At 71.0% G+C, this 89,006-nt stretch carries 74 protein-coding genes and 1 pseudogene (1 of these 75 only partly in view); 52 read left to right on the forward strand and 23 right to left on the reverse strand.

Annotated elements, in window-relative coordinates:
• A protein-coding gene (locus tag ABT186_RS09715) for a class III extradiol dioxygenase subunit B-like domain-containing protein (protein WP_351226621.1) crosses the window boundary here: on the forward strand, nucleotides 1-308 show its 3' portion. Its footprint begins 412 nt before the window's first position; only the last 308 of its 720 coding nucleotides appear in the window; its start codon lies off the left edge, out of view; its stop codon occupies nucleotides 306-308.
• Nucleotides 309-440: 132 nt separating this feature from the next.
• On the opposite strand, the gene ABT186_RS09720 is transcribed toward ABT186_RS09715, so the two are convergent.
• Nucleotides 441-692 (reverse strand): antitoxin, encoded by a 252-nt coding sequence (locus ABT186_RS09720; RefSeq protein WP_351226619.1) that lies wholly within the window; start codon nucleotides 690-692, stop codon nucleotides 441-443.
• Nucleotides 693-717: 25 nt separating this feature from the next.
• Nucleotides 718-993 (reverse strand): hypothetical protein, encoded by a 276-nt coding sequence (locus ABT186_RS09725; RefSeq protein WP_351226617.1) that lies wholly within the window; start codon nucleotides 991-993, stop codon nucleotides 718-720.
• Nucleotides 994-1,174: 181 nt separating this feature from the next.
• Between ABT186_RS09725 and miaA the strand changes: the two genes are divergently transcribed.
• From miaA to hflX, 6 genes are all read left to right on the forward strand, one after another.
• Nucleotides 1,175-2,113, forward strand: a complete 939-nt coding sequence (gene miaA / locus ABT186_RS09730) for a tRNA (adenosine(37)-N6)-dimethylallyltransferase MiaA (protein ID WP_351924415.1) — start codon at nucleotides 1,175-1,177, stop codon at nucleotides 2,111-2,113.
• A gap of 108 nt (nucleotides 2,114-2,221) precedes the next feature.
• The gene (locus ABT186_RS09735) at nucleotides 2,222-2,710 is read left to right on the forward strand and encodes a hypothetical protein (RefSeq protein WP_351226679.1); all 489 of its coding nucleotides are present in this window, start codon (nucleotides 2,222-2,224) and stop codon (nucleotides 2,708-2,710) included.
• Nucleotides 2,711-3,615: 905 nt separating this feature from the next.
• Nucleotides 3,616-4,485, forward strand: coding sequence for a diaminopimelate epimerase (gene dapF / locus ABT186_RS09740; protein WP_351226613.1), 870 nt, complete (start codon nucleotides 3,616-3,618; stop codon nucleotides 4,483-4,485).
• Nucleotides 4,486-4,924: 439 nt separating this feature from the next.
• On the forward strand, nucleotides 4,925-7,132 hold the full coding sequence (locus ABT186_RS09745; protein ID WP_351924417.1) for a RelA/SpoT family protein: 2,208 nt from the start codon (nucleotides 4,925-4,927) through the stop codon (nucleotides 7,130-7,132).
• Nucleotides 7,133-7,302: 170 nt separating this feature from the next.
• Nucleotides 7,303-8,820 carry a M1 family metallopeptidase gene (locus ABT186_RS09750; protein WP_351226609.1) on the forward strand — a complete coding sequence of 506 codons (1,518 nt, stop codon included), beginning with the start codon at nucleotides 7,303-7,305 and terminating at the stop codon, nucleotides 8,818-8,820.
• A 178-nt stretch (nucleotides 8,821-8,998) separates the two neighbouring features.
• Nucleotides 8,999-10,489 carry a GTPase HflX gene (gene hflX / locus ABT186_RS09755; RefSeq protein ID WP_351226607.1) on the forward strand — a complete coding sequence of 497 codons (1,491 nt, stop codon included), beginning with the start codon at nucleotides 8,999-9,001 and terminating at the stop codon, nucleotides 10,487-10,489.
• A 61-nt stretch (nucleotides 10,490-10,550) separates the two neighbouring features.
• Here the strand turns inward: hflX and ABT186_RS09760 are convergent, their stop codons facing one another.
• Together ABT186_RS09760 and ABT186_RS09765 are read right to left on the reverse strand one after the other, a co-directional pair.
• On the reverse strand, nucleotides 10,551-11,741 hold the full coding sequence (locus ABT186_RS09760; protein ID WP_351226605.1) for a trypsin-like serine peptidase: 1,191 nt from the start codon (nucleotides 11,739-11,741) through the stop codon (nucleotides 10,551-10,553).
• Nucleotides 11,742-11,930: 189 nt separating this feature from the next.
• A complete protein-coding gene (locus tag ABT186_RS09765) occupies nucleotides 11,931-13,157 on the reverse strand; it encodes a trypsin-like serine peptidase (protein WP_351226603.1) in 1,227 nt (408 codons plus the stop codon).
• A 413-nt stretch (nucleotides 13,158-13,570) separates the two neighbouring features.
• Between ABT186_RS09765 and ABT186_RS09770 the strand changes: the two genes are divergently transcribed.
• From ABT186_RS09770 to ABT186_RS09785, 4 genes are all read left to right on the forward strand, one after another.
• The gene (locus ABT186_RS09770) at nucleotides 13,571-14,986 is read left to right on the forward strand and encodes a diaminobutyrate--2-oxoglutarate transaminase family protein (RefSeq protein ID WP_351226601.1); all 1,416 of its coding nucleotides are present in this window, start codon (nucleotides 13,571-13,573) and stop codon (nucleotides 14,984-14,986) included.
• Nucleotides 14,987-15,229: 243 nt separating this feature from the next.
• Entirely contained in the window at nucleotides 15,230-17,674 is a 2,445-nt protein-coding gene (locus ABT186_RS09775) for an IucA/IucC family protein (protein WP_502973163.1), read from the forward strand.
• A gap of 39 nt (nucleotides 17,675-17,713) precedes the next feature.
• The gene (locus tag ABT186_RS09780) at nucleotides 17,714-18,544 is read left to right on the forward strand and encodes a GNAT family N-acetyltransferase (RefSeq protein WP_351924419.1); all 831 of its coding nucleotides are present in this window, start codon (nucleotides 17,714-17,716) and stop codon (nucleotides 18,542-18,544) included.
• A 145-nt stretch (nucleotides 18,545-18,689) separates the two neighbouring features.
• Nucleotides 18,690-20,663 (forward strand): ATP-dependent DNA helicase, encoded by a 1,974-nt coding sequence (locus ABT186_RS09785; RefSeq protein ID WP_351226597.1) that lies wholly within the window; start codon nucleotides 18,690-18,692, stop codon nucleotides 20,661-20,663.
• A gap of 176 nt (nucleotides 20,664-20,839) precedes the next feature.
• On the opposite strand, the gene lexA is transcribed toward ABT186_RS09785, so the two are convergent.
• Complete coding sequence (gene lexA, locus ABT186_RS09790) at nucleotides 20,840-21,619, reverse strand: transcriptional repressor LexA (RefSeq protein WP_329507885.1); 780 nt, start codon at nucleotides 21,617-21,619, stop codon at nucleotides 20,840-20,842.
• Nucleotides 21,620-22,139: 520 nt separating this feature from the next.
• On the opposite strand from lexA, the gene nrdR reads away from it, so the two are divergent.
• The 3 genes and pseudogenes from nrdR to ABT186_RS09805 all read left to right on the forward strand — a co-directional run.
• Nucleotides 22,140-22,703, forward strand: coding sequence for a transcriptional regulator NrdR (gene nrdR, locus ABT186_RS09795; RefSeq protein WP_351229127.1), 564 nt, complete (start codon nucleotides 22,140-22,142; stop codon nucleotides 22,701-22,703).
• 153 nt (nucleotides 22,704-22,856) lie between these two features.
• Complete coding sequence (locus tag ABT186_RS09800; RefSeq protein ID WP_351229125.1) at nucleotides 22,857-25,745, forward strand: vitamin B12-dependent ribonucleotide reductase; 2,889 nt, start codon at nucleotides 22,857-22,859, stop codon at nucleotides 25,743-25,745.
• 189 nt (nucleotides 25,746-25,934) lie between these two features.
• A pseudogene (locus ABT186_RS09805) lies at nucleotides 25,935-26,090 on the forward strand (IS5/IS1182 family transposase); the annotation flags it as partial.
• 24 nt (nucleotides 26,091-26,114) lie between these two features.
• Here the strand turns inward: ABT186_RS09805 and ABT186_RS09810 are convergent.
• Nucleotides 26,115-28,373 (reverse strand): WD40 repeat domain-containing protein, encoded by a 2,259-nt coding sequence (locus ABT186_RS09810; protein ID WP_351924421.1) that lies wholly within the window; start codon nucleotides 28,371-28,373, stop codon nucleotides 26,115-26,117.
• 14 nt (nucleotides 28,374-28,387) lie between these two features.
• Nucleotides 28,388-28,939 (reverse strand): hypothetical protein, encoded by a 552-nt coding sequence (locus ABT186_RS09815; RefSeq protein ID WP_351229121.1) that lies wholly within the window; start codon nucleotides 28,937-28,939, stop codon nucleotides 28,388-28,390.
• A 350-nt stretch (nucleotides 28,940-29,289) separates the two neighbouring features.
• Here ABT186_RS09815 and ABT186_RS09820 point away from each other — a divergent pair, with 350 nt between their 5' ends.
• Entirely contained in the window at nucleotides 29,290-30,009 is a 720-nt protein-coding gene (locus ABT186_RS09820) for a GntR family transcriptional regulator (protein WP_351229119.1), read from the forward strand.
• Here ABT186_RS09820 and ABT186_RS09825 read toward each other — a convergent pair.
• Entirely contained in the window at nucleotides 29,995-30,765 is a 771-nt protein-coding gene (locus ABT186_RS09825; RefSeq protein WP_351924423.1) for a transposase family protein, read from the reverse strand. The two genes, ABT186_RS09820 and ABT186_RS09825, sit on opposite strands and share 15 nt — an antisense overlap.
• 690 nt (nucleotides 30,766-31,455) lie before the next feature.
• Here ABT186_RS09825 and ABT186_RS09830 point away from each other — a divergent pair.
• Nucleotides 31,456-32,385: a hypothetical protein gene (locus tag ABT186_RS09830; protein WP_351229115.1), complete on the forward strand. Its 930-nt coding sequence runs from the start codon at nucleotides 31,456-31,458 to the stop codon at nucleotides 32,383-32,385.
• Between the two features lie 135 nt (nucleotides 32,386-32,520).
• On the opposite strand, the gene ABT186_RS09835 is transcribed toward ABT186_RS09830, so the two are convergent.
• Nucleotides 32,521-33,054, reverse strand: coding sequence for a TerD family protein (locus ABT186_RS09835; RefSeq protein ID WP_351229112.1), 534 nt, complete (start codon nucleotides 33,052-33,054; stop codon nucleotides 32,521-32,523).
• 153 nt (nucleotides 33,055-33,207) lie between these two features.
• On the opposite strand from ABT186_RS09835, the gene ABT186_RS09840 reads away from it, so the two are divergent.
• From ABT186_RS09840 to ABT186_RS09850, 3 genes are all read left to right on the forward strand, one after another.
• Complete coding sequence (locus ABT186_RS09840) at nucleotides 33,208-33,813, forward strand: YdbC family protein (protein ID WP_351229110.1); 606 nt, start codon at nucleotides 33,208-33,210, stop codon at nucleotides 33,811-33,813.
• A 113-nt stretch (nucleotides 33,814-33,926) separates the two neighbouring features.
• The gene (locus tag ABT186_RS09845; RefSeq protein WP_351229108.1) at nucleotides 33,927-34,586 is read left to right on the forward strand and encodes a histidine phosphatase family protein; all 660 of its coding nucleotides are present in this window, start codon (nucleotides 33,927-33,929) and stop codon (nucleotides 34,584-34,586) included.
• Between the two features lie 12 nt (nucleotides 34,587-34,598).
• Nucleotides 34,599-35,507, forward strand: a complete 909-nt coding sequence (locus ABT186_RS09850) for an ADP-ribosylglycohydrolase family protein (RefSeq protein WP_351924425.1) — start codon at nucleotides 34,599-34,601, stop codon at nucleotides 35,505-35,507.
• Nucleotides 35,508-36,075: 568 nt separating this feature from the next.
• On the opposite strand, the gene ABT186_RS09855 is transcribed toward ABT186_RS09850, so the two are convergent.
• The gene (locus ABT186_RS09855; protein WP_351924427.1) at nucleotides 36,076-37,623 is read right to left on the reverse strand and encodes an MFS transporter; all 1,548 of its coding nucleotides are present in this window, start codon (nucleotides 37,621-37,623) and stop codon (nucleotides 36,076-36,078) included.
• Nucleotides 37,624-37,798: 175 nt separating this feature from the next.
• On the opposite strand from ABT186_RS09855, the gene ABT186_RS09860 reads away from it, so the two are divergent.
• From ABT186_RS09860 to ABT186_RS09870, 3 genes are all read left to right on the forward strand, one after another.
• Nucleotides 37,799-38,413, forward strand: coding sequence for a TetR/AcrR family transcriptional regulator (locus ABT186_RS09860; RefSeq protein ID WP_351229102.1), 615 nt, complete (start codon nucleotides 37,799-37,801; stop codon nucleotides 38,411-38,413).
• A 146-nt stretch (nucleotides 38,414-38,559) separates the two neighbouring features.
• A complete protein-coding gene (rnhB, locus tag ABT186_RS09865; protein WP_351229100.1) occupies nucleotides 38,560-39,261 on the forward strand; it encodes a ribonuclease HII in 702 nt (233 codons plus the stop codon).
• Nucleotides 39,262-39,330: 69 nt separating this feature from the next.
• Entirely contained in the window at nucleotides 39,331-39,942 is a 612-nt protein-coding gene (locus ABT186_RS09870; protein ID WP_351229098.1) for a hypothetical protein, read from the forward strand.
• A gap of 392 nt (nucleotides 39,943-40,334) precedes the next feature.
• Here the strand turns inward: ABT186_RS09870 and ABT186_RS09875 are convergent, their stop codons facing one another.
• Entirely contained in the window at nucleotides 40,335-40,970 is a 636-nt protein-coding gene (locus tag ABT186_RS09875; RefSeq protein WP_351229096.1) for a hypothetical protein, read from the reverse strand.
• Nucleotides 40,971-41,203: 233 nt separating this feature from the next.
• Complete coding sequence (locus ABT186_RS09880; RefSeq protein ID WP_351229094.1) at nucleotides 41,204-43,453, reverse strand: RecQ family ATP-dependent DNA helicase; 2,250 nt, start codon at nucleotides 43,451-43,453, stop codon at nucleotides 41,204-41,206.
• Between the two features lie 134 nt (nucleotides 43,454-43,587).
• On the opposite strand from ABT186_RS09880, the gene ABT186_RS09885 reads away from it, so the two are divergent.
• From ABT186_RS09885 to ABT186_RS09915, 7 genes are all read left to right on the forward strand, one after another.
• Nucleotides 43,588-45,183 carry a DUF4192 domain-containing protein gene (locus ABT186_RS09885; protein WP_351229092.1) on the forward strand — a complete coding sequence of 532 codons (1,596 nt, stop codon included), beginning with the start codon at nucleotides 43,588-43,590 and terminating at the stop codon, nucleotides 45,181-45,183.
• A 198-nt stretch (nucleotides 45,184-45,381) separates the two neighbouring features.
• Nucleotides 45,382-47,526, forward strand: a complete 2,145-nt coding sequence (locus ABT186_RS09890) for a glycogen debranching N-terminal domain-containing protein (RefSeq protein ID WP_351924429.1) — start codon at nucleotides 45,382-45,384, stop codon at nucleotides 47,524-47,526.
• A gap of 131 nt (nucleotides 47,527-47,657) precedes the next feature.
• On the forward strand, nucleotides 47,658-48,416 hold the full coding sequence (locus tag ABT186_RS09895) for an NUDIX hydrolase (RefSeq protein WP_351229088.1): 759 nt from the start codon (nucleotides 47,658-47,660) through the stop codon (nucleotides 48,414-48,416).
• Between the two features lie 118 nt (nucleotides 48,417-48,534).
• Nucleotides 48,535-50,274 carry an ABC transporter ATP-binding protein gene (locus ABT186_RS09900; RefSeq protein WP_351229086.1) on the forward strand — a complete coding sequence of 580 codons (1,740 nt, stop codon included), beginning with the start codon at nucleotides 48,535-48,537 and terminating at the stop codon, nucleotides 50,272-50,274.
• 163 nt (nucleotides 50,275-50,437) lie between these two features.
• The gene (locus ABT186_RS09905; RefSeq protein ID WP_351229084.1) at nucleotides 50,438-51,325 is read left to right on the forward strand and encodes a FadR/GntR family transcriptional regulator; all 888 of its coding nucleotides are present in this window, start codon (nucleotides 50,438-50,440) and stop codon (nucleotides 51,323-51,325) included.
• Nucleotides 51,326-51,818: 493 nt separating this feature from the next.
• Nucleotides 51,819-53,351 (forward strand): RNA polymerase sigma factor, encoded by a 1,533-nt coding sequence (locus tag ABT186_RS09910; protein WP_351229082.1) that lies wholly within the window; start codon nucleotides 51,819-51,821, stop codon nucleotides 53,349-53,351.
• A gap of 122 nt (nucleotides 53,352-53,473) precedes the next feature.
• Nucleotides 53,474-54,289, forward strand: a complete 816-nt coding sequence (locus ABT186_RS09915; protein WP_351229080.1) for a S1 family serine peptidase — start codon at nucleotides 53,474-53,476, stop codon at nucleotides 54,287-54,289.
• Nucleotides 54,290-54,502: 213 nt separating this feature from the next.
• Here ABT186_RS09915 and ABT186_RS09920 read toward each other — a convergent pair whose 3' ends face one another.
• The gene (locus ABT186_RS09920) at nucleotides 54,503-54,733 is read right to left on the reverse strand and encodes a DUF7455 domain-containing protein (protein WP_351229078.1); all 231 of its coding nucleotides are present in this window, start codon (nucleotides 54,731-54,733) and stop codon (nucleotides 54,503-54,505) included.
• 443 nt (nucleotides 54,734-55,176) lie between these two features.
• Here ABT186_RS09920 and ABT186_RS09925 point away from each other — a divergent pair, with 443 nt between their 5' ends.
• The 6 genes from ABT186_RS09925 to ABT186_RS09950 all read left to right on the forward strand — a co-directional run bounded on the left by ABT186_RS09925 (nucleotide 55,177) and on the right by ABT186_RS09950 (nucleotide 62,212).
• Nucleotides 55,177-57,300, forward strand: a complete 2,124-nt coding sequence (locus tag ABT186_RS09925) for a DNA gyrase/topoisomerase IV subunit B (protein WP_351229076.1) — start codon at nucleotides 55,177-55,179, stop codon at nucleotides 57,298-57,300.
• 331 nt (nucleotides 57,301-57,631) lie between these two features.
• A complete protein-coding gene (locus ABT186_RS09930; RefSeq protein ID WP_351236110.1) occupies nucleotides 57,632-58,156 on the forward strand; it encodes a DUF1453 domain-containing protein in 525 nt (174 codons plus the stop codon).
• Entirely contained in the window at nucleotides 58,153-59,304 is a 1,152-nt protein-coding gene (locus ABT186_RS09935; protein WP_351924431.1) for a sensor histidine kinase, read from the forward strand. Before ABT186_RS09930 ends, ABT186_RS09935 begins: the two co-directional genes overlap by 4 nt.
• Complete coding sequence (locus tag ABT186_RS09940; protein ID WP_351236114.1) at nucleotides 59,301-59,990, forward strand: response regulator transcription factor; 690 nt, start codon at nucleotides 59,301-59,303, stop codon at nucleotides 59,988-59,990. Before ABT186_RS09935 ends, ABT186_RS09940 begins: the two co-directional genes overlap by 4 nt.
• 69 nt (nucleotides 59,991-60,059) lie before the next feature.
• Nucleotides 60,060-60,620 (forward strand): DUF485 domain-containing protein, encoded by a 561-nt coding sequence (locus ABT186_RS09945; RefSeq protein ID WP_351924433.1) that lies wholly within the window; start codon nucleotides 60,060-60,062, stop codon nucleotides 60,618-60,620.
• Nucleotides 60,620-62,212 (forward strand): monocarboxylic acid transporter, encoded by a 1,593-nt coding sequence (locus tag ABT186_RS09950; protein ID WP_351924435.1) that lies wholly within the window; start codon nucleotides 60,620-60,622, stop codon nucleotides 62,210-62,212. Before ABT186_RS09945 ends, ABT186_RS09950 begins: the two co-directional genes overlap by 1 nt.
• Before the next feature lie 84 nt (nucleotides 62,213-62,296).
• Here ABT186_RS09950 and ABT186_RS09955 read toward each other — a convergent pair whose 3' ends face one another.
• Nucleotides 62,297-62,989 (reverse strand): response regulator, encoded by a 693-nt coding sequence (locus ABT186_RS09955; RefSeq protein ID WP_351236120.1) that lies wholly within the window; start codon nucleotides 62,987-62,989, stop codon nucleotides 62,297-62,299.
• A gap of 163 nt (nucleotides 62,990-63,152) precedes the next feature.
• Between ABT186_RS09955 and ABT186_RS09960 the strand changes: the two genes are divergently transcribed.
• The 3 genes from ABT186_RS09960 to ABT186_RS09970 all read left to right on the forward strand — a co-directional run bounded on the left by ABT186_RS09960 (nucleotide 63,153) and on the right by ABT186_RS09970 (nucleotide 66,010).
• Nucleotides 63,153-63,968 carry an ABC transporter ATP-binding protein gene (locus tag ABT186_RS09960; RefSeq protein WP_351924437.1) on the forward strand — a complete coding sequence of 272 codons (816 nt, stop codon included), beginning with the start codon at nucleotides 63,153-63,155 and terminating at the stop codon, nucleotides 63,966-63,968.
• Complete coding sequence (locus ABT186_RS09965) at nucleotides 63,958-64,821, forward strand: ABC transporter permease (protein WP_351236124.1); 864 nt, start codon at nucleotides 63,958-63,960, stop codon at nucleotides 64,819-64,821. The genes ABT186_RS09960 and ABT186_RS09965 overlap by 11 nt, the downstream gene beginning before the upstream one ends.
• A gap of 127 nt (nucleotides 64,822-64,948) precedes the next feature.
• On the forward strand, nucleotides 64,949-66,010 hold the full coding sequence (locus tag ABT186_RS09970; protein ID WP_351236126.1) for an ABC transporter substrate-binding protein: 1,062 nt from the start codon (nucleotides 64,949-64,951) through the stop codon (nucleotides 66,008-66,010).
• A gap of 17 nt (nucleotides 66,011-66,027) precedes the next feature.
• Here ABT186_RS09970 and ABT186_RS09975 read toward each other — a convergent pair whose 3' ends face one another.
• The 5 genes from ABT186_RS09975 to ABT186_RS10000 all read right to left on the reverse strand — a co-directional run bounded on the left by ABT186_RS09975 (nucleotide 66,028) and on the right by ABT186_RS10000 (nucleotide 72,380).
• Nucleotides 66,028-66,717, reverse strand: a complete 690-nt coding sequence (locus tag ABT186_RS09975) for a response regulator (RefSeq protein WP_351236128.1) — start codon at nucleotides 66,715-66,717, stop codon at nucleotides 66,028-66,030.
• Entirely contained in the window at nucleotides 66,714-68,447 is a 1,734-nt protein-coding gene (locus tag ABT186_RS09980; RefSeq protein ID WP_351924439.1) for an ATP-binding protein, read from the reverse strand. Before ABT186_RS09980 ends, ABT186_RS09975 begins: the two co-directional genes overlap by 4 nt.
• A gap of 127 nt (nucleotides 68,448-68,574) precedes the next feature.
• On the reverse strand, nucleotides 68,575-69,525 hold the full coding sequence (locus ABT186_RS09985; RefSeq protein ID WP_351924441.1) for a ferredoxin family protein: 951 nt from the start codon (nucleotides 69,523-69,525) through the stop codon (nucleotides 68,575-68,577).
• Between the two features lie 389 nt (nucleotides 69,526-69,914).
• Nucleotides 69,915-71,504 (reverse strand): acyl-CoA carboxylase subunit beta, encoded by a 1,590-nt coding sequence (locus ABT186_RS09995; protein WP_351237947.1) that lies wholly within the window; start codon nucleotides 71,502-71,504, stop codon nucleotides 69,915-69,917.
• A gap of 81 nt (nucleotides 71,505-71,585) precedes the next feature.
• Nucleotides 71,586-72,380: an AfsR/SARP family transcriptional regulator gene (locus tag ABT186_RS10000; protein WP_351234566.1), complete on the reverse strand. Its 795-nt coding sequence runs from the start codon at nucleotides 72,378-72,380 to the stop codon at nucleotides 71,586-71,588.
• A gap of 342 nt (nucleotides 72,381-72,722) precedes the next feature.
• Here ABT186_RS10000 and ABT186_RS10005 point away from each other — a divergent pair, with 342 nt between their 5' ends.
• The 4 genes from ABT186_RS10005 (at nucleotide 72,723) to ABT186_RS10020 (ending at nucleotide 77,276) form a co-directional block, all read left to right on the forward strand.
• On the forward strand, nucleotides 72,723-72,974 hold the full coding sequence (locus tag ABT186_RS10005) for a hypothetical protein (RefSeq protein WP_351924443.1): 252 nt from the start codon (nucleotides 72,723-72,725) through the stop codon (nucleotides 72,972-72,974).
• 5 nt (nucleotides 72,975-72,979) lie between these two features.
• Nucleotides 72,980-75,223: a TOMM precursor leader peptide-binding protein gene (locus tag ABT186_RS10010; RefSeq protein WP_502973164.1), complete on the forward strand. Its 2,244-nt coding sequence runs from the start codon at nucleotides 72,980-72,982 to the stop codon at nucleotides 75,221-75,223.
• Nucleotides 75,224-75,455: 232 nt separating this feature from the next.
• Nucleotides 75,456-76,598, forward strand: a complete 1,143-nt coding sequence (locus tag ABT186_RS10015) for a sensor histidine kinase (protein WP_351234571.1) — start codon at nucleotides 75,456-75,458, stop codon at nucleotides 76,596-76,598.
• A gap of 63 nt (nucleotides 76,599-76,661) precedes the next feature.
• Nucleotides 76,662-77,276 carry a response regulator transcription factor gene (locus ABT186_RS10020; RefSeq protein ID WP_351234573.1) on the forward strand — a complete coding sequence of 205 codons (615 nt, stop codon included), beginning with the start codon at nucleotides 76,662-76,664 and terminating at the stop codon, nucleotides 77,274-77,276.
• A gap of 75 nt (nucleotides 77,277-77,351) precedes the next feature.
• On the opposite strand, the gene ABT186_RS10025 is transcribed toward ABT186_RS10020, so the two are convergent.
• The 4 genes from ABT186_RS10025 to ABT186_RS10040 form a co-directional block, all read right to left on the reverse strand.
• Complete coding sequence (locus tag ABT186_RS10025; protein ID WP_351234575.1) at nucleotides 77,352-78,605, reverse strand: acyltransferase domain-containing protein; 1,254 nt, start codon at nucleotides 78,603-78,605, stop codon at nucleotides 77,352-77,354.
• Nucleotides 78,606-78,627: 22 nt separating this feature from the next.
• A complete protein-coding gene (locus ABT186_RS10030) occupies nucleotides 78,628-80,382 on the reverse strand; it encodes a fatty acyl-AMP ligase (RefSeq protein WP_351924445.1) in 1,755 nt (584 codons plus the stop codon).
• A 133-nt stretch (nucleotides 80,383-80,515) separates the two neighbouring features.
• Entirely contained in the window at nucleotides 80,516-80,734 is a 219-nt protein-coding gene (locus ABT186_RS10035; protein WP_351234579.1) for an acyl-CoA carboxylase subunit epsilon, read from the reverse strand.
• A gap of 154 nt (nucleotides 80,735-80,888) precedes the next feature.
• Nucleotides 80,889-81,506: a hypothetical protein gene (locus ABT186_RS10040; protein ID WP_351234581.1), complete on the reverse strand. Its 618-nt coding sequence runs from the start codon at nucleotides 81,504-81,506 to the stop codon at nucleotides 80,889-80,891.
• 212 nt (nucleotides 81,507-81,718) lie between these two features.
• Between ABT186_RS10040 and ABT186_RS10045 the strand changes: the two genes are divergently transcribed.
• From ABT186_RS10045 to ABT186_RS10090, 10 genes are all read left to right on the forward strand, one after another.
• Entirely contained in the window at nucleotides 81,719-81,943 is a 225-nt protein-coding gene (locus ABT186_RS10045; RefSeq protein WP_351234583.1) for a hypothetical protein, read from the forward strand.
• A 54-nt stretch (nucleotides 81,944-81,997) separates the two neighbouring features.
• The gene (locus tag ABT186_RS10050; RefSeq protein WP_351234585.1) at nucleotides 81,998-83,746 is read left to right on the forward strand and encodes an acyl-CoA dehydrogenase family protein; all 1,749 of its coding nucleotides are present in this window, start codon (nucleotides 81,998-82,000) and stop codon (nucleotides 83,744-83,746) included.
• A 22-nt stretch (nucleotides 83,747-83,768) separates the two neighbouring features.
• A complete protein-coding gene (locus tag ABT186_RS10055; RefSeq protein WP_351234587.1) occupies nucleotides 83,769-84,035 on the forward strand; it encodes an acyl carrier protein in 267 nt (88 codons plus the stop codon).
• Nucleotides 84,035-84,829, forward strand: a complete 795-nt coding sequence (locus tag ABT186_RS10060) for a 4'-phosphopantetheinyl transferase family protein (RefSeq protein ID WP_351924447.1) — start codon at nucleotides 84,035-84,037, stop codon at nucleotides 84,827-84,829. The genes ABT186_RS10055 and ABT186_RS10060 overlap by 1 nt, the downstream gene beginning before the upstream one ends.
• A 75-nt stretch (nucleotides 84,830-84,904) precedes the next feature.
• Nucleotides 84,905-85,663 carry a thioesterase II family protein gene (locus ABT186_RS10065; RefSeq protein ID WP_351234590.1) on the forward strand — a complete coding sequence of 253 codons (759 nt, stop codon included), beginning with the start codon at nucleotides 84,905-84,907 and terminating at the stop codon, nucleotides 85,661-85,663.
• A gap of 27 nt (nucleotides 85,664-85,690) precedes the next feature.
• Nucleotides 85,691-86,521: an AfsR/SARP family transcriptional regulator gene (locus tag ABT186_RS10070; protein ID WP_351234592.1), complete on the forward strand. Its 831-nt coding sequence runs from the start codon at nucleotides 85,691-85,693 to the stop codon at nucleotides 86,519-86,521.
• 72 nt (nucleotides 86,522-86,593) lie between these two features.
• Complete coding sequence (locus ABT186_RS10075; protein WP_351234594.1) at nucleotides 86,594-86,863, forward strand: acyl carrier protein; 270 nt, start codon at nucleotides 86,594-86,596, stop codon at nucleotides 86,861-86,863.
• Nucleotides 86,860-87,627: an SDR family NAD(P)-dependent oxidoreductase gene (locus tag ABT186_RS10080; protein ID WP_351234596.1), complete on the forward strand. Its 768-nt coding sequence runs from the start codon at nucleotides 86,860-86,862 to the stop codon at nucleotides 87,625-87,627. Before ABT186_RS10075 ends, ABT186_RS10080 begins: the two co-directional genes overlap by 4 nt.
• On the forward strand, nucleotides 87,627-88,022 hold the full coding sequence (locus ABT186_RS10085) for a SchA/CurD-like domain-containing protein (RefSeq protein ID WP_351234597.1): 396 nt from the start codon (nucleotides 87,627-87,629) through the stop codon (nucleotides 88,020-88,022). Before ABT186_RS10080 ends, ABT186_RS10085 begins: the two co-directional genes overlap by 1 nt.
• Nucleotides 88,019-88,480 (forward strand): anthrone oxygenase family protein, encoded by a 462-nt coding sequence (locus ABT186_RS10090; protein WP_351234599.1) that lies wholly within the window; start codon nucleotides 88,019-88,021, stop codon nucleotides 88,478-88,480. Before ABT186_RS10085 ends, ABT186_RS10090 begins: the two co-directional genes overlap by 4 nt.
• The last annotated feature ends 526 nt before the right edge of the window (nucleotides 88,481-89,006 follow it).

Below are 89,006 nucleotides of genomic sequence, written 5' to 3' on the forward strand. Positions count from 1 at the left end.
GCGGGCACGACACGCGGGTGGCCCTGCTGGTCATGGGCGACGGCAGTGCGTGCCGCACGCTCAAGGCGCCGGGCTATCTGGACGAGCGCGCGGCCGGCTTCGACGCCGAGGTCGCGCGTGCGCTGGGGGCGGGGGACGTGGCGGCCCTGAAGGCGCTGGACGCGGACCTCGCCCACGAACTGCAGGCCTGCGGCCGGGCTCCCTGGCAGATCCTCGCGGGCGCGGCCGAGGGCGCGGACCTGTCAGCCGCGCTCCTGTACGACGACGCGCCGTACGGGGTGGGATACCTGGTGGCTGCCTGGTCGTAGCGCGTCACGGTCCGCAGGCGCGGCCCTCCGGTCCGCATCGCACGCATCGCATCCGTGGAGACACGGCGGACGGCCGGGAGGCTGTGCGCCCCACGGCCGTCCGCCGATGCGTCTCCCGTTGTCCGAGCGTGGTCAGGAGGCCGGGGGTGGCTGCGGCGCGTCCGGCGGCGTCCCCTCGTCGGCCGCCGGGCCGGATTCCCGGTGCGCGATGCGCTCCATGGCGCCCTTCGCCTTGTCCGTGCCCGTGTGGATCTTGTCGCTGTACTTGCCCTTGGTCTTCTCGTCGATCACCTTCGCGGCCTTGTCGAGACCTCGATCGACCTGTTCCTCGTGCTGCTGTGCGAACCCCGAGACCTTGGCTTTCAGATTCTCCACGAGACCCATGGTCCACCTTCCCTCGCGGGGGCAGTTACGTGCGGGCGCCCTCTTCGGCCTCGCTGTCGGCGACCTCCTCGGCGGACTGCTGCTTGGGAATCCCGACGCCGTCTTCGGCGGCGGTCTGCCCGGCCTCCCCCGCGGTGGCCTCCGACCCGGCCCCGGCCTCGACCGCATCCCTCGCCTCAGCCGTCGACTTCGCCTCGTCCGTCGCCTCCGCCTCGGCCGTCACCTGCGTGGCCTCCGCCTCGGCGGACTGCGCCTCCTCCGTCGTCCTTGACCTCTGGAAAAGCCGTGCAAAAACGCCCATATCAACTCCATACGTTACTCGTGCGGGCGAAATACCGCGTAGCCCGGTGCGTCCGTTTGCATCGCCCGGGTCACCCGTTCTCGAACCGGTGGCCGGAACCTCGCAACAGGCAACGACCCCGTTTCGGGGGCGTCACGTAACTCGTTCGAGGCCGGGTGCGGAGGTTTGCGAGACTGTTGCGGTGAGTAGTGCAGCCCCCGCGCCGCGGGTCATCGCCGTCGTCGGACCGACCGCGGCCGGAAAGTCCGATCTGGGTGTTTTTCTGGCCCAGCGCCTCGGTGGCGAGGTCGTCAACGCCGACTCCATGCAGCTCTACCGGGGGATGGACATCGGCACCGCCAAGCTGACACCCGGGGAGCGCGGTGGCGTACCGCATCACCTGCTGGACATCTGGGATGTAACAGTCACGGCGTCCGTCGCCGAGTACCAGCGCCTCGCCCGCGCCCGTATCGACGCCCTGCTCGCCGAGGGCCGCTGGCCCATCCTGGTGGGTGGCTCCGGGCTGTATGTGCGCGGGGCGGTCGACAACCTGGAGTTCCCCGGAACCGACCCCGAGGTGCGCGCCCGGCTGGAGGATGAGCTGTCGGTGCGCGGCTCGGGAGCGCTGCACACGCGCCTGGCCGCCGCCGATCCGGAGGCCGCGCAGGCGATCCTGCCCAGCAACGGCCGCCGCATCGTGCGGGCCCTGGAGGTCATCGAGATCACCGGCAAGCCCTTCACCGCGAACCTCCCGGGCCACGACTCGGTCTACGACACCGTCCAGATCGGCGTCGACGTGGCGCGCCCCGAGCTCGACGAGCGCATTGCGCGCCGGGTCGACCGGATGTGGGAGGCGGGGCTCGTGGACGAGGTGCGCGCGCTGGAGGCGCAGGGATTGCGCGAGGGGCGTACGGCATCTCGGGCGCTCGGGTACCAGCAGGTGCTCGCCGCGCTCGCGGGGGAGTGCACGCTGGAAGAGGCGCGCGCCGAGACCGTGCGCGCCACCAAGCGCTTCGCGCGCCGACAGGATTCCTGGTTCCGTCGCGACCCGCGCGTGCACTGGCTCAGTGGTGCCGCCACGGATCTCGGGGAACTCCCGGACCTCGCACTGGCGTTGGTCGAACGACCGGTTACAGCCTGATCACGTGATGGCATCGGGACGCTCCGGCCGCCATCCAGGCCTCCGGTGGCATGCCATCATCGAGCTTCGATCGACCAAGTGGAGTCCGAGTTGGGAGGGCGCGTGGCGATGGAGGCCGGCCCTCGCGACACCGCACAAGGCGCGGGGCACGACACCGCGGAGGACGTGGACCAGCGGCTCAGTTCCGATGGCCCCGACGAGCAGCTTCCGGGCGGTGTGACGGACGACGGGCCGGGGGTGGACGAACTGTCCGCCGGGCCCGAGGTCGAGGTCGAGCTGCGTCCGCAGCGCAGGCTGCGGATCTGGCAGCTCGCCCCGATCGTGGCGCTGGCCGCGGTCGGCTCTCTGATGTTCGCCTTCCCGCTGGCGTTCGAGTTCGGTGACAGTGGTGCGGTGGTCGCCATGCTCGGCCTGCTGATCTGCTCGTGCGCGGCCGGCTGGGGCATGATGGCCGCGCGCCGCGTCGGTCACACATGGCCGGGCCTGCCGCAGCGCGGCTCGGGACGGCGCTCGGACTGGCGTGTCGTTCTCGCGTACGCCGTGATGGTCGCAGCGGTCGTGATCCTGGCCGTGTGGCGGGTGGCCCGCCTCCGCTGAGACCGCGAGCGAACCACGTTTCGCGGGGGAACCGGACTCTTCCCTATGGGGTCCACCGATGGGGTGGGGTCTACCGGCGGTTGGGGTCCACCGGCGGTTGGGTCCACCGACGGTTGGGTCCACCGACGGTTGGGGTCCATCGACGGGGAGGGCCTCTTCCGGCATGGGGTTCGGTGGCCGGACGGGTCTCTTCGTGTCATGGGTCTGGGGACGGGCACAGGCTGTTGTGTCGTTGGGTCCGGCGGCCGGACGGGCCTCTTCCGGCATGGCGTTCGGCGGCCGGACGGGCCTTTCCCCGCCATGGGGCTTGGGGCGGGTGCGAGCTGTTTCGTCGTTGGTTCGGCGTCTGTCGGCCTCTGCGTCATCGGGTCCGGCTGCCCGGAGGGGCCTTTTCGTGTCATGGTCTGCCGGCCGGTCCGAGCTCTTCCCCGTCCTGGGGTCTGTCGGCGGGGCTGGGTTGTTGTGCCGTTGGGTCTGGCGGTCTGTGGGTTGCTCCGTCATCGGGTTCGGTGGCCTGGTCGGGCCTCTTCTTGTCATGGGTCTGCCGGCCGGTCCGAGCTCTTCCCCGTCGCTGGTCCGTCGGCCGGACCGGGTTGTCTTGCCCTCGGGTTCGGCGGGCTGGGCGGGAGTCTTCTGTGGTCGAGTCAGGCGGGCCGGGCGGGACTCTTCGGTCATCGGGTCCGGCGCCCCGGGCCGGACTCTTCGGCCATCGATTCCGGCGCCCGGGCCGGACTCTTCCGTCATCGGGTCCGCCGGCCGGGCCGGACTCTTCCGTCACCAATTCCGCGGACCGACCTGGTGCGCCCGCCATAAGGCCGCGCGCCCCCTCAAGGCATCGAGGTCCGTCGGCCGGACCGACCGGACCGGTTGTCGGCAGTGTCGTAGCGAACCCGTACGATCGAGGAATGAGCACGCGGATCGCCTTCCTCAAGGGCCACGGCACCGAGAACGACTTCGTGATCGTCCCGGACCCCGAGAACGTCATCGACCTGCCCCCGGCCGCCGTCGCCGCCCTGTGCGACCGTCGCGCGGGCATCGGCGGCGACGGTCTGCTGCACGTCGTACGCTCCGCCGCGCACCCCGAGGCCAAGGAGATGGCCGCCGAGGCGGAGTGGTTCATGGACTACCGCAACGCGGACGGCTCGATCGCGGAGATGTGCGGCAACGGCGTACGGGTGTTCGCGCACTACCTCCAGCGCGCCGGGCACGTGACCGAGGGAGACCTCGCAGTCGCCACCCGCGGGGGCGTGAAGACCGTGCACATCGCCAAGGACGGGGACATCACCGTCGGCATGGGCAAGGCGCTCCTCCCCGAAGGGGACGTCACGGTGAGCGTGGGCGACCGCAGCTGGCCCGCGCGCAACGTGAACATGGGCAACCCGCACGCGGTCGCCTTTGTCGACGACCTCGCACACGCGGGCAACCTGTTCACCCCGCCCCCCTTCAGCCCGGCCTCCGCCTACCCGGACGGGGTGAACGTCGAGTTCGTGGTCGACCGCGCCCCCCGGCACGTCGCGATGCGCGTCCATGAACGCGGCTCCGGCGAGACCCGCTCGTGCGGCACGGGCGCGTGCGCCGTGGCCGTCGCCGCGGCCCGCCGTGACGGCGCCGATCCGGCCGTGACGGGCACCCCGGCGACGTACACCGTGGACGTCCCCGGCGGAACCCTGGTGATCACCGAGCGCCCGGACGGCGAGATCGAGATGACCGGCCCGGCGGTGATCGTCGCCGAGGGCGAGATCGACGCCCGGTGGCTGGAGACCGCGACCCGCTGACCCTGACCGCGCGACGGATCGCGAACACGAGCCGCGGAGTCGTTCCTTGGGGGCGAACGGGCGGCGCGCTGAAGCACGGCGTGGCACGCGGACGGTAACGCTCCGCAGCGCGAAGTGGCCGGAAACCGCGGTCGATCCCATTGCCCCCGGCTCCGTATCGCAGCTCGGGTCGCCCCACGGCGCTCCGATCCGCAGCTCAGGGCATATCAATCAGCTTGAATCAACGGTCAACCGTTCTGCCCCTGGCTCAAAACCGTAAACCTCAAAGGCATCGCTCGAATGGGTGATCCGTTTCACGCTCGGCGAGAGCCGGTCGGGCGGGCGTGGTGGGCTCGGTAGCATCAAGCACCGGCCCGGACGGGGGACCGTATTGCCATCCCCTGCGCCGTGTCCGCCATGGGGCACCCCGTCCGCCGGTCCACGCAGCCGGAGGTGCCCAATGAGTGCGGAGGCCACGAATCCCGCCACGCCCGCCCCCGCGACGCCCCCGACGCCCGGGGCGCACCGCAGGAAGAGCCGCCCCCGGATCGATCTGCGCCGTCTGGGCCGGGCGGCACTGCTCGGCCCCGCCACCCGAGACCGGCTGCCCGACGCCATCGGTCACGTCGCCGAGGCACATCGCGCCCACCATCCCGACGCCGATCTCGAACCCCTGCGCCGCGCCTATCTGTTGGCCGAGTCCTCGCACCGCGGGCAGATGCGGAAGAGCGGCGAGCCGTACATCACGCACCCTCTCGCCGTGACCCTCATCCTCGCCGAACTCGGTGCGGAGACAACCACCTTGACCGCGTCCCTGCTCCACGACACCGTCGAGGACACGGATGTGACGCTCGATCAGGTACGCGAGGAGTTCGGCGAGGAGGTGCGCTATCTCGTCGACGGTGTCACCAAGCTGGAGAAGGTCGACTACGGCGCGGCCGCCGAACCCGAGACCTTCCGCAAGATGCTCGTCGCCACCGGCAACGACGTCCGCGTGATGTCCATCAAACTCGCCGACCGGCTGCACAACATGCGCACTCTGGGCGTGATGCGCCCCGAGAAGCAGGAACGCATCGCCAAGGTCACCCGGGACGTGCTCATCCCGCTCGCCGAACGCCTCGGCGTCCAGGCGCTCAAGACCGAACTGGAGGACCTCGTCTTCGCGATCCTCCACCCCGAGGAGTACGAGCACACCCGGGAGCTGATCGTCGAGAACGCGGCGCACGGCGACGACCCGCTCGCCGAGATGGCCGACGAGGTGCGCTCGGTCCTGCGCGAGGCCGGGATCCAGGCCGAAGTCCTCATCAGGCCACGGCACTTCGTCTCCGTCCACCGCATCTCCCGCAAACGGGGGCGGCTGCGCGGCGCCGACTTCGGACGCGTCCTGGTCCTCGTGAACGAGGACGCCGACTGCTACGGGGTCCTCGGCGAACTGCACACGTGCATGACGCCGGTGGTCTCGGAGTTCAAGGACTTCATCGCCGTCCCCAAGTTCAACCTGTACCAGTCGCTGCACACCGCGGTCGCGCGAGCGGACGGCGAGATCGCCGAAGTCCTCATCCGCACCCACCAGATGCACAAGGTCGCCGAGGCCGGCGTGATCGCGCTCGGCAATCCCTACGCCCCGGGCTCCGAGGACCCGGCCGACGGCGAGCGCGTGGACCCCACCCGCCCCGGCTGGCTCTCCCGGCTCCTGGAGTGGCAGGAGGCGGCCCCGGACACCGACACGTTCTGGTCGACGCTGCGCGAGGACCTCGCCCAGGACCGGGAGATCACCGTGTTCCGCCCCGACGGGGGCGCGTTGGGGCTCCCCGAGGGCGCGAGCTGCGTGGACGCGGCGTACGCGCAGTACGGAGAGGACGCGCACGCCTGCATCGGCGCGCGCGACCACGGCCGGCTGGCGACGCTGAGCACGGTTCTGAAGGACGGCGACACCGTGCAGCTCCTCATGGGCCAGGACCCGGCCTCGGAACCCTCCAGAGAGTGGCTGGAGCACGCCCACACGCCCGCCGCGCGGATCGCCATCCAGCGCTGGCTGGCGGCCCATCCTGTGCCCGGAGAATCGTCCGGCGACGCGCCGGAGCCGGGCGCCGTGCGGTCCGGCGCCGAGTCCTCACCGGACGGCTCCGCCGCGCACACCACCGCGCCCGGCCCCGCCGCCCGCCCGCCTGCGCTGCCTGCGCGCCCCACCTCGGACGCGCCCGCCGCGCGCGCGGCCAATGCCGTCGTCGACCTGCCCGGCGCCTCCGTGCGCCTCGCGGGCTGCTGTACCCCCGTGCCGCCCGACGAGATCACCGGCTTCGCCGTGCGCGGGGGCGTGGTGACCGTCCACCGCGTCGAATGCGCCGGAGTCGCGCGCATGAAGAGCGCCGGGCGCGCGGAGGTCGGTGTGCGCTGGGGCGACACCACCGAGTGCCGGGTCACGCTCGTCGCCGAGTCCTTCGGGCGCCCGCACCTCCTCGCCGACCTCACCGAGGCCATCGCCGTGGAAGGCGTCGCGATCGTCTCCGCCACCGTCGAGCCGCCCAGCCAGCAGCGGGTGCGCCACACGTACACACTCCAGCTCCCGGACGCCGCCCGTCTGCCCGCCCTGATGCGGGCAATGCGGAACGTGCCGGGCGTGTACGACGTGAGCCGGGCGCAGTACCCCGCCGCGGCCGCCCACTAGTCCCCCGTCGTCGCACGGCTCTTGCTTCAGCCGTCGTACGGATTCGTCCTTCGAACGGACGACCATACGGAGGCGGCGGACGCGTGGGCCGTGGCCACGGCTGAACCCGTTCGGGTGGGAACGTCGCGAGTCGTCACCGCGCGAAGTGCCCACGCTGGTAGCGGTGGTCCATGCCGCACACCCTCCGCTCCGTGATCCCCCGTGCCCGCCGCACCAAAGCGGCCCTTCTCGCCTCAGCCGTCTCCGTCTGCCTGATCGCCGCCGGCGACCCCTCGACCGCTGTGGCCCTGGGCATCGGCGACCGGCTCTTCCCGACCCTCGGCAACCCGGGGTACGACGTCCAGTCGTACGACCTCTCGTTCACCTATTCCGGCGACAACAGCAAGCCCCTCACCGCCGTCACCACGATCCGGGCCCGCACGACCGAGGCCCTGGACCGCGTCAACCTCGACCTGACGCACGGCACGGTGGAGTCCGTCGACGTCAATGGCGCGCCCGCTGACTTCACCAGCGCGGGGGAGGATCTGGTGATCACGCCGGGCACTCCGCTCCCCAAGGGCGACTCCCTGCGGATCACCGTGCGGCACACCAGCGACCCCGTGGCCACGAAGGACCGGGAGGGCGGCTGGGTGCGGACCGACGACGGGCTTGCAATGGCCAACCAGGCCGACGCCGCCCACCTGGTCTTCCCGTGCAACGACCACCCCTCGGACAAGGCGATGTTCACCTTCCACGTCACCACGCCGGAGGGCTACACGGCCGTGGCGAACGGTGTGCCGGTGGGCAGTAAGAAGGCCGGCGGGGCCACCACCTGGAACTACCGCACCGAGCACCCGATGGCGACCGAGCTTGCCCAGGTCTCCATCGGCCACAGCGTCGTCCTGCACCGCGAGGGACCGCACGGCCTGCCCATCCGCGATGTCGTCCCCGCCAAGGACAAGGCCGCCCTCGAACCGTGGCTGGAGAAGACCCCCGACCAGATCGCCTGGATGGAGGACAAGGTCGGCCCGTACCCCTTCGAGAACTACGGGCTGCTCATCGCCCAGGCCCAGACCGGATTCGAACTGGAGACACAGACGCTCTCCCTCTTCGAGGAAGGTGTGTTCACCCGGTCGAAGTACCCCCAGTGGTACGCCGAGTCGATCATGGTGCATGAGCTGTCCCACCAGTGGTTCGGTGACAGCGTCAGCCCCCGCACCTGGTCCGACCTGTGGCTGAACGAGGGACACGCCACCTGGTACGAGGCCCTGTACGCGGAGGAGAAGGGGAACCGGCCCCTGGAGGCGCGCATGAAGTCGGCGTACGCCCTCTCCGACCGCTGGCGCGCCGACGGCGGCCCGCCCGCCGCACCCAAGGCGCCGAACCCGGGCCAGAAGATCAGCATCTTCCGGCCGAGCGTCTACGACGGCGCCGCGCTGTTCCTGTTCGCGCTTCGCCAGGAGATCGGGCGCCCCGCCTTCGAGAGTCTGGAGAGGGACTGGGTGAGCCTGCACCGGGACGGCACGGCGACCACGGACGACTTCGAACACCTGGCGTCCAGTGTCGCGGGACGCGATCTGAGCGGGTTCTTCAAGGCCTGGCTCTACGGCGACAGGACCCCGCCGATGCCGGGGCACCCGGACTGGAAGATCGACCCCGTCCCGGACTCGACGCCTGCCTCGTCGCCGGCCTCGACGCCGACGCCGTAACTCGGGTGACGCGGCGGGCCGGGCCGTGCGACCATCATCGAGTCGGCGGCGCGGCCCGCAGAGCGGGTGACCGGGAATCTCCCGGGGTACTCGAACGTTGTGACTACGGCGAGTCGTGTGGTCGGGGACGCCCCGACTCCATCGCCGCATACGGAATCCCCAACGACGTAAGGACCCAATGACCTCCTCTTCTTCCCCTTCCCAGGACGCCAAGCGCCTTGCGCACGACTACCCCGAGGGTCTTCGGGCCGATGCCCTGATGGAAGAGGACGTCGCCTGGAGCCACGAGATCGACGGAGAGCGGGACGGCGACCAGTTCGACCGCTCCGACCGCGCGGCCCTGCGCCGCGTCGCGGGCCTCTCCACCGAGCTCGAGGACGTCACCGAGGTCGAGTACCGGCAGCTGCGCCTGGAGCGCGTCGTACTCGTCGGGGTGTGGACCTCGGGGACCGTTCAGGACGCGGACAACTCGCTGGCCGAGCTGGCCGCCCTCGCGGAGACCGCGGGCGCGATCGTGCTCGACGGCGTGATCCAGCGCCGCGACAAGCCCGACGCGGCAACCTACATCGGCTCCGGCAAGGCCGATGAGCTGCGGGACATCGTCCTCGAAACGGGCGCGGACACCGTCATCTGCGACGGTGAGCTGAGCCCCGGCCAGCTGATCCACCTCGAGGACATCGTCAAGGTCAAGGTCATCGACCGCACGGCCCTGATCCTGGACATCTTCGCCCAGCACGCCAAGTCCCGCGAGGGCAAGGCCCAGGTCTCGCTCGCGCAGATGCAGTACATGCTGCCGAGGCTGCGCGGCTGGGGTCAGTCGCTGTCCCGGCAGATGGGCGGCGGCAGCGGCGGTCTGGCGACCCGTGGTCCCGGTGAGACCAAGATCGAGACCGACCGGCGGCGGATCCGCGAGAAGATGGCGAAGATGCGCCGGGAGATCGCGGACATGAAGACCGGCCGTGAGATCAAGCGCCAGGAGCGCAGGCGCCACAAGGTGCCGTCGGTCGCCATCGCGGGCTACACCAACGCCGGAAAGTCCTCCCTGCTCAACCGCCTCACGGGCGCGGGCGTCCTGGTCGAGAACGCGCTGTTCGCGACCCTGGACCCGACCGTGCGCCGGGCCGAGACCCCGAGCGGCCGCCTGTACACGCTGGCGGACACCGTCGGCTTCGTACGGCATCTGCCGCACCACCTGGTCGAGGCGTTCCGCTCCACGATGGAGGAGGTCGGCGACTCCGACCTGATCCTGCACGTGGTGGACGGTTCGCATCCGGTGCCGGAGGAGCAGCTGGCCGCCGTGCGCGAGGTGATCAGGGACGTCGGCGCCACCGACGTACCCGAGATCGTCGTGATCAACAAGGCGGACGCGGCCGACCCGCTGGTGCTCCAGCGACTGCTGCGGATCGAGAAGCGCTCCATCGCGGTCTCGGCCCGTACCGGCAAGGGCATCGACGAGCTGCTCGCGCTCATCGACGTCGAGCTGCCGCGGCCCGCGGTCGAGGTCGAGGCCCTCGTGCCGTACACCGAGGGCCGTCTGGTCGCGCGTGCCCACTCCGAGGGCGAAGTGATCTCCGAGGAGCACACCCCGGAGGGCACGCTGCTCAAGGCACGGGTGCACGAGGAACTGGCGGCGGAACTGGCGCCGTACATGCCGGCCTCCGCACGCTGACCCACAGCGAAAAGGCCCGCTCCCTGCGACAGGGAGCGGGTCTTCTCCGTATGTCAGCCGGTCACTGCCCGCCGTACTGCCGGCTCATGTTCTGGTACAGCCCCTCGGCCTCCTTGCCCAGCTGCGGTCCCGCGAGCCAGGTGTTGTCGGACGGGCCGATCGACGTGTTCGAGACGAGTTCGGTCCTGCCGCCGACCACCCGGAACCAGCCGCCGCCGGAGGAACCGCCGGTCATCGTGCAGCCGATGCGGTACATCGTCGGCAGGCTCGGCGAGAGCGACAGCCGGCCGGGGCGGTCGATGCACTTGAACATCTTCTGGCCGTCGTAGGGGGGAGCGGCCGGGTAGCCCCAGGCGCCCATCCTGGCGACCTCGGTCGCGGACGGCGCGGTGAAGTCCACGTCGAGGGCGGTACCGACCGTCTCCTCAAGGGACTTGGTGCCGGTCTGAGGCTTCACGTGCAGGATCGCGTAGTCGTACGGGGCGCCCGCGCCGCCCGACTCCGAACCGCCCTGGATCCACTCGTTGGTTGTGGTGGCCCAGTCGGCCCACCACTGGCCGTAGGGCGCGATCTCGGACGCGGAGGCGTTGCTCAGCTCCGAGGCGGCCTTGCCCTGGTCGTTGTAGGCGGGGACGAACGCGATGTTGCGGTACCAGCCGCCGCTGCCGCCCGCGTGGACACAGTGGCCCGCGGTCCACACGAGGTTTGACTTGCCCGGGTGGTTCACGTCCTTGACGACCGTGCCCGAGCAGACCATCGAACCCTCGGGGGAGTCGAAGAAGACCTTGCCGACCGGGGCCGCGTAGTTGTGGTACGGGGTTTTCTCGGCCGCGGCCTGCACCGGCGCCGGGGCGGCGTCACTCACGCCCTGGTCGGCCGACGCGTCCTTCGCCGAGATCGTCTTGTTCGGATCCTTGGCGGACTTCATCCGCTCGGGCTTCCACAGCCCCTCGATCACCGGGTTGACGAAATCCTTCGCGGCGCTGAGCCACTTGTCCTTGTCCCAGTTCTTCCAGCCGCTGTCGGCCCACTGGTCGACATCGATGCCGTGCTGCTTGAGCTTGTCGGCCATGCCGCTGGGAATGTGGAGCTTGTTCTGGCCGGACGACGACTGCGATGCGGCGGGCTTGTCGCTCGCTGTGCTGTCGCTGCCGTTGCAGGCGGTGGCGGTGAAGGCCAGTGCCGCGACGGCAGCGGCGAGAACGGTCCGCCCCCCGCGCCGATGCGCGAAGGACGTACGTATGGAACGCATGGTGCTGTGACCCCCGGTGAAGCGTGGTGATGTCCTGCCGGACGCCGGCGCCGGCCGCTCGCTGCGGCACCCGCTCGGACGCGACACCCCACTATGCCCGTGCGATTGGGGACGAACAGCGGCGAAACGGTAAAGATTTCTGTGAGCCGCCCCGCCGCCGTCTGTCACAACCCTGTCAGGCGTGGCGTGTCACTGGTTCGCGAACTTCTTGCTGACCGACTCGTAGACGCCCTTGGCCACCTCGCCCAACCGCGGACCGGCCAGCCAGCCCGAAGTCACCGGGCCGATCGAGGTGTTGGAGACCAGGGCGGGCTTGCCGTCCGAGCCCGTCTCCACCCAGCCGCCGCCGGAGGAACCGCCCGTCATGGTGCAGCCGATGCGGTACATCGTCGGGTCCGTCCCCGTGATCGACAGCCGGCCCGGCTTGTCCTGGCACTGGTACAGCGTCTGGCCGTCGTACGGTGCCGCGGCCGGGTAGCCGGTCGCCGTGAGGCTGTTCACCTTCGGCACGGCCGGCGCATTGAAGTTCACCGGCAGAGCCGAACCGACGGTCTCCTCAAGGGACTTGCCGCCGTTGCCCTTCTCCGGCGTGACATGGATGACGGCGAAGTCGTACGAGGCACCCCGGCCGCCCGTCTCGCCACCCTGCTCGATCCACTGGTCCGAGGTCTGCGCCCAGTCACCCCACCAGACGCCGTACGGGGCAACCTGCTCCCGCGTGGCGTTCTTCAACTCGGCCGCCGTCTTCCCGGAGTTGTTGTAGGCGGGCACGAACGCGATGTTGCGGTACCAGCCGCCCTTCTTGCCCGCGTGCACACAGTGGCCCGCGGTCCACACGAGGTTGGACTTGCCGGGGTGCGCCGGGTCCTCGACCACGGTCGCCGAGCAGACCATCGTGCCCTGGGGGGAGTCGAAGAACACCTTGCCCGCCGTGGGCGCGTTGTCGTGGTACGCGGCCTGCACCGCCTGCGCCTTCACCGGCGCCGGGGTCGGGTCCGTGACGCCCTGGTCGCCCGAGAGGTCGTTGTCGCTCACGCCCTTGTCGGGGTCATTGGCCTTGCGCATCCGGTCCGGGTCCCACAGGCCCTTGATGATCGGGTTGATGAACTCGTCGGCCTCGCGCAGCCAGTCGTCCTTGTTCCAGTTCCGCCAGGCGCCGTTCTTCCACTTGTCGAGGTCGAACCCGTGCTCCTTGAGCTTCTGCTTGATGTTGTCCGGGATCTTGATCTTGCCGTCGTCGGCCGATGAGGCGGACGCGCTCGCCTCGCCGCTCGCCTTGGCGTCGCCGCCCGAGTCGCACGCGGTAGCGGTCAGCGCCAGCGCCGTGGCGATACCGACCGCGGCCAGCACGGGGGAGGTCCTGCGGCGCGCGCTCCCTTCTCGGCGGACGGCAAAGAGCGGGCGTATGGGTCGCATGGTCTGAACTCCCCCTGGGATCAACCTGTGTGAGGACAGCGGTGTACCGCCGTGGAGGGCGGCGCGTCATAGCTGATCATCGCTTCCACGGAACGGCACCAAAGACTATGCGGTCGCTGTGGGGGACTTCCGACGGAACGGCAACGGTTCGGCCACAGCCGTCTGACCTGGTAATCGTCCGGAGATCCACCGACTTGGCAACGATCTTCCGTTCACCCGCTTCCATGGGCCGTTCATGTCGTTGGTACGTACGGGCGACGTGTCGTCCGAGCTCAAGTCCTCGCCCACATCGCCTCTGGACAGCGGGAGGAACTGACGTCGTGACGGTGACGGAGACTGCGGTGGTGCCGGTGGAGGGCGAGCCGGAGGGGGGTGCGGGAGCGGATGCAGACTGCTCGGCGAGACGTTCAGGGGTGCCTTCGGCGCGTGAGGCGGCTTGCGCAAGCGAGGGGGCGCGCGCGGCGTACGAGGGCATTCTGCGGCGGCAGTCGGCGCGCGAGTCCGCCGCGCGCACCTATGCGCGGGCCCTGCCCATCGTGCCCGTGCGGGCACGCGGACTGACCATCGAGGGCGCCGACGGGCGCCGCTATCTCGACTGCCTCTCCGGTGCGGGCACGCTGGCCCTCGGCCATAACCACCCGGTGGTCCTGGAGGCGATCCGGAACGTTCTCGATTCGGGCGCGCCGCTGCATGTCCTGGACCTGGCCACGCCCGTCAAGGACGCGTTTACGACCGAGCTGTTCCGGACGCTGCCACCCGGCTTCGCAGACCACGCGCGCGTGCAGTTCTGCAGTCCGGCCGGGACGGACGCCGTCGAGGCCGCGCTCAAACTGGTGCGTGCTGCCACCGGCCGGACCGGGATCCTCGCCTTCACCGGCGCGTACCACGGGATGACCACGGGGGCGCTCGAGGCGTCCGGGGGCGCGGCCGACGTACGCGTGATGCGTCTGCCGTTTCCGCAGGACTATCGCTGTCCGTTCGGCGTCGGCGGCGAGCGCGGCGCCGAACTTGCCGCCCGCTGGACCGAGTCGGTCCTCGACGACGCCAAGTCGGGCGTACCGCTGCCCGCCGGGATGATCCTCGAACCTGTGCAGGGCGAGGGCGGGGTGAACCCCGCACCGGACGCGTGGCTGCGCCGGATGCGGCAGATCACCGGTTCCCGGTCGATTCCGCTGATCGCGGACGAAGTGCAGACGGGCGTGGGCCGCACGGGACGTTTCTGGGCGGTCGAGCACAGCGGTGTGGTGCCCGATGTGATGGTCCTCTCCAAGGCGATCGGCGGCAGCCTGCCGCTCGCCGTCGTGGTCTACCGTGACGACCTCGATGTCTGGCAACCCGGCGCCCACGCCGGAACGTTCCGCGGCAACCAACTCGCCATGGCCGCGGGCACGGCGACCCTCGCGTACGTCCGCGAGAACCGCCTCGCCGAGCGCGCCGACGCGCTCGGCGCCCGCATCCTGACCCAACTCCGAGCCCTGGCCGCAGAGTTCCCGTGCATCGGGGACGTACGCGGACGGGGGCTGATGATCGGCATCGAGCTGGTGAACCCCGAGGCCGCACCCGAAACAGCGTCCTTGGACTGCGCGACCGCCTGTCCCGGGGGCGCCGGGCCCCGGCCCGCCGCGCCCGCACTGGCCGCCGCCGTGCAGCGGGAGTGCCTGCGGCGCGGCCTGATCGTGGAGCTGGGCGGGCGGCACGCGAGTGTGGTCCGGCTGCTGCCGCCGCTGACGATCAGCGACGAGCAGACGGACGCGGTACTGGACCGACTCGCGGACGCGGTGGCCGCAGTGGTCCGGGGGCCGTCCGTCGCTGAACCCGCCTGTCGCTGACCCCGGGCGCCGCGGCCTCCGACCGCCCCACGGTGGGCGATCCCGTCCCTCGCACTGTCCCGGAGCGGACGATCCCGCCTTTCGCTGCGGCCCCGCGGCGGGGGCCCTGCCCCGTGCTCAGCGAACCCGCTGAACCTGCCCCTTGCTCCGGACCCACCAGGAAGGCCCAGGGCCGGCACACACCCGTACGCCCCGCCCCGGCCCGTCGCGGCACGAGCCGGAACGACCCCACGAGGAACGCCCTTGAACGCCAGCCCAACCCCCGACGGCCGCCCCGACACCCCCGGGCGAGAGGCCGGCATCACGCCGGCCGCCACACCGGCACCGGGCTCCGACACGGTCCCCCGGCAGAAGGTGGCGTCACCGGAGGCCGAGGAGCCGTGGGGCGCCACCGCCGATCTCCTGGACCACCCCGACCCGCACACGGCGGCCCAGGCCGCGACCGTGGAGAACCTGCTGCGCTGCTGGGTCCGGGAGAACGACCTCGCCGCTCCCGCCGACAGCACGCTGCGCATCCCGCTTCCCGCCAGCGGTACGGCCCTCCTCGCCCCGGTCCACTACTGGTCCCCGACCGGCTGGCACCGCTTCGGCCTGCCCTGCCTGGCCGACGCACCGGAGACGGCCCCACCCGCGGACGCGGTGACCGTTGCGGCACTGCTGGCACGGGAGACGGGGGGAGCGGACGCCGTCCCGGGCTCGGGGACGGACCCGACCCCGGGCGACGCCCGGGACTCCGCCCCGTGCTTTGCCACGGACTCCGGCTCGGGCGCCACCCAGGGCACCGCCTCGGGCTTCGCGCGCGACTTGGGCTCGGGCGTCGCGGGGGACTCTGCTCCGGGCGCCACGGGGGACTCTGCTTCGGGTGTGGCTGGGGACTCCCTGTCGGGCGTGGCGCGGGATTCTGCTTTGGGCTTTGCGGGGGGTTTCGGCTTGGGCGTCACGGGGGGCACCGCTTCGGGCTTTGCCCGGGGCTCCCTGCCGGGCTCCCTGCCGAGCGCCACCCAGGGCACCGCTTCGGATTTCGCCCCGGACTCCCTGCCAGGCGCGGTGCCCCGCACCGACTCTGGGTGCGAACCGGGAGATTCACCGCGCAACGGCTCTGGGGGTGAACCGGGAGATTCGCCGGGCACCACGTCCGGATTCGAGCCCGGCGGCAGGACCGACATCGCGCCGGGTGTGGCGCCGGGCGGCGTGTCAAGCACCACGCCGGCATTCGAGCCGCCCTGCGCATCGCCTCACCTCGCCGATCTCGTGGCCCGGGTGGCCGACTCCGTGCGTCGTACCACGACTTTCATCGCGGAGCGCCGCGAGCGCCCCGCGGACGAGGCGGATCTCTTCCTCGCCGCCGAGCAGGCGCTGTTGCTCGGGCACCCCACACACCCCACGGCCAAGAGCCGCGAGGGACTCTCCGATGCCGAGGCCCGGCTCTACTCGCCCGAACTGCGCGGCTCCTTCACGCTGCACTGGCTGGCGGTCGCGCCCTCCGTCCTCGCGGCCGACTCGGCCTGGACCGAACGCGGTCGGCCCATGTCCGCCGGCTGGCTGGCCGAACGGCTCGCGGGCCCGGGCCTCGCGCTGCCCGACGGTTACACCGCGCTGCCGATGCACCCCTGGCAGGCTCGCGAAATGCGGCACCGCCCCGAGGCCGCCGCCCTGCTGGACGCCGGACTGCTGCGGGACCTCGGCCCGCACGGCGAGCCCTGGCACCCCACCTCGTCCGTTCGCACCGTCCACCGCCCGGGTGCTCCCGCGATGCTGAAGCTGTCCCTGGGCCTGCGCATCACCAACTCACGCCGGGAGAACCTCCGCAAGGAACTCCACCGGGGCGTCGAGGTGCACCGCCTGCTGCGCAGCGGCCTCGGCAAGCAGTGGCGGTCCGTGCATTCCGGCTTCGACATCGTCCGCGACCCGGCCTGGCTGGCCGTCGACGACGTGGACGGCACCCCTGTGACCGGGCTGGACGTGGTGATCCGCCACAACCCGTTCGGCCCCACCGACGACGTCTCCTGCATCGCCGGACTCGTCTCGCCCAGACCCCGTGCCCTGCCCGGCGCCGGATCGCCGCGCGCGCGCTCCCGGCTCGCCGGGATCGTCCTCCGTCTCGCCGCCCGCACCGGCCGCCCGCGCGGTGCCGTCGCCGCCGAGTGGTTCCTGCGCTATCTCGAACAAGTGGTGCGACCGGTGCTCTGGCTGGACGGCGAGGTCGGCATCGCCCTGGAGGCACACCAGCAGAACACCGTGCTCCTGTTGGATGCCCAGGGCTGGCCCGCGGGCGGCCGTTACCGCGACAACCAGGGCTACTACTTCCGCGAGTCCCGCCGCGCCGAACTCGACGCCCGGCTGCCCGGCATCGGAGAGCACAGCGACACATTCGTCTCCGACGAGGTCACCGACGAACGCTTCGCGTACTACCTCGGCATCAACAACGTGTTCGGCCTCATCGGTGCGTTCGGCTCCCAACGCCTCGTCGACGAAAGGCTGCTGCTTGCCGCCTTCCGCCGCTTCCTCGCCGACGTCGCCACGGGGCCCGCCCGGCTGCGCACATCCCTGCCTGCCCGCCTGCTCGACTCACCCGTCCTGCGCTGCAAGGCCAATCTGCTGACCCGACTGCACGGCCTCGACGAACTTGTCGGCCCGGTCGACACGCAGTCCGTCTACGTCACCATCGCCAACCCCCTTCATTCCTGAGGACCATGCCCCATCCCGTCTCCTGAGAGGAGCGTCGCCGTGACTCCCACCGACGCGAGCACCGACGCCTGCGCCGCCTCCGCCTGCGCCGCCGCGGGGCCCGGCCCCGGCCCCGCAGCCGGCCCCGGCCCCGCAGCCGGCCACGGCCCGGGCTCCGGTTCGGCCCTCGGCTCGGACCACGAGGACACCCTCGACCTACGGCTGCCCGAAGCGTTCATGGCGCTCCGCGCGGAGCAAGGCATGGGCCGAGGCGGGACGCAGGGTCTCAGCCCGCAGGACGACGACCTCCTCGATCACGTCGCCGATTGGGGCCCGACGGCCACCCCCGCGGGCGTCTTCCACCTCGTCCCCGTACACCTGGGCCGCGATCTCCCACTCGTCGCCGGCTGGATGAACGACCCCGCCGTGGCGGTCTTCTGGGACCTGGCCGGAGACACATCGGTGACCGAGCGGCATCTGCGCGCCCAGCTCGCCGGTGACGGACGCAGTGTCCCCTGCCTCGGCGTGCTGGACGGCACCCCGATGAGCTACTGGGAGATCTACCGCGCGGACCTCGACCACCTGGCCCGTCACTACCCCGCCCGTCCCCATGACACCGGAATCCACCTCCTCATCGGCGGTGTCGCCGATCGCGGGCGCGGCCTGGGCTCCACACTGCTGCGCGCGGTCGCCGACCTCGTCCTCGACCGGCGTCCCTCCTGTGCACGCGTCGTCGCCGAACCCGACCTTCGCAACACCCCCTCCATCGCCGCCTTCCTCAACGCAGGCTTCCGTTTCTCCGCCGAGGCCGACCTGCCCGGCAAACGGGCCGCCCTCATGGTCCGGGACCGGGCCGTGCGCCATCTGCTTCAGCCCCATCACTCTGCGTAACGATGCGTGTCGCGAACAGGTTCCCAGTCGTCCGTATGCCGCGGTTCACGGATCCGTGCCGAACCCCCGCACCACCCGTGAGCGCACCGTGCGCCGCGGCCTTGATCCCCCCGTTGTCGGTGACGGGCCGTAGGGTGGTCGCGCTATGACGAAGCCCTCACTCCCCGAACTCCTGCATGCAGCCGTCACCGCCGTCGGCGGCACGGAGCGCCCCGGCCAGGTGACCATGGCCCAAGCCGTCGCGGAGGCGATCGACGACGGTTCACATCTGCTGGTCCAGGCCGGCACCGGCACCGGAAAGTCGCTGGGCTATCTGGTGCCCGCGCTCGCTCATGGGGAGCCCGTCGTCGTGGCGACCGCCACCCTGGCGCTGCAGCGCCAGCTCGTCGAGCGCGACCTGCCGCGCACGGTCGAGGCGCTGCACCCGCTGCTGCGCCGCCGCCCGGAGTTCGCGATGCTCAAGGGCCGGTCGAACTACGTTTGTCTGCACCGTCTGCACGAGGGGGTGCCGCAGGACGAAGAGGACGGCCTCTTCGACCAGTTCGAGGCGGCCGCGCCCACCAGCAAGCTGGGCCAGGACCTGCTGCGTCTGCGCGACTGGTCCCAGGACACGGAGAGCGGCGACCGTGACGACCTCACGCCGGGCGTCTCCGACCGCGCCTGGGCCCAGGTGTCGGTGTCGTCCCGGGAGTGCCTGGGCGCCTCGAAGTGCGCGTACGGCGCCGAGTGCTTCGCCGAGATGGCCCGCGAGCGTGCCAAGCTTGCCGAGGTCATCGTCACGAACCACGCGCTGCTCGCGATCGACGCCATCGAGGGCGCGCCGGTACTCCCGCAGCATGAGGTGCTGATCGTGGACGAGGCCCATGAGCTGGTCTCCCGCGTGACGGGTGTCGCCACCGGCGAGCTCACCCCCGGCCAGGTCAACCGGGCGGTGCGCCGCGCCGCGAAGCTCGTCAACGAGAAGGCCGCCGACCAGCTCCAGACGGCCGCCGAGGGCTTCGAGCGGCTGATGGAGCTGGCCCTGCCCGGCCGTCTGGAGGAAATCCCGGAGGACCTGGGGTACGCCCTCATGGCGTTGCGCGACGCCGCCCGGACGGTGATCTCGGCGCTCGGCACGACCCGTGACAAGTCCGTCCAGGACGAGGACGCGGTCCGCAAGCAGGCACTGGCCTCGGTGGAGAGCGTGCACGACGTGGCGGAGCGCATCACCAGCGGTTCCGAGTGGGACGTCGTCTGGTACGAGCGCCACGACCGCTTCGGCGCGTCCCTGCGCGTCGCCCCGATGTCCGTGTCGGGGCTCCTGAGGGAGAAGCTCTTCGCGGACCGCTCGGTGGTCCTGACCTCCGCCACGTTGAAGCTGGGCGGTGACTTCAACGGCGTCGGGGCGTCCCTGGGCCTCGCCCCCGAGGGTACGGAGGGCGACGACCTCCCGAAGTGGAAGGGCGTCGACGTCGGTTCCCCCTTCGACTATCCGAAGCAGGGCATTCTGTACGTCGCCAAGCATCTGTCCCGCCCCGCGCGCGACGGCGACCGCGCGGACATGCTGGACGAGCTGACGGAGCTGATTCAGGCGGCCGGCGGCCGCACGCTGGGCCTGTTCTCGTCGATGCGGGCCGCCCAGCTCGCCGCCGAGGAGCTGCGCACCCGTATCCCCGAGTTCCCGGTCCTGCTCCAGGGCGAGGAGACGCTCGGCGAGCTGATCAAGAACTTCGCGGCCGACCCGAAGACCTGCCTCTTCGGCACGCTCTCGCTCTGGCAGGGTGTCGACGTCCCCGGCCCCAGTTGTCAGCTGGTCGTCATGGACAAGATCCCCTTCCCCCGCCCCGACGATCCGCTGATGAGCGCCCGACAGAAGGCCGTGGAGGACGCGGGGGGCAACGGGTTCATGGCTGTCGCGGCGACCCACGCGGCGCTGTTGATGGCTCAGGGCGCCGGGCGCCTCGTACGGGCGTCGGGGGACCGTGGCGTGGTCGCCGTACTGGACCAGCGGCTCGCCACGGCCCGCTATGGCAGCTATCTGAAGGCTTCACTGCCTGATTTCTGGTACACGACGGACCGTAACCAGGTGCGGAAGTCGCTGGCCGCGATCGACGCGGCGGCGAAGGCGCAGGACGCATAACCCGACGGGTGCTTGGTTTGCGCACGTCAGTACGCTGTCCGGCGGCCCGGGCCGCCGGACAGCGTACTGACAGGACTTCGCGCGGACGCGGACAGCATGGGGCCCCGGAACCGGCGCAGGGGTCCCGGGGCCCGGATCAGGGGCGGGTGTCGGAAGGCCCGCCCGCCGCGGAGCGGTCACACCCGCCGCAGCACCGCCACCACCTTGCCGAGGATCGTCGCCTCGTCGCCGGGGATCGGCTGGTACGCCGAGTTGTGCGGCAGCAGCCAGACATGGCCGTCCTCGCGCTTGAAGCGCTTGACCGTGGCCTCGCCGTCGAGCATCGCGGCGACGATGTCTCCGTTCTCGGCGACGGGCTGGCGGCGGACCGTGACCCAGTCGCCGTCACAGATCGCGGCCTCGATCATGGAGTCGCCGACGACCTTCAGGACGAAGAGCTCACCGTCGCCGACCAGCTGCCGGGGAAGCGGGAAGACGTCCTCGACCGACTCCTCGGCGAGGATGGGGCCACCGGCGGCGATACGGCCGACGAGCGGGACGTACGACGCGGCGGGCTTGCCCGCGGTGTCGGTGGGCTGCACGGAGGCCGACTGGTCCGAGCCGCGCACCTCATATGCGCGCGGACGGTGCGGGTCGCGGCGCAGGAACCCCTTGCGTTCCAGTGCCATCAGCTGGTGCGCCACCGAGGACGTGCTGGAGAGGCCGACGGCCTGGCCGATCTCCCGCATCGATGGCGGGTAGCCGCGCCGCTGCACGGAGTCCCGGATGACCTCGATCACCCGGCGTTGCCGGTCGGTCAGTCCGGAGCTGTCCGCCCGGATGCCTGGAGGTCGGCCGGGCAGGGACCTCTTGGGTCCCTCGTGGTTCGTGGCTTCGTTCATGGCATGCACCGGCTCGAGTCGGCCCTGGGAGCGGTCCTGGGCAGTGATGGTGGCACTGTCTGCGGTGGTGGTCACTTCGTCGGCCCCTCTCGATGGTCTCCCGTGCAGGACAACGGTAGTTGCTTTCGAAAGGTTGCGCCAAACACACGTTCGAGTGAAAAACCGCGATTTACCTGACGCGATCACGTGTCCGGGTGTATGGGTGGCGCCGGGCTTGGCGGACGAAAGCGCTCATTGCTGTACTCTTCACCGCCGGGGCAATGGCCTTGTGGGCCGCCTCGTCGGCGCCCAGTCTGCCACCTGGCGCCCCCCGGGCCGGGTAGCAGCCCCCTTTTCCATGTGGCGTCCACCGTATCTGCGCATGGCTCGTTTCGGTATGGCCCTGTGGCACGTGCCAATCCGTCCCCCACGGGCGTGTCGTCGCCGAATGTAAGAGCCAATCGCTACATGTAGTGGTTGGATTGCAGTAGCGGCCCAGAAGTTGTGGTCCCCCCGGTCTTCGCGGTCACGGAGATCCCCTATGCTTGGGGCTGCTTCGAGGGGCCCGTGAGCCCAGCGAGGCCTATGAGTCGTGCTGAAAAGGAGGGATGGAGCCATGCACTGCCCCTTCTGCAGGCACCCCGACAGCCGCGTCGTCGACAGTCGTACGACCGACGACGGCACGTCGATCCGCAGGCGCCGCCAGTGCCCCGACTGCTCCCGTCGTTTCACGACCGTGGAGACATGCTCGCTGATGGTGGTCAAGCGGTCCGGAGTCACCGAGCCCTTCAGCCGCACCAAGGTCATCAACGGTGTGCGCAAGGCATGCCAGGGACGGCCTGTCACCGAGGACGCACTCGCCCAGCTCGGCCAGCGGGTCGAGGAGCAGGTGCGGGCCACCGGGAGCGCCGAGCTGACCACCCACGACGTGGGCCTGGCCATACTCGGCCCCTTGCAGGAGCTCGACCTCGTCGCCTTTCTGCGGTTCGCGTCCGTGTACCGGGCGTTCGACTCGCTGGAGGACTTCGAGGCCGCCATCGCGGAACTCAGGGAGCAGCAGCGGGAGCGCCCCGCCGTGGACGACGAGGACCACGAAACGTCTGCCGGGGAGCGCCAGGGAACCGACCGCGGGTCCGGAGGGGCGGCCGACGTCCCCGTGCCCGCCATCGCCGCCGACTGACGGGAGGGTCGGCCGGTACCGGCCCCATCGGCGGCGCACACAGATCCGTCACGCGCGCCCGCGTACGACGCGCGTGACAAGCAGACACACAACACCGTGCCTGGGGAAGAAAAGGGCACGTCAGGGCGTTTTTGCCTGATACAGGGAGGCGGCATGACAGAGACGGCGAGCGGTCCGGCACGAGGTTCCCGAGCGAAGGGCGCCAAGGCCACCAAGGGACTGCGTATCGAGCGCATCCACACGACTCCCGGCGTGCACCCGTACGACGAGGTCGAGTGGGCGCGTCGTGACGTCGTCATGACCAACTGGCGCGACGGCTCGGTCAACTTCGAGCAGCGTGGCGTCGAGTTCCCCGACTTCTGGTCGGTGAACGCGGTCAACATCGTCACCAGCAAGTACTTCCGTGGTGCCGTCGGCACCCCGCAGCGCGAGACCAGCCTCAAGCAGCTGATCGACCGCATCGTGAAGACGTACCGGAAGGCCGGCGAGGACTACAAGTACTTCGCCTCGCCCGCCGACGCGGAGATCTTCGAGCACGAACTGGCGTACGCCCTCCTGCACCAGATCTTCAGCTTCAACAGCCCCGTCTGGTTCAACGTGGGCACCCCGCAGCCCCAGCAGGTCTCCGCCTGCTTCATCCTGTCCGTCGACGACTCCATGGAGTCGATCCTCGACTGGTACAAGGAAGAGGGCATGATCTTCAAGGGCGGCTCAGGTGCCGGCCTGAACCTCTCCCGCATCCGCTCCTCCAAGGAGCTGCTCTCCTCCGGCGGCAACGCCTCCGGCCCGGTCTCCTTCATGCGCGGCGCCGACGCCTCTGCAGGAACGATCAAGTCGGGTGGCGCCACCCGCCGCGCCGCGAAGATGGTGATCCTGGACGTCGACCACCCGGACGTCGAGGACTTCATCGAGACCAAGGTCAAGGAGGAGGAGAAGATCCGCGCCCTGCGCGACGCGGGCTTCGACATGGACCTCGGCGGCGAGGACATCACCTCCGTCCAGTACCAGAACGCCAACAACTCGGTCCGCGTCAACGACACCTTCATGAAGGCCGTCGAGAACGGCGAGAACTTCGGCCTGCGCGCCCGCATGACCGGTGAGGTCATCGAGGAGGTCGACGCCAAGGCGCTCTTCCGCAAGATGGCCGAGGCCGCCTGGGCCTGCGCCGACCCCGGCATCCAGTACGACGACACGATCAACCACTGGCACACGTGCCCGGAGTCCGGCCGCATCAACGGCTCGAACCCGTGCAGCGAGTACATGCACCTGGACAACACGTCCTGCAACCTCGCCTCGTTGAACCTGATGAAGTTCCTGAAGGACGACGGCAAGGGCAACCAGTCCTTCGACGTCGAGCGCTTCGCAAAGGTCGTCGAGCTGGTCATCACCGCGATGGACATCTCGATCTGCTTCGCGGACTTCCCGACCCAGAAGATCGGCGAGAACACCCGCGCCTTCCGCCAGCTCGGCATCGGTTACGCCAACCTCGGCGCCCTCCTCATGGCGACCGGCCACGCGTACGACTCCGACGGCGGCCGGGCCCTGGCGGGTGCCATCACCTCCCTGATGACCGGCACGGCGTACAAGCGCTCCGCCGAGCTGGCCGCGGTCGTCGGCCCGTACGACGGCTACGCCCGCAACGAGCAGCCGCACCTGCGCGTCATGAAGCAGCACGCGGACGCCAACGCCGCGGCCGTGCGCATGGACGACCTGGACACCCCGGTGTGGGCCGCCGCCACGGAGGCCTGGCAGGACGTGCTCCGCGTCGGCGAGAAGAACGGCTTCCGCAACTCCCAGGCGTCCGTCCTCGCGCCCACCGGCACCATCGGTCTCGCGATGTCCTGCGACACCACCGGTGTCGAGCCGGACCTGGCGCTGGTCAAGTTCAAGAAGCTGGTCGGCGGCGGCTCGATGCAGATCGTCAACGGCACCGTACCGCAGGCGCTGCGCCGCCTCGGCTACCAGGAGGAGCAGATCGAGGCGATCGTCGCCCACATCGCCGAGCACGGCAATGTGATCGACGCGCCGGGCCTCAAGCACCAGCACTACGAGGTCTTCGACTGCGCCATGGGCGAGCGCGCCATCTCCCCGATGGGCCACGTCCGCATGATGGCCGCGATCCAGCCGTGGATCTCCGGCGCCATCTCCAAGACGGTCAACATGCCGGAGTCGGCGACCGTCGAGGAGGTCGAGGAGATCTACTTCGAGGCCTGGAAGCTGGGCATCAAGGCGCTCGCGATCTACCGCGACAACTGCAAGGTCGGCCAGCCGCTCTCCGCCAAGAAGAAGGAGCCCGCGCAGGAGAAGGCCGAGGAGCCCGCCGTCGTCGAGACCAAGGTCGAGAAGGTCGTCGAGTACCGCCCGGTCCGCAAGCGCCTCCCGAAGGGTCGTCCCGGCATCACCACCTCCTTCACCGTCGGCGGCGCAGAGGGCTACATGACCGCCAACTCCTACCCGGACGACGGTCTCGGCGAGGTCTTCCTGAAGATGTCCAAGCAGGGCTCGACCCTCGCGGGCATGATGGACGCCTTCTCGATCGCAGTCTCGGTGGGTCTGCAGTACGGCGTGCCGCTGGAGACGTACGTCTCGAAGTTCACGAACATGCGCTTCGAGCCGGCCGGCATGACGGACGACCCGGACGTCCGGATGGCGCAGTCGATCGTCGACTACATCTTCCGCCGCCTGGCTCTGGACTTCCTGCCCTTCGAGACGCGCTCCGCGCTCGGCATCCACTCCGCCGAGGAGCGTCAGCGCCACCTGGAGACCGGCTCGTACGAGCCCGCCGAGGATGAGGTCGACGTCGAGGGCCTGGCCCAGTCGGCCCCGCGCGCCCAGGAGCTGAAGGCGGTCGCCACTCCGAAGGCCGAGGCCGCGACGGCCAAGCCTGCCCCCAAGCAGGCGCACACCAGCGCCGAGCTGGTGGAGATGCAGCTGGGCATCCAGGCTGACGCCCCGCTGTGCTTCTCCTGCGGCACGAAGATGCAGCGGGCCGGCTCCTGCTACATCTGCGAGGGCTGCGGCTCGACGAGCGGCTGCAGCTGAAAATAGGCGGAATTGCGTCGGATGCAACACTCGACGTGATCAGCGAAGCCAGGTGACCTGCGGGTTTTGAAGGGGACCGGCCGACGGCCGGTCCCCTTCAGCGCGTCCTGGAGCGGGGTGCGTAACCAGTCAGGACATCCTGGCTACCGGTTCACAACCAAGATCACCCGTTGTCCACCAGGAGCTTCCGTGCTTGTCCACCCGTCCGGGATCGACCTGTCCAGTTCGACCCTGCGGCTCCTCGCGCGTCACCTGCGCCGGCGCCGTCGTGAGATCGGCAGTCGATGGCGACGCCTGTCCGCAGGCCGCCAGGCCCTGCTCACGCTTGGGCACCCGCGGTGCGGCGATGTATGCGACGGTGCATCGTGTTCAGGTCGTCGTCCCGCTGCGGGGGCTGCGTGACCGCAGGACCGCGACCTCCCAGCCGAAGCCCACCAGCAGTCGGCCGTCCGGGGTGAGTTTCACCGCATGGACGGGCGCGGGGAACACCAAGGGATGTCCGGTGGGACGGCCGGTGGTCAGGTCCCACACCCGCACGGTCCCGTTCCGGCTGCCGCTGGCGGCGATCGGACGGCCGTCCGCCACTCCCGTCGCCACTGCTCGCACCTCGTCGGTGTGGCTGATGAGGAGGGTGCCGACGGGGCGCCCGGTGGTCAGGTCCCACACGCGCACCGTCCCGTCCCTGCTTCCGGTAACGGCGACCGGGCGACTGTCCACCACCGCGGTCGCCACCGCCGTCGCCATCGCCCTGACCAAGCCGATGCGGCCGGTGAGCGGATCGCCGACCGGGCGTCCGGTGGTCAGGTCCCAGACCCGCACCGTCGTGTCCCAACTTCCGGTGACCGCGACCGGGCGACCTCGCACCGCTGCGGTCGCCACCGACCCCACCAGGCCGTAGTGGCCGGTCAGGGGCTCGCTGACGGGGCGGGTGGTGGTCAGGTCCCACACCCAAATCGTTCCGTCGTGGCCGCCGGCGAGGGCCACCGGGGTCCCCGCCAGCACCGCCGTCGCCAGTGACCACACCGGCCCGGTGTGGCCGACGAGGGGTTGCCCCAAGGGCGCGCCGGTGGCCAGGTCCCACACCCGCACCGTTCCTTCCCAGCCACTGGTGAGGACGACCGTGCGGTCGTGCACCACGGCGGTGGCCAGCGCCTCCACGATGTGGGAGCCGGTGACGGGTGCGGCGGCGGGCCGACCGGTGGCCAGGTCCCAGACCCGCACGGTCGCGTCCCGGCTGCTGGTGACCGCGACCGGGCGGCCGTCCACCACCGCCTCGGCCACGGCTCGCCCGTGGTCGGTGTGGCCGATGCGGGGGGCGCCGACGGGGCGGCCGGGTGACAGGTCCCAGACGCGCACTTCTCCGTCCTCGTTGCCACCGGTGAGAGCGACCTGACGACCGTTCACCTCCGCGGTGGCCGCCGCCCACACCCCGTCGACATGACCGGCCAGCGGTCTGCCGATGGGGCGGCCGGTGGCCAGGTCCCACACCCGCACCATCCCGGCCTGGCCACCGCCGACCGCGACAGGACGGCCCTGCACCGTCCCGGTGGCCAGTGCCTGCACCCCGTCGGGGGCGCCGGTGAGGGGTTCGCCGCGCAGGCGCCCGGTGGTCAGGTCCCACACCCGCACGGTCCCGTCCCGGCTGCCGCTGACAGCCACCGGACGACCGTTCACCACCGCGGTGGCCAGGGCCCGCACCCCATCGCTGTGACCGGTGAGCGGTTCGCCGACCGGGTGGCCGGTGGCCGGGTCCCACACCCGCACCGCCCCCTCCCAGGTGCCGGCGACGGCGACCGGGCGGCCGTCCACGACCCCCGCCGCCAGCGCCTCCACCGGGCCGTCGCGGCCGGTGAGGGGCTTGCCGACGGGCTGGCCGGTGGTCAGGTCCCAAGCCCGAACGGTCCCGTCCCGGCTGCTGCTCATGCCGAGCGGGCACCCGTCCGCCACCACCGTCGCCACCGCTGTGACGCCTGCGGTGTGGCCGGTGAGGGGTGTGCTGACGGGGCGTCCGGTGGTCAGGTCCCAGAGCCGTACGGTCCCGTCCCGGCTGCCTCCGAAGACAACCGGGCAGTCCCGCACCACAGCCGTCGCCACCGCGCAGACCTCGCCGTCCAGGCCGGTGAGGGGTTCGCCGACTGGATTCCCAGCAGCCAGATCCCACACCCGCACCGTGCGGTCGTAGCTGCTGCAGGTGACGGCGATCGGGCGCCCCCCGACGATCCCCGTCGCCACCCCGCGCACGCGCTCGGTGTGGCCGATCAGAGCCTGACGGAACCGGTGGTCGACCGTGCTGCCGGTGGCCCAGGCCACCTCCCAACGTCTGTCCGCACCGTCGTCGACCGGCACGGCGGTGATCCGCGCCGACAGGTCCGGAGCCCCGAAGCGGGCGGCGTCCAGCGCCAGCATCTGCCGACGCACCCCCGGACTCGCCTGCCGGTGCAGATGCGCCGATGCCCGGTACACCGCTGCCGCCAACCGCCCGGCGGGACCAGGGGCTGCTGCCAACAGCTCAAGCACCGCCTCGGGGTCGGCGTGTACCAGGAACGCCGGATCGAGGAACTTCGCTTCCGCACCGGCGGATTCGGCGTCAGCGCCCTCGACACCCAGGCCGTCGGACCAGCCATGCATGCCATCGCCCCCCATCAGCGCATCAGCCCCTCAAGGCGCGGCTCAGCCAGGCGGCTGCGGCGCAGGCGAAGATGCACCGGTCGCCACAGGGCCCAGGCCAGACCGAGCACGAGCGGGACCTGGAGGACCTGCTGGACCACCGCAGGGCCGGGGGCGCTTCCGCGCTCGGCCGGGGCCAACCCCCGCGTGTCGACGGTTACCACGTAGGTGCCACCCACCACCCAGTGCCAGCCGACGAGGCCCCCCTGGATCGGGGCCATCGGTGGGCCGTCGAGGACGGAGACGGTGTAGAACTCGGTACTCCCACCGCTCATGCCGTCCTCGGCTACCTGGACCCCCAGGACCGTGACGTGTTCGGTGCGCCCGTGCTGGTGCAACGCCTGCTGGTCCAGCTCGGACCTCTGCAGGACCAAAGCTGCCAGCAGACACAGCACGCCCAGGATCCACCGCAGGCCCAGGAAGCGGCAGAAGCCAGGAAGCAAGCAGGCACCCAGGAGCACCAGCACGCCCAGGAGGTCTATCCACTCGGCCTGCCTGAAGAAGGAGGTACGTGCGATCAGGCGCACGATCGCCCACAACCCGCACGCGCCCCCGACGCTTGCCGCAGCGGGACCCAGCCGTCGGATAAACGCTCCTGCCGTGGGGAGCCGTGGGCCCGACGGGCTCCGTGCGGCGTCCTCTTCGTCCGTGCCCATGCCCGTCTCCGTCCTCCACGCAACCCGGATGCTCCCCGTCAGCCACCGCACGAGGCTTCGACTCCACAAAGTAGAGATTGTTCAACGATCCTACAAGAGGTCATTCCTGTAGACCTAGGCATTTCTCTCCCCTGGAATCCCCAACTGGGCAGATGGGGGCAGGTTTTGTTCAACGAGAATTCGAGGCACTCAGCAGATCCGGTGACGGTCGAGGAGGGCGGATGGGCACAAGCGCACTCAGCTCGTGGGTTGCCGGACTGGAGAGGGACAAAGACCAGCTCGGTCGCGGCAGCACCGCTGAGCGGGTGGCCGGTGTGCTACGCCGTCGAGTGACGGAGGGTGATATCCCGCCCGGAACACGGTTGTCCGAGGAAGTCGTGGGGGCAGCCCTGGGCGTGTCCCGCAACACCTTGCGTGAGGCCTTCCGACTGCTGACCCATGAGCGGCTGCTGGTACACGAGTTGAACCGCGGCGTTTTCGTACGCACCTTGGACGGCGACGACGTAGCACAGCTGTACCGGCTGCGCCGACTCGTGGAGGGCGCGGCCGTGCGGGAGGTGGCCGGCGCCCCCGACCGGGTGATCGAGGAGATCCGCGCATCCGTGGAGGAGGGCGAGCGGGCGGCAGCCGAGCAGCGCTGGCCCGATGTCGCCACCGCCGATCTGCAGTTCCACCACGGCATCGTACGGCTGACCGAATCACCGCGACTGGCGGACTTCATGCTCCGCATCCACGCCGAACTACGCCTGGCCTTCCATGCCATGGGCGACCTGCGGCGCTTCCACGCGCCCTACCTCATCCGCAACCGTGAACTCCTGGCAGCCCTGGAGGCCCGGGACGCCCAGCAGGCAGAACTCCTGCTGTCGGTCTACCTCGCCGACGCCGAACGGCAACTGCTGCGCGCCTTCGCCGACCGTGAACCCTTTTCATCCACAGGCTGACGTGGTCAGGTGAAGAGTCAGGACTGCTTGGACGATGGCGGTGATGCGGGTGGTGCTGCAGCGGAGTTTGTGCAGGAGGCGCCACTGTTTGAGGGTGGCCATGGCCTGTTCGCCGAGTGCGCGGATCTTGGCGTGGGAGACATTGACGGCGCGCTGGCCTGCGGAGAACTGGTCCCAGCGGCCTTGGTAGGGGACGCGGAAGGTGCCGCCGGCTCCTTGGTAGGCCTTGTCGGCCCAGCAGCGGATGCCCGCCCGGGTCAAGGCGGCGGGGATGTCGTGGGTGCGGGCGGCCTTGATGTCGTGGACGGCTCCGGGCAGCGCCGGAGACGCCCAGAGCAGGTGGCCGAAGGGGTCGGTGATGACCTGGATGTTCATGCCGTGCTTCTTGTGCTTGCCTGAGCAGAAGGGGCGGTCGGCGGCGATGCGGTCGATCGGCAGCAGTGTGCCGTCCAGGATCACGTATGCCTTCTGGGCAGCGGTGCTGACGGCCTGTTCGAAGGTGGGTGCCAGGGCGGCCAGGACGTCGACGGCCTCGCGGATGTAACGGCAGACGGTGGCGATGCCGATGTTGAACCCGGCGGCGAGCCGGCCGCAGGTGTCGCCGCACCGCAGGTGCCCGAGCGTGAGCAGGGCCTGGCGGCCTGCGGACAGGCGTCGCCATCGACTGCCGATCTCACGACGGCGCCGGCGCAGGTGACGCGCGAGGAGCCGCAGGGTCGAACTGGACAGGTCGATCCCGGACGGGTGGACAAGCACGGAAGCTCCTGGTGGACAACGGGTGATCTTGGTTGTGAACCCGTCTACCAGGAGCTTCACTTCGTTGTACCGCCCTCCGCGACCAACCCGGCGCCCACATCACGAGGTTGGAAAAGGCTCAGTGGCTTGATCAATGGAGGTGTCAGCTCGCCTGGGTCAGCGCCCTGCCCTGGGAGCGCGACCGCGTCTCCGTCACCTTCTTCCAACCTGGTTGGCCGACCGGGAACGACGAGGGGCCTTGGTTGCAGTTCCGTCATGTCCTGTCCGTCACCGACGATGCCCCCGATGACCAGGCCAACCGGATGCTGCGAGATCTCCTCCAAGTCGACCCCCGCGCGACTGGCGAAGTCTGCGGTGGTTCACGCGAGTTTGCTAGACAGTTGGGATACCCGTGTCCTGACCGATTCCGGCCCTGAGGGCGTAGGAACATCAGGTCTTGTGACGCCAGGGCTGCCGTGGCATGCTCCTGACCGTGATCAAGAGAAACGAGCCTTCCGTCCGCCGATGAGCGAGGCGACCGGGATGCGTCCCGGATCACAGACGTCACTGTTCGACTACGCGCTGGCGCTACACGAGTCCTCTCCAGAGGAGCCTCTTCCGCGCGACGGAGAACCGTATCCAGACGATCAGGCGCACCGTCGGCGCCCTCGCCCCGAGGCCCCCGAAGACCGGAGTCGCATCGGGTTGGACGTGGCGTCCATCCTGGACGCTCACCTTGCCCGGCCTTCGGCCAGCCCCATCAGCCTCGCCGATGCCTTCCACGACATCTACGTCCCGATTCACGAAAACAAGCACATCACGGCGGCTGCCCAGCGGGCTGACAGAGACCGTGTTCTCCAGATTGGTCGGTGGCTCGTCAGGCACAGTACCGACCGATGCGCGGTCACCGTGGGCCTTGCCCTCCTTGCGGCCGTGGGAACAGCCGATGACATCCCACTGATCCAAACGATCGGACTTCTGTCCAACCGCTTCGGTCCACTCTCAGCGCGTGCCTTGGAACAACTGCCTGAAGGCGGCGCCGAAGCCCTCCTCTGGCTCGCTGACCGAGTCACCGGTTGGGGACGGGTCTACGTCGTGGAAGCCCTCTGTCGGCTCGACGATCCCGCTGCCCGGCCCTGGCTCCTCCGCAGGGCATGTGACGGCGACTTCCTCAACGCGTACTTCGCAGGCCGTGTCGCTGAGACCACATACTTGCACGAAGCCATCACCGAATCCTGCGTGGACGACGAGATCGCGGACCACACCGGCAGACTGCTACTCGTGCTGACCTACAGTCAGGGCATGGGCATGACCCTCTCGCGGTACCCCCATGCCGAGGCAGTACTGGCTGCGCATCTGCGTCACCTTGAGCGTCTGGGGCCCTCCGCCACTCGGTACTCCACTGCCGCCTGGCTGACCAGCAGCCTCGGGGAACACGGCGACGCAGGATCGATCGGGCCCACCGAGCGTTGGCGGTCCTATCGGGACCGCTATCTGGCACTTCTCGACCGCGAGGACTGGTGCCAAGTGGCCCGGAAGGCCCTCGCGGCCAAGGAACCCGGGGTCCTCCGGCTCGCAGAGACGGCGTCGGGCCGCAGGCTGCGAGCGTTCGCCTGCCGGCCACCATCGGGCGAGGAATAGCGCACGCCAAGAATATCTACCCTCCGCCAGTATCCGACCGCCTGAAGGGCGGCACGGCCGACGGTCGTGCCGCCCTTCGGCGTTGACGGACCCTTCGGGGGAGCAGTGGGGCGACGGCTTCCCCGGGACAGGCGCTCAAGAGTCGTGCGGGTTGCCCATGATGCGGGCGAAGCTCTCCGGGTCCGTGTCGTAACCGTGGATGCCCGGGCGGAACGTCCACTCGCCGGAACCGTCGCGCACGAACTCGGCCACCGTCGCGGCCGTCGCGCCGAGGACGCCGCCGAAGTCGTCCTCGGCGAGGACGGTGTAGCCCTCGCGCAGACGCAGCGCCGGATTCAGGACGCCCACGAACGTCCTGCGGCCGGTGCGCTGCTGGATGACGACGCCGGCCACCACGCGCGCGTACCGGCTGTCGAGCCGGTACAGCTCCAGCGTCATGACCTCGTCCCAGCCGAAGCCCTTGCCGTCCAGGCTGTCCCGGTTCAGGGAGATCGTGCCGTCGGGCGAGCGGCTGTCGAAGTGCACTACATAGGCGGGATCCCCGTACGGATCCGTCGCAAGGTAGGTCGCGGCGATGATGTCGAGATCGGTGGGCGGCTGGCCGGACGGGCTCGGGTCCCACTTCACCGCCAGCTCGACCTTGTGGATGCCCTTGTTGAGGCCGCTCATCACACATCCTCTCCCCGTTGTCATGACCCGCTGCACGAACTGCCGTGAAGCAAGGGCCAGTTGTCCATTGTGCCTCGCGCGCGGGGGCGCTCGCCCGGGTGCACTCCGCCGGAGCGTGACCGACGCCACGCACCGGGGCCTTACGATGGCGCGGTGCTGGTCAAGTGGACTCGCTGCACCGTGGTCGACCGCCGCGGTTTCGAACGGGGGCAGCGAAAGTGGGCGGGGCTTCTGGGGGAGCCGGGCTTCCGGGGACAGGGCGGGGGCTGGAGCCGGGGTAGGCCCGGTGTGGCGCACATCTTCGCGTTCTGGGAGAGCCGCGCCTTCTACGACTCGTTCATGGCGCGCTCCCATGACCGGCTCGGCGCGTCTCAGTCGGGCACGTTCAAGGATCAGCAGGTCAGACTCTTCGACCACCGCTTCGACGTGAAGACGGGCTTCGAGCCCCGCTTCACGGAGGCCGACCTGGTGCGCGTGGCGCACTGCCGGGTCCACGAGGAGCGGGCCGAGCACTTCGCGCTGATGCAGGAGAAGGTCTGGAACCCGGCCATGGCGGGCTCTCCGGGCATGATCCGCGGGCTGTTCGGCGAGGCGCCGGGCCATGAGTTCCTGATCCTGTCGATGTGGCAGTCGGCCGCGGAGCACGGCAAGTACCGTGAGGAGCGTGTGGAGCGCCTGGCGCTGAGGGCGCAGACGGAGGCGGACATCGCGGCGCTCACGGGCGACATCGTGGAACTGGAGCCGGCGTGGACGGTGTGAGTCCATGAGTTTGAGAACCGGACGGAACGGATGAGCGCGGCCCGAATGTGACCTGCGCCGTATGGAACCCCTTCGGGTGCCCGTTCGACCGTCACTCGATCTAGGGTTTTGGCATGGCACGACCACGGCGCATCGTCCTTGTCCGGCACGGCGAGTCGGTGGGCAATGCCGATGACTCCGTGTACGAACGCGAGCCCGACCACGCGCTGCCGCTCACCGAGAGGGGATGGCAGCAGGCGGAGGAGACGGGCAAACGGCTACGGGAGGTCTTCGGCAGGGAGCGCATCAGCGTGTACGTCTCCCCCTACCGCCGCACCCACGAGACCCTCCGGGCCTTTCACCTGGACCCCGATCGCGTCCGTGTCCGCGAGGAGCCCCGGCTGCGCGAGCAGGACTGGGGAAACTGGCAGGACCGCGACGACGTACGGCTGCAGAAGGCGTACCGGGACGCGTACGGACACTTCTTCTACCGCTTTGCCCAGGGCGAGTCCGGTGCCGACGTCTACGACCGGGTGGGCGGCTTCCTTGAGAGCCTGTACCGGAGCTTCGAGGCACCTGATCATCCGCCGAACGTCCTCCTGGTGACCCATGGCCTGGCCATGCGGCTGTTCTGCATGCGTTGGTTCCACTGGACGGTCGCGGAATTCGAATCGCTCTCGAACCCCGGGAACGGGGAGACGCGCATGCTCGTCCTGGGAGAGGACGGCAAGTACACGCTCGACCGGCCGTTCGATCGCTGGCGCGACCCGGAGCCGTACTGGATCACCGGTTAGAGTGGCAGGGCGATGACCGCTGATTCCTCTCCCGAAGGGCGCCTGGGACGCGCCTTTGCCGGCCTGCGCGGACTGGCCGTGGGGGACGCACTGGGCTCACAGTTCTTCGTCCCCGCGAACTATCCGCTGCTCAAGCGCCGCGAGCTGCCGCCGAGCCCCTGGCAGTGGACGGACGACACCGAGATGGCCTGTTCCGTCGTGTCCGTCCTGGCCGCGCACCACCGCATCGACCAGGACGAGCTGGCTCGCTCCTTCGCCGAGCACCACGACTTCGACCGTGGCTACGGCCCCGCCGTGAACCGCCTTCTCCGGCTCGTCCGGGAGGGCGGCGACTGGCGCGAGCTGTCCGCGGCACTGTTCGACGGCCGGGGGTCGTGGGGCAACGGGGCGGCGATGCGGATCGCGCCCCTGGGAGCCTGGTACGCCGACGATCCCGAGCAGGCCACGCACCAGGCGGAGATCTCTGCGTATCCCACGCACCAGCATCGGGAGGCCGTGGTCGGTGCCATGGCTGTCGCCGCGGCAGCCGCCCTCGCCGCCGATCCGGCGGGGCCGCCGAGCGCCGAGGCCCTGCTCGACGGGGTCATCGCGCTGGTACCGAAGAGCGCCGTCGGGGCCGGGCTGCGACGGGCGCGGGACATGCTCGACTACGGCGACGCGGCGACCGTGGCCGCCGTCCTGGGCTGTGGGCGGCGCACGACGGCGCACGACACGGTTCCGTTCGCGCTCTGGTCGGCCGCGCGCGCCCTCGGCGACTACGAGCAGGCCTTCTGGACGACCGCGCAGGTGGGCGGCGACGTGGACACGACCTGCGCCATCGTCGGCGGAGTCGTCGCCTCCGGGAAGGCCGGAGCACCGCCGGGGGAGTGGCTGGACCGGACGGAGCCGTTGCCGGACTGGGTGCCGCCGTCGATGGCGTAATCGGACGGTACCTCCGGGCCGTCCTTCCGCTGTCGCGGCGCGCCGCCTCATCACGGTCCTGATCGGGGCGGTGGTGGATGTCGAGCTTCGGTGTGTGGGGGGCGTGTCCTCGGTGGTGGCGGGGTCGCCGCGGTGTTGCGTGGTGGCTGGTCCGGTTGTGGTGGCCGGTCCGGCCAGGGGTTTGTGGTGCGGGCGGACCGGCTGGGGTCCGTCCTTCCGCCGTCGTGGCCCGCTGACTCATCACGGTCCTGATTGGGGCGGTGGTGAATGTCGAGCTTCGGTGTGTGGGGGGCGTGTCCTCGGTGGTGGCGGGGTCGCCGCGGCGTTGCGCGGTGGCTGGTCCGGTTGTGGTGGCCGGTCCGGCCGGGCGTCGCGCTGCGGGCGGGCCCGCGAGGGTGCCGGGCCCGCCCCATGTGTCATGCCCCGGACCGACTCGCGAGCGGGGCGGCCGCGCCCGGCTTCATACCTCGAAGGGCCGGAGCCCTCGCCGTCGATCCCCGGGCGCGGTCCTGCCGCCGTGGCCTCCTGCCCGGTTCCTCGGCGGACCGGGCAGGAGTGGACGGGCCCGTCAGCCCCCGCCCGGCCCCACCGAACCGGCCAGGGCCTCCAGATCGCTCTTGCGGACGCGGATGACCACCGCGGCCGTGACCAGGGCCAGTACGGCCATCGCCGCGGCCGGGACGAACGCCGTCGAGATGCCGTGGGCGAGCACCTCGTGCCCCCACGGCGCCGGCAGCTGGTGCGTCTTGGCGAACTCCGCCTTCTGCTCGGCCGTACCGTTCGCCAGGAACTTCGGCATCTGCTTCTTCGCCTCGTCCCGGCCGGCGGTGCCGAAGACCGTGGTCAGGATGGACAGGCCCAGCGAACCGCCCACCTGCTGCGTGGCGTTGAGCAGACCCGATGCCGCGCCCGCCTCGTGCTGGGCGACGCCCGAGACCGCGGTCAGCGTCAGCGTCACGAAGTTCAGGCCCATGCCGAAGCCGAACACCAGCATCGGGCCGAGCACTCCTCCGACGTATGAGCTGTCGGGCTTGATGAACGTCTGCCAGCTGAGCCCGATCGCCACGAGCGCCGCGCCGACCAGCATGAACGGCTTGGGTCCCAGCACCGGCAGGAACCGCTGCGACAGGCCCGCCCCGACCGCGATCGCCACCGTCACCGGGAGGAAGGCCACCCCGGCCGAGATCGGCGTGTACCCGAGCACGTTCTGCACGAAGAGCACGATGTAGAAGAACATGCCGAACATCGCCGCGGCCAGGCTCAGCATGATCACGTACGTGCCGGAGCGGTTGCGGTCGGCGAACATCCTCAGCGGTGTGATCGGTTCCCTGGCCCGCGTCTCGATGAAGACGAACGCCAGCAGCAGGACCACGGCCGCGCCGAAGAACCCGATCCCGACGCTGTCCCGCCACCCGTCCTCGGCTGCGCGGATGAAGCCGTACACCAGGGACGCCATGCCCGCCGTCGAGGTGAGCGCGCCCGCTATGTCGAAGCGTCCGGGATGGCGCTCGGACTCGGTGATGTACATCGGCGTGAGTATGGCGATCAGAATGCCGATGGGTACGTTCACGAAGAGGACCCAGCGCCAGTCGAGCCACTCCGTGAGCATGCCGCCGGCCAGCAGTCCGATCGCGCCACCGCCGGCCGAGACCGCGGCGAAGACGGCGAACGCCCGGTTCCGCTCCGGGCCTTCGGGGAACGTGGTGGTGATGAGAGCCAGTGACGTGGGCGACGCAATTGCGCCACCCATGCCCTGGAGGGCGCGCGCGGCGAGCAACTGCCAGGGTTCCTGTGCGAGTCCGCCGAGCAGCGAGGCAAAGGTGAACAGCAGGATGCCCGTCATGAACACGCGGCGTCGACCGAGGATGTCACCGGCCCGGCCGCCGAGAAGCAGCAGGCCACCGAAGGTGAGCGTGTACGCGCTGACCACCCATGTCAGGTCGGTCGTGCTGAACTTGAGCGCGTCTTGAATGTGCGGGAGTGCGATGTTCACAATCGTCGCGTCGAGTACCACCATGAGTTGGCAGGCCGCGATGATGGTGAGCGCGATGCCGGGACGCCCCTCCCGGCGGGCGGCTCCCGGCTTCCGTTCCTGGATCAATGGAGAGGTTGTCACTATGGGTCCCCCACAAGTGCGTTAGTGAACGCTCGCGTTCACTGCCGCGTCAAACGGTAGTGAGTCCCCGTCAGTGAACGCAAGCGTTCACTGACTTCGTTGCCGTGCGATGCCGCCCGTTCGCTCGCCGCTTCCCCGGAATCCCCGCTTCCCCATGCTCAACGGAGACATACAGATGGGTACTTCGTCCTGGACGGCCGCCTCCGCTCAGCCGGCCTCCCTCCGCCGACGTGGTGCTGTGCTCGAGCGCGCGATCCTGGACGCCGCGCTGGAGCAGCTCAGTACGGTCGGCTGGAACGGCCTCACGATGGAGGGGGTCGCCGCCGGCGCCCAGACCGGAAAGGCCGCGGTCTACCGCCGCTGGCCGTCCAAGGAGGACCTCGTCGCGGACGCTCTCCAGGCCGGACTGCCGCGTTTCGACGAGGCGCCCGACCTCGGGAGTGTGCGCGAGGATCTGCTGGTGCTCTGCCGGCAGGCGCGCGACGCGATGTTCTCGCGCCCCGGGTTCGCACTCCGCTCTGTGATTCACGAATGCGACACCTTGCAAGCGGAACGCTTCCATGGCGTGATCTACGGGGGGGTTGTGGAGCCGACGATCAAGCTGCTGCGGGAGGTCATCGACCGTGGAATCGAGCGGGGAGAGGTGCGGCCCGACGCGGCGAACGGATATGTCTTCGATGCCGTTCCGGCCATGATGATGTATCGATCAAAGATGTGCGGAAGCGAATGGGGCGACCGGGACATCGAAGAGCTGATCGATCAGCTGATGGTTCCCCTGCTCCGTCCGTAGCGCGCTGATCCGGGTTTCCGTGGCTTTGGGGGTGCGGATGCGAGGGTCCTGCGACCGCGGTGGTGAACGGGCCTTGGGCGGGTGTGCCGTCTCCCGGGGAACCGGGGTGTCGCACGGGGAACCCGGCGGCGTAGGCTAAGGGCGCCATGCCGTACGAACCACCTACTCACACCGTCGAGCGCTCCCTTCGCGCAACGACCGGAGCGAAGGTCATCGCCGGTGTCGACGAGGTGGGACGCGGCGCCTGGGCCGGCCCCGTCACCGTCTGCGCGGCGGTCACGGGACTGCGCCGACCGCCCGAGGGTCTCACCGACTCCAAGCTGCTGACCGTCAAGCGGCGCACAGAGCTCGCGGGGCGGTTGGAGAAGTGGGTGACGGCGTACGCCCTGGGTCATGCCTCTGTCGAGGAGATCGACGACCTCGGGATGACGGCCGCGCTCCGGCTCGCGGCGGTACGCGCCCTGGAGGCGCTGCCCGTTCGCCCCGACGCGGTCATCCTCGACGGGAAGCACGACTATCTGGGGGCGCCCTGGACGGTCCGTACGGTGATCAAGGGCGACCAATCGTGCGTGGCGGTCGCGGCGGCCTCGGTGATCGCCAAGGTTCACCGCGACAAAATGATGGCCGAACTGGGTATCGACCATGCAGACTTCGGTTTTGCGGCCAACGCCGGGTATCCGTCACCGGTGCACAGGGCCGCGCTGGAGGAACGGGGCCCCACCCCGTACCACCGTTTGTCGTGGGCGTATCTTGATGCGCTGCCCCAGTGGCGGCACCTCAAGAAGGTCCGCAGCTGGGTGGACGGAAACGCGCCGGAAATCGAGGGCCAGCTCGGCTTCGACTTCTGACCGCTTCCGATCGCGCTCATGTGCCACCCGCCGACGCGAGTCGCACCGGCGTTTGATAAATATCAGCTCATGCCTCTCATTCCCGAGGAGCCTCAGATTCACGAGAGTGCCCAGGGTCCCCGCGCCACTCCGGCCAGTGGCCGTACCGCGCCGACCCCCCGTCCTGTACCCGGTCCCCGCCCCGCGGCCCCTGCTCGTCCCGGCCGTCCCGGGCCTGTACGGCCGATGCCGGCCCAGCGGGCCTCGCGCGAGCCGGCCGCGGCCAAGCCCGGGCCGTCCGCTCCCTCTGCCACTCCGCAGATCCAACTGATCCCGGCCTCGGTCGAGGGCGCGCTGGACGCCACCGAGGAGGCCGTCGACCTGCTGCTGGACTCCGGTCGTGCCCCCGGCGACGTGCTGGTGATCACCACCGGCGAGCAGCACCCATGGGCCGCGCACGAACTGTCCTTCGGTGAGGCCGCCTACTGGGCCCAGCACGACGTCGGCGACGACGTCTTCTACGCCGACGCCTCCGTCGCGTCCCGTGCCGCCGCCCGTCCGGTGGTCGTGGTCGCCGTCAACGGCGGCACCGACGCCACGGTCGCCACCGCGCTTCCGCTGGCGCTCGCCCGGGCGGGTGCCCTGCTGATCGTCTGCGGCGACCCGAAGCAGATCAACTCGGTGCTGGGCGCAGGCGTCTGAGCGGTCCGGACCCGTCCGGTTCGCCCTGCCCTGCGCGTCCGTGCCGGAGGCCTGGAGCCGGACCGACCGTTCGGACTCCGGCCGTGGGGTCGGTGAGGGTGCCGCGTCGGCGGCACCTGTACGGCGGTCCCTTCGGCATGCGTTTTCGCGGTGCGGTCGCCCCTGCGCGGGCACGGTGACCTCAGTGTGGGCATACCTTGGGCCGTCCGCGGCAGCCGGGGCGACGGCCTGTGCGCGCGATGGCGCGATCATGCGTGTGCCGGGCACCGGTCTCTGGTGTGCCTGTGCCCACTTTCTCAGATGTCCTGCCGCCGCCGTTCAGGCGTTCGGCGTCCACCAGCGGTCGTACGACACCGGATCGCGCCCCGGAGCTCACGAAGGCACCGCTTTGTTCAGCGGGCGGCGGCCCGGCGCAGCACCTCCGAGGCGGCGCCCCCGGCGCGCGGCTGCGGCAGTGGTGCTCCCACCCAGTCGAACGCCTCCGGTGGTGAATCCGTGTTGGGGCGGCGTCCGCCGCGGCCCTCGCCGAGAACCTGCCAGCCGTCACGTGTCAGCGTGATGTACGCACCGCAGCGCAGGCCGTGCAGCGTGCACGCATCGCGCAGGCCCCACATCCAGGCCCCGTCCTCCTCCGTCCAACGCATGTCGCCCTCACGGCAGTAGAGCAGCACGGCCGTCCGCACGGGCGTACGACGCCGCAGGTCGTGCGGGATGACCCGGCGCAGTTGGGCGAGCAGCGCGTTGCGGAACACCCAGCCGTCCGCCGGGGCGGGACGCCGGGTGAACGACGCGCTGGCGCACAGCCGTTCGTCCGGATCCAGGACGGCCACAATGGCCGTCGAGGGCCGCGGCCGGTGCCTGGAGTGCAGCCCGCTGACGACCTCCCGGGGATTGCGCAGCAGCGGAATCCCGGCGGCTGCCCACTCGGCGGGCTCGAGCATCCGGGCCAGGGGATTGGCGGAGGCGGCGGACAGTTCGGTGGAGGCCGACATGGATGCCGCCGACGACGGAGCGAATCCGAAGGTCACGATCCTCCCTTCGGCTACGCGCCCACACTGCGGGCGGGGTCGGACAAGGGGGGCGCACACCGCAGCAGAGCCCTACCAGATCACGGACGAGCCGTACGGGGAGCGGACCCAATTCTTCCTGTCGAACTGGAATGCGGCAACGAGCAATTGGGGCCACCGGCCGGTTTCTGGTGATCTGTGGCCTATATCTCCCGCTGCTTCTCTGCCCGGTGTGTTCCCGGTGAAGGGGCGGGTCACGCCTGCACGGCGAGGACCAGCGGCAACACCCCCTCGGCCCCGGCCCGTCGCAGCATGCGCGCTGCCACCGCCAATGTCCAGCCTGTCTCCATCGCGTCGTCCACGAGCAGCACCGGACCGCCCGCCTCCTTCAGGGCCGCGGCCAGAGCGGACCGCACGGTCAGCGCCCCGTCGAGTGCCTTCAGCCGCTGCGCGCTGTTGCTCCGGGGCACGCGGGGGACATCGCCGGCGTATTCCACGGAACCCAGCAGCGGCAGCCGACCGATCTCCGCGATGCGCGCTCCCAGGGTGTGGATCAGCCGCGGACGCGTACGCGAGGCCATGGTGACGACACCGGCCGGGCGCGGCTGGGCGTCCGGCCCTCCCGAGGCCCAGCCGCCGGGACCCTTCGCCCAGTCGGCCAGCACGCCGACCACGGCCCGGGCGATGTCGTCCGGCACCGGCCCGTCCGGCGCCTGGGGCGCGAGCATCGGCCGCAGCCGGTTGCCCCAGCCGATGTCCGAGAGCCGCCCCAGGGCGCGCCCGGGCGCCGCCTGCTCTCCGGCCGGGATGCGTCCCTTGAGTTCCACGCCGACCGCCGGCAGGCCCGTGGGCCACATCTTCCGCGGCTCGACCTCGACGCCCGCGCGGCCGAGCTCACCGCGCGCCGCGTCCAGCGCGGCCGGGGAGACGGAGTCCGTGAACCGCGGGCCGCTACAGGTGTCGCACCGTCCGCAGGGCGCGGCTCCCTCGTCGTCCAGCTGCCGCCGCAGGAACTCCATCCGGCAGCCCGTCGCCGTCACGTAGTCGCGCATCGCCTGCTGTTCGGCCTCCCGCTGTTTGGCCACCCAGGTGTAGCGCTCGGCGTCGTACGTCCATGGGACGCCGGTCGCGATCCAGCCGCCCTGCACACGGCGCACCGCCCCGTCCACGTCGAGGACCTTGAGCATCGTCTCCAGCCGGGACCGGCGCAGTTCGACCAGCGGTTCGAGAGCGGGCAGTGACAAGGGCCGGTCCGACTGCCCCAGGACCTCCAGCGTGCGCCGCACCTGATCCTCCGGAGGGAAAGCGATCGAGGCGAAGTACTCCCAGATCGCCCGGTCCTCGAGGCCCGGCAGCAGCAGCACCTCGGCATGCTCCACGCCGCGGCCCGCGCGCCCCACCTGCTGGTAGTAGGCGATCGGGGACGACGGCGAGCCGAGATGCACCACGAAACCGAGGTCCGGCTTGTCGAAGCCCATCCCGAGGGCTGATGTGGCGACCAGCGCCTTGACCCGGTTGGCCAGCAGGTCCTCCTCGGCCTGCTGTCGGTCGGCGTTCTCCGTCTTCCCGGTGTACGAGGCAACGGTGTGCCCGCACTGCCGCAGGAACGCGGTGACCTCCTCGGCGGCCGCCACCGTCAGCGTGTAGATGATCCCGGACCCCGGCAGCTCGCCCAGGTGATCGGCGAGCCAGGCCATGCGATGGGCGGCGTCCGGGAGTTGGAGCACGCCGAGACTCAGGCTCGCCCGGTCCAGCGGCCCGCGCAGGACCAGCGCATCCGTACCGGCACCGGTGCCGAGCTGCTCCGCCACATCGGCCGTCACGCGCGCATTGGCCGTCGCCGTCGTCGCCAGGACCGGCACGCCGGGCGGGAGATCCGCGAGCATCGTGCGCAGCCGGCGGTAGTCGGGACGGAAGTCATGGCCCCAGTCGGAGATGCAGTGCGCCTCGTCGACCACGAGCAGGCCGGTCGCGGCCGCCAGCGCGGGGAGCACCCGGTCGCGGAAGTCGGGGTTGTTGAGCCGCTCCGGACTCACGAGCAGGACGTCCACCTTCCCCGCGGCCACTTCGGCCTGAATGGTGTCCCACTCCTCCGTGTTCGACGAGTTGATCGTCCGCGCGTGGATACCGGCCCGAGCGGCGGCCTCGACCTGGTTGCGCATGAGGGCGAGGAGCGGCGAGACGATGACCGTGGGGCCCGCGCCGCGCTCACGCAGCAGCGCGGTCGCGACGAAGTACACCGCGGACTTGCCCCAGCCGGTGCGCTGCACGACCAGGGCTCTGCGCCGGTCCGCCACCAGGGCCTCGATGGCACGCCACTGGTCCTCGCGCAGCCCGGCCTCGCCCGTCTTCGCGCCGACGAGCCGGGCGAGCACGGCGTCGGCCGCCGAGCGCAGATCGCCGTCGTCCGTGGCCGGGGCGCTCAGGTCCGGCGCCGCGGTGCGCAGGTCGTCAGCCGCGGGGGTGTCGTCGTCCGTCGTGTGGCGCGGGTGTTCGTCGGTCATGGCGTCCATGCAACCCGATGGGTCGGACATCGGGCGAACGGGCCCCGCGGGCTGTGGACAACTCCTGGCGTGCTCATGGCCATGGTTATCCACAGACCCAAACGGAATTCCAAGATCCGCGAGATGGTCGCGGCATGACGAACCACGACGAAGCAGCCGGCTCCTCCGGCATCGGTGACACGGGCGGATCCGCCCACCACGGCGGCGAGTCCACCGCGTACACGGGACACGGCACCTCGGCAGGCCCCGGCGGCGAGCCCCACGTGACGCTGCGCACCCCGGCCGAGCTGGCCGACGCCCTGCCCTACCTGCTCGGGTACCGCCCCGAGGACAGCATCGTGCTGGTCGCACTCCATGACCGGGAGAAGCGGGGCAGGTTCGGCGGGCGAGCACGGCTCGGCATCCCCGCCCACCCCGACGACTGGTCGTCCGTGGCCCAGCAGCTGGCGCACGGGCTGGTGACCGGGAGCGAGCGCAGAGGTGCCCGGCCGGAAACCATGGTCGCCTACCTCGTCCAGGAACCGGCGAGCGGGGAGACGGGCCGCGACGTGATGGAGCGCCTGCGGCCGCTCGCCCAGTTGCTGCGCACGGCCTGCGGCACCCTCGACGTCCCGGTGGTGGAGGCCCTGTGCATCTCCGACGGCCGCTTCTGGTCGTACTGCTGCCCCAGCCCGTGCTGCTGTCCGCCCGAAGGACAGCGGATGGGCCTGCCGGGCACCTCCGTCCTGGCCGCTGCCGCAACCTACGCCGGCCTTCAGGTGCGCGGCAGCCTCAAGGAGTTCAGGGCGAGGCTCAGGCCTTGGGAGACGGGGGCCGCGCTCGACCAGGAGGTCGCGCTGGACGCCGCGAGCCTGGCGCTCGTCCCGAGGATCCTGGACGACGACACCCGCGAGGACGTCGCAGCAGAAACGCTGGGACTGGCCGAGCGGGTCATGACCCGCCTCGCCGACGCACCGCCCGTGTCCGGCACGCTGCCGGCGGACCTTCGCGACGACGAGCTGCTCGCACACGACGAGGCCGCGGCCCTGATCCTCGGCCTCCAGGACCGCACGACCCGTGATCGTGCCGCGGAGTGGATGGAGGGTGAGGAGGCCACCGTGGCGCTGCGTCTGTGGCGCGCGCTGGCCCGCCGTTGCGTCGGCTCGTACGGCGAGCACGCCGCCGCACCTCTGACCCTCGCCGGATGGGTCGCCTGGTCCACGGGCGACGAACTGGAGGCCCGCGAAGCCCTCGCCATGGCCCTGGGCGCGGACCGGGACTACCTCTTCGCCCGCCTCCTCCATCAGGCCTGCAACGAAGGCCTGGACCCGGAGACCGTCCGCCGGTGCCTGCGGGCGGAGAGGGCGGGGCGTGCGCTCAAGGACGGGACTGCTGCTGGTGAGGAGCTTCCCGACTGCCGTCCGCCGACCGTCGATCGTGTCGAGTCACCACCCGAGGACGGAGCGGTCCCGGTCACGGCGGCTGCCATGCTCCCCGAATCCGCACAGGCCGGAAACCGTGTACCGCCGATCCACACGCCCGTCCCTTCCCGGCGGCACCGCAGGGCGCGTCCGGCGAGCGGCGACAGCCGGACGGTTCGCCGTTCCCCCAAGACCGTCGAGGCCCGCCACCGGCGCCCCGCCGACAGCCCGCCCGGCGGCGACGGGCCACGGCGGACGGCCGAGGGCGCGACCAACCGGTCCAGGGCCCGCCACGGAACCGGTCGGCATGCGGGGGAGGCAGGCACATGAGCGAGCACTCCTCCAGGCCGCACCGCCGTTCGGCTGGCTTCCAGGCTCGTGGGCGTGACCCCGAGCAGGGCCGATCCGTTCACCTGAGTGGCGGAACCCCTGCTCGGGTCGCGCCGCCGCATCGCTCACGACTCCCCCGGGCCCCTCACCCGGCGCCGGGTGCACCCCTGGCGCACCCAGCGCAGAGGAAACCGCCTCATGCCCCTGTCCACATCGCCCTTCGCCCACGACGGCGACCGCCCTCCCCGCCGCGGCCCCTCGACGCCCCTGTCTCCCAAGGGCGCCCCGTCGGCCGCACGCAGGGAGCCGGGCGGGACTCCGGCTTCCGTCCCGCCCGCCGGTCGCCCGTACGTCTCCGGCCCGGCCCAGTCCCTGCTTCTCCCACCCCGCGGGATCGTCGACCTGCCACCCGCTCACACGGCGCTGATCTGCGTCGCCCTGCCCGGACTGGCGATCTCCACGGACCAGGGTCAGTTGACGGGGCGAGGCCTGGAGGGGTTCTACCGCGCGGGCCGGCGTGTGCTCTCGCGGTGTCAGGTGCGGGTGGCGGGGCGGGAACCGCTCGCCGTCCAGGCCCGTATGGTCGCGGCCGACCGTGCCCGTTTCGTGGGGACGGTTCATGTGTCCCCGGACGCCGGCCCGGACCCGGACGTCGTCGTGGAACGCATCAGGACTGCGGACGGCATCGAACGGATCATCCTGCACAACGCGGCCTCGCGCTCCCTGCGCCTGCCGGTGGAGGTGGCCCTCGGCACGGATCTGGCGGAACTGGGCATGATCGCCTCGGGGAGCACCGGGCCCGAGCTCGCTGCGAGTGTCCACGACTCCGGGCTGCGCTGGACCTGCCCGAAGGGCGACTCGGCGGTCACGGCCGTCCCGCCGCCCGCCGACGCCCTCGCCTCCGCCGGACTCCTGCGCTGGGAGCTGGAGCTGCCGGCCGGTGGCACACGGAGCATGGACCTGCGGGTACGGCGGGACGGCCCGAGACGCGTCGGAGCGGTGGGCCGCGCCGCGACGAGCCTCTTCGCCAAGGCCCGCGCCTCCGGAGACGATCCCAGAGTCCGGCCGCTGCTGCGCACCTGTGTCGAGGATCTCCAGGCCCTGCTCCTGCGCGACCCCGCACATCCCTCCGACAGCCAGCTCGCGGCGGGAGCACCGTGGCGCTGCGGACCGGCTCCCGCCGAGTCCCTCGCGGCGGCCCGGATGACGCTGCCGCTCGGCACCCGCCTCGCCGTGGGGACGCTGCGGACCCTGGCCCGCACCCAGCTCGGCGGGCCGGGCCTCCGCTCGGGCATGATCCCGGGTCCCCGGCGGGACGCGGGCGCACACCTACCGCCGAGCTGCGCGGGCACCGAGGCCACCCTGTTGTTCCCCGTGCTCCTGGCGGAGGCCCGGCGCTGGGGGCTTCCGGAGCGGGAGACGGAGGAACTGCTGCCCGCGGCCGAGCGCTGTCTGCGATGGCTGCGCACCACCGTGGGCGACGGCGTCCACCTCCCCGATCCACAGCCGGGCGGGCCCCTGCGCTGCGAGATGCAGGCACACGCCCACCGGGCCGCGCTGCTCGGTGCCGATCTGCTCGACGAATGCGGGCGCCCGGGCGGACCGGGGCTGCGCCAATGGGCACAGGCGTTGCGCGACGCGTTCGCCGAGAACTTCTGGATCGAGGACCGGTCGGGCGGCAGACCGGCCGCCGCCCGCACCCGGGACGGACGCCTGGTGCCGCACCTCGGCGCGGGTGCCGCCCACCTCCTCGACACCGGCCTGCTCGGCTGCGGGGCCCTGGCGCCCGGCCTGCTCGACAAGGTGCGCACCGAGCAGCTCGCGCGTCTCCTCGGTGCTCCGGCCATGGACTCGGGCTGGGGACTGCGGGGCCTGGGGGCTGACGAGGCCGCATACAACCCGTTCGGACACCGCGGCGGGGCCGTGCGGATCCAGGAGACGGCGGTCGCCGTCGCGGGCCTGGCCGCCGCCGGCTACGAGAAGGAGGCGAGCGGGCTGCTGTGCGGGGCGCTGGCCGCGGCGGAGGCGTTCGGATACCGGTTGCCCGAGATGTTCGCGGGCGAACCGCGCATGGAAGGGGGTGTGCCGTTGCCGCATCCGGCGGCCTGTCGCCCTGCCGCAACGGCTGCCGCAGCTGGAGTGCTGCTCCTGACCGCGCTCGTCGGGGTTCGCCCGGACGTCCCGGCCGGGACGGTGACCCTGCGACCGATGCGCAGCGCACCGGTCGGCGAGATCGTCCTGACGGGACTCAGGCTCGCCGGAGCCCCCTTCTCCGTGCGCTTGAGCCGACTCGGCCTCGCCATGGTGGAAGAGGCGGCCGACGGATTGCAGCTGGGGGTGTGACCTCGAATGACGTGTCGGAGGACCGTGGACGGTGGCCATCGATGAGAGCGGTTCCGGACAGAAGTGGATCAGTAGCCGAAGCGGTCGGCGAAGGGAGTGTTTATCGTCAGGCAGACGACTATGATCGCGGCATGCCCTACGACCCGTCAGCCTTTCCGCCCTTCGCCGTCACCGTGGACCTGGTCGTGCTGACCGTGCGCCGCCATGCCCTGTGTGCGCTGGCGGTGCGACGGGGAGAACCGCCATTTCAGGGCCGGTGGGCGCTCCCGGGTGGATTCGTCCGGGCGGACGAGGACCTGGCCCAGGCGGCGGCACGCGAGCTTGCCGAGGAGACGGGGCTGTGCGCCCATGACGCCTCCGCACCGGCCCAGGACAACGGCGCCCACCTGGAACAGCTGGCGACGTACGGCGACCCGAAGCGCGACCCGCGGATGAGAGTGGTCAGCGTCGCTCATCTTGCGCTGGCCCCCGACCTGCCCGCACCCCGGGCCGGCGGTGACGCCCACAGTGCGCGCTGGGCCCCCGTGGAGGAGCTGCTGCAGCAGGGCGGCTACGGCAGGGACGGGGAACAGGCGGCGCCGCTCGCCTTCGATCATGCGCAGATCCTTGCGGACGGTGTCGAGCGCGCCCGCTCCAAGATCGAGTACTCGTCCCTGGCCACCGCGTTCTGCCCGCCCGAGTTCACGGTCGGCGAGCTCCGCCGGGTCTACGAGGCCGTATGGGGCGTGGCACTCGACCCACGCAACTTCCACCGCAAGGTGACCGGTACGCCCGGCTTCCTCGTTCCCACGGGCGGAACGACAACCCGGCAGGGCGGACGCCCGGCACAGCTATTCCGTGCGGGCGGCGCCACCCTGCTCAATCCGCCGATGCTGCGTCCCGAGGTCTGACCGCGCGTCGGTGACAGCGGTCGCATGACCGGCCAAACGCTCGAACAAGACGAGAGTCTGCGCCAGACCACCCGCACGGCGCCCGAAAAAACGGACATATCGCGCTATCTTGCTTCGGGTGATCCAGGCGATCGGACTGACCAGCACCCCCTGCAAGGACCTTCCGCCCGCCGTCGACGACGTGTCCTTCGAGGCGCACGCAGGCCGTGTCACCGCGCTCCTCGGAGCCCCCGGTGCGGGCAAGACGACGGCGCTCAGGCTCATGCTCGAACTCCAACCCGGCCGCGGCATCACCTACTTTCGGGGCCGTCCGATGCACCGTATCGCCCACCCCTCGCGCGAAGTGGGTGTCCTCCTCGGCGATGTCCCCGGCCATCCGGCACGCACGGTCCGCGGGCAGCTGCGCATGCTGTGCGCCGCCGCGGGCGTGCCCGTCCGCCGCGCCGACGAAGTGCTCGAAGTGGTCGGACTCGCCGGCATGCGCGACGAGCGCCTGGGCACCCTCTCGCGCGGCGTGGACCGGCGCCTCGGCCTCGCCTGTGCCCTGCTCGCCGACCCGCACACGCTCGTGCTCGACGACCCCGCCGACGGGCTCTCCGCCCGCGAGGGTCGCTGGCTGCACGGCATCCTGCGCGCGCACGCCACCCAGGGCGGCACCGTCCTGTTGACCATGGGGGACTCCAAGGAGGCCGCACGCACCGCCGACCGTGTCATCACACTCGACCGGGGCCGGGTTGTCGCCGACCAGGAGGCCGCCGAATTCGCCCGCACCCGGCTGCGGCCCCGCGTGGCCGTCCGCAGCCCGTACGCCGTTCGCCTCGGCGCCCTGCTCACCAAGGAGGCGAGAACGGCGCGGCGTTCCGTGGAAGTGGTCCACGAGGGCGGCAACCGGCTCTCGGTGTACGGCAGTACGTGTGCCGACGTCGGCGAGACCGCGTTCCGCAATGGCATCCTCGTACACCAACTGGCCGACGAAATCGGCGACATGGGGCCGACGGCAGGCTCCGGGACCGCCCCCTCCCCGCCTGCCGAGGCGCCGGAGCCGGGCGACCTGCCCTCGCTGCCGCCGCCCATCAGCGTCCGGCCGGCCCCAAGCCCCCTGCGCCCGCTGCGCTACGAACTGCGCCGCTCCACCGGGACCGGCGCGGGATACCTCACCGCGTCCGCCGTACTCGTCGTCTCGGTCCTCGTCTCCGTCCTCCTCGCCCGCATCGGACACACCCCGCAGCGTCGTCTGCTGGCCGCCTGGCCGCAGGAGCTGCCACTGCCGCCCGCGGCGCTCGGCGCGGGGCTGCTCGGCGCTCTCGCCTTCGGCGACGAGTTCCGCCATCCCGCTCTGGCAGCTGACCGCGGGACCGTCCCCCGGCGTCTGGGACTGCTCGCCGCGAAACTCCTCGTCACCGGGGCCATCGCGCTGGCACTGGCCTTCCTCGCTCTCGGCTGCGACCTCGAGATGCTCTACCTCGTCTACGGACCGGAAGTCTCCCAGCTTCCCGCCGACTGGCCTTCCCTCGGAGCGAGTTGGTTCGGACTCGTGGTGGGGTGCGCCTGGGCCGGTGTGCTCGCCGCGGGCGTCTTCCGGTCCACGACCGCCGGGCTCGCCGCGGTGCTCGCGGTGCCCGTCCTCGTCGTCCCTGTCGTTCAGAAGGCACTGGAGGGGTCGTCCGTGCGGGCCGCGGCGGGTCTCGCCGTGCGGATGCGTGAGCTGATGCTGCTGCAGTGGCCCTTCGGTGGGGAGCGGTATCTGCTGGGCCTGGCGCGCGTGATCACCCAACCCGTGGGCGGTGCGCTGGCCTTGTCCCTTGCCGCGCTGCTCTGCGCGTATCTGTTCACAACCCTCCGCAGCAGGGTCCGATGACAACCCTGCGTGCACATCCGTTCCCACTGTGTGCACAACTCCCCCGGAGAACGCCCATTTCTTTCCGATAAGGCGTCAATTGCGACGGGGTGAGCGATCACCCTTTCGTGTGCTTTTCACCAAAGACCTCAAGGGAGTTGGAAAGGGCGCCGACAAAGGATCCGTGAGTACCCTTGCGCACACCATGATGACCGCCGCCCGCTCCGCAGACTCCGGCCTGGCCGGACCGGGCGAACTCGACCGCTACCCCTACGCCGAGGCGCCCGCCGCCGACCGCGTCGGCACACCCTCATGGGAGGGCGCGGACCCGGACCTGGGCCGCGTCGGCCGGCGCGCCGCGGGCAGCCGCGGACGCGGACTGCACGGCCAACTCGTCCAGCAGCTGGGCCAGATGATCGTCTCCGGCGACCTGGGCGCGGACCGCCCGCTGGTGCCCGAGGAGATCGGCCAGCGCTTCGAGGTGTCCCGTACCGTCGTCCGTGAGTCGCTGCGCGTCCTGGAGGCCAAGGGCCTGGTCAGCGCCCGCCCGAACGTCGGCACCCGCGTGCGCCCCGTGAGCGACTGGAACCTGCTCGACCCGGACATCATCGAGTGGCGGGCCTTCGGTCCGCAGCGCGACGACCAGCGCCGTGAGCTCAGCGAACTGCGCTGGACCATCGAGCCGCTCGCCGCGCGGCTCGCCGCCGGGCACGGGCGCGAGGAGGTGCAGCAGCGGCTCAGCGACATGGTCGAGATCATGGGCCACGCCATGGGGCAGGGTGACTCCCTGACCTTCTCGCGCGCCGACGCGGAGTTCCACTCGCTGCTCATCCAGGTCGCCGGAAACCGCATGCTGGAGCACCTCTCGGGGATCGTCTCGGCCGCCCTTCAGGTCTCCGGCGGCCCGGTCACCGGTTGCGACCGCCCGAACGACACGGCCCTGACTCAGCACGCCCGCATCGTCGACGCGCTCGCCTCGGGTGACGGTGCGGCAGCCGAGGGGGCCATGCGTCAACTGCTCACTGTCCACCCCGAGGTGGAGCGCGTGGTGCCCGCGCCGCGCGAGCACTGACCGCACATCGCGGGCGGTACGACCGGGATCGGGTGCCTCCTGCGGCAGCGCCCGGCCCGCGGCGGCCGCCGGACACCGTCCACCCGCCGTCGGACTCCGTCGGATCCTCCCGGGACCCGGCGGAGTCCGACGGAGGCCGGCGGTATCGCCGGTCCGAGGGGCTACGTCGTCCACGGTGTGACGGGGCGCGGATCCGTCGACTCGACGGCCGAGCGCCAGTCATGGCGCCGACTGACCACCTCTGCCCGTATCTGGACGTTTTTAAGCGGTTACGGGGTGTGACTCGGGCCACGCAGATTGGGCGTAACGCTCTTCGGAACTACGCGATGACCTAAGAGGTGACAGCCGAGGAGGGAATACGGACGCCGTTCACGGCGCTGTGCATCTTCCCGGTCCTTGCCCGCGCCGTCGGCCCATCCCCAAGCCGGCGGTCGGCTCCTGTCCGCTGTGGACGGGGCCGGAAGCCGTTTTCCAACGTTCCGAGAGGTTGTTCGTGTCGGCCAGCACATCCCGTACGCTCCCGCCGGAGATCGCCGAGTCCGTCTCTGTCATGGCTCTCATTGAGCGGGGAAAGGCTGAGGGGCAGATCGCCGGCGACGATGTGCGTCGGGCCTTCGAAGCTGACCAGATTCCGGCCACTCAGTGGAAGAACGTACTGCGCAGCCTCAACCAGATCCTCGAGGAAGAGGGTGTGACGCTGATGGTCAGTGCCGCAGAGCCCAAGCGCACCCGAAAGAGCGTCGCAGCGAAGAGTCCGGCGAAGCGCACCGCCACCAAAACCGTCGCGGCGAAGACGGTGACCACCAAGAAGGCCACCGCCACCGCTGCTCCGGCCGTGCCGGTCGCCGATGACCCGGCTGAGGACGCGCCCGTCAAGAAGGCCGCTGCCAAGAAGACGGCCGCCAAGAAGACAGTCGCGAAGAAGGCCGTCGCCAAGAAGACGGTGGCCAAGAAGACGACCGCCAAGAAGGACGACGTCGAGCTGCTCGAGGAAGAGGTCCTCGAGGAGACCCCCGTCAAGGGCGGCGAGGAGCCCGAGGGCACCGAGAACGCCGGCTTCGTGCTCTCCGACGAGGACGAGGACGACGCGCCCGCCCAGCAGGTCGCCGCGGCCGGCGCCACCGCCGACCCGGTCAAGGACTACCTCAAGCAGATCGGTAAGGTCCCCCTCCTCAACGCCGAGCAGGAGGTTGAGCTCGCCAAGCGCATCGAGGCCGGCCTCTTCGCCGAGGACAAGCTGGCCAACGCCGACAAGCTCGCCCCCAAGCTCAAGCGTGAGCTGGAGATCATCGCCGAGGACGGCCGCCGCGCCAAGAACCACCTTCTGGAGGCCAACCTCCGTCTGGTGGTCTCCCTGGCCAAGCGCTACACCGGCCGCGGCATGCTCTTCCTGGACCTCATCCAGGAGGGCAACCTGGGTCTGATCCGCGCGGTCGAGAAGTTCGACTACACCAAGGGCTACAAGTTCTCCACGTACGCCACCTGGTGGATCCGTCAGGCGATCACCCGCGCCATGGCCGACCAGGCCCGCACCATCCGCATCCCGGTGCACATGGTCGAGGTCATCAACAAGCTCGCGCGCGTGCAGCGCCAGATGCTCCAGGACCTGGGCCGCGAGCCCACCCCGGAGGAGCTGGCCAAGGAGCTCGACATGACCCCGGAGAAGGTCATCGAGGTCCAGAAGTACGGCCGTGAGCCCATCTCGCTGCACACCCCGCTGGGCGAGGACGGCGACAGCGAGTTCGGTGACCTCATCGAGGACTCCGAGGCCGTCGTCCCGGCCGATGCGGTCAGCTTCACGCTCCTCCAGGAGCAGCTGCACTCCGTCCTGGACACCCTGTCCGAGCGCGAGGCGGGCGTCGTCTCGATGCGCTTCGGTCTCACCGACGGTCAGCCGAAGACCCTCGACGAGATCGGCAAGGTGTACGGCGTCACCCGTGAGCGCATCCGCCAGATCGAGTCCAAGACGATGTCGAAGCTGCGTCACCCGTCGCGCTCCCAGGTGCTGCGCGACTACCTCGACTAGGCCTCGGCCGCATGTTGTCGAGAGCCCGGCTCCCGTGGGGAGCCGGGCCCTCTGCATGTGCGCGAAGCGGCGAGCTGAATCACTGTGGGTGTTCTACGACCACCTCACAGTAAGGAGCGCGCATGCGTCGTTTCTTTGCCCGAGCGCTGGCTCTCTCGGCCGCTGTGGCCCTGATACCGCTGGCATCCCCCGTGACCGCGACGGCGGACGTCGTCATCGGGGGATTTCCGGTCGACATCTCGCAGAGCCCGTGGACGGTCGCGCTCTCCAGCCGTGACCGGTTCGGAGGTACGCGGGCGGGGCAGTTCTGCGGTGGCGTGGCGGTGGACCGCTCCACGGTCCTGACCGCGGCCCACTGTCTGAGCGCGGCCGTCCTGGGAGGGCCGCCGAGCCGTCTTCGGGACCTGAAGGTCATCAGCAACCGTACGGACCTGCTGTCCAATCAGGGCGCGGAGATCCCGGTGACCACAACCTGGGTCAATCCCCAATACAACAGTTATACGAACGCCGGGGATTTCGCCCTGCTCACCCTTGCCTCGCCGTTGCCCGAGAGCTCGGTCATCCGCATGGCAGATGTGAGCGATCCGGCCTATGCGCCGGGTACGGCCGCGACGGTGTACGGCTGGGGTGACACCACGGGAGGCGCCGAATACGCGCGTACTTTGCGGGGTGCGAACGTGCAGGTGCTGCCTGACGCGACCTGTGAACAGGCGTACCCCGGCGGTGTGGACGGGAAGTATGTGGCCGCGTCCATGCTGTGTGCCGGGGAGCCCCAGGGTGGCCGTGACGCCTGTCAGGGGGACAGCGGAGGGCCGCTGGTCGCCAAGGGGCGCCTGATCGGTCTGGTGTCGTGGGGGAGTGGCTGTGGCCAGGCCGGCAACCCCGGAGTCTATACACGGGTCTCGGGCGTCGTCAGAGCGATGAGCGACCGCCATTGAAGACGGCGACCCGCGTACGGGAGCCTTCGTACGGGCACTGGAGGCGCCTCTTCGCGGGCTGCCGTGAGCACCTGGTGTGCGGGCCGGGGCATGCGCCACGCGGACGCCGACCGGACGCGCCGTACGAGTACGGGCGGCCACTCCCTGTAAATCGGGGTGGCCGCCCGTTCACCGGCCTCGGCGCCGGTGTCGGCTCGTCGTGGACGCGAAGTGTCAGCGTTCCTCTTCGGAGGCGCTTGCCGGAATGGTGGTGAGACGCTCCGTCTCGTCCTGTATCTCAGCCGCGATCTTCTTGAGTTCCGGCTCGAACTTGCGACCGTGGTGGGCGCAGAAGAGCAGTTCTCCGCCACTCAGGAGGACGACGCGCAGGTACGCCTGGGCGCCGCAGCGGTCGCAACGGTCAGCGGCCGTCAGCGGGCTCGCGGGGGTCAGAACAGTAGTCACGTCGCCTCTTCTCTAGCTCGACGAGCTGTCGTACCAGGGTCAACATCCAACCAGGCCGAAAACGTTCCCGCTCGCGGCTCTTCCTCGAAAAATTTCTTTCCGGGCCGGCTGTCTGCTGCCGGTTGGCGGCGAATGTGCCGTATTTGCGTGTCTTGTGCCGTACGGATTCGCGCTGTCTGTCAGTTGTCCCGTCCTCCCGGCGGGGTTGCCGGTTGTTCATGAGGACGTGCCCGGAGCCTAAATGGTTCATGCCTCGAAGGGAACGTGATATGTACTTCACTCCATCGAGGGATCGAACGCTCGTGCGACCGTGGATTAGGCTGAGTTCCGGACGAGGGTGGTGTTACAACGGCTCTACCAGGCCTCGGTACCCTCGGACCGGCGACCGACGCCGACCCTTACCCCAAAGGGCCCCATCTGAAATTCAGCGAGGAGCGAACCGCGTGACCGCCGAGACGTCCGTGCCGTCCACAGCGCTGCTGACCGGAGCAGACCGGGACGGTTCCAACTACACCGCGCGGCACCTGCTCGTCCTCGAGGGCCTCGAGGCCGTGCGGAAGCGCCCCGGTATGTACATCGGGTCCACCGACAGCCGGGGCCTGATGCACTGCCTCTGGGAGATCATCGACAACTCCGTCGACGAGGCCCTGGGCGGCTACTGCGACCACATCGAGGTGATCCTGCACGACGACGCCTCGGTTGAGGTGCGGGACAACGGCCGCGGTATCCCGGTCGACGTGGAGCCCAAGACCCGCCTGTCCGGCGTCGAGGTCGTGATGACCAAGCTGCACGCGGGCGGCAAGTTCGGCGGCGGTTCGTACGCGGCCTCCGGCGGTCTGCACGGCGTGGGCGCCTCCGTGGTGAACGCGCTCTCCGCCCGCCTCGACGTCGAGGTCGACCGTGGCGGGTACACCCACGTGATCAGCTTCCGGCGCGGTGTGCCGGGTGTCTTCGCCGGTGACGGCCCGGACGCGAAGTTCGAGGCGAAGGGTGGTCTGCGCAAGACCAAGAAGATCGCCAAGACGCGCACCGGCACGCGGGTGCGCTACTGGGCGGACCGGCAGATCTTCCTCAAGGACGCCAAGCTCTCCCTGGAGACGCTGCACCAACGCGCCCGCCAGACCGCGTTCCTGGTGCCCGGCCTGACCATCGTCGTGCGCGACGAGTACGGCCTCGGTGAGGGCGGGAGCAAGGGCGAGGAGTCCTTCCGTTTCGACGGGGGCATCAGCGAATTCTGTGAGTACCTGGCGACCGACAAGCCGGTCTGCGACATCCTCCGCTTCTCCGGACAGGGCACCTTCAAGGAGACGGTCCCCGTCCTGGACGACCACGGCCAGATGACGCCGACCGAGGTCACCCGCGAGCTGGGCGTCGACGTCGCGCTGCGCTGGGGGACCGGTTACGACACGACCCTCAGGTCGTTCGTCAACATCATCGCCACCCCCAAGGGCGGCACCCACGTCGCCGGCTTCGAGCAGGCCGTCACCCGGACCCTGAACGACGTGCTGCGCGCCAAGAAGCTGCTGCGTGTCGCCGAGGACGACATCGTCAAGGACGACGCACTGGAGGGGCTCACCGTGGTCGTCACGGTGCGCCTGGCCGAGCCGCAGTTCGAGGGCCAGACCAAGGAGGTCCTCGGTACTTCCGCGGCCCGCCGCATCGTGAACAACGTGGTCTCCAAGGAGCTCAAGGACTTCCTGACCTCCACGAAGCGCGACGCCGCGGCCCAGGCCCGGGTGGTCCTGGAGAAGGCCGTCGCAGCCGCCCGTACGCGTATCGCGGCCCGTCAGCACAAGGACGCGCAGCGCCGCAAGACGGCTCTGGAGTCCTCGTCGCTGCCCGCCAAGCTCGCCGACTGCCGCAGCGACGACGTCGAGCGCAGTGAGCTTTTCATCGTCGAGGGCGACTCCGCGCTCGGTACGGCGAAGCTGGCACGGAACTCCGAGTTCCAGGCGTTGCTGCCGATCCGCGGCAAGATCCTCAACGTCCAGAAGTCGTCCGTGACGGACATGCTCAAGAACGCCGAATGCGGCGCGATCATCCAGGTCATAGGGGCTGGGTCCGGCCGGACCTTCGACATCGACACCGCCCGCTACGGCAAGATCATCATGATGACCGACGCCGATGTGGACGGCTCCCACATCCGCACCCTGCTCCTGACGCTCTTCCATCGCTACATGCGGCCCATGGTCGAGGCGGGCCGGGTGTTCGCCGCGGTGCCGCCGCTGCACCGGATCGAGATCGTCCAGCCGAAGAAGGGCCAGGACAAGTACGTCTACACCTACTCGGACCGGGAGCTGCGCGACAAGCTTCTGGAGTTCCAGAGCAAGGGCATCCGGTACAAGGACTCCATTCAGCGGTACAAGGGTCTCGGCGAGATGGACGCCGACCAGCTGGCCGAGACGACGATGGACCCGCGTCACCGCACCCTGCGCCGGATCAATCTCTCCGACCTGGACGCCGCTGAACAGGTTTTCGATCTACTGATGGGCAACGACGTGGCGCCGCGCAAGGAGTTCATCTCCAGCTCGGCGGCGACGCTCGACCGGTCGCGCATCGACGCATAGCTGCTGCGCTCGGCCGGCGCCGGCGCTGGGGGTAGGGGTGGGGGTGGGCTGGGGATGGGGGTGGGGGTGGCTCAGGACCGGTCTGGCGGTGGGACTGAGCCCGCGCATTTTGGCGCGGGCGGGGTGACGGCGTGATGCAGGGCCGGGGCCCGGGGGCGTCTGCGGGTGCGCGCGCCAGGCGTTCGTCCACCCCTGGGTGGAGCCTCGAGGCCTACCCGGTTCCACCCGCGATCCACCCCGGCTCCGATCTGCTGACCTGCGGATTTCTGTAGCGTCGAAGGCGTCGGCAGCTCTCGCTGTCGACATCGCCCTTCCGCTCACGGAGGCTCTGATGTCCGGGCTCGTCAATGCGTTGGTGATCGTGGCCGTGGCCGCCCTGGTGATCGTGCGGCAGTTCCGCGCGCGCCGGATCGGCGCCGACCGGCGCTGGTGGCTCGTGCCCGCGATCCTGGCCGTCCTGGCGCTGCGCGAGCCCGGCATACTCGATTCCCGTCACCACGCCGAGTCCGCCCTGCTTCTCGGCGCCGAGCTGCTCATCGGTCTGGGCACAGGAGCCGGCTGGGCCTGGACCACCCGCATATGGGTGGAGGCGGACGGTGTCGTGTGGAGCAAGAGCACCAAGGCGAGCGTGGCCGTCTGGACCGGAGGCATCGCCCTGCGCGTCGGCCTCTTCGCGCTCGGAATGCTGCTGGGCGTCCGCCAGGACAGTTCCGCCCTGATGCTCGCCCTTGCGGGAACTCTGCTGGTTCGCTCCGGGATCCTGGTCTGGCGTGCGCAGTCCCTCACCTCCGCGAGCCCCCCGGCCACGGCGTACGGTGACGACATGCCCCGGTCCGCGTGGAAGGAGCGTGTGTGACAGAAAACGCCTGGACGCGCTGGCCCTCCCGCGAGGCGCTGAGCCGTGACGGCATCTCACCGCCCCGGCGGCTGATCGTCTGGGCCGTGAGGCTGCTGGTGCTCGGCATGCTGCTGTGGGGGGTCTTCAACGGCAGTCACGTCCACGGCTGGGGAGCGGTGGGAGGCGCGGCGGGAGTCATCGTCGCCGCGCTCGTCTCGTGGGCCTTGTTTCGCAGCACCCTCGCGCACAGGCTCTGGCCGTCCATGGCGCTCATCACCGTGCTTCTGGGGATCGCGGTCGCGGCGCAGGTCACCGGCTTCAGGCTTGCGGCTGTCGTGATCTGGTGCGGCTGTGCCATCACCGCGTTGGAGCGGCTGCCCCTCGCGGCCGCGCTGCCCGTGACGTCGGTCGCACTCGCCTCCTTCGCCGCGGTCGACAACGACGCGTGGATCACCACCGCTGCCACCGTCACCGGCATGGCTCTCGCCGGATATGTCCTGCGCCTCGACGCCGAGGCACGGGGCAACGCCCAGCGACTGCTCGCCCAGGAACAGGCCGCACGGGCGGCGGAGGCGGAGTCGGCGGCCCTGGCGGAGCGGGCCCGGATCGCACGTGAGATCCATGACGTGCTGGCGCACAGCCTCTCGGCGCAACTCGTGCATCTGGAGGCTGCCCGGCTGCTGATCGAGGGAGGAGCCGACCGGGGCAAGATCCTCGAACGGGTCGTGGCGGCACGGGGAATGGCCCGGGAGGGGCTCGCCGAGACCCGGCACGCGCTGTCCGCACTGCGTGGCGAGATGTCCCCGCTCGAGGACTTTCTGAGCACGCTCGTCGCCACGGCGGACGGAGCGGATGTCACCATCTCGGGTGAGCGCAGACCCCTTCCCGCCGAAGCCTCACAGGCGGTCCGCAGGGTCGCACAGGAGGCCCTGACGAACGTCCGCAAGCACGCTCCGGGCGCCAAGGTGCACATACGGCTGGATTACGCCGAGCACCAAGTGATGCTGGACGTACGGGACTCGGGAGGCTCGCCGGGCGAACTGACCGGCTCCGGGGGCGGGTACGGTCTGTTGGGCATGCGGGAGCGTGCCGAGCTGCTGGGCGGCTCGCTGGAGGCCGGGCCGGGCGAGGAGGGATTCGTGGTGACGTTGAAGGTACCCGTATGACGGAGGAGGAGGGCAGGAAGCCCGCCCGGGTCGTGGTGGCGGACGATCAGACGGTGGTGCGCGAGGGCATTGTGATGCTGCTCGGGCTGCTTCCCGGGATCGAGGTCGTCGGTGCCGCCGGGGACGGGGAGGAGGCGGTGAAGCTCGTCGCCGAACTCGCCCCGGACGTGGTGCTGATGGATCTGCGCATGCCGCGTTGTGACGGCGTGGAGTCGACGCGGCGCATCCGCGCCGAGTACCCCGGTACCCAGGTCGTCGTGCTCACCACGTACGCGGACGACGAGTCGCTGTTCCCCGCGCTGAGGGCGGGGGCCCGCGGCTACCTCACCAAGGACGCGGGCGGAGACGAGATCGTGCGGGCCGTCCAGAGTGTGCTGTCCGGGGACGCGGGGCTCTCGCCCGGCATCCAACGGCGGCTGCTGGAGCGGCTGTCGGAGCCGCAGCCGCAGCCTGAGCCGCCCCCGGTCGCAGAGGCACCGGACGGACTCACCGCACGGGAGACGGAGGTGCTCGTACTGATCGCCGAGGGGCTGACCAACCAGGAGATCGCCCGGGGACTGCATGTCTCCACGGCCACCGTGAAGACCCACATCAACAACCTCTTCGCCAAGACGGGACTCAAGGACCGAGCACAGGCGGTTCGTTACGCCTATGCGAAGGGGCTGGTCCGGCCACCCTCGGAGTGAGTCACCTGATGGGGTGAAGAGCGCGGAGAAGAAGAGTCGGGGATCTTCCCGTTCTGTCCATGCTTGGGCATGCAGTCAAGCAATGGTCGTCCCTGCGGAGGCGGTGGCGGTCCTGAGAGTTCCGTTGAGAAGTACGAAGGCCGTGACCCGACCCCCGCAGCCGTGGGGGCGAGTGGGGAAGCGAGGTACGAAGACCCCTGGTACGACGCGCTCGCCTCGGGCTGGGGCGAACTGGACGGGACGGGTTCTCCCGCCCCTGTCGTGCCGGCCGCCCGCCGGGGACAGGAACGCAGAGGCCGTGCGGCAGACGTCTATCTGGAGGTGCAACGCAGCCCGGCCTTCCGGGAGGTGCGAAGCCGGTACCGGAGGTTCGTGCTTCCGGGTCTGGCGGTCTTCTTCACCTGGTACGTGGGCTATGTGGTGACCGCGCAGACGGCACCCGGGCTGATGGCAAGGCCGGTGGCGGGATCCGTGAACGTGGCGATGCTGGCGGGACTCGGGCAGTTTCTGACGACGTTCCTGTTCACCTGGGCGTACGCGCGGCACGCCCGGTTGCGCAGGGACCGGGCCGCGCTCGATCTGCGCTGGGACACCCAGGAGCTGACGCGGGGACTCAGGAGTGGCGAGTGATGAGCGGACACCATCAGGCGCTGGCGCTGGTGCTGTTCAGCGTGTTCGTCGCGATCACATTGGCGATCACCACATGGGTGAGCCGTAACCGGCATGGATCGGCGGAGGAGTTCTACGCGGGCGGGCGGCTGTTCTCACCCATGGAGAATGGTTTTGCCATCGCGGGCGACTACATGTCCGCGGCCTCCTTCCTGGGAGTCACCGGGCTCATCGCGCTCTTCGGGTACGACGGGCTGCTGTATGTGGTGGGCTTCCTTGTCGCCTGGCTCGTGGTGCTCTTCTTCGTCGCCGAACTGGTGCGCAACTGCGGGCGGTTCACGCTCGCGGACGTCGTGGCGGCGCGGATGAGCGAGCGTCCGGTGCGGATCGCGGTGGGGACGTCCTCGGTGACGGTGTCCGTGCTGTATCTGGTGGCGCAGATGGTGGGAGCGGGCAGCCTCGTCGCGCTGCTGTTCGGCGGCACGAGCACGGCGGCGCGTGCCTGGACGGTGATCCTGGTCGGCGCGCTCATGGTGATCTATGTGTCGCTCGGCGGGATGCGCGCCACCACCTGGATCCAGATCGTCAAGGCGGTCCTGCTGCTCGGCGGGACGATCGCGCTGACCGTGCTCGTCCTGGTCCGTTTCCACGGGGATGTCGACGGGTTGCTGCGGACGGCGGCGGAGCGCAGCGGGCACGGGGCGGCGTTCCTCGCGCCGGGTCTGAAGTACGGCGGGAACTGGACCGCGCGGATCGACTTCATCAGCCTGGGGCTGGCGCTGGTGCTGGGCACGGCCGGGCTGCCGCACATCCTGTCCCGCTTCTACACCGTGCCGACCGCGCGGGCCGCCCGCCGCTCGGTCGTCTGGTCGGTCGGACTCATCGGCGGCTTCTATCTGATGACGATCGTGCTGGGCTTCGGTGCGGCGGCCGTCGTCGGGCCGGAGGCCGTACGGGAGTCGAACGCGGCCGGGAACACGGCGGTGCCGTTGCTGGCGCTGAAGCTGGGCGGCGGGGCGAATTCCACCGGGGGCACGGTTTTGTTCGCCATGGTCGCCGCTGTCGCCTTCGCCACGATCCTCGCGGTCGTCGCCGGGATCACCCTCGCCTCCTCGGCCTCCGTCGCCCACGACCTGTACGCGTCGTTGCGGCGCCGTCGCGCCAAGCCGCGCAGCGAGGTGGCCGTGGCGCGGGCCGCCGCCGTCGGCATCGGAGTGGTCGCGATCGCGCTCGGACTGGTGGCCCGCGACCTCAACGTGGCCTTCCTGGTGGGGCTCGCCTTCGCGGTCTCCGCGTCCGCGAACCTCCCCGTGCTGATGTACGCGCTCTTCTGGCGCAGCTTCACGACACGCGGCGCTGTCTGGGCGGTCTACGGCGGCCTCGTGCCCGCACTGGGGCTGGTGCTGGTGTCACCGCTGGTCTCGGGGAGCCCCGAATCGCTGTTCCCGGCCGTCGACTTCCAGTACTTCCCGCTGCAGAACCCGGGCATCGTCTCCATCCCGCTCGGCTTCCTCGCGGGCTGGCTCGGCACGGTCACCTCGGCGGAACCGGCGGACGAGGCCAAGCACGCGGAGACCGAGGTCCGTTCACTGACCGGAGCCGGGGCGGTCTGAGGCCGGTGACGCCCCCCTGACGTGGGCGACCCGTTGGGGCGAGGGGGGCCGACGGGGCGAGCTCCCCTCGCGGAGACCTCGCCCCTACAGCGCCACCCACGCGTACCGGTGCTCCGGCCGTCCCGTGTCGCCGTACTTCAGGGAGAGCCGGAGCCGGCCCGCCTGTTCCAGATGGCGCAGATAGCGCTGGGCGGTGGAGCGGCTGAGGCCGGTCCTGGCAGCCACCTCGTGGGCCGAGAGCGGCCGGCCGGCCCGGTGCAGCACCTCGCAGATGAGATCCGTCGTCGGCTCCGAATGGCCGCTGGGCAGCCCGGGCGACGAGGCCACGGGCGCGGTGCGCAGGGCGCCGAAGATGCGGTCGACCTGCTCCTGGCCCGCCAGACCTCGGCCGCCGACGCGGTCGACCGTGCGGCGCAGGGCGGCGTACGAGTCGAGCCGCGTCCGCAGGGCCGAGAAGGTGAACGGTTTGACCAGATAGTGCAGGGCGCCCAGACGCATCGCGGCCTGGACGGTCGCCACGTCTCCCGCCGCCGTGATCATGATGACGTCGGTGCCATGGCCGTGTTCGCGCATGCGGTGGACCAGTTCGAGGCCCGTCTGGTCCGGCAGATAGTGGTCGAGCAGGACCAGGTCGATCCGGGTTCGCTCCACCGCGGCGAGCGCCTGGGCGGCGCTGTGCGCGCGGGCGGCGACCCGGAAGCCGGGAACCTTTCCCACGTACTTGGCGTTGATCTCGGCGACGCGGAAGTCGTCGTCCACGACCAGGACGTCGATCATCGGGCCTCTCTCTCCCTCAAGGCCGGGCGAGCGTTAAGCCCGTGTTTCGGCTCCGCAGTTCTAGCGCGGGCAAAATGAGCACAACAGACTCTTGCAAGCAGAAGTCGTGGTTGCGCCCAGAAGACTGCTGCGGCGCCCCGCACCGCATCTACGGTCCCGGGCCATGAACGCAGACACCAGCCCCGCCATTGAGCTGCGGGGCGCGAGCAAGGCTTTCAGGACCCCGTCAGGGGGTCTGCACACGGCCGTCAGGGACCTGGATCTGACCATCGGGCGCGGCGAGTTCGTCGCCGTCGTCGGACCCACCGGGTGCGGCAAGTCGACGACCCTGACCCTGGTCAGCGGTCTGGAGGAGCCCTCCGAGGGCGAGGTCCTGGTGGCCGGCGCGCCGGTCGCCGGAGTCGGGGACAAGGTCGGTTTCGTCTTCCAGCAGGACGCCACGTTCCCCTGGCGCACGGTCCTGTCCAACGTCATGGCGGGCCCGCGCTTCCGCGGTGTGCCCAAGGCGGAGGCCAAGGAGAAGGCGCGCGAGTGGCTGGCCCGGGTCGGGCTCGCCGCCTTCGAGGACCGCTACCCCCACCAGCTCTCCGGCGGCCAGCGCAAGCGTGTCGCCCTCGCCGCCACCTTCGTCAACGACCCCGAGATCCTGCTCATGGACGAGCCCTTCTCGGCGCTCGACGTGCAGACCAGGGCGCTGATGTCGGACGAGCTGCTGGAGCTGTGGGAGGGCACGGGCGCCTCGGTCGTCTTCGTCACCCACGACCTGGAGGAGTCCATCGCGCTGGCCGACAAGGTCGTCGTGATGACTGCCGGGCCCGCGACGGTGAAGCAGGTCTTCGAGATCGACCTGCCGCGGCCGCGCAAGGTCGAGTCGGTGCGCCTCGAGCCGCGGTTCATCGAGATCTACCGCGAGATCTGGGAGTCCCTGGGCGAAGAGGTCCGCATCACGCGCGAGAGGGGTGCCGCTCATGTCGCCTGAAGTCATCTCCGCGCCGTCTGCGGTCGACACGGCCAAGCCCGACCGCGCCCACTCACGCGCGCGTGCCGTCCGCAGACGCAAGGCCGTCATCACACTGGGCCGCGTGCTGCTGCTGGTCGCCCTGCTCGGCCTCTGGGAAGCGTTGTCACGGGCCAAGGTCATCGACCCGTTCAACTTCTCCATGCCGTCGAAGATCTGGGACCAGATCAACACCTGGGTCATGCACGGCACCGCGTTCGGCTCGCTCGGCGAGCAGATCTGGGTCACGCTCCAGGAGGCGCTGCTCGGCTGGGTCATCGGTGTGGTGGCCGGTGTGCTGCTCGGTATCGCGCTGGGGCGGATCGTCTTCCTCGCCGATCTCCTCGGTCCCTACATCAAGGTGCTCAACTCCATACCCAGGATCGTCCTCGCCCCGATCTTCGTGATCTGGTTCGGGCTCGGACCGGCCTCCAAGATCGCGTCGGCCATCGTCCTGGTCTTCTTCCCGGTGTTCTTCAACGCCTTCCAGGGTGCCCGCGAGGTCGACCGCAATCTGGTGTCCAACGCCCGCATCCTGGGCGCCGGCGACCGCCGTGTGACCCTTCAGGTCGTCATCCCGTCGGCCACATCGTGGATCTTCACCAGCCTCCACGTCAGCTTCGGCTTCGCGCTCATCGGCGCCATCGTCGGCGAGTACATCGGTGCCACCAAGGGCATCGGCCTGCTGGTCGCCCAGTCCCAGAACACCTTCAACGCGGCCGGTGTGTACGCCGCGATGGTCATCCTCGCCGTCGTCGCGCTGGCGGCCGAGGGGCTGCTCACCTTCGCCGAGCGCCGCATCTTCCGCTGGAAGCCGTCGGACTCCGGGCACTGACAGGCCTCTTCCACGCGCCGATCGCCCCCCCCGGGCGCCGGGGGCACCGGACGGCCCCCGCTCAATGCCCCTCGGGGCACCTGTTTCTCACTTCCCGCACCGCCCTCTCACAAGGACGTGAACCGCCATGCGCAAGTCCGCCAGAATCGCCTCCCTCGCCGCGGCCGGCCTGCTCGCCGTCACCTCGCTCACCGCCTGTGCCAACGACGCCGCCACCACCGCCGCGTCCGGATCCGGCAGCAAGGGCGACGGCAAGGGCGAGAAGGTCAAGATCATGGTCGGTGGCCTGGACAAGGTCATCTACCTGCCCGCCATGCTCACCCAGCGGCTCGGCTACTTCGACGCCGAGGGGCTCGACGTGGAACTGCTGAGCGAGCCGGCGGGCGTGCAGGCCGAGACCGCGCTCGTCGCCGGACAGGTCCAGGGGACCGTCGGCTTCTATGACCACACCCTCGACCTGCAGACCAAGGGCAAGAGCGTTCAGTCCGTGGTGCAGTTCTCGCAGGCGCCCGGCGAAGTGGAGATCGTCTCCGACAAGCGCGCCAAGGACATCACGTCGCCCAAGGACTTCAAGGGCAAGAAGCTCGGCATCACGAGCCTCGGCTCCTCGACCGACTTCCTCACCAAGTACCTGGCGGTCAAGAACGGTGTGAACGTCAGTGAGTTCAGCCCCGTCGCCGTCGGCGCCGGTCCGACGTTCATCGCCGCTCTTCAGCAGGGGTCCATCGACGCCGGAATGACCACGGACCCGACCGTCGCCAACGTGCTCAAGAAGAACCTCGGCGCGGTGCTGATCGACATGCGGACGCCGCAGGGGTCGCAGGACGCGCTCGGCGGCCCGTACCCGTCGTCCAGTCTCTACATGCAGACGGACTGGGTGAACAGCCACAAGGACACGGTCCAGAAGCTGGCCAACGCCTTTGTGAAGACCCTGAAGTGGATGTCCGAGCACAGCGCGACCGAGATCGCCGCCAAGATGCCCGCCGACTACTCCCAGGGCAACAAGACGCTCTACGCGAGCGCCATCAAGAGCACGCTGCCGATGTTCACCACGGACGGCGTGATGCCCGAGAACGGCCCGGAGACGGTCGAGAAGGTCCTCAAGGCGTTCAACCCCAACATCAAGAACGCCACCATCGACCTGAGCAAGACGTACACCACGGAGTTCGTGAAGAAGGCCAAGGGCTGAACCGACCGACCGTGACCTCAGGCGCGGGTCGCCCAGACGTAGCGATGCTCCGGGCGGCCCGCGTCGCCGTATTTCAGGGTCAGCGTGGCCCGTCCCGTGCGCTCCAGGAGCTTCAGATAGCGCTGGGCGGTCTGGCGGCTCAGCCCGGTGCGCTCGGCGATCTCCAGGGCGGACAGCGGACCCTCGGCGGTCACCAGGGCGCTGCGTACGAGGTCTGCCGTGGTGGGGGAGTGGCCTTTGGGCAGCCCCGGCTCCGAACCCGCCGAAAGGGCGCCGAAGATCCTGTCCACCTGGGCCTGTTCGGCCTTGCCGCCGCTGTCGAGGGTGCGGCGCAGTACGGCGTACGCCTCCAGCTTGGCGCGCAGGCCCGCGAAGGCGAACGGTTTGACCAGGTACTGGAGTGCGCCGTGCCGCATGGCCGCCTGCACGGTCTGGACGTCTCGGGCAGCCGTCACCATGATCACGTCGGTCTGGTGGCCGCGCCGGCGCATCTCCTGGACGACCGCGATCCCCGTGTCGTCGGGCAGGTAGTGGTCCATCAGCACCAGGTCCAGATGAGGCAGCGTCTCCATCCGGTGCAGCGCGTCGGCCGCGTTGTGCGCCTGGCCCGCCACGTGGAAGCCGGGGACCTTCTCCACGTAGGCGGCGTTGACCCGTGCGACCCGGGTGTCGTCGTCCACGACCAGTACTTCGATCGGCCGGGTCATCGCGAGTCCTCCTCGAAGTTCGGGAGAGATGTTTCCAGGGGCGGTCCCTGGCCTGCTGGTGCCTCCTGAGCGGAGACGAGGTCCCGGCCGGCCGCGGGAACCGGCTGCGCCCCCGGGGCGGGCTCCTCGAGTGCCTCCGGCAGCACCACGGTGAACTCAGCGCCCCCGCCGTCCGCGTCGCCCGCGCGGGCGCTGCCTCCCTGGCGTTCGGCGAGCCTGCGCACCAGGGACAGACCGATTCCGCGCTTGCCGTGCGCCGGGGGCTGCTTGGTCGACCATCCGTCCGTGAAGATCAGCTCCCGCCGGTCGGCGGGGATGCCGGGCCCCGTGTCCCGCACCTTGAGGACCGCCGTACGCCCCTCGGCACGCAAGGCGACCTCCACGCGCGCGTGCGGCGTGCCCGCGACCGCGTCGAGGGCGTTGTCCACCAGATTGCCGACGATCGTGACCAGCCCCCTCGGGTCGATCAACCGGTCCGGCATCAGTGTCCCGTCCGCGATCCACAGGGCCACGCCGCGCTCGGCGGCGACGGTGGCCTTGCCCACCAGCAGGGCTGCCAGCAGAGGGTCGTGGATCTTCTCGGTGACCTGTTCCGCGGTGGCCCGGTGGTCGCCGACCACCTCCCCGACGAACTCCACTGCGTCGTCGTACATCTCCAGTTCGAGCAGTCCCAGAAGCGTGTGCATACGGTTGGCGTGCTCATGGTCCTGGGCCCGCAGGGCGTCGATCAGACCGCGCGTGGAGTCGAGTTCACGGCCGAGCTGCTCCAGCTCCGTGCGGTCGCGCAGGGTGGCGACGGCGCCGCCGTCGTCGGTGGGCATGCGGTTGGCGACGAGGACGCGGTGACCGCGCACGGTGATCAGATCGGTGCCCGTGACGCGTCCGGCCAGCACGTCGGTCGTACGGCCCTCGCCGAGCGCCTCGTCGAGGGACCGGCCGACGGCTTCGTCACCGATGCCCAGCAGACGCTGCGCCTCGTCGTTGAGGAGGCGCACCCGGTCCCTGCGGTCCAGGGCCACGACACCCTCCCTGATGCCGTGCAGCATCGCCTCGCGCTCGGCGAGCAGCGCCGAGATGTCGGAGAAGGCGAGGTCGCGGGTCTGCCGCTGGATCCTGCGCGCGATCAGGTACGCGGCCAGCGCGCCGATCGCCAGGGCCGTACCCGCATACGCGAACAGCCCCGGGATCGCGTGGATCAGCCGGGCCCGCACGCTGTCGTACTCGATGCCCACGGAGACCGCGCCGATGATCGTGCCGTGCGCGTCGCGCAGTGGCACCTTGCCGCGGGCCGAGCGGCCCAGGGTGCCGCTGTCGATCTCCATGACCTCTTTGCCCGCCAGAGCCTCGCTCGGGTCGGTCGAGACGGGATCGCCGACCTTCGTGGGGTCCCGGTGCGACCAGCGCACGTGGTTCATGTTCATCACCACGACGTACTCGGCATGGCTGGCCCTGCGGATGCGCTCCGCCTCGGCCTGCACGGGCCCGTAGGGCGACGCCGGCGTCGACTGCAGATCCTCGGCGATCTGCGGTTGGGCCGCCGTGGTCTGCGCGATCGCGAGGGCCCGGCGCATCGCCTGGTCGTCCAGCAGATGGCTGAGCGGGGCCAGGAACAGCCCGGTGGCGAGCACGGCGACCCCTGCGGCGATCGTCAGCTGCATCAGCAGGAGCTGCGAGAACATCCGCCGCGGCATGCCGAGCCGTCGTCGTCGCGCAGGGGGAGAGGGGCTCATGCGTACGACGGTACGGGGAGGGGTGTGCCCGGCCGTAGGGGGTGTGGCGTGGATCTCCAGAGGGGAGCCGCGAGGGCTGTGACCAGTGCTGTGCCCGTGCGCCGCCGCGCAGGCCTTCGCCTGCGCCTCAGCAGGGCGCGGGGGCGGCGAGGCCCGCCGTACGCAGCTCCCGCACCGACACGACGTCCATCCGCGCCGGCGAACCCAGCACCGAACCGCAGCTCTCCGGGCGCGGCGGCAGACAGGCGCCCTGCGCCACGAGGACCCGCCACACACGGCCGTCCGTATGGGCGACGCTGACCTCCCAGCGCGGTGCGGCACCGTCCGTGCGGACGACGGTGAGCGCGTCCGCGGCGTACTCGCGCGCCGCCGTGCGCACCGCGAGTTCCGCGGCCTGTGCGGGCCGCTCCCAGGCGGAACCGCCACGGCAGCCCTCGACCACGACCCGCCCTTCGCGCACCCCCTGGAGGACCTCCTTGACGTGCGGAGCCTGGGCCCGCCCGTATGCGTATCCGAACGGCAGGACGAGCACGGTGGGCGAGAAGCGGTGGCCGCCGAGATGCGTGACCTCCCAGACGCCGTCCACTCCGGAGGCGGACAGCTCGGTCGCGAGCGGGCGGCCGAGGAGGGCGCAGCAACGGTCCCGCTTGCCGTTGGTGCAGACGAGCGCGAGCGGGTCGCCGGTGTGGGCCCGCCCCTGAAGTGCTGCGTCGAAGGTGTGTGGGTCGCCCATGCCGAGCGCCGCGAAATCCAGGTCGAGCAACCGTTCCGGCACGGAGGTCGTGGCGGAGCGCAGCCACACCTTTCCGGGAACTGTGTGGGCCGCATACACCTGGCGTAGCGCGGGAGTACCGCAGTCGGCGTGCCGGCCGGGGCGGCGGATGAGTGCGATCCGCACGCCGGTGCCCTCGGCGGCCGCTTCGAGGGCGCGGCCGAGCGCCGGGTCCAGGTGGCTCGATGTGAGCGCCTTGGCACCCCAGGGGCCGGGCTGTTCCAGGAGCAGCCAGGTCTTCGCGGTCGCCGCGGTCCCCGCGAGGGGCTCGTCGAGGTCCCGGGACGCGGTCGTGCACGTACTCACAGAGGTGAGCCTAACCTGACTTCGCCGACGGTGACTTCCTGCCGTGCGAACGGGGGCGCATTCGGGGCGCGTCAGGCGTGCGGTGGGAGCGCGAGGGGCACGCCCGGGGAGCGATGTGCAGCCGGATGAGCAACCGGCTCATTTCCGGGTGTGGTTGCACCGTAGGCGCGTGCGGTGCCGAGGACCTTCTCCGGCGTGAGGCCGAAGCGGAGCGGGTCGGCGGTGGCCGCCGCGATCGCCGCCACCCGCAGCCGGTCGATGGGGCAGCTGTACCCGGGCAGCGTTCACCGCACGGCGGGCGACGGTGACCGCGCCGTCCGGGGCGGTGAAGGTGACGCCGCCGCACCCGGCATTGCGGCCGGGTGCGGCGGGCCGCGGTCGTTGGTGCCTCACATCGGCGGGTTGCCGTGCTTGCGCTCGGGCAGGGAGACGTTCTTGGCGCGCAGCATGGCCAGCGACCGGACGAGCACCGCGCGCGTCTCGCCCGGGTCGATGACATCGTCGACGAGCCCGCGCTCGGCGGCGTAGTACGGATGCATCAGCTCCGCCTTGTACTCCTTGATGAGCCGGGCCCGGGTGGCCTCCGGGTCGTCGGAGGCGGCGATCTCCCGCCGGAACACCACGTTGGCCGCGCCCTCCGCGCCCATCACCGCGATCTCGTTCGTCGGCCAGGCGAAGGACAGGTCGGCGCCGATCGAGCGGGAGTCCATCACGATGTAGGCGCCGCCGTAGGCCTTGCGGACCACCAGAGAGATCCGGGGCACGGTCGCGTTGCAGTACGCGTACAGCAGCTTGGCGCCGTGCCGGATGATCCCGTTGTGCTCCTGGTCCACGCCCGGCAGGAATCCCGGCACGTCGACCAGGGTGACGAGGGGGATGTTGAAGGCGTCGCAGGTCTGCACGAACCGGGCGGCCTTCTCCGAGCCGTGGATGTCCAGTACGCCGGCGAGCGCGGCGGGCTGGTTCGCGATCAGGCCCACGACGTGGCCGTCCAGGCGGGCGAGCGCGCACACCACGTTGCGCGCCCACGCCTCGTGCACCTCGAAGAAGTCGCCGTCGTCGACGATCTCCTCGATCACGGCGCGCATGTCGTACGCCTGCTGGGGGTCCGCGGGCACCAGAGAGGCCAGCGCGTCGGTGCGCCGGTCGGCGGGGTCGCCGCTGCGCGCGACGGGCGGCAGCTCGCGGTTGTTCTGCGGCAGCAGGGACAGCAGATGACGGACGTCGGAGAGGCACTCGGCCTCGTCGGCGTGGACGAATCCGGACACGCCCGAGAGCGCCGCGTGCACATCGGCACCGCCGAGCCCGTCGTGGGTGATCCGCTCGCCGGTCACGGCCTGGACCACGTCCGGCCCGGTGATGAACATCTGGGAGGTGCCGCGCACCATGAACACGAAGTCGGTGAGGGCCGGCGAGTACGCAGCGCCGCCCGCGCACGGACCGAGGATCACGCTGATCTGCGGGATCACCCCGGAGGAGCGGGTGTTGCGCCGGAAGATACCGCCGTATCCGGCGAGTGCGGTGACGCCCTCCTGGATCCGGGCACCGGCGCCGTCGCTGAGCCCGACGAGGGGCGCGCCCGCCGCCTCGGCCAGGTCCATCACCTTGTGGATCTTCTGGGCGTGGGCCTCGCCGAGGGCGCCGCCGAAGACCCGGAAGTCGTGGGCGTAGGCGAAGACCGTGCGGCCGTGCACCAGGCCCCAGCCGATCACCACACCGTCGCCGTGCGGTTTGCGGTCCTCAAGGCCGAAACCGGTGGCGCGGTGCCGGCGCAGCGGCTCGATCTCGGTGAAGGTGCCCTCGTCGAAGAGGAGACGGAGGCGCTCCGGCGCGGTGAGCTTGCCCTTGGCGTGCTGACGCCGGGTGGCCTCGGGGTCGGGGCCCCGGCTCAGTTCTTCCTTCAGCCGTTTCAACTCGTCGGTGGAACGGCGCAGATCGGGTTCCGGGGCGAGGGCGAGCAGTTCGTCGAAGGTCGTCATTGCGCCACCGTAGGGGCGGGGCCTCAAAGCCTTCGGCACGTCGCCTGGAGAACGGCTCGACCGCCCCCCGGGCCGCGGCGGTCAGTCCGCCGCGGCCGGGTGCAGGGTCAGGTCCGGGTCGCCGGAGAGAACCGCCTGGTGCAGTTCCTGAAGCGCGGCACAGGGCTCCAGGCCCAGTTCGCGCACCAGCGTGCCGCGCAGCCGCTGGTAGGCCTCGAGCGCCCGCCAGCTGCCGCCGGTGCGGTGCAGGGCACGCATCAGCTGGGCGCAGAAGCCTTCGTGGAGGGGGTGGCGTGCGGCCAGCACCCGCAGTTCGGGCACCACCTCCGCGTGCCGGCCCAGCCGCAGGTCCGCCTCGATGCGCCGCTCCAGGGCGGTGGTGCGCTCCTCGTTCAGTCGCAGCACCTCCAACTCCAGCACAGCGCCGACCGGTACGTCGACCAGGGCCGGGCCCTGCCACAGAGCCAGCGCGCGGCGCAGCAGGTCCGAGGCCGTGCGGTAGTCGCCGAGCTCGAAGGCGGTGCGCCCGCTGTCCGAGAGCTGCTCGAACTCATGGGCGTCGACCTGGCCCGGCTGGACCCGGAGCAGATAGCCGCCGAGCCGGGTGACCAGGACGTCCTTGGCGTCCAGCGGCGGATCGTCCGCGAGGGCGGCGGCGATCTTGCGGCGGAGCTGGAGGATGTACGTCTGCAGGGTGGTGGAGGCGCTGCGGGGGACGTTCTCGCCCCAGATCTCCTCCATCAACGTGGGTACGGCGACGACGCGGTCGGCGTGCAGGGCGAGCAGGGCCAGCAGTTGACGGGGTTTGGCGGCGCTGGGCACCACCGGGACCCCACGCTCGTGCGCGGTGAGCGAGCCCAGGACCTTGATCTCCATGTGTCTCTCCCCCTTGGGCACGGCCGCCCGGTACTCCCGTGGCGGCCCGTTCGGAGTCCGGTCATCGAGACTCGCACCCGGGGACCCGTCCGGCCCAGTGAGTCGCGCATGCGCTCAATCATGAAAATCTCATGGGTCTCCCGTGAACGTGGCACTGCCGACCACGGCGTGGTCCGCCCCAGACTCTCGAAGCACACACCGACGGGTGTTCGAGGCAAGGCAACTGCGTTCGACCCGTCTCGTGTTCGCTCGTGTGAGTGCGTACGTGTCGTCTTCGTTCGTCTCGGATCAGTTCGTCCGGGATTCATCGCTCCCGGACACGTTCATCACAAGGAGCCCTCAATGAACGTCGCAGCAGAAGTCCTCCGATTCGCCGAGCTTGCGGCGCGCACCGGACTGGAGCCGGAGCTCGCGCGGCGCCTCGACGCGGACCCGGAGGCCGTCCTCAGAGAGTTCGGGCTGTCGGCCCGCGAGGCCGAGAGCGTGGTCGACGGGGGCCCGGGCGTCGAGATACTCAGCGGCGTCGGGGCCGAGGCCCGGGCGCGCTGGTGCGTCTGCTGGGCCCCGGGACCCGTCGCCGGGATCAGTGAGTGAGCGGGGTGGAACGTCCCGCCCCCGGCCCCTTCGTGGCGTTCAAGCGCCATGTGCGGGCCGAAGCGGTCCCCGGGGAGGCCGTGTTCGTGTGGTCGGACCAGGGCGTGACGGCGGTCCGGGGGGCCGGGGTGGAGACCCTGGCTTCCCTGCTGGACGGCAGCCGCACGCTCCCCCAGCTGCTGCGGGAGGCCGCGGCGGCGATGCCCGTGGCCGAGGCCGGACGTCTGGTGCGGTGTCTGGCCGAGGCCAACCTGGTCGGATACCGGCCCGACGGCCGGCGCGCGGAGGACGCCGGTGCCGAGGGCCGGTCCGCGGAGGCCTACTGGGACCGTGCCGGTCTCGAGGGCGCCGCGGCCGAGAAACAGGTCCGGGGCACCCCGGTGGCGCTGATCACCGTCGGCGACGTCGACGGCGACGAGGCGCACGCGGTGTGCCGCGCGGCCGGCCTCACCACTGTCCACGCCGACGCCGACGCGCCCTTCGCGCTGGTGCTGTGCGAGGACTATCTGCACCCCGGGCTCCGTTGCCTGGCCGCGCGGCTGCGCGGCCAGGGGCGGCCCTGGCTGCTGGCCAAGCCGTACGGCGCCGAGCCGTGGACCGGCCCGGTGCTCACGCCGGACCGCGACGGGCCCTGCTGGAGCTGTCTGGCGCACCGCCTGCGTGCCCACCGGTGCGCGGAGCTGGAGGTGCAGCGGGCGCTCGGGCTGGACGGCCCGGTGCCCCGGCCCGCGTCGTCGCTCACCGCCGTACGGGCGCTGGGACTGCACAGCGCCGTCCTGGAGGCGTCCAAGTGGCTGGCGGGGATCAGGTGTCCGGAGCAGCAGGCGGTGTGCGCCCTGGACAGCCTCACGCTGCGCAGCACGCACCACCCGGTGACCCGGCGCCCGCAGTGCCCGGACTGCGGAGACCCCGCGCTGGTGGCCGAGCGGACCCGGCGGCCGGTGGTGCTGGTCTCCCGGCCCAAGGCGGCCGGCGGCGGCAGCAACGACAGGGCGCTGTCCGCCGAGCAGATGCTCCAGCGGAACCGCCACCTCGTCGGGCAGCTCACCGGCATCGTGACCGACATCCGGCCGCTGCCCGGGCTGCCCGAGGGGCTGCACGCCTACGACTCCGGCCACAATCTCGCGCTGCGCGCGCACTCGGCGGCCGGGGTGCGCCGGGTGCTTCGGGCGCGCAGCGGGGGCAAGGGCGTCACGGCGGCGGAGGCGCAGGCCAGCGCGCTGTGCGAGGCGGTGGAACGGTACTGCGCGTCCCGGCAGGGCGACGAACTGACCATCAGGGACAGCTGGGCCGGGCTGGGTGACCGGGCCGTCCACCCGAACACGTACCAGCTGTTCCACGAGCGCCAGTACGCCGAGCGGGACCGCTGGAACGCCGCGCACGGACCCTTCCATCAGGTGGGCCGGCCCTTCGACACCGCGGCGCCCACCGACTGGACACCTCTGTGGTCGCTCACCGAGGGCACCCAGCGGCTGCTGCCCACCTCCACCCTCTACTTCGACACCACGCCCTGCGGCGCCGCCGACGGCCTGTGGGCCGACTCCAACGGCAACGCGGCGGGCAGCAGCACGGAGGACGCCGTGGTGCAGGGCTTCCTGGAGCTGGTCGAGCGGGACGCGGTGGCGGTGTGGTGGTACAACCGGCTGCGGCTGCCTGCTGTCGACCTCGACGCGTTCGACGAGCCATGGCTCGCCGGGCTGCGGGACGCGTTCGGCAGGGCCGGCCGTACGGTGGAGGCGCTCGACCTCACCACCGATCTCGGCGTACCGGTCATCGCCGCGGTGTCCAGACCCGCGGGCGACGCGGAGCCCGACTTCGTGTGCGGCTTCGGGGCGCACTTCGACCCGCGGGCGGCGCTGCGGCGGGCCCTGACCGAGGCGGCGCAGCTGCTGCCCGCGCCGCAGCCGATGCCCGGCGGCACCGCGCTCGCCCAGCCCCAACTGTGCCCGGATCCAGGGCAGTCGGCACGAGGGCCCGGCGACTGGCCCGACTACCGGCGGCGCGAGGACCTGCTGGCGGACATCGAACACATCCGCGCGCTGGTGACCCGGCACGGGATGAACCTGCTGGTCCTCGACCAGACCCGGCCGGACGTGGGTATTCCGGTGGTGAAGGTCGTGGTACCCGGACTACGACCGTTCTACGCCAGATTCGGGCCGGGACGGTTGTACGACGTGCCGGTGCATCTCGGCCATCGGGAGCGTCCCCCGACGTTCGAGGAACTGAACACCGTCCCCCTCCCCGTCTAGTACGTCTGCATTCGTCAGACATCCCCTTGGTCGTGTTGTTACGGCCTATAGTTCAGCCACAGATCTTCCCGAATCCCACACATGGATTCAGCGCGGGGCGGGTCTCAACCGGTGCTGTTTCCGGCCAAGTTGGAGGCGCGCTCCGCGTTCGGGCGGGGGAGGATCCGGATTGGGGGAATGTGTGATGCGGAGCCCTGTGACCGGGGCGAGACGGCTGGGGGACCGATCGGAGGTGCCGGCGCCGCGACTGGCGCAGGGCATCAGCATCACCGTCATCTCTGGTTTCGGCGTCATCACGATGCTGAACGTCCAGGACGCAGTGCCGACCGGAGCTCTGCTCGGCGTCTGCCTGGGTGCGGTGCTGGTGCTCTACGCCGTGCAGTTCATGGTCGCGTCGTCCAGCGCCCGGCAGTGGTCCACCCGCCGCCGGGTGCTCGCACTGTGCATCCAGGCGTTGCTCACCTACGTGCCCATGGTGCGGTTCGGCGTCGCCTGGGGGAGCATGGCCGGCCCGTTGGGCGGATCGATTCTCCTGCTCTTACCTGCGCGGTTGGCCTGGACGTGCTACGGCGCGGTGGTTCTGTCGATCCTCGCCTGGTCGGCGTCCGAGCGCGTACCCCCCCTGGAGCTGGGCTACTTCACCATCTCCACGGCGCTGACCGGACTGGTCGTCTACGGACTGACCCGCCTCACCGACCTGGTCCGCGAAGTGCACGCCACGCGTGCTGAGATGGCCCGGATGGCGGTGACGCAGGAGCGGCTGCGGTTCGCCCGCGACCTGCACGACCTGCTGGGCTACAGCCTGTCCACGATCACGCTGAAGAGTGAGCTGATCCACCGTCTCATCCCCGCCAACCCCGACCGGGCGCGGGAGGAGGTCGCCGGGGTGCTCGGCGTCTCCCGCCAGGCCCTGGCCGACGTACGGCTGGTGGCCAGCGGCTACCGGGAGATGTCGCTGGAGGCCGAGGCGGCCTCGGTCGCCGAGGTGATGGCGGTGGCGGACGTCCGGGTCGAACTGGACATCAGCTGCGGGAGACTGCATCCGCTCGTGGATACGGTGCTCGCCACTGCCCTTCGGGAGGGTGTGACGAATATCCTCAGGCACAGCAAGGTCCAGTCATGCATCATCACGGCGGTCGTGGAGGGGGAGATGGTGCGGCTGACGCTGCTCAACGACGGGGTGGTGCCGCAGCGGACGCCCCGGCTCGCCGGTGGCGCCAGTGGCAGCGGGCTGGGGAACCTGCGCACCCGGCTCGGCCAGATCGGCGGCCGGCTGACCGCGTGCAGCGCCGAGGACGGGCGGTTCCGGCTGGTGGCCGAGGCGCCCGTGAAACCCGTCACCGCCGACGGTCCGGCCGGCGCGTCCGTGGGCTGAGGCGCGCCTGCGAGTTGTCCGGCGGAACTTCCGGGGGGACTTCCGGGGGAAAAGGGGGAACGAATGCTGTCGGTGCGGGTTCTGCTCGCCGAGGACGTCCACATGATCCGCGGAGCGCTGGTGGCGCTGCTGGAACTGGAATCGGACCTGCAGGTGGTCGCCTCGGTGGACCGGGGCGACCTCATCGTGAAGACTGCGCTGGAGGTGCGCCCCGACGTCGCCGTCATCGACATCGACCTCCCCGGCACCGACGGGCTCACCGCGGCGGCGGAACTGCGCACCAAGCTGCCCGAGTGCCGCAGCCTGATCCTCACCAGCCTGGGCCGCCCCGGTACCCTGCGCCGTGCGATGGCGGCGCAGGTCTCCGGCTTCTTACTGAAGGACTCGCCGCCGGACCGGCTGGCGCAGGCGGTGCGGACCGTCGCCGGGGGCGGGCGCGTGGTCGACCCCGAACTTGCCCTCACCGCCTGGGAGGCGCCGGACAACCCGCTCTCGCCACGTGAGACGCAGGTGCTGCGGCTGGCGGCGCGAGGGGCCGACGCGGCCGAGATAGCCGAGCAGCTGTTCCTGACTCCGGGGACGGTCCGCAACTATCTGACCGCCATCGTCGACAAGCTGCACGCCCGCAACCGGGTGGACGCCATTCGGATCGCCGAGGAGGCGGGGTGGGTTCCGTAGGACGCCGTGGGCGTCCGGCGGTGGGTGACAGGTGGTGTGCGGCCTGCCGCGGGTTCCCCGCGCTCCTTGTGCTCGCTATCGCGCCGTTGTCCCCTCGTCTTCCGCCAGGGGCCCCGCGTTGAGGGCCGAGAGGGTGCCCGCCAGGTCGACCGCGTTGGTGTGGGGGCCTCGGCACATGGTCAGGCAGCGGGGACCCCTTCTGCCGCCCATGCGGCGCAGGAACGGTGTGAGGACGGCCTTGGGGCCGATCTCCACGACATGGGTGGGGCGTTGTGCGCCGAGCAGGGCGCGGGCCGCGTCGGCGAACCTCACCGGTGAGGTGATCTGCCGGCCCCAGTACGCGGCGTCCAGCGGGCCGTCGTACGCGCGGCCGTACACCGTGGAGTAGAACGGGATCTCGGGCGCCGCGGTGGGCAGCCGGCGGGCCAGCGCCTCGAAGCGCGGCGTCACGGGCTCCATCAGGGGTGAGTGGAAGGCGTGCGTCACCTTCAGGAAAGTGCTGGCGATACCGATGTCCGCGAGCCGTCGGCATGCCCGCTCCAGGCCCGCGATGTCGCCCGACAGCACGGTGGCCCGGGCCGCGTTGATCGCGCCGATGGACACCCCGGGCTCCATCGTCGTCGCCTCGGCTGCCTCGAAGGGGTTGGCGCAGGTCGCCATCATGCCGCCGCCCGCCGGCAACTGCTGCATGAACGAGCCCCGTGACGCGACCAGTTCAGCCGCGGCGGCCAGCGGCAGCGCCCCGGCCACGGTGGCCGCCGCGAACTCCCCGATACCGTGCCCCAGCACGGCCACCGGTCGCACGTCCTCCTCCAGCAGGGTCATGGCCAGCGCATACCCCACGGCGAACAGCGCGGGCTGGGCGAGCGCGGTCTCGTGGACCAGCGGGTCCCCTTCGAGCACCAACTCCACGACGGAACGGCCGACATGAGGCCCCAGCGCCTCGTCGGCCTCGGTGAGGTGATGCCGGTAGGCCGTGCAGTGCCGGTGCAGTCCCGCCGTCATCCACGGGTGCTGGGGGCCCTGTCCGGTGAAGACGAAGGCGGTATGGATCCGGCCGTCGGGCCGCGCCGCGCTGTCCCGGTCGGCCAGCCGGCGGGCGAGGTTGCGGATCGTGAGGTACGCCCAGACCTCCACGGGATGGTCGGGCAGCGGGCCGAACGCCTCCTCCGCGTCGCCGTACAGGCCAAGAAGCGCCACGGAGTCCAGACCGCACTCGATCAGCGGCATGTCCTCGCGTACTTCCCGGCGGACGTGCTCGGCGACCCGCTCCGTGAGCCACTCGACATAGCCCTGCTCGTCCGGCAGACCTCGCCCCGATCCGCTCACCTTCTGCTCCTTTCGGACACGTTCACCGCCTGCCCGCCGTGCCGGACCGCCGCTCGGCCGCGGGCACCAACTCTTCGTCGAGCCGCTGGTACAGGGGCTGGATCCCGCCGTTGAGGAAGAGCCGGCGCGTCGCCGCCCGCTCGACCTTCCCGCTGGTCGTGCGCCGGATGGTGCCCGGCCGTACGAGCAGCACTCCGTCCACGCTGACCTCGAACTCCTCGGCCAGACACCGCCCCACGTCGGCGGCGATTCCGGCGAGATCGAGGTCGTACCGCTTGTGCGTGCGCAACTCCTGTACCAGCACGATCCGTTCGCGCTCCCCGGGCACCGAGAAGGCGGTGCCCGTGCCGAACAGCGAGCTGATCCGCTGCACGGCGTGCTCCAGGTCCTGCGGGTACAGATTGCGGCCCGCGAACACGATCATGTCCTTGAGCCGGCCCGTGACATGGAGCCGGCCGTCGATGACGGTGCCCAGGTCGCCGGTGCGCAGGTATCCGCCCTCGCCGTCCGCGGTCACGGCCTCGAAGGTCTCGGCCGTAGCGGACCGGTCGCGCCAGTAGCCCCCCGCCACCCCGGCGCCCCGGACCCAGATCTCCCCGACACCGCCGTCCGGCAGCACATGCAGCGACTGCGGGTCGACGATCCTCACCTCGCCTCCCGCCGGGCGGCCGCAGGCGACCAGCGTCCGCTCCGGGCGGCCCGCGCCGGGCTCCCGCAGCGTGTTGCGCTCCAGTGCCGCGCCGTCCACGGCCCGCATCTCCGGGCTCGTGCCGGTCCGCTCGCCGGACACCAGCAACGTCGCCTCGGCCAACCCGTAGCAGGGCATCAGCGCCCCGGGGCGGAGCCCGGCGGTGGCGAACCGCTCGGCGAAGGTCCGGCACGTCGTGGCGGAGACGGGCTCGCCTCCTGTGACCGCTGTCCGCCAGCCGGACAGGTCCAGCCCCGCCAGCTGTTCGTCGGTCACCCGGCGCACGCACAGCTCGTAGGCGAAGTCCGGGGCGCCGCTGACGGTGATGCCGTACCGGCCGATCGCCTCCAGCCAGCGCGCCGGCCGCTTCAGGAACGCCTCGGGTGACAGCAGCACGGAGGTGCCGCCCAGCCACAGCGGGAGCAGCAACTGGCCGACCAGACCCATGTCGTGATGGAACGGCAGCCAGCCGCCGATCCGCTCACCCGGCGCGGTCCCCAGGGTCTCGTCGATCGCCCGCAGGTTCGCGAGCAGGTTGCGGTGGGTCACCACCACGCCGCGCGGGGTGCCGGTGGAGCCCGAGGTGTACTGGAGGTAGGCGACCGTGTCGGGGGACAGGTCGGGCATCCGCCAGGGGCTGCGCACGGGCACCGCGTCGGCGGCCAGGCAGGGCACGGAACCGTACCCGCAGGCGGCCAGCAGCCGCGAGACGTCGGGCGCCTGCGCGGCGTCGGTGAACATCGCGCAGGGCGCCACGTCCTTGACGATGCCCGCCACCCGGACGGCGTGGTGACGGCCGCCGCCGGTGGGCGGGGCCGGGACGGCGATGGCACCGGCGTACAGACATGCCAGGAGCGACACGGCGAACTGGCGACGCGAGGTGTGCATCAGCAGCACCCGCTCACCCAGGGCGCCCCGCGTCTGGAGCCAGCCGGCGAGTTCCCGGGCGGAGGCGTCCAGGCTGCGGTACGAGACCGGGCTCGGCCGTCCGCGTTCGTCGCTCTCCGGAAGCAGCAGCAGTGCCTCGCCTTCCGGGGTCTCCTCGACTCTGTCGCGTATCAGTTCGACGAAGGTCTGGTGCTCGGTCATTCGGGGTCCCCCTGGCAGATCGTCGGTGCGGGCGCCCGACCCGTCTTCGTGCGCCCGGAACCATCCTGATTCCGAACGTAAGGCGCGACTCCTAGAGGCAAGCTCGACGCGGGCTGCCCACGCGGGGGCGGGCTCAGGCGCGGGACCAGCCGACCGGCGGTCGGGGGCGGGGGCGTCCGGCGCCCCAGCGGGCCCGCCCCGCAGGTTCGTCGAAGGCACCGGTCGTTTCGTCGGGGGCACCGTCGTGACCTGCTGTGTGCCTGAGGCGGGCGAGCAACACCGCGGTGACCGCCGCGAGTTCCTCCGGGGTGGGGTGGCCGCGGACTATGGCCAGGGACAGGGGGGATTCCATGGGCCGAGGCTGGCCCCGGCCGCTCGAGAGCCGCTCGTGGATCGGTGCGCCGCTTCCCTGAGCCGGTACCCCGTGCCGCGGTTGGGCGCCCGGTCGCGGCCGGGCAGGTGCGACGGCGCGGCTGATGGCCTGCGGCCGCCCGCGGGGCGCGGCGTCACCCGTGCTCGAGCGGGCCGGCCTGGACTTCCGTCACCTCGGCCGCGCCGGGCAGCTTGGAGCGGCGGTCCAGGTAGCCGGACGTTGCCAGGGCCCGTGCGCAGGCCTCCGGGGTCCGCCACCACAGGATGCCCGTATAGGCGCGGGGATCGACCACCGAGCGCAGCAGGTCGCTGCCGCCGTAGCCCTCGGCGGTCACGCACTGGCCGACGAGCGCGCCGAAGTCCACCTCGAAGCGCGCCGGTTCGCCGGCCACCACGGCGCGTATCAGCACCAGGCGCGCCGCCTCGGTGAGCGGCACCGCGTCGGGCATGTGGCCCACGCTCACGCAGAGTTCGTGTTCGATCTCGGTCAGCTCCGTCACCGTGGCGAGATGCGGCAGGAAGCTCTCGTCGTGCGTCGCCCGCAGCAGCGCGTCCATCCCGCGCCACTGGTCCAGGCGGACGAATCCGCTGTCCGGTCCGAGCAGCCGCAGGGTGATCCCGCCGTCGAAGCCCTTCAGGCCCTCGCGGTGGCGCGCGTAGGCGCGCACGGCGGCCGTCGGCGCCTCGCCGGGGTCCGCTGTCGTCAATCGCTGCACGACGGTCACCCGGTCCAGGAGATCACGCTGGGGCATCGGTCCGGCTCACCTTCCCCTCCTGAATCTCCCGCGTGCACGCTCGCCCCCTTGCGTATGCGCTCCCCAAGTCGACCAGGCGTCGCTCGAATCCCACTCGAACGCCACTCGGGACCGGCGGTCACGAGGGTTCCTCGAGGACCCGCCGAGCCCGTGCGAGGACCCTCCTTCTCCCGGCGAACCGCCGGGACAACCGAAGGGAAGGGACGTTCATGACCATCACCGACGACGTCGGCCGGCTCACCGCGGACACCGGGCGCACGTTCGCCCGCCTCGCGGTCGACCGCCTGGTCAGGCCGGTCTGGTATGCGCTCGTCGCCTACGGCGGCATGTGGCTGGGCGGCGTCGACTTCGACGCCGCCGGCAAACCCGTACCGCGCCGGCCGGTCGCCCAGGACTCTCCGGAGCCTGCCTGGGAGAACTTGAGGGCCTCTTGAGTCACGCCGGTTAGGCAGGGGCTCGAGCGGGACGGATCGAGGACGGAGACAGCCATGACCACGATGGTGAACAGGGCGGAGCCCGCCGAGTGGGCCGTGCTGGAGCGTATAGCGCGGCTCGAAAACGAGCTCGGTGATCTCGACGACCCCGGCAACCCCCTGGGCGCGGATCACTTCCTCGCCGCCGACGGACGGCAACGCCTGCTGCCCGCGGGCGAACGGCTGCTCGACGACTTCGGGCTCAACGCCGAGTTCGTCCCGCGCGAGCTGGGCGGCCGGCTCGACCGGCTGGACGTGCTCGCCCGGGTGCTCCGGGCGGTCTTCCGCCGGGACGCGGCCCTCGGGCTCGGCTACGGGATGACCTCGTACCTGGCGGCGGTCATCGTGTGGGCCGACGGCACCGGGCAGCAGCGGCGGGGGACCGCCGAACTGCTGCTGTCCGGCGGCCGGATGGCCGGTGCCTACCCCGAGCCCGCCCCCGGCAACGACTTCCTGCACAACCGGCTCACCGCCACCCGGGTCTTCGGCGGCCACAAGCTCGACGGCCGCAAGGAGGCCCTCAACAACGCCGCGCGCGTCGACTCGCTCGTCGTGTTCGCGCACACCCCCGAGGCCGGGGACGACGCCCATACGGCGTTCCTGCTCCCCGGTCCCGGGGCGGCCGGCCCCGGGGTCGGCCTGCTGCCCAGGCGCCGCACCAGCGGCATCCGCGGCTGCGTCATCCAGGGCCTTGAGTTCACCGGCCACCGCATCGGCACCGACCGGCTGCTCGGCGCCGAGGGCGGTGGAGCGCGGCTCGCGGAACGGGCCTTCCCCGTCACCCGCAGCACCGGCCCCTCGATGGCGCTGGGCTGCGCCGACACCGCGCTGCGCACCGCCGTCGCCTTCGCCCGCGCGCACCGCGCCCGCAGCCGTGCCTCGCTGCACAGCGCACGTACCCGGTCCGCGCTCGTGGACGCCTTCGCCGACCTGCTGGTGTGCGACTGCCTCTCACTGGTCGCCACCCGGGGGGTACACCTGCTGCCGCGCGAGAGCCGCACCCTGAGCGCGGTCGTGAAGTACCTGCTGCCCACGATCCTCACCGAGATGGTGTACGACCTGTCGGTCGTCCTCGGCGCCGAGTCGTACGCCACCACCGGCAGCTACGGGATGTTCCAGAAGGCGGCCCGGGACCTGCCGATGATCGGACTCGGCAGCGCCGGGACCGCCGCCAGCAGGTCGGCCATCATCGAACACCTGCTGCGGGTGCCCGACCCGGCCGGGTCACCGGGGTCGTCCGACGCCTGTGACCGGTTGTTCCGCCCGCACGACCCCGACCTGCCGCCGGTGCGCCCCGACGAGCTGACGCTGCCCGCCGAAGGGGACTCGCTGCTGGCCTCGCTGCCCGCCACGGTGCGCAGCGCCCGCGCCGCGCACGGCGAGTTCGCCGGGGCGCTGGGCGAGGCGGCCGAGGCACTGGCCACCGAACTACGGCTGTTGCGCGAGGACTGTGTGCACCTCGCGGGGCGCCCGCCGGCCGGCGGCCTCAGCCCGCGGGTCTACGCGCTCGCCGACCGCTATGCGCTGATCGCCGCGGGAGCCGCCTGCCTCGGCGTATGGCGCCACGGCGCAGGCCCGGGCGGCGGCGGGCTGCTCGCCGACCCGGCCTGGGCCGCCATGGCGCTGGCCCGCATCGTGGGCCGGCTGGACCGAACCGCCGTACGCGCCCCGGAAACCGGTGCCGAACACCTGCTCACCGAGGTGCTGGACCGCTTCGACGACGCCCGCAGTTACGACCTGTACGCCACCCCGATCGGCCGATGAAGAGACATAGAGAGGCACACCCATGGACCACACCGCAGCGGCGTTGACCGTGCTCGTGGAGGAAGCGGCACGGACGCTCGACCGGCCGCCCGCCCGGCTCACCCCCGAACAGCACCTCCAGCACGACCTCGGCTTCGACTCGGTGATGCTGCTGCAGCTCAAGGGCCGTCTGGAGACACGCTTCCCGGCGCTGCGCGACGTGTCCCTGCCCGACCTGCTGCTCGGCGTCCGGACACTCGGCGCGCTGGCCGACCGGCTGGAGCGCATGACCGGGCTGCCGGTGGCGTGATGAGGCCGCTGCGCAACCGCGGTCCCGCGGACTCATGGCTGCCGGTACGCCGCGAGGTCGAGTCCTCCGGTACGTCGGTCGTCTACGCGGCCGTGGCCGACTGGCTGCCCGACGACCTGGAGTGGCCCGGCCTCGCGGCCGCCCTCGGACGCGACCACAAGCGGCTGTCGGAGATGAACCACGTCCCCAACCGGTCCCGCTTCGTCGCCTCCCGGCTGCTGCTGAAGTCGGCTGCCGCGGCAGTGCTGCGCACCTCGCCGGACGAACTGGAACTGGCCTACAAGCCCGGCGGCCGCCCCCATCTGCGCGGTGTGGACCAGCTGGATGTCAGCATCAGCCACACCGAGGAACTGCTCGTGGTGGGGCTCACCCGCAACGGCCGCATCGGCGTCGACGCGGAGAACGCCGACCGCCGGATGCTGGGCCTCGGCACCGAGCGGCAGGTGTGCACCCCGTACGAGCTGGAGGCGGTGGAGAGCGTTCCGGGCGAGCTGCGCAACCGCGAACTGGTGCGCCTGTGGACGCTCAAGGAGGCCTACAGCAAGGCCATCGGACAGGGCCTCAGGTTCCGCTTCACCGAGTTCGGCTTCACGCCGGAGGACCGGCAGGTGCAGATGCTGCGGCCCGACGGCACCCCCGGGGCGGGCTGGGAGTGGTCCTTCCACAGCTGGCTCGTGGACGACTCGTACACGGTCAGCGCCGCGGTGTACGACCCCGGGTTCGGGGGCCGCGAGTCCGCCGGGGCCCGTCCACTGCTGCCCGTCGTACCCGATCCCCGGTCGAGCGGGCGTTGAGCAGCCTTCCAGGTGGTGCGGTGACTCTCGGAGCCCCGCACCCGCCGAGCGGTGCGGGACCGAAGGAGGGTACGGGTGCATCGATACCTCGCGGTGCGGCCGAAGGCCCACGGGGCCGGGACTCGGCTGCTGTGCTTCCACCACGCGGGCGCGGGCGCCATGGCCTTCGCCGGCTGGCGGCAACGGGTCGGACCGGACGTGGACGTTCTGGCGGTGCGGCTGCCGGGACGGGAGACACGGCTGCGCGAGCCGCGGATCACCGACGCCGGGCAACTGGTCGAGGAGCTCCAGCAGGACCTCGGGCCGCTGCTGGAGGAGCCGTACGCCCTCTACGGGCACAGCATGGGCGCGCTGGTCGCCTACCGGTTCGCCCTGCACCGGGTCGCGGCCGGGCTGCGTCCGCCGCGGCTGCTGCTGGTCGGGGCGTGCAGCGCCCCGCAGCTGCCCTCGGACCTGCTGGACCGGGCCGACCTGGACGGCCTCACCGACGAGCAGTTGATGGAGGCGATGGCGGACGAGGAGAGCATGCCCGAGGTGCTGCTGCGGCGGCCGGACTGGCTCCGTAACACCCTCGAGACGCTGCGGGCCGACCTGCTGCTGGCCCGCGGTCTGCGCGTCGCGTCGGTCCACCCGCTGCCGTGTCCCGTCCGGGCGTTCGCCGGACGGGACGACCGCATGGTGACGGTGGAGGAGGTACGCGCCTGGGAGCACTTGACCGGCGCGGGCTTCCGGCTGCGGACCGTCCCCGGCGCGCACTTCTTCGTCCGCGGGCGTGAGGTGCCGCAAGCCGTCGGGCAGGCGCTGCGCTCCGCGGCGCCGGTGACCGCCGGCTGACCACATCTTCCCGAAGGAGTTCTGCGGATGGACATCAGCGTCCTCGGCCCGTTCCGGGCCACTCTCGCCGGGGTGCCGGTGCACCTCACCGCCGTCAAGCCGCGCAAGGTCTTCGCGCTGCTCGCCCTGCAGGCCGACGAGGTCGTCTCCGTCGCCTCCCTGGTGGAGGAGGTGTGGGGGGAGAGCCCGCCCCGCAGCGTGCAGACCACGCTGCAGACGTACATCCTCCAGATCCGCCACGTCATCGCGGCGGCGCTCGGCGAGGAGGAGGCCGAACTGCCGCACGGCGCCAAGAGCGTGCTCGTGACCGAGCCGGGCGGCTACCGGCTCGACACCCAGGGCGGGCTCATCGACGCCCGCGAGTACGACGCCCTGGCGTCGGTCGGCCACCGGGCCCTGGAACAGGGCGACTGGGCCGAGGCGTCGTCGTACTTCGGCCGTGCGCTCGCCCTGTGGCACGGCAGGGCACTGGCGGACGTGCAGTGCGGGGCGCTCCTCGAGGTGGAGGCCACCCGGCTCGACGAGTCACGGATGAGCGTTCTTCACGGCCGAATCGAGGCGGACCTGAGGCTGGGCCGTCACCATGAGCTCGTCGGCGAGCTCTCCGGACTGGCCGCCCGGCATCCGCTGCACGAGGGCCTCCACGAGCAGCTGATACTCGCGCTGTACCGCGCGGGCCGGCGCAGCGATGCGCTGGAGGTGTACCGGCAGCTGCGGACCGCGCTCAACCAGAGCCTCGGTCTCGACCCCTCGCCCGGCATCGAGCATCTGCACCGTGCGGTGCTCGACTCCTCACCCCACCTCGACCCGGTCGGTGCGTCCCCGGGCGGCACCCGGCTGCTGGCCAGTCAGTACTGACCGCACCGGCCACTCCGACCAGCTTCCCCGCAGTCCCCACACCCTGCCGAAGGACCACCGAAAGGAACCATCGTGAGCGACATCACCCTGGCCGAGCTCGGCGAGCTGCTCCTCGAATGCGTCGGCGCTCCGGAGGAGGGCATGGAGTTCGAGGGCGAGGAGGCCCTGGACACCCCCTTCCTGGAGTTCGGCTACGACTCCCTTGCGCTGCTGCAGGTCACCAGCGTGATCAACCGCAAGTACGGCATCGTTCTCGACGACGACGCCGTCGCCGAGGCCGAGACTCCGCGCATGCTGCTGAACATGATCGCGGTCGCGCCGAGGGCCGGGGCGGTCCGATGACCGCTGCGCCCGGGAGGCACACGAGTGTGCCGGGCTCCTTTCCGGAGGGCAGGCGGGTGCTGGTCACCGGAGGCACTCGCGGCATCGGCAGGGCGACGGCGCTGGCCTTCGCCCGGGCCGGTGCCCGCCTCGCCGTCGCCCACCGCGGCGACGGCGAGGCCGCCGACCGGCTCACCGGCGAACTGACCGCGCTCGGCGCCGACTTCACCCTGGTCGCGGGCGACCTGACCGCCCGCCCCGGCGCCGAACGACTGGCCGACGCGGTCCGCGACCGCTTCGGCGGCCTGGACGTGCTGGTGAACAACCTAGGCGTCGACGGACACATCCCGTTCGAGAAGCTGGCCGAGGACGAGTGGCACCGCGTCCTCGACCACAACACCACCTCGGCCTACCTGGTCACCCAGGCCGTACTCGACCTGCTCGGCGAGGGCGCGTCCATCGTCAACATCGGCGCGTCGGTGGCCCTGCGGGGACGTCCGATGGGCGTGCACTACAGCGCGTCCAAGGCCGCACTGGTCGGCTTCACGCGCGCGCTCGCCAAGGAACTGGGCGGCCGGGGCGTCCGCGTCAATCTGGTCGCGCCCGGCGTCACCGAGACCGATGACGAGGGCCTGCCGCCGCAACTGGTCGCCCGTCTCACCGGGCTGACCGCACTCGGCCGCCTCGGCCGTCCCGAGGACGTCGCCGGGGCCGTGCTGTACCTGGCCGGGGACTCGGCCGCCTATGTCACCGGCACCACCATCGAAGTAGACGGAGGAATGTAATGCCGTACGCCGCCATCACCTACCGGGTGAAACCCGGTCACGAGGAGGAGATCGCCGAGATCTTCGCCGGCTTCCAGCGGGTCGACAGGCCCGACTTCGCCGGTGACGACGGCGACGCGGCCGGGCGGCTGCTCGGCACGGGCGTGTTCATCAAGGACGACGTCCTCGTCCGAGTCATCCACTACGAGGGCGACTTCGCGGCGATCGGCCGGCACATGGCCGCGCAGAAGGGGGTGCACATCCTGGAGACCAAGCTGGCGCCGTACCTCGCCGAGGCGCGGAAGGCCGACACGACGACGCCCGAGGGGTTCGCCGCACACTTCCGCGACGCGACCATGCGGACGATCGCCCAGCTCACCGTGGACACCCACCCGGCGGGGGCCGGCACGTCATGACCGTGTTGGAGGGCGTCCTCGGGGTAGCCGCCCTGGTGGGCAGCGGCGTGACGGCGGGGGTGCTGTTCGCCGTGGCGCTGAGCGTGCTTCCGGCGCTGTTCGCGATGGAGACCGGAACGTACGTGTACGCGCACAAGCTGCTAGGGCGGAACTGGGATCCCACGATGCCGGTGATCGTGCTGAGCAGCACCCTGGTCAACACGGTGCTCGCGGTGGTCGGCCACGGAGTGGCGCGTGCGCTGTTCGCGGTCGCCGCGGTGCTGCTGCTGGGGGTCTCCGGGGTGTCCCATCTGTGCAACGTGCCCATCAACCGGCGGGTGAAGTCCATCGCCGACCCCGCCCGTATCCCGGCCGACTGGGAGGACCCGCGTCCTCTGTGGCGCCGGTGGCACTACCTCCGTACGACCCTGGCCGTGCTGGCTCTCGCGGTGACGGCGGCGGCGGTCACGGCGCTGTGACGCGCCGGCCGGGCGTCGCCGTCGGCGGGCGGGCGCGGAGCCAGGCGCCGACCGCGCCCGCCTTCCCCCGACTCCCGGTGCTGCAAGAGCCGGGGACCCGTGTCGCCGCGGTCGGCACGACTCTCTCGGCTCCCCAAGACGGCGGAGCGATCGGAGCGACGCAGGCCGCGGCGCGTGCCGCCCCGAGCCGTGCCGGCGTCGCCGCGACCGGAGGGCCTGGTGGTCCTCCGGGAGATTCCGTCGCCCCGGTCGGCGTGACTGCCCGCGGTACGACGGGGCCCGCGCGGCCGCGCCCCGCGGGAACGGGACGCGGCACGTGTCCGCCCGCAGCGGCCGATGTCTCGGCGCGGGACCGAGGGCGCGCCGGACAGGGACGGCCCCGACCTCAGCCCCCGGCGTGGCCGCGCCCCCCATGAATCCGCAGGTGCACACGGCGTGGGGGGGGGGGGCGCGGGGAGCGGGGGGGGGGCCCCGCGGGGGAGCTCGAGCCCCCGCGGGGGGGGCGCGCCCGCCGGGGGCCGGAGGG

Source organism: Streptomyces sp. NPDC001634, from assembly GCF_040298185.1.
Taxonomy (GTDB): Bacteria; Actinomycetota; Actinomycetes; order Streptomycetales; family Streptomycetaceae; genus Streptomyces.

Excerpts from the sequence above, each read along its gene's own strand:
- ABT186_RS09860 (WP_351229102.1), top strand. The coding sequence starts at position 37,799 with ATGGGTACTTCGTCCTGGACGGCCGCCTCCGCTCAGCCGGCCTCCCTC.
- ABT186_RS10070 (WP_351234592.1), top strand. The coding sequence starts at position 85,691 with ATGGACATCAGCGTCCTCGGCCCGTTCCGGGCCACTCTCGCCGGGGTG.
- ABT186_RS09970 (WP_351236126.1), top strand. The coding sequence starts at position 64,949 with ATGCGCAAGTCCGCCAGAATCGCCTCCCTCGCCGCGGCCGGCCTGCTC.
- ABT186_RS09915 (WP_351229080.1), top strand. The coding sequence starts at position 53,474 with ATGCGTCGTTTCTTTGCCCGAGCGCTGGCTCTCTCGGCCGCTGTGGCC.
- ABT186_RS09835 (WP_351229112.1), bottom strand. The coding sequence starts at position 33,054 with ATGAGCGGCCTCAACAAGGGCATCCACAAGGTCGAGCTGGCGGTGAAG.
- ABT186_RS09960 (WP_351924437.1), top strand. The coding sequence starts at position 63,153 with ATGAACGCAGACACCAGCCCCGCCATTGAGCTGCGGGGCGCGAGCAAG.
- ABT186_RS09940 (WP_351236114.1), top strand. The coding sequence starts at position 59,301 with ATGACGGAGGAGGAGGGCAGGAAGCCCGCCCGGGTCGTGGTGGCGGAC.
- ABT186_RS09945 (WP_351924433.1), top strand. The coding sequence starts at position 60,060 with ATGCAGTCAAGCAATGGTCGTCCCTGCGGAGGCGGTGGCGGTCCTGAG.
- ABT186_RS09800 (WP_351229125.1), top strand. The coding sequence starts at position 22,857 with ATGACAGAGACGGCGAGCGGTCCGGCACGAGGTTCCCGAGCGAAGGGC.
- ABT186_RS09850 (WP_351924425.1), top strand. The coding sequence starts at position 34,599 with ATGACCGCTGATTCCTCTCCCGAAGGGCGCCTGGGACGCGCCTTTGCC.
- ABT186_RS09725 (WP_351226617.1), bottom strand. The coding sequence starts at position 993 with ATGGGCGTTTTTGCACGGCTTTTCCAGAGGTCAAGGACGACGGAGGAG.
- ABT186_RS10045 (WP_351234583.1), top strand. The coding sequence starts at position 81,719 with ATGACCATCACCGACGACGTCGGCCGGCTCACCGCGGACACCGGGCGC.
- ABT186_RS09765 (WP_351226603.1), bottom strand. The coding sequence starts at position 13,157 with ATGCGACCCATACGCCCGCTCTTTGCCGTCCGCCGAGAAGGGAGCGCG.
- dapF (WP_351226613.1), top strand. The coding sequence starts at position 3,616 with ATGAGCACGCGGATCGCCTTCCTCAAGGGCCACGGCACCGAGAACGAC.
- ABT186_RS09950 (WP_351924435.1), top strand. The coding sequence starts at position 60,620 with ATGAGCGGACACCATCAGGCGCTGGCGCTGGTGCTGTTCAGCGTGTTC.
- rnhB (WP_351229100.1), top strand. The coding sequence starts at position 38,560 with ATGCCGTACGAACCACCTACTCACACCGTCGAGCGCTCCCTTCGCGCA.
- ABT186_RS09880 (WP_351229094.1), bottom strand. The coding sequence starts at position 43,453 with ATGACCGACGAACACCCGCGCCACACGACGGACGACGACACCCCCGCG.
- ABT186_RS09885 (WP_351229092.1), top strand. The coding sequence starts at position 43,588 with ATGACGAACCACGACGAAGCAGCCGGCTCCTCCGGCATCGGTGACACG.
- ABT186_RS10035 (WP_351234579.1), bottom strand. The coding sequence starts at position 80,734 with ATGGAATCCCCCCTGTCCCTGGCCATAGTCCGCGGCCACCCCACCCCG.
- ABT186_RS09745 (WP_351924417.1), top strand. The coding sequence starts at position 4,925 with ATGAGTGCGGAGGCCACGAATCCCGCCACGCCCGCCCCCGCGACGCCC.
- ABT186_RS09785 (WP_351226597.1), top strand. The coding sequence starts at position 18,690 with ATGACGAAGCCCTCACTCCCCGAACTCCTGCATGCAGCCGTCACCGCC.
- nrdR (WP_351229127.1), top strand. The coding sequence starts at position 22,140 with ATGCACTGCCCCTTCTGCAGGCACCCCGACAGCCGCGTCGTCGACAGT.
- ABT186_RS10080 (WP_351234596.1), top strand. The coding sequence starts at position 86,860 with ATGACCGCTGCGCCCGGGAGGCACACGAGTGTGCCGGGCTCCTTTCCG.
- ABT186_RS10040 (WP_351234581.1), bottom strand. The coding sequence starts at position 81,506 with ATGCCCCAGCGTGATCTCCTGGACCGGGTGACCGTCGTGCAGCGATTG.
- ABT186_RS09735 (WP_351226679.1), top strand. The coding sequence starts at position 2,222 with ATGGAGGCCGGCCCTCGCGACACCGCACAAGGCGCGGGGCACGACACC.
- ABT186_RS09930 (WP_351236110.1), top strand. The coding sequence starts at position 57,632 with ATGTCCGGGCTCGTCAATGCGTTGGTGATCGTGGCCGTGGCCGCCCTG.
- ABT186_RS10050 (WP_351234585.1), top strand. The coding sequence starts at position 81,998 with ATGACCACGATGGTGAACAGGGCGGAGCCCGCCGAGTGGGCCGTGCTG.
- ABT186_RS10055 (WP_351234587.1), top strand. The coding sequence starts at position 83,769 with ATGGACCACACCGCAGCGGCGTTGACCGTGCTCGTGGAGGAAGCGGCA.
- ABT186_RS09720 (WP_351226619.1), bottom strand. The coding sequence starts at position 692 with ATGGGTCTCGTGGAGAATCTGAAAGCCAAGGTCTCGGGGTTCGCACAG.
- ABT186_RS09965 (WP_351236124.1), top strand. The coding sequence starts at position 63,958 with ATGTCGCCTGAAGTCATCTCCGCGCCGTCTGCGGTCGACACGGCCAAG.
- ABT186_RS09975 (WP_351236128.1), bottom strand. The coding sequence starts at position 66,717 with ATGACCCGGCCGATCGAAGTACTGGTCGTGGACGACGACACCCGGGTC.
- ABT186_RS09760 (WP_351226605.1), bottom strand. The coding sequence starts at position 11,741 with ATGCGTTCCATACGTACGTCCTTCGCGCATCGGCGCGGGGGGCGGACC.
- ABT186_RS10090 (WP_351234599.1), top strand. The coding sequence starts at position 88,019 with ATGACCGTGTTGGAGGGCGTCCTCGGGGTAGCCGCCCTGGTGGGCAGC.
- ABT186_RS09955 (WP_351236120.1), bottom strand. The coding sequence starts at position 62,989 with ATGATCGACGTCCTGGTCGTGGACGACGACTTCCGCGTCGCCGAGATC.
- ABT186_RS09870 (WP_351229098.1), top strand. The coding sequence starts at position 39,331 with ATGCCTCTCATTCCCGAGGAGCCTCAGATTCACGAGAGTGCCCAGGGT.
- ABT186_RS09995 (WP_351237947.1), bottom strand. The coding sequence starts at position 71,504 with ATGACGACCTTCGACGAACTGCTCGCCCTCGCCCCGGAACCCGATCTG.
- ABT186_RS09895 (WP_351229088.1), top strand. The coding sequence starts at position 47,658 with ATGCCCTACGACCCGTCAGCCTTTCCGCCCTTCGCCGTCACCGTGGAC.
- ABT186_RS09810 (WP_351924421.1), bottom strand. The coding sequence starts at position 28,373 with ATGCATGGCTGGTCCGACGGCCTGGGTGTCGAGGGCGCTGACGCCGAA.
- ABT186_RS09980 (WP_351924439.1), bottom strand. The coding sequence starts at position 68,447 with ATGAGCCCCTCTCCCCCTGCGCGACGACGACGGCTCGGCATGCCGCGG.
- ABT186_RS10000 (WP_351234566.1), bottom strand. The coding sequence starts at position 72,380 with ATGGAGATCAAGGTCCTGGGCTCGCTCACCGCGCACGAGCGTGGGGTC.
- ABT186_RS10060 (WP_351924447.1), top strand. The coding sequence starts at position 84,035 with ATGAGGCCGCTGCGCAACCGCGGTCCCGCGGACTCATGGCTGCCGGTA.
- hflX (WP_351226607.1), top strand. The coding sequence starts at position 8,999 with ATGACCTCCTCTTCTTCCCCTTCCCAGGACGCCAAGCGCCTTGCGCAC.
- ABT186_RS09820 (WP_351229119.1), top strand. The coding sequence starts at position 29,290 with ATGGGCACAAGCGCACTCAGCTCGTGGGTTGCCGGACTGGAGAGGGAC.
- ABT186_RS10085 (WP_351234597.1), top strand. The coding sequence starts at position 87,627 with ATGCCGTACGCCGCCATCACCTACCGGGTGAAACCCGGTCACGAGGAG.
- ABT186_RS10030 (WP_351924445.1), bottom strand. The coding sequence starts at position 80,382 with ATGACCGAGCACCAGACCTTCGTCGAACTGATACGCGACAGAGTCGAG.
- ABT186_RS10020 (WP_351234573.1), top strand. The coding sequence starts at position 76,662 with ATGCTGTCGGTGCGGGTTCTGCTCGCCGAGGACGTCCACATGATCCGC.
- ABT186_RS09890 (WP_351924429.1), top strand. The coding sequence starts at position 45,382 with ATGCCCCTGTCCACATCGCCCTTCGCCCACGACGGCGACCGCCCTCCC.
- ABT186_RS09750 (WP_351226609.1), top strand. The coding sequence starts at position 7,303 with ATGCCGCACACCCTCCGCTCCGTGATCCCCCGTGCCCGCCGCACCAAA.
- ABT186_RS09845 (WP_351229108.1), top strand. The coding sequence starts at position 33,927 with ATGGCACGACCACGGCGCATCGTCCTTGTCCGGCACGGCGAGTCGGTG.
- ABT186_RS10005 (WP_351924443.1), top strand. The coding sequence starts at position 72,723 with ATGAACGTCGCAGCAGAAGTCCTCCGATTCGCCGAGCTTGCGGCGCGC.